We start from the raw sequence: 115,343 nt of genomic DNA, 5'->3' as shown, positions 1-115,343 counted from the left end.
GGAATACTACACCACAAAAAATGCATGTTCGTACATTTTTTATGGATGAGGCTGAGGTAACCAATGCTGAGTATGGATTATTCATGCAGTATACAAAAGATATTTACCCTCCAGAAGATCCTCAATTTAAAAACATTTATGCTTCTGTATTACCTGATACTTTAGTTTGGAGAAAAGGTTTAGGAAATACAAACTTATTATCTGAAAGTTATTTAAGACATCCTTCTTATGCTGAGTACCCAGTTGTTGGTGTTAGTTGGATTCAAGCAAATAAATATTGTAAATGGCGTACAAATGCTGTTAACTTAAAGATTTTAATGGATAAAGGTGTTATTAAAAACATCTTTAAAGATGATTCATTAAGTTTTAAAGGTCAAAACAATTTTGATACAGATACGTATTTAACAGATCCATATGCAATCTTTGATGGAGATTCAACTATCTATAAAAAAGGTATTCCAGTTCCTAAAGTAAAAGGTCAACCAAAACCAGCCAAAGGTTCGTTTACAGGAAGACAAGTTACTTCTTCTGATGGTATTTTAGCACAAAAATTTAGATTACCAACTGAGGTAGAATGGGAATATGCTGCTAAAGCAATTTTTGAAAACCGTGAGTATAACAATATTAGAGGTAGAAAAAAGTATGCTTGGAGCGGAAAATACACAAGAGATAGAGATAAGCGAAGAAGAGGAGATCAGTTAGCTAACTTTAAACAAGGAAAGGGAGATTATAGTGGTATTGCTGGATGGAGTAGTGATGGTTCTGATATTCCTAATGCCGTAAGAAGTTACCCTCCAAACGCATTTGGTTTATACGATATGTCTGGAAACGTAGCTGAATGGGTAGAAGATGTCTACAGACCAATCATTGATTCTGAAGCAAATGACTTTAATTATTTTAGAGGAAACATCTTTACAAAGAAATTAATCAACGAAGACGGTAAAGTAGTTATCGTAGGTGATGGCGAAGTAGAGTATGATACTTTAGAAAATGGTAGAATTATTCCAAAAGATTTACCAGGTAGTGTTAAATACATTCCTATTACGAAGGAAGATACTTACATGAGAAGAAACTATAACTTAGCTAATAACTCTAGTTTAGGTGATGGAGATCAAGCTTCTTCTAAATTCTACGGATTAGATAAAGACCAGTTAGATCGTTCTTCAAGAATGTATAACTCACCACAAAAACCAGAAGCAGAAGTTGATTCTTTAGGAAATGTTATTGAGAACTATAAATATGATGGTAAGAAAAGAACAACTTTAATTAGTGATAAATCAAGAGTATTTAAAGGAGGTTCTTGGGCAGATAGAGAGTATTGGTTAGATCCTGCTCAGAGAAGATATTTCCCAGAGTATATGGCAACTAATTATATCGGATTTAGGTGTGCTACTGATAAAGTAGGGCCAATGGTGTTAAACAAGCGTAAAACAGCAACACCAGATAAGATGAAATAATTATTTTTTATAAGTAATTATATTAGAAAAACCTCATTAAATCTCAATGAGGTTTTTTTATTTTTACAATATGAAGATAGAAGATTTACACAAACTGTACCTTGCTCATGGTTTAGTAGATACAGATACTAGAAAAATTAGAAATAACACTATTTTCTTTGCTTTAAAAGGAGAAAATTTTAATGGAAATAGCTTTGCAGGTGAAGCAATAGCCAAAGGAGCAAGCTATGCTGTAATAGATGAAGAAAAGTATGCAACTTCGGATAAAATTATTCTGGTTGAAAATGTTTTAGAAACATTGCAACAACTTGCTAATTACCATCGAAATTATTTGAAGTTACCAGTTATAGCTTTAACGGGAAGTAACGGAAAAACTACTACCAAAGAGTTGATTAATGCAGTGCTTTCTACAAAATATAAAACTACAGCTACTATTGGAAATTTAAACAATCATATCGGGGTTCCATTAACTCTTTTGTCGATGAAGAGGAATACTGAAATAGGAATTGTTGAAATGGGAGCAAATCATCAAAAAGAAATTGCTTTTTTATCAGAAATTGCGAGTCCTGATTATGGTTATATCACAAATTTTGGAAGTGCACATTTAGAAGGTTTTGGTTCATTAGAAGGTGTTGTAAAGGGTAAATCTGAGTTGTATGATTTTTTAAAGAAGCACAGCAAAAAAGTGTTTGTTAATCCTAATGATGAAAAACAAGTTGAGATTACAAACTGTATGGATGTAATTTATTTTTCTAAAGAGGTTAAGTTTATAAATGCAAATCCATTAATAGAACTATCTTATAACAATCAAGAGATAAAAAGTAATTTGATTGGTAAATATAACTTTACAAACATTGCTGCAGCAATCACTATAGGCGAATATTTTAATGTTTCTGTTGAAGAAATTAAAAATGCAATAGAAAGTTATATTCCGTCAAATAACAGGTCTCAAATAATTAAAACAAAGAGTAATAAGATAATTTTAGATGCTTATAATGCGAATCCAACAAGTATGAAAGCAGCTATTGAAAGTTTTGAAGCGTTAAATGGTGAGTATAAAACAATTATTTTAGGAGATATGTTTGAACTTGGAGAATATAGTTCAGAAGAACATCAAAAGATTGTTGATTTAGTTGAAAGTAAAAATTTTGATGATGTAATACTAGTTGGTGAAAATTTTTATAAAACAAAAACCTCTTCTAAAAAAATTAAAAGCTTTCAAGATTTGTCAGATTATTTAAAAAGTAATCAAATAGAAGATAGTACGATATTAGTAAAAGGTTCAAGAGGTATGGCTCTTGAAAGAGTTGTAGAGTTTTGTTAAAAAGTGTTTTTACGGTGAAATTCAACTAAACTATCTATTGGTCGTTGGATAACATCAGTAATTATAAGGTTGTTTTTTAAGGCTACGTTATCTAAAATATCGTTAAAATAAAAAGCAATAGAACCAATAAAGTAAATAGGAGTTTTTGAATCTTTTTCAAAAGGAAGAATTCGGTATTTAAAGAATTCTTGAAATCCTTTTTTAATCATTTTTCTGATGTATTTTTCCTCTTTATAATCAAGCATGAAGCGTGCAAAAGATGCTAAGTACATATTAGCATTCGATTTTCTGTATAGATTCATTTTAACAGCATCTGTATCTAAGTCAAAAGAATCTTGAAAAGTAGAAGCTATGTTTTTTGGCATTTTTTTGTAATAGTAATCACGCAATAACTGTTTTCCGAAATAATTACCACTTGCTTCATCCATCAAAGTGTATCCTAAAGATGGAGCAGTTACAGTCATGTCTTTTCCATCAAAAAAACAGCTGTTAGAGCCGGTTCCTAAAATGCAAACTATTCCAGGGTTTTTACCTGTGCTAGCATATACAGCTCCTAAAGTATCTTCAGAAACGTAAATTGTAGCATTGTTAAAAGTGGATTTTAGAACAGCTTCCAAACTCTTAGCTGCTTTAATACTGCCACATCCAGCACCATAGAAATGAACCTGAGAAATGTTGTTTTGTATATTAATAAGATTAGGAGTATTGTTTAAAACAGTAAACATTTCTTCTTTAGTAAGAACAGAAGGATTTAATCCTAAAGTTGTAATCCTAAAGTTTTCTTTTTTATCTGAGTCAAGCACAACCCAATCGGCTTTTGTAGAGCCACCATCGGCAATTAAAATCATTTATTCAATTCTTTTACTCAAATATATGAGTATTTATTACTTGAGAAATAAAAAGGAATAAAATTTGTTATAGGTAAGGTAAGTTTAATAGTTTAAATTTGTATTTGAAATAATATTCCACCTTATTATGTTTTTTTTCAAGAAAAAAGAAATTCCTTTATCTGAGGTTTTCCCAGAAGGTTTTGTAGATATTCATTCACATTTATTACCGGGAATTGATGATGGAGCAAAAGATTTAGAGCATTCGATTTCATTAATTTCTAAAATGTATTCTTACGGAATAAAAAATTTTATCACAACTCCTCATGTTCTTGGAGATGTATACCCTAATTCTTCTGAAACGATTCTAAATAAATTAGAAGAAGTTAGAAGAGAATTATTAAATAAAGGGTTTGATGATGTTTGTATAAATGCTGCTGCAGAGTATATGATGGATGAAAAATTTGTTGAAAGACTGAAAAATGATGATATACTCACATTAAAGGATAATTACATTTTAGTTGAAATGTCGTATTTCAACGCTCCTTATAATTTGTATGATATTCTATTTGAGATCCAGTTAAAAGGCTACAAGCCTGTTTTAGCACATCCAGAGCGATATAATTTTTATCATAATGATTTTCAAAATTTTTATAAATTGAAAAAGGCTGGTTGTCTTTTTCAATTAAATCTTCTATCACTAACGGAACAATACGGTAAAGGTGTGGAGAAAACTGCTCAAAAACTATTAAGTGAAAATATGTATGATTTTGTAGGTACAGATACACATCATATTAATCACTTAAAACTGTTGCAAAAGATAGGAACTCTAAAAATTAAAAAACAGATAGAGTATTTGTTAGAAAATAATAGAAAATTTACACAAAAAAAGGAAGCTATTTAGCTTCCTTTTTTGAATGTTATTTAACTGAATATTTTCTTGTACCAAGGTTTGTTGTTTTCTTCATCAGCACCATAACCATAACCGTAGCCATAACCGTAACCATAACCATAACCACGTTTGATGTCTGTGTCGTTAAGTATCATAGCTAAGTTTGGTAGTTTTTTATCTGTATATAATGTTTGCGGGATAACCAACATACGTTTGTCTAAATAATTAGCCCTTGCAACATATAAAACTAAATCAGCATATTTAGAAATTAACAAGGTGTCTGTTACTAAGCTAACAGGGGCAGTATCTATTATCACGTAATCATAATCTGATTTTAGTTCTTCAAACAATGAAGATATTTTATCTGTCATTAACAATTCTGCAGGGTTAGGTGGTATAGCTCCTGAAGAAATAATATCTAGATTAGGAATATCATCAATCGAAAATTTAATAGAATTGACAGTTATACTATCATCTGTTATATAGTTTGTGATTCCTTTCCTCTCAGGAATTTCAAGATATTCTATGATTTTTGGAGCTCTTAAGTCAAGTCCTGCTAGCACTACTTTTTTACCAGACAACGATAACGACGCTGCTAAATTGATAGAAGCAAAAGATTTTCCTTCTCCACTTGTTGTAGAAGTTACAAAAATAGTTTTCGCTTTTTTGTCTTCAGTAGAAGGAAGCATAAAGTCAAGATTTGTTCTAATTAACCTGAAAGCTTCAGCTGTGCTAGAACGTGCACCTGAATTGATTACTATTTTTTCTTTTGTTTCAGAGTGTGGAATGTCACCTAAAAAAGGAATAGAGGTTAAATCTGTAATATCTTTTCGTGTATGAACTTTCGTGTCTAACAAATCTCTTAGATAGATTATTATAAAAGGTATTATTACACCTAAAAATAATGCGCCTAAGTAAATTATTTTTCTTTTAGGACTTATTGGGTAACTTGTACTATATGCTCTATCTATAACCTTGGCATTAGGAACTGCTGTTGCTGTAAGAGAAATAGCTGTTTCTTCTTTCTTTTTTAATAAATAAGAATATAAAGTAGCTATAATTTCTCTTTGACGAGCAATGTCTAAAAATTCTCTTTCTTTAGAAGGTATTGACGATATTTTAGAACTAAACCTATTTGCTTCTCGTTGTAAAGAATTTACTTTTATTTGTAAAGAGTTTACCGTGTTATCAAGACTTCTTTTTAATGCAGCTCTAAGGTTTTCAATGTTTTCTCTAGTTTCAATTAGTATAGTGTTTTTTGAACCCGCGCTTTTCTCCAAACGTTTTAATTGAGCTATTTGTTTGTTGTATTCGTCAATAGAACTACTTATGTTTTGATCAGAAAGTCCAAGGTTGGTAGGTAAGTAATCATTACTGTCTAATTCTTTGTGTAAAGATTTTGCTAAACTTAATTCAGTAGAAACTTCAATTAGGTTTTTTCTATTCTCAGTATTATTTTGAAGAATTAATTCGGCTTCGGACTCTATATCTGTGATGTTATTTTTGTCTTTAAAAGTTTTAACATCATCATCATGCTTACCTAGTTCTAAAGCTACATTTCTTAAACGATCATTTATAAAATCACTGGTTCTTTTAGAAATTTCTCTTTTATCATTTATTGCATCTAAATTATAGTGTGTAATTAACTCGTTTAAAAAATCTTCGGCTTTTTCTTTTACAGGAGAGTTGAAAGAAAGCCTTAAAACGCTTGATTTTTTATTGATTTGAGAAATAGCTACGCCGTTTTTGTAACCATCAATAATGCCAGATACTGGAGATAAAACAACTTTAACTGTTGTTCCAATTTTATAGGAATCAAAATTTTTAGTTTTTATTATTTTAAAATCTCCATCTAATAAACCACTAATTGTTTCGCTAAAGTTTTTTTCAGCTAAAGTGTTGTTATTAACGTCTTTTAAAATAATTTTTTCATCACTAATAATTTCAATGTTAAAAATAGTACTGCTACTCTCCCAAGAGCTTTGGAGTGAATCTAATTTTACAAATTGAATTGGAGAGTTTTTGTATATCTCAACTTCTTTAACTCTACCTTCTGTTAAGTACTTTATATTTAAGTTGAGTTTTTCTATTACGCTACTTACAAGTTTTCTTGATTTTAGAATTTCGACTTCATTGTCAATGTTTTTACTAGAAGCTCCAACTATTCCCAAATCTTCAAAAGCAGCTAACTCTTCAGCAACACCGCCTTTTTTGTCATTTTTAATTAAAATTGAAGTAGAAGCGCTGTAAATAGGTGTACTATATCTTAAGTATATATAAGCTCCAATTAATGATATTAAAGCTCCTAAAAGAAACCATTTCCAATGCACTAAGTATTTTTCTACTTCTGCTCTTATGTTTATAGTTTCGTTATTTTCTAACTTAGGAGAATATTGAGTGTTGTCCATAGCAATATTATCTATCGTGTAAGAATTGTAATTAATGAAATTAAAATAGAACCTATTGAAATGAATAGACCTGTATTTCTATTGTAAACAGCATCTTGTGAGGTAGCTCTGTTAGGTTCAATATATATAACATCGTTTTGTTGTAAGTAATAAGCTGGTGAGTTAAAAATATTATTAGAACGTAAATCTAAGCTGTAATTTTTTATCACGTTGTTTTCTTCTCTTTTAATTGTAATGTTTCTAATTCCAGTAATATTTAAATCTCCGGCTAAACCAATTGCTTCAAGTATTGTAATTCGCTCATTAGGAATTGTAAAAAGACCTGGGTTTTTTACATCTCCTAAAACAGTAATAGAAAAATTTGTGATTTTTATATTTACAACAGGATTTTTAATGTAGTCAGGAGATAATTTTGAATGAAGTAAATTAATGGCTTCTATCTTAGATAAACCACCTAATTTTAATTTTCCAAAAACAGGGTAATTTATGAAGCCATCACTGTCAATCAAATACAAATGAGGTGTAGATATTTCACCTGAGTTATTGGTTAAGTTAAAAGGTTTTGTAGCTTCCGTATCTAATGCAGAAACAGTTATTTGTAGTAAATCATCAGATTTAAGGATAGTTTTATAAACTGAATTCGTTTGAGTTTGGTTGTTATCATCTTGAAAATAAACAATATTCTTTCTCGAAGCACATGATGTTATGCATAATGCAATTATGATGATAAGATATTTTGAAACTTTTTGCATTGAATTAATTTTTGCGAAAGTACTAATTTAAATTTTGGTAGTATCTAGTTTTTCGTACACTGAATTGTTTGATATGTATTCAGGAACTATTTCCTTGATAGATTGTACTGTTTTATGGTTATTATGCTCTTTATTAATTAGACATAATTTTTCTATTTTGTTGATTATAACATCACAATCAATTTCTTGATTTTTAGCGATCATAATTTTTTCATGATAAGTTGGAGAAGTATTTTCTCCATCAGCTAATAATTCTTCATATAATTTTTCACCAGGACGTAAACCAGTTATTTTTATATCTATATCTTCAGGATAATTTAAGCCTGATAAATAAATCATTCTCTTGGCAATATCATATATTTTTACTGACTTACCCATATCAAAAATATAAATTTCTCCACCATTCCCCATAGTTCCAGCTTCTAGTACTAGTTGACAAGCTTCAGGAATAGTCATGAAATAGCGAGTAATATCTTTATGGGTAACTGTTAATGGTCCACCATTTTCAATTTGACGTTTGAATAATGGAATAACAGAACCGTTAGACCCTAAAACATTACCGAAACGAGTTGTAGTAAATTTAGTATTGTGTTTTTTTGAATTACTTAAACAGCTTACATACATCTCCGCAACACGTTTTGTAGCTCCCATAACATTAGTAGGATTGACCGCTTTATCAGTTGACACCATAACGAAACGTTCAATATTGTGTTTTATTGATAAGTCTGCAATATTTTTTGTGCCCGCAATATTAATTTTCACTGCCTCATAAGGACTTAGTTCCATTAAAGGAACATGCTTGTATGCAGCTGCATGATAAACTTTTTGAGGTTTAAACTCTTCAAAAACTTCATTCATTCTTACTTCGTCTCTTACATCAGCAACAATAGAAGTAAAGTTTACAGTTTCATTTTGAATAAGCTCTTGTTGAAGATCATATAAAGGAGACTCAGCATGATCTACTAAAATAAGATGTTTGTAATTATAGGTGCTTAATTGTCGAGATATTTCTGAACCGATTGATCCAGCTGCTCCAGTAACCAAAATAACCTTATTGTTAACGTCTCTTTTTACAATTGGGTTGTCAATAGAAATAGGTTTTCTGTCTAGCAAATCCTCAATTTTTACTTGTTTAATTTGATTAGCTTCTAGGTCACCCCCAATCCATTTTGATAATGGAGGAACGATTTTAACCTGTACACCAAGAGCAAGTAGTTTATCAGTTAAGTATAAAAGTTTTTCAGATTTAATATTTTGGATAGAAATAATTATTTCGTCAATGTTCTTGTTTTGAATGAATTTTTTATTGATGCTTTTTCCGTCATATATTTTTATACGATCAAGTTTTTTTCCTATTTTTTTATGGTCATCATCAATAAAACCAAGAACTTCAATTTTATTTTTAGTATCTCTATTTAAGGCTCCGTAGGTAATTAATCCAGAGTCACCAGCTCCGTAGATTAAAACATTGGTTATAGACTTTAATTGAGTAGATACAATCTCGTAAAAAGCTTTAAAAATATATCTACTAATAACTAAAACAATTACAGAAATTAAATAATGAATAATAAGTATTGTTTTAGGAATAGTATACTTTGGTAAAATTTTAAAAAGATTATTTACTAATACAATACTCGTAGTGATTAAAAAAAGCAAAGTTACTCCAATTATAACATTGAAGGCGTCTCTAGTTCCAGTATGACGAATGATTCCTTTATATGATCCAACAATAAGAAAACTAACAAGTGAAATAGAAGCAATAAAAGGAAGTTGATAATAAAAGCTCTCTATGTCAAAGTTTAAACTAGCGTTAAAACGAACAGCATATGCTAATATAAAAGATATGCACACCAGTACAATATCTATAATTAAAACAACCCATCTAGAGGCATACTTGTCAAAAGCTTTTAATAATAGACTTTTAATCATTAATGATTTTTGTTAGGCGTTAAAGTTACAAAATATAAAAACAACAAATAATATGAAAGATTAAATCTTCTTCATTTGTTGTTTCATCATTTGCATTTGCTCTTTTAACATTCCGTGCTTGTCTAATTTTTTGGCCTCAGCCATTAAATTAGTAGCTTCTCTTTTTCTGCGTTTAGTCATAGCAATTCCTGCTAATTGTAATTTTGCCATAGCTAAATCATGATCCATAGCTAATCCAAGTTTCACAGCTTTCTTTAAAAATTTTTCAGCTTGAGTTATGTTGGTTTGAGAAAGCATGATCCCTTGTAAATAATTATAGTAACCTTCTTGTTTTTGAGTTAAAGCTGTTGAAGGATTTTTAATATACGCTAACCATTTTTGAGCGCCCTCAAAATTTTGTTTACGTAGCTGTAAAAAAGCTAAAAGAATGAACTCGTTTTTGAAGTAAAATAAAACAAATAGTCCAGCAAGTAAAAGTATTGATATACCATTCATTATATGCCCTTGTGTAAATTCATACACAGACCATATAGTTATTAAAGCGGCTAGAACTAATTTTATATTTTTATTGAACATAATGTTTTTTCTTTTTTAACGGTTTGCAAAAATACATTTTTTAAGAGATAAGTTCCTAACTTATTTCTTGTAATACTTTCTATTTTGAACCCATGCAGCTATTCCTAAAATAGTTACAAAAGCTATAGAGTAATATACTGAAGTAGGAGTGACCACTTTATCTCCACTAGCGTATGAGTGTAATCCGGATAAATAGAAATTCACTCCCATATAGGTCATCATAATTGATGCAATAGCGATGATTGAGACTAAATTAAATGTGTATCGTCCTCGTAACCCAGGAATTAATCGCATGTGTAATACAAATGAATAAATCATGATAGATACTAATGCCCAAGTTTCTTTAGGGTCCCATCCCCAGTAGCGCCCCCAACTTTCATTAGCCCACATTCCTCCTAAAAAGTTACCCACAGTAAACATAACTAACCCGACAGTTAAAGCCATTTCGTTTATGATGGTTAATTCTTTAATATGTAAATCCATTTTCTTTTTGTTCTTTTTGTTGGTAAACACGATTAAGAACAAAGCAAAAACACCAAGAATCATTCCTAAAAAGAAAGGGCCGTAAGCAGCTACTATTATAGAAACGTGTACGTATAACCACCAAGAATTTAATACAGGTTGTAAGTTGGCAATTTCAGGATCTAACCAATTTTGGTGTGCAAACATTAAAATTACTGATACTAAAAAAGTGGTTGCAGCAATGGTTAATGAAGATTTTTTTCCTAAAATTAATCCAAATAACATGGTTGCTAACCCAACAAAGATTATCGACTCATAAGCGTTACTCCAAGGTGCATTTCCACTAATATACCAGCGAGCAGTTAGTCCTAAAACATGAAAAATAAATAAGAAAATTACAACTCCTATAAGCCCTTTTACAACATAATTAACCCATTGTTTATTGTTGAAAATCTGTAAGAAAACAAATACAATTAAAAGTAAACTTACATATCCGTAGTATTTAGAAAGTTTTACAAAAATGTTTAGTTTGTTGTATGCGATTTCTAAATCAATTTTGTCTTTTGAAGGAATAACTTCTGATCCGAATTTTTGTTGAAATTTCTTAATTCCGTCTAAAACTTTGTTGGTTTCTGTGTAGTCGCCAGATTTTTTCGAAGCTTGTAATAATTGTAAATAAACAGGTAATGATTGACGTACAAATACAGAATCTGTTCCTTTAAAATTAGCTTGTAATGTTTCTGGTTGCGATACCCATTTGTTGTTTTCGTCGTTAGGAACTGGGAAAATACGTAACACACCACCTCCTAAAGCTTGCGATAATAACCAAACTCTTCTTTCAATTTTAATAGCGTCTTGTTCAAATTTATTTTGAATCCTTTTCTTTTCAGCTTCAACAACTAAATGACTAATTTTTGAAGAACCGTCTTGATTATAAAAATCAATAAAACGAGCATACTTTGTTTCTTGAGGAACACCTAAAACTTCTCTGATTTGTGTGTTTCCTTTTTCTAAATATACAAACGGAACATTTAACCAAAGCATTGGGTTTTCAGTAATAGAAAGCAATATTTGACTAGGATCCATTCCTTTAAATTTGTCGGTATGGGCAACTTTTCTTACCAATTCTGAAGCAAAAGTGTGAGCAGGTTTCATACGTCCGCCAGCATCTTGAATTACTAAAGAACTAAACAAGTCAGCGTGATTATTATCAACTTTATTCGCGATTAGGATTGAATCAATTTGCGCTTCGGTAATTTCTTTAGGTTCGTGTTCTTTATGTTGACTAAAACTAACTAGTGAAAAGAAAAGCGCGATTACTGATAGTGTTGTTTTCTTGTTTCGGATTTTTACTAACGATTGTTTTAGATCATCGAAGCGAGTATTTTTCACAAATAACGAGGCGATTAATCCGAAGAATAATAAAAAGTAACCGATATAAGTAATCCAAGTTCCCCAGAAATCGTGATTTACAGATAGGTGAGTTTGTTCATGCTCTCCTTCAATTTTATAACTCGATTGAAATAGTTTGTATCCTTTATGATCTAAGATATGATTCATAAAAATTCTATAATCAAAAGTTTCATCAGAGTCAGTAACTGTAATTTCACTTGCATAAGCAGCAGCACTTTCAGAACCTGGATATTTCTCTAGTTGGAAATCGTTTAATTTAACACTAAAAGGAGTTTTTAATAATTTTGAACCATACCAAGCTCTGAAGTTTAAGTCTCCGACACTAAATTGTTGCTGGTTTGCTACATTAAATTTACCGCCATGTAATTCAACACGCTCAGTTTCTCCGTTAGTTGTAACATCAAAAATGACAGCATCATATTTTTTATCGTCTTTTTTACCTCTAACTGTTTTTACTTCTCCTTTTTCTGGAGATTTAGGCACAACAAATTGTAACCCGTTTACGTTGTGAAGTGTCAAGAATTGGAAATGTTGAACACTATCTTTTACAATTTCACCACGCTTTTGGTCTGCCATTCTTAACCAATCACCATCATTTTTTGAAAGCATTTTTAAACTTCCATCTTCATAAAAGAAATTAATTGAAGCTGCTTCTTTGTTAGAGGCTTCAAAACCAACTAAAATATTATGAATGTTTTCAATTTCACCTTTTTTAATATAATGTTCATGTCTACTTCCGCTAGAACTTTCCACTAAAAATAAGTGTTCAGTTCCGTTTTTGTCTTCAACCAATTTAGTTTCAGCCCACGGAATATAATTAACTAGGTTAAATTTTATTTCATGGTTTGTGCTGTCTTTTTTTGGTTGAAAATACTCGGTAAAGTTTGCTGAGTTAGTTCCCCAAGCAGAAAGTAATAATTTGTTGTTGTATTCTCGTTGAAACTGATTATTATCAACCACTACATTTAAGTAAGTGTGTTCAGAATAAAACTGATTTGTAGTTTCACCTTCATCAATCACCATTAAACCTTCGTAGCTTATATAGCGGGTGATGCCAGCTCCAATTAAAATTAGCAAAAAAGCTAAGTGGAATAATAAAACTGACCATTTTTCTTTTCTGTATAATCGATATCTAAAAATATTTCCGAAGAAGTTAATAACAAAAAACACCATAATTAATTCAAACCACCAAGTGTTGTAAACTAAAGCTTTTGAGGTTTGTGTTCCGTAATCGTTTTCTATAAAAGTGGCAACTCCCATGGCAATGGCAAAAACAAGAAATAATACAGCCATTAAACGGGTAGAGTAGAGGGTGTTTAAGATTTTTTTCATCAGTAAATCTGCTATGTGTAAAACGACGCAAATTTACGGATTAAACCTTGAATGACATTATGATTTCAGTCATTATTTAAAAAGAAGAATGTTAAAAATGAATTGGTTATTTACCAATCTTTTCTCCCATTTTAACAAAGGTTTCCATTTTGTTTTTAGTGTTCTCTAAAATATCATTGTCAATCGTAGTTTTAGAACTATCTACTAATAAAACAATGGTAGAGCCACCAAAAGCAAAATATCCCATTTCGTCTCCTTTTTTTACTTCGGAATTTGGGGTGTAGGTTTCAATAATACTACCCACCATAGTTGCGCCTACTGGCGCTATAATAATATCTCCTTTGTCTTTTGTAGATAAAGTGCAAAACTCACGTTTGTTCTCACAAAAGACTCTAGTAAAATTACCTGCTAAAGCATAAGGTGAAACTGAAAAGTAATCCCCTTTAATTTTTGTTACTTCGGAAGGGATTCCGTCATACGGAAAATGATATCGGTGATAGTCATTCGGAGCTAAACGCAAAATAATGAGCGACGAATCCTTATGTTTTTTTGCTAATTCTTTGTTCCCTAAAAATTCTTCTAGTGTAAACTTTCTTCCTTTTACAAAGAAATTATGAATGTCAGAAATGTTTTTAAAAGCTAGTAATTTACCGTCGCCAGGAGAAACAAAATCGCTTTCAATTGGGCGTGCGCCAGATTTTAGTTTTCTGTAGAAAAAATCATTGAAAGAAATATAATCTTCAGCTGATCTTTCAGCCTCTGTCATATCAATCTGAAGCTCTCGAACAAAATTATTAATCTTATTGATAGAACTTGGTTTGTTCATTAGTTTACCATACCAAGACGATAAAAATTTACGCTTCACCATGGGTAACAAAGCCATTTTACCAAACGGATTGTTATATAACAATTTTAAAAACCCTTCTCCAGGAGGAGTTTCGGTGATGATTTTGCCCGATTTTCTATCAATAAATTTTATTTGCATAATTTTTTATTCCTCAATACTATCAATCAAAATAGTTAACATGTCTATAGCGGCTTGTGCAATTTTTGTTCCTGGGCCAAAAACTCCTACAGCACCTGCATCAAATAAGAATTGATAATCTTGTGCAGGAATTACACCTCCAACAATTACCATAATATCTTCACGTCCGTATTTTTTAAGTTCGGCAATAACTTGTGGGACCAATGTTTTATGTCCAGCAGCTAACGACGAAATTCCTAAAATATGCACGTCGTTTTCAATGGCTTGTTTGGTTGCTTCTTGTGGTGTTTGGAAAAGCGGGCCAATATCTACATCAAAGCCTAAATCGGCATAACCAGTTGCAACCACCTTAGCACCACGATCGTGACCGTCTTGTCCTAATTTAGCAATCATAATACGAGGGCGACGACCTTCTAATTCTGAGAATTTATCAGCTAGCTCGGTTGCTTTTTTAAATAACTCGTCGTCTTTTATTTCTTTACTATACACACCTGAAATAGTTTTATGTACTGCTTTATGACGTCCGAAAATAGTTTCAAGGGCATCGGAAATTTCACCTAGAGTAGCTCTGTTTCTAGCAGCTTTTACAGCCAAATCTAATAAATTTCCGTTACCTGATTTAGCAGCTTCAGTTAAATTATGTAAAGATTTCTCAACCTCAGTTTGATTTCTTTTCGATTTTAAGTCATTCAGTCGGTTAATTTGTGATTGACGAACAGCTTCGTTATCTACTTCTAAAATGTGTAAAGGATCCTCTTGTTCTAATTGATATTTATTAACACCAACAATTACATCCTGACCGCTATCAATTTTTGCTTGCTTTTTTGCGGCAGCTTCTTCGATTCGCATTTTCGGAATTCCTTTTTCAATAGCTTTAGTCATTCCTCCTAATTCTTCAACTTCCTGGATTAGTTCCCAAGCTTTGTTGGCAATTTCTTCGGTTAATTTTTCAACGTGATAACTACCAGCCCAAGGATCAACAGTTTTAGTAATATGCGTTTCTTCTTGTAGATATATTTGAGTGTTACGAGCAATACGAGCTGAAAAATCAGTAGGTAAAGCAATTGCTTCGTCCAAGGCGTTGGTGTGTAAACTTTGGGTTCCGCCAAAAGCAGCAGCCATGGCTTCTATAGTTGTACGAGCAACATTGTTAAATGGGTCTTGCTCTGTTAAACTCCATCCACTTGTTTGGCAGTGGGTTCTTAAAGCTAATGATTTTGGATTCTTCGGATTGAATTGTTTTACAATTTTTGCCCACAACATTCTTCCTGCTCGCATTTTTGCAATTTCCATAAAATGGTTCATTCCAATTGCCCAGAAAAAAGACAAACGAGGGGCAAAAGTATCGATATCCATACCAGCTTCCAATCCTTTTTTTATGTATTCTAATCCGTCTGCTAGGGTGTAAGCTAACTCGATTTCGGCAGTAGCACCAGCTTCTTGCATGTGGTATCCTGAAATAGAAATCGAATTAAATTTTGGCATATTTTCAGAAGTGTATTTGAAAATATCGGCAATTATTTTCATCGAAGGAGTTGGTGGGTAAATATACGTGTTACGCACCATAAATTCCTTTAAAATATCATTTTGGATAGTTCCTGATAATAGTTCAGGAGCAACTCCTTGTTCTTCTGCTGCTACAATATAAAACGCCAAAATAGGTAAAACGGCTCCGTTCATGGTCATTGAAACCGACATTTTATCTAACGGAATTTGATCAAATAAGACTTTCATGTCTTCAACCGAATCAATCGCTACACCAGCTTTTCCAACATCTCCTTGTACACGCTCGTGATCGGAATCGTATCCTCGGTGAGTAGCTAAATCGAAAGCAACAGATAGTCCTTTTTGACCCGCAGCTAAATTTCTGCGATAAAAAGCGTTGCTTTCTTCTGCAGTAGAAAAACCTGCATATTGACGAATTGTCCAAGGTCTGCGAACATACATAGTAGAGTAGGGACCGCGCAGGTTTGGAGTAATACCAGCTACAAAATCTTCGTGTTTGAAAGAATTACTGGCTTTGTTTTGAGTATCGGGTAACTGTATGTTTGATATGTCTTTTCTACTCATTTTCTAAACGGTCTTGTTCTAATTTTTCAGCTAATCGTTTTTGAATAATTGGCTGAATTAATGTTTTTTCATTACGAACTTTTAAGAATGGAGAAACTTCTAAGTCGTTTTTCATTTTATCATTCTCGTTCTGAATTTTATTAGTTCCTAGCAATACTAACTTTCCAGAATCGAATAATTGTTGTTCTTTATCTGCAGATTCTTTTATTTTTCGTTGAATAATACCTTCTTTTAATTGCTTTAAGAATCCGCCTCCTTGCTCTATTTGTTTAAAAACCTCTAATGCTTTTTGAGCAAGCTGTTGTGTAATGGTTTCAATATAATATGTCCCGTCTGCAATATTTTGTGCTTCGGCTAGTTCGCTTTCTTGCTGTAAAATCAATAACTGATTTCTTGAAATACGCTCTCCAAATTTGTTTGGTTGATGAAAAATTGCATCATACGAACTATTTGCTATCGTGTTTGTTCCGCCTAAAATAGCACTCATACATTCTGAAGTTGTGCGGAGCATATTTACATTGTAATCGTACAAAGTTTTGTTTCGTAAACTTGGTTGCGTAAAAATATGAACTGTAGCTTCGGTGTTGTATTCTTTTAATAAAGAATCCCATAAAATTCTAAAAGCTCTAAGTTTGGCAATTTCAAAAAAGTAATTACTACCCACAGAGAAATTAAAGTGAATATTATTAGCTGTCGAACTACCAAAATGATTCAAATATTCGTTTGCGTGTGCTAATGCGTAAGCTAACTGTTGCGTAATTGTCGCCCCAGCATTTTGATAAATAGAAGTATTAACACAAATAGAGTTCTGAGTGTTTTTTACTATCTCTTCAAGTTGAGTATGGTCGTTTTTTAGGTTTGAAAACCAGTTTCCCGAACTTGCTAAGTTTCCAATTATATCAGTATTAAAATAGCGGTTATTAGAGTTTAAAAAAGTTGAAATTTCTTTAGTGAATTCTGAAGATAAGAAGCTAAAAGAAAAATAAAGTGTTGTGTTTTTTGAGTCAATGCCTTTTAAAACGGTTTTGAAATCAAAATTTTCTTTAGCGATAAATTCAATAGCAGTAGCTCCTCTTTTAATAGCGTCAATCGCAAAAGAATTTGCTTTTTCTTCGTTTGTAATGATGATTTTTTGACAAACTTTAAAGCCTTCTTTAGGAGTGCTTATTGCTACATTAGTTCTGTCTTCTTTGGTGTAAAAAGGTCTTACGGTAATACCTTCTTCAGTTTTCCATAAAAGGGTTTCGTTATAGTCAGCTCCTTTAAGATCTACCTGAATTTTTTGTTTCCATTCAGCTGGACTTACTCCTTGAAATTCGTCAAATAAATAATTATTCATTACTTTTTTATGGTATCAAATTCAATAATATAAATGTCTTCATCTTCTTTCTTCATTAAATATTTTTCTCTTGCGTAGCGTTCTAATTGCAGTGAATCTTGTAATTGTTGTATTGTCTCTTTATCTTTTTTTATTTTCTTTTCGTGATAATCAATCCAACTTTTTAATTCGTCAATTTCTTTGTTAAATTCTCTATGTGTAAGGTATGAGTTTTCATCAAAAAAAAGCATCCAAACTACAAATACTGTAAGTATAATCACGTAAATATTAGTAGCGATTTTAAAGGTTGGCTTATTTTTTATTGATTTTAAATTCATGTTACAAACGATCGTTAATTACAGTTCTAACGATATCAATTGCCACGGTATTATATCGATCGTTAGGAATGATGATATCAGCATAGTTTTTTGTTGGTTCAATAAATTGCTGATGCATCGGTTTTAATGTGGTTTGATAACGATTTAATACTTCTTCAACATCTCTACCACGTTCTTTAATATCTCTTCTAACTCTACGAATTAAACGTTCATCGGCATCGGCATGCACAAAAACTTTAATATCGCATAAGTCACGAAGTTCTTTGCTATTGAATATTAAAATTCCTTCAATAATTATAACTTTTCGCGGATGCGTTTTTACGGTATCTTTTGTTCTGTTGTGTGTTACGAAAGAATATATAGGTTGCTCTATAATGTGTCCTTTTTTCAACTCTTTTAAGTGCTGAACCAGTAACCCAAAATCAATAGCTCTTGGATGATCAAAGTTTATTTTAGTACGTTCTTCGTAGGTTAAATTATCGGTTTTGTTGTAGTATGAATCTTGTGATATTACACAAACTTCATCAGCAGGAAGTTCGTTAATTATTTGATTTACTACGGTAGTTTTTCCGCTTCCAGTTCCTCCTGCAATACCGATAATAAAAATATTTTTCATTGTTAAATGTTAAAGCTAGTTTAAAAGACAAATTTAGTAAAATCAAAACATAAAAAAAGCGCTAACTTTAAGTTAGCGCTTTTTGTTTTGAGCCGATGAAGGGACTCGAACCCCCGACCTGCTGATTACAAATCAGCTGCTCTAGCCAGCTGAGCTACATCGGCGTTTGCTTTAAAAGCGTGGCAAATATATAATGTTTTTTAATACTGCAAAAACTTTTTTTGCTTTTTGAATAACTTTTTTTTGGTGCTTTTTTTAACTTATTGAAAGTTAGTTTGTTTTTGAAAAAAAAATAATTGAAAAAAAATAAAAAAGTCGGGGCGAGTGGATTCGAACCACCGATCTCTGGTCCCCCAGACCAGCACTTTAACCGGACTAAGCTACGCCCCGATGCTGCAAATATATTTAAAAAGAAAAGTTCTAAGTAAATTTACTTAGAACTTTATCAAGAATAAATATTATAATGAGAGCGGTAGTTGATGAAACTACAATTCTTAATATATATTATTAACGCACTTAAATGAAGCTTATTGTTTAGGCTGTTAAAGGTTTTCCTTTTAATCGCTTTTCAATACGTTGTTTTACAGCTGTTAAACGTTTCATCATGTCCATTAAAGTAACGTCTTTTGTTTGTTTGTATACTTCGTTAATCTCTAAAATTAGAGCTTTTGCTTCTCTAGAGGCTAATATTCTGTCACTAGTAGTTACAAATTTGAATTTTCTATTTTCAAACTCTTCTGCCTTATTGATTAATTCTGATTTCATAAAATTTACCAATTTAAATTTAAAATTTTCCTTTAGGGATCATCTGGTAATTGATTTGGCTAAAAAATAGCCCCTAAAAATAACTGGGGCGACAAAAGTAGAGGAAACTTTATGTTTTGTATAGAGAAAATTATAAATTTAGTTTATGGTATTATAATTTTTTCTTATAAAGACTGAATCCTCTTAAAAATCAATTATAGAGATAATCTATGAACATAAATGTAGTGATTTTTTATTATTATATAAAATTATTAGCAGAATATTAACAAATATTGAGTCTTGATTTAATGATTTGTTAAGTGATAATGCTGTTTTGGTGAGAATACAGTATTTTTGTTAACGTTTTAAAAAATATCGAAGAAATGAAAAAAATAATGTTGATTGCTTTTATTATTACATGCTTGTCGTGTAACAGTCAAGGAAAAAGAGCTGTATTGGGTGAGTCCGAGTTTCAAAAAGAATTGAATAGAGATTTTAAAGATGCTTCCAAATCTCCACTAACAAAAAAAGGATTAAAAGAGTTTAAAGGACTTGATTTTTTCCCTATTGAAGCTAAATATAAAGTAGTAGCAAAGTTTGAAGAAACACCAAATGCGCCTATTTTTAATTTTCCTACAACAACAGATAGAGTTGCGGTATATAAAAAGTATGGAATTATTACTTTTTCGATTGATGGAAAAGATTTTGAATTATCAGTTTATAAGAATGTGAATCCAAAACCAGAGTACGCGAATAATTTGTTTTTACCATTTTTAGATAATACAAACGGAAAAGCATCATACAAAGGAGGACGTTTTATAGATTTGTATACAACAGATATTAAGGCGAACGGTACTATTGAGATTGATTTCAACAAAGCTTATAATCCGTATTGTGCTTACAGCGATCGATATTCTTGTCCAATTACTCCGCCAGATAATTACCTTGATATTGAAATTAAAGCTGGAGTAAGGGCTTACAAAAAAACAGAGTAAATAATTTTTAAAAAAGTTAAACGTCATTACGAGGAAGATTGCTTCTTCCGAAAAAATCGGAATCGCAATGACGTTTTAAATCAGTTTATTTTGAAGGAGGAGTTAAACCTTCATCAATATCTTGTTGTATAGCTTTTTCAAGCGCATCTAAGTAAGGTTTTCTTACTTCTAGTTTCGTTTCTGAATGAGCTTTCTTATTTAGTTTGGTGAACATTTCAGCGATTTTTATAGCTGTAGGTAATAAGTATTCTTGTGGTACAACTTTATCTAAAAATCCAGCAGTTAAAGCATCTTTAGGATTGTATATTTCTGAACAATTTACACTTCTTTCAAAATAAATAGGAGCTAAACGGGCTTTGGCAATTTCAATTCCAGCATTGTGCATGGTCATGCCAATCATTACTTCGTTTAATCCAATTTTGAAGTCTCCTTCTGTACCTAATCTATAATCAACAGAAAGTAATAAAAAAGCTCCTTTTGCAACTGCATGTCCTGAACAAGCTGCAATTATAGGAAAAGGGAAAGATAACATTCTGTGTGATAATTTAGATCCTTTGGTAACTAGTTCTAAAGCAGCTTCAGGAGAAGCTGTCATACTTTTTAAATCGTAACCAGCAGAAAATATTCCAGGTTGCCCAGTTAAAATTACTGGTTTTTCCTCTTTTTCTGCTGTGTTAAAAGCATCATTTAATGCATCAATTACTTCGTGAGAAATCGCGTTGGCTTTTCCGTTAGTAATGGTAATTATTACGTGGTTATCAGCTGATGTATATTGTATAAGTTCGTTCATGTGTTATATGTTTTGAGGAGTAGCTCCAAAATAATTTACTAAATAAATTCCTGCAAAAACAGCAAGAAATCCTAGAATAAAACTTGTAATCGTATAGATAGCGAAAGAAGTAAAATCTCCAGATTTTAGAAAGATGTGATTCTCATAAGCAAATGTTGAAAAGGTGGTAAAACCTCCACAAAAACCAGTAGCTAATAATAAGGTGTGGCTTTGTGTTAACGTTTGATTTTTTGCTGCGAATCCTAAAATGATTCCTATGAGTAAACTTCCTAAAATATTGGCAGTAAAAGTTCCGTAAGGAATTTCCGGTTGTGAGCTGTTTAACGTTTTTCCGATAATATATCGTAGCACACTTCCTATACCACCGCCAATAAAGACTAATAAAAATTGTTTCACTAAAATATGCTGGTTTTATTTATGAAGAAGTTTTCTTTAAAAAAAACATCTTTTGCTAAAATAAGAAAACCTCACAAATTTGTGAGGTTTTCGAAGTGTATATATTAGTCTAAATTATAATTCTACATCGTCAGCATCTGTCCAGTTCCATTTTCCTGCAATAACTCCGTTTTTCACAGTCATAATACCTGGGTTGGCTCTAATAGCTGTTTTTAAAGCTGTCTCGTCACAGAACCCAAATTCATAAGGAAGCCCGTATTTTTGCTGAGTGGCTTCTAAGTCTTCAATGTAAGAAGCGGTTAAAACATATATTTCGTAACCTTGTTCTTTCGCTTTTTTTGCAGCTTCTGCAACTTTTGCAATACCTTCTTTTTCGGTCTTATCAAAGTTGTACATTAAGATAAGCATCGCTTTTTCTTTGGCTAACATTTCTTCCAGTTTATCACCATCTTCAGTTTCAATCATAAAATCATGGATAGGAGGTATTTCATCACTACCGTCTTGGTATTTCATTCCTTCAGCAATATCTTTTCCAACAGCATAAGCTCTAAAATCGATAATTGGTAAGTGGTTTAATACGTAATAACTGATTCCTAATGAAATAAAAAGAGAAACAAAAGTAGTTAATGAAGCTATTTTGTTTGAAATTAATGGTTTTATATATTCAACTCCTTTGATTAGAATAACGATAAAAACCATTAAAATAACGTTTTTATAAAAAGTTTCTTTTGGTGTTAATTTTATAGCATCTCCAAAACATCCACAATCGGTTACTTTATTGTAGGTGTATGAGTACCATGTTAAAAACATGAAAATGGTGTTTAAACCAAATAAACTCCATACAGTAAGTTTTGACTTGTATCCTACTAAAAGCATTACGCCTAAAACTAATTCGGCAACGATTAAAAGAATTGAAAAAGGTAGGGCAAAAGGAATTAAAAACTCCATATTAAGCACACTTGCACTAAAATATTCTTCAAACTTGTATTGAGAACCAATCGGGTCTACCAGTTTTACAAATCCTGAATAGATAAAAAGTAGTCCAACAAGAACTCTAGAAATGTGAGTTAATAATTTTAAAATCATATAGGGGCGTTTTAAAGTTAATTATCTGATTCAGAAATATGAATCATGGCAAAAATAGCATAATTTATCATATCTTGATAATTTGCATCAATACCTTCTGAAACTAATGTTTTTCCTTGGTTGTCTTCAATTTGTTTTACACGTAATAATTTTTGTAAAATTAAATCGGTTAATGAAGAAATTCGCATGTCTCTCCAAGCTTCACCGTAATCATGGTTTTTGTTTTCCATTAATTCTTTGGTGATTTTTATATGTTTATTATATAATTCGGTGGCTTTTTCAGTTGATAAATCAGGTTGTTCAACAACACCAAGTTCTAATTGAACTAATGCCATAATCGAATAATTAATAATTCCAATAAATTCTGAGCGCTCACCTTCGTCAACTTTACGTTCGGTGTTTTCTTGTAACTGACGTATGCGTTGTGCTTTGATAAATATTTGATCGGTTAATGACGGAAGTCTTAAAATTCTCCAAGCACTACCATAATCGCTCATTTTTTTCACAAACAAATTTCTACATTCTTCAACTACAGCATCGTATTGTTTAGAGGTGTTTTGCATCTTTTTTATTTAAAAGTAATCGACCAAAAATAGTAAATATTACAAGCTTTTCATTTATTTTTACTTGGAAATTTAGAATGATGACGATTAATTGTAAAGGAACCTTACTAGATCTTAGTACTCCCAAGGTAATGGGAATTTTAAATATAACTCCAGATTCTTTTTATGATGGAGGAAAGTATAAAAATGAACAAGATATTTTGGCTCAGACAGAAAAAATGTTGAGTGAAGGCGCTACGTTTATAGATGTTGGTGCTTATTCATCACGACCTGGAGCAAAACATATTTCTGAAGAAGAAGAGTTACAAAGAATGCTTCCTGTTATTGAGTTACTGATGAAAAATTTTTCTGAAATTTTAATTTCTGTAGATTCTTTTAGAAGTAAAGTAGCAGAAGAATCTATCAATGCGGGTGCTGCAATAATTAATGATATTTCTGGCGGTAAGATGGATGATAACATGTTTACAACGGTAGCAAAACTTCAAGTTCCGTATATAATGATGCATATGCAAGGAACCCCTCAAAATATGCAGGTAAATCCACACTATGAGAATGTAGTTACTGAAGTAATTTCGTTTTTTGCTGAACAACTTTTTAAACTACGCCAATTAAAAATTAATGATATAATTATTGATGTAGGCTTTGGTTTTGGTAAAAAACTCAATCAAAACTACGAGTTACTTAAAAATCTCTCATTATTTAAAAACCTTGATGTTCCTGTTTTAACAGGAGTTTCAAGAAAGTCAATGTTGTATAAGTTGTTAGAAATTTCTCCGGAAGAAGCTTTGAATGCAACAACAGTTGCTAATACTGTTGCATTATTAAACGGAACCAATATTTTAAGAGTGCATGATGTAAAAGAAGCGGTTGAAGCGGTTACAATTGTAAGTCAGTTACAATAAAATGCTTACATTTACTCAATAAGTTTTTATAAACTTCAAAAAATTAATGAATTTAGATTTTATCGATTTTTCGTTTCTAGATGTTCTAGATATTTTCTTAGTAGCAGTACTGCTTTTCTATATTTATAAGCTTTTAAAAGGTACAGTAGCTATAAATATCGTTATAGGAATTGCATTTATATTTTTAATTTGGAAAGTAACTCAAGCACTTCATATGGAAATGCTGAGTGGTATTTTAGGATATTTACTTTCGGGTGGAGTTATAGCGCTGATTATCGTTTTTCAACAAGAAATTAGAAAGTTTCTGTTAATGATTGGAACTACAAACTTTTCAACTAAAAGAGGTTTTTTAAATCAGCTTAAATTTTTAAAGACTGAAATTCATTCAGAAATTGATATTCAAACTATTTTAAAAGCTTGTGTTAACTTGTCAAAAACAAAAACAGGAGCTTTATTGGTGATTGAAAAAACAAATAACCTTGATTTTTTAATTAACACGGGAGATAAAATGAATGCTCTTGTAAATGAAGCGATACTTGAAAGTATTTTTTATAAAAATAGCCCGTTGCACGATGGAGCGACAGTAGTTAGAGATAATTATATTGTGGCAACACGTGTTGTGTTACCAATTTCTGATAGTACTAAAATTCCTTCTCGTTTTGGGTTGCGACATAGAGCAGCAATAGGTGTTTCAGAAAAAACGGATGCTATTTGCTTGTTGGTTTCTGAAGAAACTGGAGAAATATCGTATATAAAAGACGGTGAGTTTGTTTTTTATAAGTCGTTAGAAGAATTACAAAAAAAGTTAGAAAAAGATGTAATGGCATAAAAAAAGCTCGCAAATGCGAGCCTTATTTTATGTTCTAGTTCAATATGAATTATTGAGCAGGAGCCATTTTAGCTTGAATTGCAGCCATAGTGTTGTTAAACTTAGTAGCAGCTTCTTCACTTAAATTAGTAGCTATTTCTTTAGCTTGAGCAGCTAATTCAACACTTTTCTTAGCTAATTCAGTGTTTTTAACTACATCACCTTTAGCTTCAATATAGTCTTTAGCGTGTTGTGAGTAAGTTTGTAAAAACTCTCCTACTTTAGGATCTTCGAATTCAGGAATTGTGATACCTTCAATTGCAGACTCTACAGATTCTACTGCTTCTTCCATAGCTTCTACAGTTTTTGTAGCTGCATCTTCAGTAGCTTCAGCTGCATCGTTTGCAACTTCTTCTACAGCATCTTTTGCGTCTTTTGCTTCTTCTTTTGCATTTTTACAAGATGTTGCTAATAAAGCACCAACAACAAATACTGATAAGATTACTTTTTTCATCGTTTGATTGATTTTAGTTTTTAAGATTGAATAACAAATTTACTATTTTGATTGACGTGAGCAAATTTATTTACATCACGGTTTCACTATTAAACTGCTTTTCGTATAAATTCTTATAATAACCCTCATGTTTTTTTAATAATTCAGTATGGTTGCCTTTTTCAACAATACGTCCTTTGTCCATAACTATAATCATATCAGCCTTTTTAATTGTCGCTAAGCGATGGGCTATTACTATTGAAGTTCTGTTTTTAGTGATCTCGTCTGTAGCATATTGAATCATTTGTTCAGAATGTGCATCGACTGAAGAGGTAGCTTCATCTAGAATTAAAATACTAGGTTTACTCACATAAGCACGAAGAAAAGCAATTAGCTGACGTTGACCAGAAGATAGCATTCCGCCACGTTCTTTTACATTGTAGTGATAGTTGTTAGGAAGGCTCATAATAAAATCATGAATTCCTATTTGTTTCGCAGCTTTTTGAACTTCTTCGAGAGAAATATTTTCGTTATTTAAAGTAATGTTGTTTAAAATAGAATCAGAAAATAAAAAGACATCTTGTAAAACAACTGCTACTTTTTTTCGTAATGAAGAAATTTCATATTCTTGAACAGGAGTTGCATCAATAGCAATTAAACCGCTATCAATTTCATAAAAGCGACTAATAAGATTAATGATGGTTGATTTTCCTGCACCGGTAGCGCCAACTATAGCTACAGTTTGCCCTTTTTCAACAGTAAAACTAATTCCCTTTAAAATTTCTTCTCCTTTTATGTAGCTAAAATGTACATCTTTAAACTCGATGTTTCCTTGAATGTTTTTAGCGATGATTGTGCCGTTTTTATCAATAGAACTTTCAGTGTCAATAACGTTAAAAACACGTTCACCAGCTACAATTCCCATTTGTAATTGGTTGAATTTATCAGCTATTTGACGTAAAGGTCTAAAAAGCATTTGTGCCATTTTTATAAAACCTATGATCGCACCTACTGTTACAGCTTTGTCTGCAATTACTTGTAATCCTCCATACCAAACAATTAGTCCGATTGCAATTGATGAAAAAATTTCTGCAATAGGAAAGAAGATAGAGTAGTACCAAACGGTTTTTATATGAGCTTTTTTGTGTTTATCGTTAATTTGAATGAAATTTTTATACTCTATTCGTTCTCTATTAAAAAGCTGAACAATTTTCATTCCGGTTACTCTTTCTTGTACAAAACTGTTGAGGTTTGCTACCTGATTTCGTACATCTTGAAAGGTAGATTTTATAGCTATTTGGAATAGTTTCGTGGCGTAAATTAATACAGGTAAAGTAGCAAGAGCGATTAATGTAAGCTGCCAGTTTTTATAAAACATTATAATAATTACCGAAAGCATTAATAAAATATCACTTACAATCATGAAAACACCTTGGGTAAAAAAACTTGATATTGTTTCAATATCAGACACAACTCTGGTAACTAATTTACCAACAGATGAGTTGTCAAAATAACTCATTTTAAAAGATAAAATCTTTCTGAAAGTTTTGGTTCTAATGTCTCTAATAATATGTTGTCCTACCCAATTAGCATAGTAAATAAAACTAAATTGAAGTAAAACTTGCGCAACCAAAGCTCCAACCATTGCTATGGTGAAGTAAAGTAATCTATTGATGTCTTTATTAGTAGTGAAATCGTCAATTGCTGTCATTAAAATAACAGGAGTAAGAATTGCAACACCAGCTAATAAAATTGTTGAAGTTGCTGCTAAAATAAATCGCACACGGTACTTTTTTGCAAAACTCATTAATCGTGCAAAAATTTTAATATCAAAAGCGTTTCCTGTTGTTTTACTCACTATAAATAATCGTATGTTACTTCTGTTAAAAATAATCCTTTTGCAGGAACTGATACACCTGCATTACTTCTGTTTTTACTTTCAATGATTTTTTTAAAATCATCTATGCTAATTTTACCCAAACCAATATCAATTAAAGTACCTACGATGGCTCTAACCATATTTCTTAAAAAACGATTTGCACTTATATGAAAGGTTAAATCATTTCCGTTTAGAATCCATTTTGCATTAGTAACCTTACAGTTGAATGTGTTTACGTCTGTTTTTACCTTAGAAAAGCATTCAAAATCTTCATACTCATATAAAACAGCAGCAGCTTCATTCATCAAATCAATATTTAATTGTTGATAATACAGTTGCCAAGAAGTTTCTAATAAAAACGGATTTCTGCCCAACCAAATTTTGTATTCATAACTTCTGCTAACTGCATCAAAACGAGCATGTGCTTCGCTATGAACTTGTTTGGTGTTAAAAATTACCACGTCATCAGGTAGTATGGCATTTAGTTTATAGGTGAAATTATCGTTTAAAGCGGTTTCAAAATCAAAATGTGCAAACATTTGTGAAGCATGCACTCCTGCATCTGTTCTTCCTGCTCCAACAATAGTTATTTCTTGTCTAAGAATTGTGCTTATAGCTTTGTTTATTATTTCTTGAACAGAAATTGCGTCAGGTTGAGTTTGCCAACCATGGTAGTTTTTTCCGTTGTAAGCTAATTCGATAAAATACCTCAAAAAATGTGATTTTTTTAAAGAGCTAAATTATGAAATTCTCCCTTGAAATCTGATAAATAGATGGTTAAAAAAGAAAAAGGTATTTTTATTAACATATGTTAAGACATGGTGTTTTGATTTGCTATACATTTGCAGTCCGAAAAAGGCTAGTGATTTGAATTTCATTAGTTTATCAGAAAAGAAAAGTGAATTCCCCATTCATTAAAGTTCCCCTTAGTTTAAAGAAATCCATAATGTAACCATTATGGGTTTTTTTTATGCATAATTTTTTAGCTTTGTTTTGATGAAAAAAATCCTTCTTCTTTCCGATACTCATAGTTTTATTGATGCTCAAATTTTAAAATTTGTAAAACAAGCAGATGAAGTTTGGCATGCTGGTGATATAGGTGATTTATCAGTTACTGATACTATAAAAAAAATAAAACCACTTAGGGCAGTTTACGGAAATATTGATGATAACAAAGCAAGAGCTGAATTTCCGTTAGATGATAAGTTTCAAGTAGATGAGGTTTCGGTTTGGATAACTCATATAGGAGGCTACCCAAATAAATACAATCAAAGAGTGAGAGAGGAGTTAAAAAACAATCCGCCACAACTTTTTATTTGCGGACACTCACATATCTTAAAAGTTCAGTATGATAAAAAACTGAATTTATTACACTTAAATCCTGGGGCAGCTGGCAAACATGGATTTCACAAAGTAAGAACCATGCTTCGATTTGAAATTGATGGTAAAGAAATTAAGAATATGGAAATTATAGAACTAGCTAACAGAAGTTAGTTTAAAGTTTTTCTCTTGTTTTATAATAGGAACAGAAATATGCACCGAAGTTCCAGAGTTTTCTTTAGAATTGATAGTTAATTTACCATTCATAACATGAATTCTAGCTTCAATTTGGTTTAGCCCAATTCCATCTGAAATAGAAGAAGATGAGGTAGAAAAACCTACCCCATCATCTTTAACGAGAATGGTTAGTTGAGTTCCTTCCTCTTTCAAATTAATTTGTGCATTTTGAGCTTTACTATGTTTTAAAATATTGTTAATAAGCTCTTGCATGACATTAAAAATTTTAATTTCAAATTCTTGATTGTATCTATTGATGTTTTGCGCTGATATATCAAACTTTATTTGACTGTTTGAATATTTTTTTGCAACATCTTTTATAGCGTATTCTAAACCAAACTTTAATAAAATAGAAGAAACAAGGTTGTGAGATAAATCTCTAACTTTTTGAGAAGCTTCTGAAATAATGGCTTGGGTTTTCTCAATTTCTTGAGGAGTATTCCCATTAAACTGCTTTCTGGTAGCTGTTAAATGCATATTAGCAGAAGATAATAAAGCGCTTACATTGTCGTGTAATATCTCTGCAATAAGTTTACGTTCGGTTTCTTTACCGTCAATCGTAGCATTTAATATTTTTACTTGTGCTTCAGATTTTAATTTTTCAATATTTTGCTGTTGAATTAAGTTGCTTTCTGATAGTTTAAGCTTTAAGTTTTTTTGGCGTAACTTATAATTGTAAATAACAATTCCTGAAATAATTAATACTAGAATACTCAATGCGCCGAAAAGTAAAGAAGCTTTTGCTTCTTGAGCTTCCTTTAGTTTACGTTGTTCTTCAACTAAAGCGGTTTTTTCTTTTTCTAGATTTAGTTCGTGTTTTGTGTAGATTTCGTCAACAATTCTTCTTATCTCAACATCTCTTAAATCATCTTTAATATTGTATGATTTTTCTTGATAGTCATAGGCTCTATAGTCTTTTTGCAAGTATAATGTATATGCTAAATTGAAATACAAAAACTCTTTATATCTTGTGGCTCTACTACTTGAATCAAGTTTTATTAAGTCTAAACCTTCTAAATATATTTTTTTAGCTTCTTTATAGTTTTTTTGTTCTAAGTATATGCTAGCTAGATTTCCTAAAGCAGCAGATTCTAATACTTTTTTATTAGCTTTTCTATATATTTTTACTGATTCATATGAATACTCCTTAGCTAAATCATAAATTGAATCTTCTCTATAAATATTAGATAGATTACTATAAGCGCTTGCTTTAGTAGTTAAGTCCAGTTGATTTAGAGTTCCGCTACTTAGTATTCTTTTGTAATAACTAATTGCACTATCCTTTTCTTTTATAATATGAAATTCACTTCCTACACGTAATAAAAGCTTGTTTAAATTAACATCATTAATTGATGGTGAGGGAGTTGTTTTTTCATTATAAGTTAAGTTATTTTCGTTGTTAAAACTTTTTAAGGCCTTTTTATAATATACTATTGCTTTTTTGTGGTCATTTGTTTCTCTAAAAATATCACCAATTAAAAATGAGGTTTTAAAATATAATTCTGAATAATTTGTAGTATCTAATCTAGAAAACAACTTTAAACTTTTTTCAAGAGAGATGCTGTATTTTTTTTGAGTAAAAAATTCTTCTGATTTTTTAAAATCATTAATAAATTCCACTTCATCCTTTTTTTGACTAAAGGATAAAATGGAATAAAAAAATATTATTAAAGTGACTATTTTTTTTTCAATCATGGGCTAAATTACCTAAAAAATCTACTATGTTGATTCAATAATTTTAAATCACAGCATCTCCAATTATTATCGATTTAGGTTTTCTTTCAACAGCTACTTCTTCTTCGGTTTTGCCTGAATATTTGTGATTTACAAAATCTAATTTTAACATTTTTGACACAGAATTCATTTCTAATTGTCTAGAAAACGTTTTTTGAGTAGATGTACCATTCGATAAATGTACTTCATAAGTTTCAAGCTCTTCATTGTATGTAAAATCGGTAGCTACATTATCATTGACCGTAAAATTTAACTGATAAGTGCCGTCTTCGTTTGCAGTTATGCTATAAGTGCTTAGAAACTCACTAACTCCTTTCGCAAAGGTAATATTTTCATCCTCAACATAAATTTTTGTTTTTTTTCCGTTGTTAGACTCTAAAAAACCAATTTTTAACTGGTCGTTTTCAATAGAAAAATCATTAGAGTGTCTCGTTGCAGTTTTTTGTGCTGTTTCTGCTAAAATAATTTCTTTAGAGTTATCAACATTTGTTACAGTAGTTACATCTGTATTGTTTGATGTATTGAAATCAATAGAGTAAGCACCGTTAGCATCTCTTTTTAAAGTATACGATTGTAATAATTTTTCTGGGTTGTTATCTAATACTTCTGTCTCATTTGATGAACAAGAAGCAAAAAAGATACTTAAACTTAGAGCAAGAAAATAAGGAGTGATTTTTTTCATGATTAATTATTTTAAGATTTTTAATTAGAATTTCTTTAGTTTTAATGAAATAGCGATGCACTTATAGGATAGATATTAGAGACGGGGGACTATCTCTTAGGGGATATTATAAAGAAAACAAAATGAAGGGGTTCTCTACACTATGTTTAAAACGCGTACATCGCTATTATTATTTTTAATTATTTAGTAGTTGTAAGCGATGCATGATAGTGTAAAGATAGATTCGGGGGGCTTCTTTAATGGGGGACTAAAGAAAAATTTGAAGGGTTGATTTTCAACTCTACACTATATTGTTTTTCACAGCATACATCGCTAAACCTACTACGTTTTTTACTTTTAATTTTTTATATAAATTACTTCTATATGTTTCTACTGTTTTAATACTAACATTTAGTTTATCGGCAATTTCACTAGAGCTTTTTTCTTTAGCAATTAACTTTAATACAGCAATTTCCCTCTCTGTTAAATCTGCATGTAAAAAACTAGGCTTCTCTTCTTCTTGTTGGTCAGAAGTGTAATGATCTAATAATTTTACTTTTATATCTTCACTAATGTATTGAATGCCGTTATGTACAACTTTAATAGCGTCTATTATTTGCTCATTCGCTTTGCTTTTGTCAACAAAACCTTTGGCTCCTAAAGCTATCATTTCTTGCACAAGCTTCGGATCACTTAAACTAGAAAGTATTACAGTTTTAATTTGTGTATTACGTTTTCTAAACGTTTTTAAAACTTCTATACCATCCATTTCAGGCATGTTAATGTCTAACACTAATACATCAGCTGTATTTTTAGAAGACCAATTAACAACTTCTCTACCTGTTAAAGAAAATCCTTCAACTTCAATGTCGTCTTCAGTATTTAATAAAGCGATGACTCCGTCTATTAATATCTTATGGTCATCTGCTATGTGAACTTTTATCTTGTAATTCATGGTCGTTTACAGTTACAAATCTATAGTATAAAACAAGTGTGTACAATACACAATATCCCTAATTGTTTAATTAGTGACTCAGGGATAACCCTGAGTTTTTTTTAACATTTCTTTAACATTTGGATTTTGGTGCCCCGTAAATGTAGGGTTTTCAAAAATAAAAAACCGAGATTGATATATCTCGGTTTTTTCGCACTAAATATACTAAGATGTTAGGCTTATCGTAATCTATCAACAGATTTTACAAGATTTTCATCCTTCTTAATGGCTCTGTTTGCTAAAAACAATAGCAAAATAACAATGACAGGAAAGAACATCCCAATACCTTTCTCAGAAACCGAAGCTTCTCCAGATAACGTTTGTGATAAATAAATCAATATTCCTAATAAAAAAAGGTTTATCAATATGTTTAAACGATTAATTACAAATTGTAACTGACGATTGTTAAATAAAAAAATAGCTACAATTGATATTAATGCGGAAGTAAAAAATAATACAGGAATCGATTTTTCAAGTAAAGAATTACTCGAAAATAAATCTACAATAAATACAGAAGAGTTTGCGTTAGAAGATACCCAAAGGTTAACCAAGAAAGTTAAACCTCCAGAAATAATTCCGGCAACTAATAAGTATATAGATTGTATTCTTTGTATCATAATTTTTTATCGGGTAGCAAATGTAATACTTCTTTTTTTAAAAAGAAATATTAGAAGTTAAAATATTTGTATATATTTGCCTTGTATGTAACTGCACAGAATTATTATATAGCCCCTATATAATTAGCACTCAAAACAAAACTTAATACAAACAACAATTCTTTCTCAAAGAGAATTTTAGTAACTTAATCATTTAACGAATGTTCGATATTTCGGAATTAAAAACTAAGAAATTAGCTGATTTACAAGTTATTGCCAAAACTATAGGATTGGCTAAATTTAGTCAGTTAAAAAAATTAGATTTAGTATACAAAATTTTAGATGCGCAAGCAGAAGCGAGTGCTAATGAGGCTAAACCAAAAGCTGAAAAACCTAAAAGAAAAAGAATAGCTAAATCTGAAACCCCAGCAGAAACTTCTCAAGAACAAGATAACAAGCCTGTTAAGAAAGCTGAAGTGAAAGAAGTAGCTGAAAAAACTGAAGCTGTTAAAAAAGGTGAGGATAAAAAACAACATTCTCAAAACCAAACTAACGACGAAAAGAAGCAGCAACAGCCACACAATAAGCAGCATAATAAGCATCAGAATAAAGGTAACAAGAATAATAACAACAATAAGCATCAGAATCAAAACTCTTCTAAACAACATCATAGAAGTGGAAATAAATATCGCGATCCTGATTTTGAGTTTGATGGTATTATTGAAAGCGAAGGAGTGTTAGAAATGATGCCAGATGGTTATGGTTTTTTACGTTCTTCAGATTATAATTATTTATCATCTCCTGATGATATTTACGTATCACAATCTCAAATTAAATTATTCGGATTAAAAACTGGTGATACGGTTCTTGGTAATGTACGTCCGCCAAAAGAAGGAGAAAAGTATTTTCCTCTAATTCGCGTGTCGAAAATTAATGGACTAAACCCAAATATTGTTCGCGATCGTGTTTCTTTTGAGCATTTAACTCCGTTATTTGCTGAGGAGAAATTTAATTTAGCAGAAAAAGGAAGCTCTCTCTCTACTAGAATTATCGATTTGTTTTCACCTATAGGAAAAGGACAACGTGGTATGATTGTAGCACAACCCAAAACAGGTAAAACGATGTTGCTAAAGGATGTAGCGAATGCAATCGCTGCAAATCATCCAGAGGTATATCAAATTGTTTTATTAATTGATGAACGTCCTGAAGAGGTTACAGATATGCAACGTAGCGTTAGAGGAGAAGTAGTAGCTTCTACTTTTGATGAACCTGCAGATAAGCACGTGCGTGTTGCTAATATCGTATTAGAAAAAGCAAAGCGTTTGGTTGAATGCGGACATGATGTGGTGATTTTATTAGACTCTATCACACGTTTAGCAAGAGCGTATAACACCGTAGCACCAGCATCTGGTAAGATTTTATCAGGGGGTATCGATGCTAACGCATTACACAAACCAAAACGTTTCTTTGGTGCTGCTCGTAATATTGAAAATGGTGGTTCATTAACGATTATTGCTACTGCACTTACCGAAACCGGATCAAAAATGGATGAGGTAATCTTTGAAGAATTCAAAGGTACAGGTAACATGGAATTACAATTAGAGCGTAATATTGCTAACCGTAGAATTTATCCTGCGATTGATTTAATTAAATCAAGTACGCGTCGTGATGATTTATTGTTAGATGATAAAACAGTACAACGTATGTGGGTATTGCGTAAATACCTAGCTGATATGAATCCAATTGAAGCGATGGAATTTATTCAAGATAGAATTAAGAGATCTATAAACAATGAAGAGTTTTTAATTTCTATGAACGGATAAGTTTATAAAAATATAAGAATAAAAAAATCTCGCTTAATGCGAGATTTTTTATTTTGGATATATCACAATATTTAAAGGAACATCAAATTTGTGAGTGTCTTCTATTCTTTTGATAGGAGGGAAGAAGTTAAGTCCGATAGTTTGTGTGTCTTTTCTACATTCTGATAAAAACCTGTCGTAAAATCCTTTTCCGTAGCCTACTCTGTAGTTTTTTTCGTCAGAAATTAACAAGGGTACAAATACCAAATCAATATCTTTTACATTTGCTTCTTTAGCATTAACGGGTTCAGGAACTCCAAATTTGTTGAGTTCTAGTTGTGTGTCTTTTTCAAAATAAAAATGAGAAAGAGTATCATCTTCAAAATTACAGCGACTTACAATAATTTTTTTTCCTTTTTCTCTAAAGAAATTGATAATAGGCAACGTATTAATTTCATTAAATTTTCGCATTGATAAAAACAAATGGACGTTCTTTATTTCATCTGTATTTAACTCAAAAATTTGTTGATAAATGCTTTCTTGCAGTTGTTGTTTTTCTACTTCAGTTAAAGCATTTCGCTTTTGCTTGTATACTTTTCTAAGTTCTGATTTTAGCATGCTTTTTACATCGATTTTAACTCTTCTTGAAGCTTTTTAGTTAAACTCTTAACTATTAAATCGTACGAATGATCTATTAATTCAAAAGCAAAATCATCATAAACATCGTTGTTTAAAGTTACTGTATTCCAATGCTGTTTGTTCATGTGAAAACCAGGGTTTACACTCTCGTATTCCTCACGTAATTCAATTGCCCACTCAGGATTACATTTTAAATTAACCTTAGGTTCTTGTTGTTCCCAACTATCTAAACCCGATAAAGCGAACATTTTATTCATTACTTTAAAAACTAACACATTGTTATCAAAAGGAAAATGTTCGGTTACTCCTTTTTTTTGAAGACAATAAGTTCTGTATTGTTCAATATGCATTGTCGTCTTTTTTTAATTTTATGTAAAGTAAAAATATTACAGAAGTTATACAAAGCAATAAAGAAAAGTACTTTAAAATGTTTGTAAAAATGAAAAGTACAAAGTCTGTATGACCATGAAAGCCATATTTCCCATACCTTATTTGAAGTGATTTTATGGTTTCAGGATTGTTTTCAATATAATAATATAATAAAAAGGAAAAAGAAAAGATCAGTAATAGCCTTATTGTTTTATTCATTCTCCTATTAATTTCTTATTTGTTTCTGGTATTTCTAAAGCAGTATAATCTAATTTCCAACCGATTGTTTCAACTAAATTCTGCATTAAAGAAATAGCTTCTAAAGCTTCTTTATTAGCAGTTTGCATTAAGTTACTTTCAGGTATTTTTTGCAAAATATGTTCTTTAGCTTCTTTGTTAACTTCGGTTAAATCTTCAGAGCTGAACTTATTTAAGAGTCCGTTTTGAATATCGTAAAAGCGTAAGTTTGGTTCAATAGAAAAAACTTCAGGTTGCGGAAATTCAGATAAGATCAATGCTTTGTTTTTGGTGTCTGCATGCATTTTAATTTTTCTAAAATCGAATCCGATATGCACTTTAGCATTAATCAAGATAATCGCTTTTTTCTTACTGGTTATTAATCCTAAAAGCTTTTCTTTGGTATTTTCGTGGTGATAAATTTCCGCAAATTCTCCTTCAACAGTAATTAGTTTTGATACTTTTTTAATCTTGTCAAGTAAAACTACCGATTGTTTTTCAGTCAAACTTTTTTTACTAACTGACGTAAATTTTTTAAATAAAAAATAAGAAATAATAGCACCTGCGGCTAAACCTAAAAAGAGTAATTCCATAAAAACGAATTTACGTAAAATCTTGTTTAGATTATAGAAATAAAAAAGACTCTAAGAAATTAGAGCCTTTTGCTAGGTTTGTTTTAACTTAAAATAAGCTGTTCAAATAGTTTAGTTATTGGGTTTTCTATATCTAAGTATAAAAATGTTAATCCAATAGTGTCGTGAAAACCATGCATAAATATGAGCAGCCATAAATTGTCTTTGTTTTTTAGATATATGAGTGAGTAAATAAAAGCAAACGGTATAATGCCCAATATTCCTGAAATTCCTTGATAATAATGTGAAGCACCAAAATAAATTGCTGATACTATCGCAGAAATCATCCATGACTTTTTAGAATCGCCAAACAATTCAGCTATCCATTTTAGATAGTAACCTCTAAATAGAATTTCTTCGCCAAAAGCAACCAACGTCCAAACAACAATTAGTATGACGATAAAACCAGTTGTATTATGTTTTATATCTTCTAACGAAGAAATATCTGCTCCTCCAAAGTACTTATCTATCATAATGCTTATAGGTGTATAAGCTATTAATATTAATAAAGCGAATAAAAATGCTTTAACGATTGTTTTTTTTGTTAGTTTTTTAGTTAAGCTAAATAAAGACCAGTTGTAATTGCTCGACCATGCTATTAATCCGACAATAGTTAGTCCAAAAAAGAAGCTAAAATTTCTGTCAAGAAAGTTTAATAAAGGCGCCAATAGCATTACCAAGACCACAATATATGGCTTTGTTAAAGTGTTGTATATTTTAGTTTTCATGTTCAATTATTATAATTCTATTTGTTCACCGTTATATAATACTTGATAGTATTTGTTGTTCTGAATTAATAATCCTTCAGATTTTCTACTGGGCCACATACTAATATAATCCTTAGGGTGCACTACATCTATCGCATACACTTTTCCGTCGTATAATTTTTTAACCATAGATTGTAAAGTATGACCAACAACTACACTTTTTCCTCCAAATTTTTCAATTCCTTTTTCAACATCTTCTTGTGATAAATCATCTTTAAAATAACCTCTGTACCAACAAACTCCTTTTTTAGTTGAAGTAACTAATTGTTCGATTGTTTTTTGAGGTTTTGGGAAATAATACTGATAATAATTCGCTCTATTAATCTGATTAATTTCATCAAGTGTAATTTTTGTGTCAGCAAGTTCAGGATGAATTCCTCCGTGAGTAAACAACGTCCCGTTGATAAGTTCAATAGTGTTTTTACTTGATAACCATTTTCCTAAAACGGAATTTTTACTATATAAATCGTATTGTTGTTTACCTAAAATTGAAGCTACAGCAAAGTACTTTTGTTCAGCAGATTTGTATTGACCTTGCATGTTGTACAATTCATGGTTACCAATGATGTAATGAACGTATCCTCCGTGTTTTTTAGCTTCTTGCTCTAGCTTATAAATAAACCAAAGTACTTGTGTTGTTGAGAAGCCTCTGTCAACAAAATCACCAACAAGAACAAGGTGTCCGTTGCCAAAAGTCCAATTCAAGTTTTTGTCAATTACATTATTGCTAATTAAAAAATCACGAAAAGTTCGGTAACCACTTTCAATATCTGAAATAGCTAAAATTTTATTACCGTCGTTATATATTGATTTTGGTGATTCAAACGCAGTTTCTAATTGAAATGTAAATGAAGTAGAATCTATAGGGAATTGGCAGCTCAACCTAGCTTTTTCATCAGGATTATATTTTTTTGAATCTACATAAAATCCTTCTTCTTTAGTTCCTCTTACATAATTCACGCTAACAATACTATCGTTTTCATAAAAGGCATAAGGTCCTTCTTTATCCATGTTGTAGCGAAGTGGATTTTGTCCGTATTTTAATGTTCCGTTTAAATAAAATAAAACCGAAAGACCTATGACTAATAAGGTTATTACTGTAAAAATGATGTGTTTTAAGTATTGTACTATTCTTTTTTTCATGTGTTAATATTTTGTTTGATCAAAAATGAAGTAGATTTCTATTGTTTAAAAGTAATTGTGATATAAGAAGGTTTAAGAAGGATGTATTAAGGTTGATTTATGATAAAACAACTTTATAGCGATATTTTGTTGTTTCGTAACACTTTCTAGGTTGATTATCACAAGAACTTTAGTATAGATAAAACAAAGTGTTATTTTGCAGTATGATTGATTTGGTATATAAATACAAAAAAGAAGTTTTTTTAATTGGGATGGTTTCTCTAATCATCCCTTTGTTCTACATAACTTATGTAGTTATAACATCTGAAGGAGATTCAGTTGCGTTTACTATAGGCGTAGATTCAGTAATGGGGTATATCTTATTTGTCTATTACATTATTTTAATCAGTTTGTTTGTTGGTTATATTGTTTATTGGCTTATAAAGCATATTAGGTATTTGTTAACACTAAAAAATGAAAAGAAGAAAACTGAATTAATGCATTTACAATCGCAGGTGAATCCGCATTTTTTCTTCAATATGCTTAATAATTTATACGGATTGATAGATAAAGACAGTGATAAAGCAAAAAAACTTGTTTTAAAACTTTCTGATATGATGCGATACAGCATTTATGAAGGACAAAACAATATGGTACATTTAAAAGAGGAAGTTGATTTCATATCGAATTATATCGAATTGCATAAAATGCGTTACCACAAAAATATTGATGTTACTTTTACGAAAGAGATTGAAAATGAGAATCTAAAAGTACTTCCACTGCTGTTTATTATTTTGGTTGAAAACGCTTTTAAACACGGATTAGAGGTTTTACGTGAAAACGCTTACGTTCATATTGTTTTAAAAACAAAAGGAAAGAAACTCTATTTTGAAGTTGTAAATAACTTTGATAAAGAAAATAATACAGAAATAGGAATAGGATTAGCAAATTTAAAAAAACGGTTAGAATTGGTGTATCCTAAAAAACATCATTTATCAAACACGGTTTATAACGATGTTTTTGAATCAATTTTAGAAATACAATTATGATTAATTATTTAATTATTGATGACGAATATATTGCTCACGATATCATAAAAGATTATTGCGACATGCTTTCTAATTTTAAATTAGTTAAAAACTGTTATGACGCAGTTGAAGCTATAGAATATCTACAAAAAAATCATGTTGACTTGATGTTTTTAGATCTAAATATGCCAAAATTGAAAGGTTTTGATTTCTTACGATCATTACAAAATCCACCAAAAGTTATTGTTACAACTGCTTATAAAGAATATGCTTTAGATGGTTTTGAATTGAATGTAGTTGATTATTTATTAAAACCATTTAGCTTCGAGCGTTTTGTTAAAGCTATTAATAAAATAGAAACTCCAACGAGTGTAAAACAAAATGAAACCACATCAACAACATCAGTTTCAAATGAAAGTGTTTTTGTGAGGTCAAGCAAAAAAATAATCCAGATTAAACTAGATGGCATATTGTTTGTTGAATCTGTGGGAAATTATTGCAAAATAATTACTGAAGAAGAAGAAGTACAAGTGCGTGAAAAAATCTCTGATTTTTTATCTAAACTCCCACAAGATAACTTCTTTCAAGTTCATAAATCATTTATTGTATCTAAGGATAAAATCAAATTAGTAGAAGGAAACAGAATTGTTATAAAAGATTTTATAGTTCCAATAGGTAAGGTTTATAAGAATAATCTTAATAAGCTGTTGTCGTAAAAAGAAAATTAAATATTAACACTAAATAAAATTGATTATGAGAAAAATTATTACGCTATTACTAGTAGCTACACTTTGGTCTTGTGTAGATAATGATGAGGTGGAAACTCCTAAATACCCAACTGTAGATAAGATAACTGAAGAACCTATAGCAGCAGGATCTACTTTAACCATTACAGGTAGAGATGTTGATGATGACCCAGTTTTTATTTTTAATGGAGAAAAGATAACTCCATTTTCAATAAAAAGTTCTTCAGTAACTTTAAGAATACCTGAAGAAGCCATGAGTGGAAAATTGGAAATTAAATTCAAACAAGAAGAATATAATACTCAATTCTTTTTAAAGATTTTAGATAAAGGTTGGAGTAGCTCTAGAGCACCAAGTTATAGTCAAATTAAATTCATATCGCCTCTTGTTGGTTTTGGAAGAAAAGTAGACGGAACTTTTAATTATATAAATAAAACTGTTGATGGAGGCCTTACTTGGGTTAATGTATCAAAAGAAACTACTTCAAACTCTTTATTAGGAGTGGTTTCTGAAAATGTTATGTATGTAAAAATAGCTTCTAACAAAATTAAAAAGACAGTTGATGGAGGTGTGTCTTGGGAAGAAAAAGAGGCGTTAAGCATAGGTACAATAATAAAAGAAATGTTTTTTAAAAATGAAGAAGAGGGGTTTTTATTAGCTGGAAGATTAGATAAGTCATACATTTATAAAACAGAAGATGGAGGGAATACTTGGATTTTGAAAAAGGAAATTGACACTGCTTTTTATTATATGAAACTAATTCATTTTGAAGCGAATAATATTAAATTGTTGAATGAAGAGAGTAATACAATAGTTAGTACTATAGATGGTGCTAATACATGGGAAGAAGAAGAGTTAGGAATAACACCTACTTATACGCCAATTTTTGACTTTGTTAATGAAGATAATGTTTGGATGAGTATGATTGATAGAGTTGATTGGACAGGTGGCCTATTTAATAAAGTTTCAAATGGAAGTTGGAAAAAAATAGAGCTTCCAAAAGTTCCTTCTTATGAGGGGATATTAAATGTTACTTTTTTTGATGAGAATAAAGGATGTGTTTTAACAAAAAGAGGCGGTATTTTTTACACGAATGATAGGGGAGATACATGGAGATTATTTTATTTGAATACTGAAATTATATGTTCTGTAACACAACTAGGTAATAAACTGTATGTGTCAGGTTTTTACGGTGATTTTCACACTAAAATAATAAACTAATCTTAAAATAGAAAGACAGCTCTTTGTACAGATGAATAAAATTTTAGAAACTGAAAGGTTAATCATTCGAGAATTTGAATTATCAGATGCTGAGTTTATTTTAAGATTGTTAAACTCACCAAACTGGTTAAAATTTATTGGAGATAAGGATGTAAAGAAGATTATTGATGCCAAAAGTTACATTCAAAAGAATCTAATAAACAGTTACAAGTCTAATAATTATGGACTTTGGTTGGTTATGAAGAAAGAGGCTAACATTCCAATTGGAATGTGTGGTATCGTTAACAGAGAAAAATTAAATCATCCAGATATAGGTTTCGCATTTTTACCTGAATATGAAAATTTAGGCTACGGATTAGAGAGTGCTACAGCTGTAATTAATTATGCTAAGTATAATTTAAATAGCAAAACCATTTTAGCAATAACAGATGTAAATAATACAACTTCAATTAAATTACTTAATAAAATTGGGCTACGTTTTAAAGAATCCAAAGAGCTGTCGGTAAAAGATCGTGTTTTAGTTTTTACCTCAGAAGAAAACAAAACAGATAAAGAGAAATTAGATAATTTAACTCAGGAATTCTTTAATGTATTTACCAATTTAAATAATAAAGTCCCTGATTTAGAAAGCTTAAAAGAGTTGTTAGTTTCAGAAGCCAAAATAATTAATAACACAAAAGAAGTTCCTGAAATATATTCAATTGAAGAGTTTATTCTTCCAAGAAAAAAAATGCTAATTAATGGAGAGTTAAAAGATTTTATAGAATATGAAGTATTAAGTCAAACTGAGATCTATGAAAATATAGCAAGTCGATTTAGTTTGTACAATAAAAAGGGAAAATTTAATGGAAAAGCTTTTGATACAACTGGGCAAAAAAGCTTTCAGTTTATCAAAATAAACAATGTGTGGAAGATTGCTTCAGTAGTCTGGTGTGATGAATTTATAGAAAAAGAGAAAGGGTTGTAAATTGATTGTTGCGAATAAAATTTAGACAATATATTAATTTATAAAAATCAAAAAACCTTGTAAATATATTTACAAGGTTTTTGTTGTTTTAGTCGGGGTGGCAGGATTCGAACCTGCGACCTCCTGCTCCCAAAGCAGGCGCGATGACCGGGCTACGCTACACCCCGAATAATTGGGATTGCAAATGTAGAAAAAAAATAGAAATACAAAAGAAAATAATTAAAAAAATAAACCATCAGTAAGATAATTTCTGTTTATCGTCTAATAATCAAATTATATTTCAAAATAAGGAGATAGAAATAAAAAAAAATTACATTTGTAACTTCAAAAATTTTAAAACGATGGCAGAAAAAATTAAATGTTTGATTATTGGGTCTGGTCCTGCAGGTTATACAGCAGCTATTTATGCAGCGAGAGCAGATATGAAACCAGTTATGTACACAGGAATGCAAATGGGAGGGCAGTTAACAACAACTACCGAAGTTGATAACTTTCCAGGATATCCAAACGGAACCGATGGTACAGCAATGATGGAAGATTTAAAAAATCAAGCAGAGCGTTTTGGAACCGATGTTCGTTTTGGAATGGTTACTAAAGTTGAATTCTCAAAAGAAGAAGGAGGGGTTCATAAAGTAGTTGTAGATGAGTCTACTGAAATTGAAGCACAAACTGTTATTATATCTACTGGTGCTACAGCGAAGTATTTAGGTATTGAAAGCGAGCAACGTTTAATTGGTGGTGGAGTTTCAGCGTGTGCTACTTGTGACGGTTTCTTTTACAAAGGACAAGACGTAGTGGTTGTTGGGGCAGGAGATACTGCTGCAGAAGAAGCAACCTATTTAGCTAATATTTGTAATAAAGTTACCATGTTAGTTCGTAAAGATTTTATGCGTGCTTCTAAAGCAATGCAACACCGTGTAAATAAAACTGAAAATATTACTGTTTTATACAATACTGAAATTGATGAGGTATTAGGTGATAATGTTGTTGAAGGTGTACGTGCTGTAAATAACCAAACGGGAGATAAAACTGAAATCCCTGTTACAGGAGTGTTTATTGCTATCGGACACAAACCAAATACGGAGTTATTTAAAGGTGTGTTAGATATGGATGAAGTTGGATATTTAATTACCAAAGGAAAATCTACCAAAACAAATTTACCAGGTGTTTTTGCAGCGGGTGATGTACAAGATAAAGAATACCGTCAAGCAGTTACTGCAGCAGGTACAGGATGTATGGCAGCTTTAGATGCAGAACGTTATTTAGGCGCGTTAGAATAGGCAGTAATACAACAAATTATAATAAAAAAGCTCCTAATTTGGGAGCTTTTTTATTATAATTTGTTAAATAGTTTTCTCAAGAAAATAGTTAATTCATTAAAGTAAATTTTTTATTAACAGTTTTTACTTCGTTACCATAAAAAGTAACATTTATTTTTATGTCCCAATATTTGTCGGAAATTTTGGTGCCACTTATAGTTCCCGTAGGGGCTACATCTTTATCGGTTTGTTCGTTTGAAAAAACACAAAAACAGTATTTAGTAAAAACACTTTTTATATCGAGTAATTGACTATCAGAGTATGTAAAAGAGCTTATGTTAGGATCAATTTCAAACATGATTACTTCAGAGTTAAATTCGTCATCTGCTACTTCTTTGTTATCGTAAGCACTAAATAGATATTTAAAGACTAACTTATCGCCGCTGTCTATTTTTCCTTCTTTCATATACGAGTCTTCAACTTCATTAATAGTTAGTTTACTATTTTTATAAAAAGAATAAGTATAAGTATCTTTCTCTATATTATCTTCATTAGAAGAACAAGCATTTATAATGATTGATAAGACGAAAAGGATGATGATTTTTTTCATAGTTTATTTTTTTTGGTGAATTTACTAGTTAAAAAAATATAAGACAAGAAAAACATTACTAAATTAATTTTGATCCATGTTGTTTTTTGATTTTATATTAGATAAACCAGTTTGGGTTATAGCTTTTTTTTAAGTAAGATTACAAATTAATTTTATTTAGTATAATGTTTTATTGAGTTTCCTGTGGGGCGAGAGTTTAAGCGGAGCGCAAAACATAGCAACATAGGTCAGCTTTAGCTGAATTCAATACAACGGTCTCGTATAACCGTCAGTTACGGGATTAAAGTTAATGTTTTTCGGTTAAGCACAAACGTTAGCAATTCCGAGTGGATTCGGACGTAGTCGAATCCGCCGTAATTGCAGTTATACAATGTTGTAAGTAGTTTATTTATTCTTCTCCAGTAAGTATCATTTTTAAATATTCTTTATAAAGGTCTTGATTAGAATTAAAATTCTTCAAATTTTTCATTTTATTAGAAAAATAGCTAATTAAAGAATCTTTTACAATCGAATTATTCGATAAACAATCCTTTTTATCTGAATCAAGAATTATAATAGATGAATACATAATCTTTTTATTTTCAACTCCATATGCTAATATGGTATATAATTCATCTTGGTAATCAAAAAGTTTTCGTCTCTCCCAAATTAAAATTGGATGATTTTCTTCAATAGGCTTGATTACTTTATCCCATTTTCCAAAATTATTCCACATTATCTCTTTTGTGTAAAATGATGATCTGACTTCAATAAATCTCAGTTCATTAATATACGTTGAGTTTAGATTTTCAACAGCTAAAAAAGGTGTTATTTCATAATTTTCAAACCATTTTATATTTTTATTCGAAGTGTTCAGTGTTGAACAACTTAATAATAAAAACAAAGAAAATATTGTTAAAGATATTCTTTTCATAATTACTTACAACGACCTGCTAAACGCAGTTACGTTCTGGGTTTAATTTTTTTTGGTGAATTTATTCATAAAAAAGATTAAAGACAAGTAGAACGTTGCCAAATTGATTTTAGCTTATGTTGTTTTGAGTTTTCCCACGATGGGCAGCTAAAGTTGTGGGGAGTATTTAAAAAGTAAGTTTAAAAAGCAATTTGGTTTAGCAGGTCGTTGTATTGAATTTCCTGTGGGGCGGGAGTTGAAGCGCAGCGCACAACGTAGCAACATAGGTCAGCTTTAGCTGAATTCAATACAACTTGTTTACATATGCATGTTTTACGTCTTTATACTCCTAGAAAAGAGGGTGTAAAGAAGTAAGATAGTGTTATTTTTTTAAAATTCTATCATAGCAATAATGTAAGAATCTGTTTTAAAGGTATTTATTTTTTTATAATAAACAAAAAAAAAGACCGCCAAAACTTAATTTGACGATCTTTTAAACAAACAACTAAATTCTAAAACCTATAAAAGTTGAAGAAGTTTTTATGCTCTTACGAGCAAATTTTATCTAAAAACAGTACTTGTTTTCTGCTTTTAATTTTTCTGCAATAGTATTACGTAACTCAACTACGTTAGGGTAGTTTGCGTATTTAGTAAAACGCTTTAATCCCATTAACATCATACGTTGCTCATCACCTTCAGCAAAAGAGATAATTCCTTCTCTTGCGCTTTTAGTAATTGTTTCTACAGCATTGTATAAGTATAATTTAGCCATAGCAATCTGTTCTTTTTGAGAATCTTCACCAAAACGTTTAACGTTCTTTTCAGTTCTTAAAATTCCAGATTCTGCCATGTATATTTCAATCAGAATATTAGAGGCAGCAGTTAGTAATTGTTGGTGTTGTTCTAAATCTGGTCCGAACTTTTGTAAAGCAGCACCAGCAACCATTAAGAATACTTTCTTTAATTTACCGATAATCTCTTTTTCTTCTGAGAATAATTCAGAATAATCAGGAGTATCGAAAGAAGGAATTCCCATTAATTCATTTTGAACAGCCATTGCAGGATTTAATAAATCTACATGACCTTTCATGGCTTTCTTAACTAACATTCCTACCGATAATAAACGGTTAATTTCGTTAGTTCCTTCGTAAATACGAGCAATACGAGCATCTCTCCAAGCAGATTCCATAGGAGTTTCTTCAGAGAATCCCATACCTCCAAAAATTTGGATTCCTTCGTCAGCACAGTTTTGTACGTCTTCTGAAACCGCAACTTTTAAGATAGAACATTCAATAGCATATTCTTCTACACCTTTTAATTCTGCTTCTTGATGAGAGTTTCCTTCTTCTTCACGAATAGCGATTCTATCTTCAATGTTTTTAGCAGCTCTGTATGAAGCAGACTCACCAACATATGCATTGGTAGCCATTTCAGCTAATTTCATTTTAATAGCTCCAAATTCTGAAATTGAAGTTTTAAATTGCTTACGCTCGTTAGCGTAGTTTACAGCTTCGTTAATAATTCTTCTTTGAGAATCTAAACAAGCAGCAGCTAATTTAATACGACCAACGTTTAAAGCGTTCATAGCGATTTTAAATCCACCACCACGAACAGATAACATATTTTCAACTGGTACTAATGTATCGTTAAAGAATACCTGACGTGTAGAAGATGCACGAATACCTAATTTGTGCTCTTCTTCTCCTAAAGTTACTCCGTTAGGATTGTTTTTATCGTATTCTAAAATGAAACCTGTAATGTTTTTATCGTCTTCGATACGAGCAAATACGATGAAGATTTCAGCAAAACCTGCATTCGAAATCCACATTTTTTGTCCGTTGATTTTATAGTGCTTACCATCTGCAGTTAACTCAGCAGTAGTTTTACCAGAGTTAGCATCCGATCCTGCTCCTGGTTCTGTTAAACAGTAAGCTCCAAAACGCTCTCCCATTGCTAAAGCAGGAACGTATTTTTGCTTTTGTTCTTCTGTACCGTATAAAGTAATTGGCATCGTACCAATACCTGTGTGTGCACCAAAAGCAGTACTAAAAGAGCCTGTTCCACTTGAAATGTAATCACAAGTTAGCATGGTAGAAACGAATCCCATTCCTAATCCACCATACGCTTCAGGAACAGCAACTCCTAAAAATCCTAATTCACCAGCTTTACGCATAGTTTCTTCGGTTAACGCATAATCTTTAGCCTCGAAACGAGTTTTATGAGGGATGATTTCACGATCGTTAAATTCTTTAACAGCATCACGCATCATTGTTTGCTCTTCTGAAAAATCTTCAGGAGTAAATACATCTTCACATTTTGTTTCTTTTACTAGGAACTGCCCTCCACGTAAAATATCTTTATTTAATTCTGACATCTTTATTAGTTTTAAGAAAAGAGAAAATAGAGAATAGAAAAAAGACTAGGTAAGAGTATTTTGAAAACTCATAGTCATTCTTTGAAATTCTTCTATTTTTTCTTCAAGTATTGTTAATGTTTCTTGGTTAATATATTTTCTGTGAAAAGCAACTAATAACTGTGTGCCTAGTTCAAAAGAAGAACCTAAAGCAATGTTTAAATAGTTGCTAAACGACTTATTAGTATTTGCCGAACCTTCCGCAATATTACTAGGCATAGAAACAGAGCATCTGCTCATTTGAGAAGACAAATCATAACGCTCATGCTTTGGAAACTCAACTAGTATATCAGAAATGTCATTTGCAATTTCTAATCCTAGCTGCCAAATTTTTAGATTTTTATAATTATGTCTTTTACTAGTACTCACTAAAAGTCTATTCTCTTTTCTCTATGCTCTTTACTCTTAACTAGTTAAGGAACTCGAAAATACCAGCAGCACCTTGTCCAGTACCTACACACATGGTTACCATACCGTATTTTCCTTTCATTTCACGCTTACGCATTTCATCGAATAATTGAACCGATAATTTACCTCCGGTACATCCTAATGGGTGACCTAAAGCAATTGCTCCACCATTCACGTTAATGATATCCGGATTTAAATCTAACTCACGAATAACCGCTAACGATTGTGAAGCAAATGCTTCGTTTAATTCAATTAATTCAATATCACTCTGTTGTAAACCAGCTTGTTTTAAAGCTTTTGGAATGGCAGCTACAGGACCAATACCCATAATACGAGGAGGTACACCTGCCGCAGCATAGCTCACTAAGCGAGCTTCTGGCTCGATACCTAACTCTTTTACCATATCTTCACTCATTACCATTACGAAAGCAGCACCATCACTTGTTTGTGATGAGTTACCTGCAGTAACCGAACCATTAGCGGCAAATACTGGACGTAATTTAGCTAAGGCTTCTACGGTTGTTCCACGACGTGGGCCTTCGTCTTTAGTAACTGTATAATTTCTTGTTGCACGTTTTCCGTTTTCTCCAATAAAAGTTTCTTCAACATTAATTGGAGCTATTTGATCTTGAAAACGATCAGCATCTAAAGCTTTTAAAGCTTTCATGTGCGATTCAAACGCAAATTTATCTTGGTCTTCACGAGATATATTGTATTGTTGCGCAACTGCTTCTGCAGTATTACCCATTCCCCAATAGTAATCTTCATGACCCGCATTTACGATATCATAGTTTAATTCTGGTTTAAAACCAGTCATTGGTACAGAACTCATACTTTCTGCTCCACCTGCAATGATACATTCTGCCATTCCAGATTGAATTTTAGCTACTGCCATAGCAATAGTTTCTACTCCTGATGAACAAAAACGGTTAACAGTAACTCCAGGAACATCTACAGAATCTAATCCGATTAACGAAATAATTCTCGCCATGTTTAATCCTTGAGAACCTTCAGGCATTGCGTTACCAACAATAACATCGTCGATACGCTTTACATCGAACTCAGGTAACTGTTTCATCATGTACTGAATGGTTTCAGCAGCTAATTCGTCAGCTCTTTTAAATCTGAACACACCTTTTTTAGATTTCCCTACGGCGGTTCTATATCCTTTTACTATATATGCTGTTTTCATTGTTTAGTTTCTTAATGGTTTACCAGTTTTTAACATGTGCTGAATACGCTCTAAGGTTTTTCTTTCTGTAGTTAAACTTAAGAAAGCTTCACGTTCAAGGTCTAATAAATACTGTTCAGTAACTTTTGTTGGTTCTGATAAATCTCCACCAGCCATTACATAAGCTAGTTTGTTTGCAATTTTCTGATCGTGCTCAGAAATATATTTAGAAGCATTCATAGAATCTGTTCCTACTAAGAACATACCTAATGCTTGCTTACCTAACACTAAAACATCTTTACGTTTAACAGGTTGTGTATAACCAGCTTCAGCTAGTAATAATGCATGTTTCTTAGCTTCAGCGATTTGACGGTCTTTGTTTACAACTACTACGTCTTTTCCTTTTTGAAGTAAGTTTAAGTCGAATGCTTCATGTGCTGAAGTAGCTACTTTAGCCATACCAATAGTTAAGAAGTGTTCTTGTAATACGTTTAATTGTACATCACCTGAGTGGAATAAATCTTGGGCACGAACTGCCATTTCTTTAGATCCACCACCACCAGGAATTACTCCAACTCCAAATTCTACTAAACCAATATAAGTTTCAGCAGCTGCAACCACTTTGTCGGCGTGTAATGATAACTCACATCCACCTCCTAAAGTCATTCCGTGAGGAGCTGCAACTGTTGGAATTGCTGAGTAACGCATACGCATCATTGTATCTTGGAAATACTTGATAGCCATGTTTAATTCGTCATACTCTTGCTCAACCGCCATCATAAAAATCATTCCGATATTAGCACCTACCGAGAAGTTTGCTCCTTGGTTACCGATAACTAAACCTTGGAAATCTTTTTCGGCTAAATCAACTGCTTTGTTTAATCCCGCTAAAACATCACCACCAATCGTGTTCATTTTAGATTGGAATTCACAGTTTAAGATTCCGTCTCCTAAATCTTCAATAACAACTCCAGAGTTTTTGAATACCTCAGTAGTTTTACGAATATTATCTAAGATGATAAATGAATCTTGACCTGGTTTTTTAACTTGTGCTTTTGCAGGTACATCGTAGTAGTAAGTTGCACCGTCTTTAACTGTGTAGAAATATTTTTCTCCTTTTGCTACCATTTCAGTAACCCAAGCAGCTGGCTCTTTCCCTTCAGCTTTCATTAATTCGATACCTTTTTCAACACCTACAGCATCCCAAATTTCGAAAGGTCCATTTTCCCATCCGAAACCAGCTTTCATGGCATCGTCTATTCTGTATAATTCGTCAGAAATTTCTGGAATTCTATTTTGAACATACGCAAACATAGCTGCAAAGTTCTTACGGTAGAATTCACCCGCTTTATCTTTTCCGCCAACTAATACTTTAAATCTGTCAATTGGCTTATCAATTGTTTTTGTTAATTCAAGGGTAGCGAATTTTGCTTTTTTAGAAGGACGGTATTCCATCGTATCTAAATCTAAAGCTAAAATTTCTTTTTTACCTTCTGCGTTAACAGTTTTTTTGTAAAAACCTTGTTTAGTTTTGTTACCTAACCATTTGTTTTCCATCATAGTTGTGATGAAATCTGGTAACTTAAATAAGTCGTGAGCTTCATCGTTAGGACAGTTTTCATAAATACCGTTAGCAACGTGTACTAACGTATCTAATCCAACTACATCAACTGTACGGAAAGTTGCCGATTTAGGACGCCCAATAACTGGACCTGTTAATTTATCAACTTCTTCAATAGTTAATCCTAATTCTTTTACTTGGTGGAATAACGATTGAATTCCGAAGATACCAATTCTGTTACCAATAAACGCTGGAGTATCTTTTGCTAAAACTGAAGTTTTCCCTAAGAATTTAGAACCGTAATCCATTAAGAAGTCAGTAACTTCTTGTTTACAATCTGGACCTGGAACAACTTCAAATAATTTTAAGTAACGAGGAGGATTAAAGAAGTGAGTTACCGCAAAGTGCTTACGGAAATCTTCACTACGCCCTTCGTTCATAAATTTAATTGGAATACCAGAAGTATTAGTAGAAACGATAGTACCTGGAGTACGGTATTTTTCAACCTTTTCAAAAACGCTTTGTTTAATGTCTAAGCGTTCAACAACTACTTCCATAACCCAATCTACATCTTTAATTTTGTGTAAATCATCATCTAGGTTACCTGTAGTAATTCTATCTGCAAATTTTTGATTGTAGATAGGTGACGGTTTCGATTTTAAAGAAGCTGCTAAGGCATCGTTTACGATACGATTTCTTACAGCTTTATTCTCTAAAGTTAATCCTTTTGCTTTCTCTTTGTCGTTAAGTTCTCTTGGAACAATGTCCAATAACAAAACTTCAACGCCAATGTTTGCAAAATGACATGCTATACCCGATCCCATAATTCCAGAACCGATAATCGCTACTTTTTTAATTCTTCTTGTCATTTGTTTATTGGTTTGTTTTATACAGCTTGTTTGTTGATGTCTTCATTTTCTTCATAAATCAATTTATCATTGATTAATTGATTGATGGTTTGTGTTACTTTAAAGAAAGTGTCTAACTCTCCTTCAGTAAGAAATTCTCTTATCTTATTATTAAATTGATATACGTGCCCTTTAGATACTTCACGCATTTCTTTACCGTAATCGGTAAGTTTAATAATAACACTTCTTCCGTCATTAGGATTTTTCTCTCTACAGATAGCACCTTTATCTTCCATAGTTTTTAACAAACGAGAAAGGCTAGTTGGCTCCATTCCCATTAAAGGCCCTAAAGCGGTTGAAGGGGTGCCATTCTCGTAATCTATATTTAACAAGGCAAACGCTGTAGCCATAGTGCTATCATGCTTTGCAGCTTGCTCATTATACATTTTTGCAACTGCTTGCCAAGTGGCTCTTAATTGGTGATCTATCGATTTATTCTTATCCATTGATGCCAAAGATATAAAAATTTATTATGCATGCATAGTATTTTATAAAAAAATTATGCATGCATAGTAAAATTAACATAAAATTAAACTTGTAACGTTTGTGTAGAAGTGCTTACTAATGAATATAAAATATGTAAGTTTGTCATTGCTGTTTTTTCATAAATAGCACAATTAATCAACTATTGAGTCTATGAATAATTTATTAGAAATTAATAATGTAGTTAAGAGCTACGGCGATTATACTGCATTAAACAATGTGTCGATGCATATTCCAAAAGGAAGTGTATTTGGGCTTTTAGGACCTAACGGAGCTGGAAAAACATCGCTAATTAGAATCATCAATCAAATTACAATGCCAGATAGTGGTGAGGTAATTTTAGACGGAGAAAAGTTAGCACCACATCATATTGAACATATAGGATATTTACCTGAAGAACGCGGTTTGTATAAAAGTATGAAGGTAGGTGAGCAAGCATTGTACTTAGCGCAACTAAAAGGGTTGAGTAAAGCTGAAGCTAAAAAGCGTTTAAAATATTGGTTTGATAAATTTGATATTGGCGCATGGTGGGGTAAGAAAATAGAAGAGCTTTCTAAAGGAATGGCGCAAAAAGTACAGTTTATTGTAACGGTATTGCATCAACCTAAATTATTAATTTTTGATGAGCCTTTTTCTGGGTTCGATCCTATCAACGCACAATTAATTGCTAAAGAAATATTGCAGTTACGTGATGAAGGGGCAACCATTATATTTTCAACACACAGAATGGAGTCTGTTGAAGAAATGTGCGATTATATTGCTTTGATAAACAAATCAAACAAGATTTTAGATGGTAAATTAGAGGATATTAAAAAAGAGTTTAGAAGCAATACTTTTCAAGTTGGTTTAACTACATCAAATTCTTTAGAAGTAGAAGAAAAGCTAAAACAAAATTTTGAAGTATTACCAGCAGATTTTAAATTGTTAAACGACGGATTAAAATTAAACGTTAAGCTTTCCAACGGAAGTTCTCCAAACGATTTATTATCGTATTTAACTACTCAAGGAGAAGTACAACATTTTGTAGAATTAGTACCAAGTGCCAACGATATTTTTATTCAGGCAGTAAATAAAAACAGTTAAGCTATGAAAAGATTACGATTAATTATAGAACGTGAGTTCATTGCAAAGGTTAGAAACAAGTCGTTTATCGTGATGACTTTTTTAAGTCCTGTATTAATGATTGGTATGGGAGCATTGGTTTTTTTCTTGATGAAAAAGAACGATGAAAAAGTTAAAAACATCGTTTTTGTGGATGAATCAGGAATGTTTTCAAAAGATGTTTTTGTCGATTCAAAAACGGTTAAATATGAAGATTTTACTGCTTTAGGAATTGAAGATTCTAAAAAGAAAGTAGAAGAAGGTAATTATTACGGAGCGCTATACATACCAAAGCAAGATAGTTTAGAGGTGTTGGCAAAGTCTATTGAGTTTTTCTCAAAAGATTCCCCGAGTTTATCAATCATGGAAAGCTTGGAAGATAAAGTTGATAAAGTGTTGCGTCATGAAAAATTAACTAGTTTCGGAATTGATATAGCTCATATAGAACAGTCGAAAATAACCTCAGATATTAAAATGTTGAACTTCTCTGGCGAGAAATCTTCAAAACTAATCAACGGATTAAAAATAGGAGTTGGAGCTATTGCAGGTTATTTATTAATGATGTTTGTGATGATTTACGGTACTTCGGTTATGAGAAGTGTTATTGAAGAAAAAACAAGTAGAATTATTGAGGTAATTGTATCGTCGGTAAAACCTTTCCAACTAATGTTAGGAAAAATTATTGGTAATGCTTCCGCAGGTTTATTACAATTCTTTATTTGGGGGATTTTATTCTTTGTATTCAGTTTTATTGCATCTTCTTTCTTTGGAGTAGATATGATGGAAATGCAATCAGCTAAAGTGTCTCCAGAGCAAATGGAAGCTATTCAGCAAACTGCAAGCAGTAAAGGAAAAATGATTGTACAAGAAATTTTTAAATTACCGTTAGTAAAAATGTTCTTCTTGTTTATTTTCTATTTCTTAGGAGGTTATATGTTATACAGCTCTTTATTTGCTGCAGTTGGTGCAGCGGTTGATAACGAAACCGACACACAGCAGTTTATGATGCCAATTATGCTACCATTAATCTTAGCTGTATATGTTGGTTTTGCTACGGTAATTAACGATCCTCACGGACCAGTATCAGTAATTTTCTCATACATACCTTTTACATCACCTATCGTTATGTTAATGCGAATTCCATTTGGAGTAGCTTGGTGGGAAATAGCAATTTCTATGTTGTTATTAATTCTTACTTTTATAGTAATTGTATGGGTAGCTGCAAAAATTTATCGCGTGGGTATTTTAATGTATGGTAAAAAACCTTCGTACAAAGATTTATGGAAGTGGATTCGTTACAACGGGTAATCATTTTTTTTAAATTAACAGTAAATTACATCTGACCAACAAAAGACTGATAACTAGCAGATGAAAGAAATTATTAAAGAAGTAATTGATTTTTTAAACTATAAAATCCCAATAGGAGGGAAAGGAATAGACATAACTATCAAAACAATATTATTTCTATTGATAGGAATAATATTGGTGAATCTTGTATTAAAATACTTAAAGGTTCTTGCAAAAAGAAAGTTAGAACAAGAAGATAAAAATAAGTTTGATACTATCTTTTCTTTTAGTAGTTGGTTGGCTTATATCATTGTCTTTTCAATTGTTTTAAGCTCAGCAGGAGTTGATTTAAGCGCAATTTTAGTAGCATCTTCGGCTTTATTAATAGGTGTAGGTTTAGCACTTCAAACGTTTTTTCAAGATATTATTTCTGGTGTTTTTATCATTTTAGATAAAAGTGTACATGTAGGTGATATTATTGAAATTGATGATAAAGTTGGTAGAGTAGAAGAAATTAAACTCAGAACAACAAGAGCGGTAACTATCAACAATAAAGTATTAGTTATTCCGAACCATAAATATTTAACAAACAGTTTATATAATTGGACTCAAAACGGAACCACAACTCGTGAAAGCGTTAAAGTGGGAGTAGCTTATGGTAGTGATGTTGCTTTAGTTAAAAAGCTATTGTTACAAGCGGCAAAAGAGCACCCAAAAGTGTATAGTCATCCGGCACCAACGGTAGTTTTTGAAAATTTTGGAGACAGTGCGCTAGAGTTCAAACTTATTTTTACTTTAGGAGACAGCTTTCAAGCATTGATACCTCAAAGTGATATTAGGTTTAGAATTAATGAGCTTTTTAAAGAGCATAACATTAGTATTCCATTTCCGCAAAGAGATGTGCATATTATTCAAAAAAGTGAATAATGGCTTAATTGTTGCTTTTTGATAGACAATCAAACAGAATAAAAGAAAAATATGGCGAAAATATTAATAATTGAAGACGAAGCTGCGATACGCAGAGTACTAAAAAAAATAATTTCTGAAGAAAATGATTCGTATGAAGTTGAAGAAGCTGAAGATGGATTAGCAGGAATTGAAATGATTAAAAATGCTGATTACGATTTAGTGCTTTGTGATATTAAAATGCCAAAAATGGACGGTGTTGAAGTGTTAGAAAAAGCTAAAAAACTAAAACCAGAAGTGCCAATGGTAATGATTTCTGGTCACGGTGATTTAGATACAGCAGTAAACACAATGCGTTTAGGAGCCTTCGATTATATTTCAAAACCGCCAGATTTAAACCGTTTGTTAAACACTGTTCGCAACGCTTTAGATAGAAAAGAGTTGGTTGTAGAAAACAAGCGACTTAAAAAGAAAGTGAGTAAAAATTATGAAATGATTGGTGAAAGTGATGCCATTACTCACATTAAAGATATTATTGAAAAAGTGGCGGCTACCGATGCTCGTGTGCTAATTACTGGGCCTAACGGAACGGGTAAAGAATTAGTTGCTCACTGGTTACACGAAAAGTCAGAAAGAGTTAAAGCTCCGATGATTGAAGTAAACTGTGCTGCGATTCCTTCTGAATTGATAGAGAGCGAATTATTTGGGCATGTAAAAGGAAGTTTTACAGGAGCAAATAAAGATAGAGCAGGTAAGTTTGAAGCTGCTAATGGTGGAACTATTTTCTTAGATGAAATAGGAGATATGAGTTTGTCGGCTCAAGCAAAAGTATTACGAGCTTTGCAAGAAAACCGTATCCAACGTGTTGGTTCAGATAAAGATATTAAGGTAAATGTCCGTGTAGTTGCTGCAACCAATAAAGATTTAAAAACCGAAATTGAAGAAGGTCGTTTTCGTGAAGATTTATACCATCGTTTAGCAGTAATTTTAATTAAAGTTCCAGCGTTGAATGATCGAAGAGATGATATTCCTTTGTTGGTTGATTTCTTTGCTAACAAAATAGCAGAAGAACAAGGTATGCCAGCTAAAAGCTTTTCTTCTGAAGCGATTAAATTATTACAAGAATATGATTGGACTGGTAATATCCGTGAGTTGCGTAATGTTGTAGAAAGATTAATTATTCTTGGAGAAAAAGAAGTATCGGGTAACGATGTACAATTATTTGCAAGTAAATAGTTGTTACTTATACTTATAAAAAAGAAGGGTGAACTTATAAATTCACTCTTCTTTTTTGTTTTAATGTTAATTTAAGTCGTACCTGTCGGCATTCATTACTTTTACCCATGCAGCTACAAAATCGTTAACAAATTTTTCTTTATTATCGTCTTGTGCATATACTTCAGCATACGAACGAAGTATAGAGTTTGATCCGAAAATTAAATCAACACGAGTAGCTGTATATTTTTTAGCTCCCGTTTTACGATCTAAAATATTATATAAGTTTTCACCTGCAGGTATCCAAGAGTATTTCATATCTGTAAGATTTACAAAGAAATCGTTACTTAATACACCTTCATTTTCTGTAAATACTCCATGTTTTGAGTTACCATAATTGGTATCTAAAACTCGCATTCCTCCAATTAAAACAGTCATTTCTGGTGCTGTTAATCCCATAAGCTGTGTTCTGTCTAACAATAATTCTTCAGGTTTAACAACATAATTCTTTTTTTGCCAGTTTCTATAACCATCGTGAATAGGTTCTAAAACATCAAAAGATTCAGCGTCTGTCATTTCATCGGTTGCGTCACCTCTTCCAGGTGTAAAAGGAACTGTGATATCAAAACCACCTTCTTTAGCAGCTTTTTCAATAGCAGCACTTCCTCCTAAAATAATTAAATCGGCAATACTTACTTTTTTACTCAATTCGGATTGAATTTCAGTTAGCTTATCCAATACTTTTTTGAGTCTTTCAGGTTCGTTTCCTTCCCAGTTTTTTTGCGGAGCTAAACGAATGCGTGCACCATTAGCACCTCCTCTAAAATCTGAACCTCTGAATGTTCTAGCGCTATCCCAGGCAGTAATGATTAATTCGGTACGAGTTAGTCCACTATTTAATAGTTTGTTTTTTAACTCGTTAATTTCAGTGTTGCTTAAAGTATAATCTACTGATGGAACGGGGTCTTGCCAAATTAATGTTTCCGATGGAGCATCAGTACCTAAGTAACGAGTATTTGGACCTAAATCACGGTGTGTAAGCTTAAACCAAGCACGTGCAAAAGTATCAGCGAAATATTCAGGGTTTTTATAGAATTTTTCTGAAATTTTTCTGTATTCAGGATCCATTTTCATTGCCATATCGGCATCAGTCATAATAGGATTTCTCTTGATGTTTTGGTTGTGTGCATCTGTTGGTTTATCAGTATCATCCATATTAATTGGTTCCCATTGCCACGCACCTGCAGGACTTTTCTTTAATTCCCATTCATGATTTAATAATAAGTGAAAATAAGTATGATTCCATCTGTCAGGAGTAGTTGTCCACGCACCTTCTAAACCACTGGTTACGGTATCAGCAGCGTTACCATTTCCTTTAGGATTCGTCCACCCAAAACCTTGTTCGTGAATTTCTGCACCTTCAGGACTTTGACCTAAAGCTCCCGCATCTCCATTACCGTGAGCTTTACCAACGGTGTGTCCACCAGCAGTAAGTGCAACGGTTTCTTCATCGTTCATCGCCATTCGCTTAAAGGTCTCGCGAACATCATGAGCAGTTTGTAGCGGATCAGGTTTTCCATCAACTCCCTCAGGATTTACATATATCAATCCCATTTGAACAGCTGCCAACGGGTTTTCTAACGATTCACGATTATCATCACTACCATACCTATTACTTGTTGGGGCTAACCATTCTTTTTCTGCGCCCCAATAAATATCTTTTTCTGGATGCCAAATATCTTCGCGTCCACCGGCAAAACCAAAAGTTTTGAATCCCATTGATTCATAAGCCATGTTACCAGCTAAAATCATAAGGTCTGCCCAAGAAATTTTATTACCATATTTCTTTTTTATTGGCCATAACAATCTTCTTGCTTTGTCAAGATTACCGTTATCGGGCCAACTGTTTAAAGGAGCAAAACGCTGGTTGCCTGTGTTACTTCCACCTCTTCCGTCTGAAAGTCTGTAAGTACCTGCTGCATGCCACGCCATACGAATCATTAATCCACCATAATGTCCCCAATCTGCAGGCCACCAGTCTTGACTATCGGTCATTAACGATTTTAAATCATCCTTTAAAGCTTCAAGATCAAGCTTTTTAAACTCTTCGGCATAATTAAAATCATCTCCTAACGGATTTGTTTTTGTGTCGTGTTGATGGAGTATGTCTAGGTTTAACGATTTAGGCCACCACTCCATAACATTGTCGTGTATTTCGGTATTAGCTCCTTGTGAAAAAGGACATTTTCCACTTTTATTTGATGAATGTGCATCTTTCATGTTATCAATTTTATAGGTTAGAATACGATCAAATTTACGACAAAACACTGAATAATTTTTATCTATATTTTTTATTTTGATATAATATTTATTTATTTTTATGTTTTTTATGTTTTTAATCTGTTGATTGTTAGTGTTGTATTTGTAAAATTAATTCTTAGGTGTTTGAAGTATTGATAATATTTATAGTAGAATAGGAAAATATTTTTAGAATAATTACTTTAATGCTGAGAAACAAAATACCTTTGCAGCCGTTAAAAATTATTAATCTTAAAAAATATAAAATGGCTACAGCAGTAGGAAAAAAATTCCCAAATTTAAGCGTAGATGCAATGAACGAAATGGGTGACACGTTTAAATTAAATGTATTAGAAGAAGCAGCAAAAAACAACAAAAAAGTATTGTTATTCTGGTATCCAAAAGATTTTACTTTTGTTTGTCCTACAGAATTACACGCTTTTCAAGATGCTTTAAATGAATTTGAAAAGAGAAATACAATGGTAATTGGAGCTTCATGTGATACTCCTGAGGTACACTTTGCTTGGTTAAACCAATCAAAAGATAACGGAGGAATTGAAGGTGTTACCTATCCTTTATTAGCTGATAGTAACCGTAACTTATCATCTATCTTAGGAATTTTAGATATTACTAATGAAACTTACGATGAAGCTACAGGTACTGTGCAAGTAGAAGGAGATAACGTAACTTACAGAGCTACGTATTTAATTGATGAAGAAGGAACTGTTTTTCATGAAGGAATTAATCATATGCCAGTAGGACGTAATGTAAACGAATATTTACGTTTAATCGATGCTTATGCTCACGTACAAACTCACGGAGAAGTTTGTCCTGCAAACTGGGAAGAAGGTAAACAAGCAATGCAAGCTAACGCTAAAGCTACTGCAGAGTACTTAGCAGCACTTTAATATAATTAAGAAGGGATCAAAGTTCGTGTGAGATAAGTGAAGGGGTCGAGCACGAGCTCCTTTCGAAATAAAGTAAAACTATGGTACAAGAATTAAGTCAAGATAATTTATCAGAAATAGTTGCAGAAAATAAAAAAGTAGTTGTACAATATTCGGCTACTTGGTGTGGTAACTGTCGTATTATGAAACCTAAGTTTAAGAAGTTAGCTTCTGAAAATGAAGATACGGTTTTCATAATTGCTGATGCTGAAAAGTTTCCAGAAAGCCGTCAGTTAGCAACCGTAGATAACTTACCAACATTTTCAACGTTTGTAGACGGAAAGTTTGTAAACCAAACGCAAACCAACAAGTTTGAAGTGTTAAAAGAGTTAGTTGCTGAGGTAATATAACTATAACCGTCATTACGAGGAGTTTTAACGACGAAGTAATCTGTTTATTTAAAGAATAGATTGCCGCAACAAAATACATTCTGCTTCGCAATGACTAAACAAAAAATTATGAAACTACCAGTAATTAAACATTTAACTACTTTTATTGAAGAGAACGATCAAGATTATGTGTTAGAAACCATTGAAACGTTGGAAGCTTTAACCGAAGTTCCGTCATTAAAAGATGAGGAATTGGATGTTATAGGTGAGTTGATTTCTAATATGTATGGAGCTATTGAAGTTTCTAAAATGATGAAAGAAGGTACGCCTAAAAAAGAAGCGTTGAACAACTTTATGCAACGCGTTTTAGGATCGATAGATAATTAGTTTTATTAACTATACAGTTGTAAAAAAATCCCGAACAAATTTGTTCGGGATTTTTTATGTATCGCTATCGGTTTGTGTATGGTTAGTTGTGTGGTTTTATGCCCTAACTTTTCGGTTTAGCATCGACCTATGCTTTATGTTTATGCTTTGGTTTTATCACTTTCACCCCAATTGTTTATAGCCATTGTTAGGCTTTCGTTATTTTACACATTACGTTCTTCATCTCCTTACCCAATTTACTTTTGGTAACGAAAATTTTAAAACCTTTTTTGATTTTTATCTTGCCTTTATATAATTCAGTTATAGTCCTAATTTTATCTTCTTCTGTTTTCTGATAATCGTGTCCGAACGAATTTAAAAATTGAATACATATTAAATGACAACATCTTAAAATATTCAGATTTTTATCATCGTCGGCGTGTTGAATTTTAGTAAAATATTCAATAGTTTCTCGCATTCCATCATAATTCATTTCGATTATCGTCTCGAATTCGTCAAAATCAATTACTCTTTCTCCTTCTAAAATCCATTTTGTCATTCCTATTAAGTCATTTTTAAAGAAATGATTTGTGTTATGTCTTTTGTCATAGTTAAGTTCTTCTAACAAATCTGCATCAGTAAAAATGTCTTTGAAAGTTTTAATATACTTTAAAAAGAGTATTTCATTTTTATCAGCAATCGTAGTGTCAATAGAAATTGTATCGTTTTCGGTTTTTAATGTCCAATGTAAAAATTTCAAAAACCTATAAACAAAACTCTTGATATAGTATTGTTGTGTTTTACCCCAATTCTCTTCTGTAATTTGATGCCAATTTTCATTGTGCTGACTAAAATTCCAAAGACGATGATTAAATTCTTCGACAGTATTTAATAGATGAGTTTTGTTTTTAGCTATCTCCTCTTTAAGTTTTTTCTTTTGCTCAAATTGGTATTCCTTTCTCAATTTATAATTTAGAGACGTCCTTTCGTAAATAGCTCTAATAATCCATCCCAATCCAAAAATCAACAGAGATGTAACACTCGATATAATTACAGCTTGTATCTTAAAATCTAATTCAGTAAACCATTTCATAATTTAAGTCACAATGTTTGTTTAAAATGAAGCCTAACGGTTAAGATATCTGTCGTTTTAATGAATTGATATCGTCCGATAGCGAAGTTAGTTGTTTCAAAAGAAAGAATCAAGATACTTTTTCTTGTTTATTTGTTTTCTTCTTGGTTTTGTTCGTTGGCTTTTTTAATAATTGCTTTCAATCGTTCTTTGGTACGTTGTTTTTCTTCGCGGAGCTTGTTTTCTTTTTGCTTCATTAATCGTTTATGCTTCGCTTTGTTAACTGTATTTTTTGCTTTTCCTTTTTTAGGCATTTTTGTTTGTTTTAATAGTTAATAGCCCCAAAAAGGTAATTGCTCCATTTAAAATAAGTACAAAGAATTCAAAATCGAAACTCCAAAGCGTGTTGGTTACGTAGTTTATACCAAATGCTAAAAAAGGAGAAATAATACAGATAATAGGAACCAGCTTATCTTTTACATTCAGTTTGGTAAACAATCCGAAAGCGTATAAACCAAGTAAAGGTCCGTAAGTGTATCCAGCGGCTTTAAAGATATTGGATATCACACTGTCGTCTGCAATTACATATTTAAAAAATAAAATGGTAGCAATTAAAATGAAGGAAAACAGCACGTGAATTTTTTTACGAATCGCTATTTTTTCTTGTTCGTCTTCTTTTTTATCAATTTCTAAAATATCAATACTAAACGAAGTGGTTAACGAAGTTAAAGCACTATCTGCACTTGAATAAGCTGCAGCGATTAATCCTAATAAAAAGAAGAGAGAAGTAGCAATGCCTAATTCACCGCTCATAGCAATCGTTGGGAATAAACTGTCTTTGTGAGCGTCAATTCCGTTTGCAGTTGCATAATCGGTAAGCAATACTCCTAAAGCTAAAAAGAAAAAGTTTACGATTACTAATACAATAGTAAACCAAAACATGTTTTTTTGCGCATCTTTTAAGTTACGACACGTCAAGTTTTTTTGCATCATGTCTTGGTCTAAACCCGTCATAACAATAGCAATAAAAGCCCCAGCAAAAAAGCGTTTCCAAAAGTAGCTACCTGCTTTTACATCGTCAAAAAAGAAGGTTTTTGATAATTTGTTATCGGCTATATAAGAGAATAAATTATCTATTTGCATAGCATCTTTAATCATCATAATACAAACACCTACAGCTATTAGCATGAATAAGGTTTGCAAAGTATCGGTCCAAACAATGGTTTTTATTCCGCCTTTAAAAGTATATAACCAGATTAATAAAATAGTGATGGTTACAGTTACCCAAAACGGAATTCCGTAAGCATCAAACAAAATTAATTGTAATACATTGGCAACTAAAAACAATCGGAAAGCTGCTCCGATAGTTCTTGATAATAAGAAGAACGAAGCCCCAGTTTTATAGGAGTTTCTGCCAAAACGATCTTCTAAATAGGCGTAAATAGAAGTTAGATTAAGTTTGTAATATAGAGGTAATAAAACTAACCCGATTACTGCATACCCTAAAACATATCCAAACACCATTTGCATATACCCCATTTGTTGACTTTCAACCCAACCAGGTACTGAGATAAAAGTAACTCCAGAAAGTGATGCGCCTATCATTCCAAAGGCAACTAAATACCAAGGAGAGGAGTTGTCTGCTTTAAAAAATGTGTTGTTATTTGCTGATTTTCCTGTGATGTAAGAGATAAGAATTAGTACACCAAAATAAGCGAGGATAAGTAGTATTATATCTTGAGGTTGCATACAATTAAATTATGAATTACGAATGTACTAAATTTCTCATTCGTAATTCATAATATAGCAATACTAAGAAATTTCTATAATAACTTCTTCAGTGTTTTTACGAACCTTTTTTAGGTCTTTCATATAATCGTCTTCGGCTCTAAAACCAACAGGTAATACTAAAACAGCGTTTAAACCTTGTTTATTCAACTCTAAAATTTCATTGTACTTAACAGGATTAAAACCTTCCATAGGGCAACTGTCTATTTTCTCATTTGCACAAACAGTTAGCAAGTTTCCTAAAGCGATATATGCTTGGTTTTTCATCCAAGAGTTTAAAACTTCTTTCGGTTTATTAGCAATGTCGTTTACTAGAAACTCTTTAAACGGATTTAAAATCTTGTCAGGAGTGTTTCTGATGTCTTTTACAAGTTTAAAATAACTTTCTACATCTTTTGAAGTTATTTCGTTAGGAATACACAAAACTAATACATGCGAAGCTTGCACTATTTGCTGCTGATTCCAAGAATGAGCTACCAATTGTTGTTGCAGCTCTTTGTTTTTAAGTACCACCATTTTTACAGGTTGTAATCCGTAAGAAGTAGCGGTTAAATTAAAGGCTTCTTTTAAAGTAGTAACTTGTTCTTCTGAAAGAAATTTATGTTCATCAAATTTTTTAACAGCGTAACGCCATTGTAAATTTTCTATACTATTCATGTGTTATAATTTTAGGCAAAAATACTACGGATAGCTAGAAAGTAAATGTTAATGTGATTGTAAAAATTGATACAACTATTGATTACTCTTTATAGTTGTCAATTATTTTTAAAAACGTTTCAGGTTCTGGTCGTACACGGTAATTATCGGTTAAGTCGGCAAAGATAATGTTGTTGTTTTTATCGGTAATAATTACGGTGGGTAACACTACGTCTGATTCGTATCCCAATGCTTGAAATCCTGCAGGTAACCCGTTTTCGTGAGCAATTTTTAGTTGTTTAGCAACCTTGTTGTTTGTGTCTCTTAAAAAGTGAAAAGGTACTTGATATTTTTCTGCTAAACTTTTAGTGAATTTATGGGGTTGCGGACTTATCAGTAACATATCAATATTTCTTTTTTCCAATTCTTTATATTGATTCACTACTTCTTTAATTTGTGCCATACATAACGGACACCAATTACCTCGATAAAACAATAAAATTTTAAAATCTCCATTATAAGAAGTGATGTTTACTATTTCTTGCTGAGGATTTTCAAAAGAAAAATCTGGAAGTTTTTTTCCGACAGTTAAAACAGAGGTGTCTCTTTTTAAAAACGTTGAATACCAAGTTAAATAGGCAAGCCATCCTAAAGCGATTGAAAGTGAAATTAATAATGAATTCCTATTAAAATCTATCAAGTTTACAACCAAACCAATAACAATTAAAGTAGAATAAAATATAAGTGTTTTAGAAGTTCTCGCTACTGGTTTTATAAATAGCATTAAAAAGAAAATTACTACAGAAATAGAAGAAATTAAAAGACCTATTTTATGTAAAGTGAATTGTTTTTCAGTTAAGGTTATTATAAAAACAAGCAAAGAAATTACGGGGAATGCACTAATGAATAGTGACTTGCTAATATTTTTCATCTATTTAAAAGTTTTGTAAGTGGCTAATAATCAAATTTATTATATTGTTGAGGATTGTTTTTATGTCAAATACCAATTATGGGTTTTAATAAATTGAAAGTCGGTAAAAACAGGGTGAATTTACAATAAAAAAGAATTGTTATGAAAGAAGATTTTTTACACTACCTATGGCAACACAAACTTTTTGATTTTGGTAAATTAACTACAGTTAATAAAGAAAAAATTGAAGTTATTAAAACAGGATTGAAAAACACCAATTCAGGTCCTGATTTTTTTAATGCCCAATTAAAAGTTGACGAGCAATTATGGATAGGGAACATTGAGATTCATGTAAAATCTTCTGATTGGTATCTGCATCATCATGAAAAAGATGAGAATTATGATGCGGTAATTTTACATGTAGTTTGGGAATACGATGCTGAGGTTTTTATGAAAAATAATAAACCTTTACCAACATTAGAACTCAGTAAGTTTGTTAATAAAGAAGTGTTTGTAAATTACCAAAAACTATTTTCAAAAGAACAACGATGGATTCCTTGTGAACAACAAATAGCTGAGGTAGATTCATTTTTGTTGCACAATTGGTTAGAGCGATTGTATTTTGAACGTTTAGGGCAAAAATCTATCCTAATTAATGAGCTGTTAGAACAATCAAACAATGATTACGAAGCGGTTTTGTTTCAGTTACTCGCTAAGAATTTTGGGTTGAAAGTAAACGGAGACGCTTTTTTACGTTTAGCCCAATCCTTAGATTTTTCTGTTGTACGAAAAGTTAGGTTTGATAAGCAACAACTAGCAGCTTTACTATTTGGACAAGCAGGTTTTTTTGAAGAAACAATTGAAGATGTTTACTTTTTAAGTTTAAAAAAAGAGTATGAATATTTAAAATACAAGTTTCAATTAAAACCAATTTCTAAAAGTACATTTCAGTTTTTTAGAATGCGACCAAATAATTTTCCAACAATACGATTAGCTCAGTTAATTGCTTTGTATTATCATCATCAAAATTTATTTTCACAAGTACTTGAAGTTTCAAGTTTGAAAGATTTTTACATGTTGTTTTCGGTAGAAGTAAACGGTTTTTGGAAATCACATTATACATTTGAAACTGCCTCCAAAAAATCACCGAAAAGACTTACTCAATCATTTATTGATTTGCTAGTTATCAATACTATTATTCCATTGAAATTTGCTTATGAAAAGAGTAGAGGAGGTGTTGATGAAGAAAAACTATTGCATTTAATAAAGCAAGTAAAACCAGAGAAAAACACTATGATTTCAAAATTTTCTGATATAAATATCAAATCAAAAAACGCTTTTGAAACTCAGGCATTGTTAGAGCTTAAAAATAACTATTGCGCAAAGAAACGTTGTTTACAATGCGCAATAGGAAATAGTTTAATCAAATCTTAAATTGCTGTATTTTATATCGGATCTAGGGTGATTCCTTCTCCTTTAATTATAACTTGTTGTTCTCCAATGTTTGTTTCAAAAACAAGGGTATTTTCAAACTGCCCATGTTCTGAAGGTTCAAACCCTAGAGAAATAATGTATTCTTCATTAGGTTTTATAATAATATCATTTCTCATAATAGAATTAGAATAAAAGTAACTTTTTTCTTTAAAGTCAAAACTAGAAATAATAAGGTCGCTATTTCCGGTATTTTTAATAGTAAGTTCTTTATTAGAAGAAGTGTTAATATGTGTACTTCCAAAATCTAATGGGTTTTCACTTGCTTCAAAAATTGGTTTTTCAATAATTTCATTGTTGTCTTTGCTACACGAAATTGTTAACAATGAAACTAATACTAAGAATATTATTTTTTTCATTTTTAAAATTATTTTCTGGCAAAAATAAAATGACATTCTCATTATAAACTCACCCTTTTTGGGTGATATATCAATAAAAAAAGCGCATTGATAATTCAATGCGCTTTTTTATAATTTTATTTGTGTTCTTTAGTATAAACTTTTAAATTTTGTAGGATTAGCTTCATGCATAATCTCATATACTTTTTCAAAAATATCTTCTGCTGAAGGTTTAGAGAAGTAATCTCCATCAGTACCATAAGCAGGTCTGTGAGCTTTAGCAGTTAATGTTTGCGGTTTGCTATCTAAATATTTGTATCCATTTTGGTTTTCAACAATTTCTTGTAATAAATAGGCTGAAGCTCCACCTGGAACATCCTCATCAACTACTAACAAACGGTTTGTTTTCGCAACCGATTTTACCGTATCATGATTACTATCAAAAGGTAATAAACTTTGCGCATCTACAATTTCTACATCAATACCAACTTGCGCTAAATCTTTCGCAGCTTCTTCAACAATACGTAAGGTAGAACCATAAGAAACAATAGTGATATCTGTTCCTTCTTTAATCGTTTCAACAACACCGATTGGAGTTTTAAAATCTCCTAAGTTTGTTGGTAACTCTTCTTTTAAACGATACCCGTTTAAACATTCAACGACTAAAGCAGGATCATCACCTTCTAACAAAGTGTTATAGAAACCAGCAGCTTTGGTCATGTTACGAGGAACTAATACGTGAATACCTCTAATATTATTTATAATCCCTCCCATTGGAGAACCTGAGTGCCAAATCCCTTCTAAACGGTGACCACGAGTACGAATAATTAATGGTGCTTTTTGCTTGCCAAAAGTACGATAGCGTAATGTAGCTAAATCGTCACTCATTATTTGTAATGCGTATAATAAGTAATCTAAATACTGAATTTCAGCAATTGGGCGTAAACCACGCATTGCCATACCAATACCTTGACCTAAAATTGTAGCTTCTCGAATACCAGTATCAGAAACACGTAACTCTCCAAATTTTTCTTGTAAACCTTCCAATCCTTGGTTTACATCACCAATATATCCGGCATCTTCACCAAAAATTAATACCTCTGGGTGTTTAGCTAAAATGGCTTCGAAATTATCACGCATGATAATACGAGCATCTACCATATTTTTTTCTGAAGTGTATGTTGGAGCTTCAGCAATAACATTTTCAGTAGCTAATTCAGTTTCACTTAATAAGTGAGCAGAATATTTTACAGCAGCATTATCAATAGAAGATTTGATAAAGTTTTGTAACGTTATCTTTTCTGCAAAGTTTTCGTCTTTTAAATAACGTAAACTTTTACGAGCGGCAACTAAAATGTCTTTTCTAATTGGTTCTGCAATTGCAGCTAAATCATTTTTATATTTAGTAATAAAAGAACCGTTATTGCTTTTTTGAGCAATTGTTTCTAACAACTCAACAGCTTCTGCAACTTCTGCTTTAATTTCATTAGTGTAAGCACTCCAAGCATCCCGTTTTGCTTTGCTGACTTCTTTTTTAGCTTCTTTTTCAATATTTATTAATTCTTCTTCAGAATCAACAAATTTTAACGTTTCTCCGTTTTCATTTTCAAGTTCAAACTCTAAAATCCATTTACGCATTTGTGCGATACAGTCAAACTCTTGTTCCCATTGTAAACGCTCAGGTGATTTGTAACGTTCGTGTGAACCAGAAGTTGAGTGTCCTTGTGGTTGTGTTAATTCTTTAACGTGAATTAACACAGGAATATGTTGCTCTCTAGCAATTTTAGAAGCTTTATTATAAGTGTCTATTAACTGAACATAATCCCAACCATTCACAACGAAAATTTCGTATCCGTTACTTTCGTTTTCACGTTGAAAACCTTTTAAGATTTCAGAAATACTTTCTTTAGTAGTTTGATGACGTGCGTGTACCGAAATTCCGTATTCATCATCCCAAACATTCATTACCATTGGAACTTGCAAAACACCAGCTGCGTTGATGGTTTCAAAAAACAATCCTTCACTTGTACTAGCATTACCAATTGTACCCCAAGCAACTTCGTTACCGTTTATTGAAAAATTAGTGTGTTTTTCTAACCCTTCAACATTTCTATAAATTTTAGATGCTTGTGCTAATCCTAACAAACGAGGCATTTGACCTGCTGTTGGAGAAATATCAGACGATGAATTTTTTTGAGCGGTTAAGTTTTTCCAGTTTCCATTTTCGTCTAACGAATGCGTTGCAAAGTGACCGCCCATTTGACGACCTGCCGACATAGGCTCGATATCAATATCGGTATGTGCGTATAAGCCAGCAAAAAACTGTTGCGGAGTTAACTCGTTAATAGCCATCATAAAGGTTTGATCACGGTAATACCCTGAACGAAAATCTCCATTTTGAAAGGCTTTAGCCATGGCTAACTGAGGTACTTCTTTACCATCACCGAAAATCCCAAACTTTGCTTTTCCTGTTAAAACTTCTCTACGACCTAACAAACTACATTCTCTACTTATACGAGCAATTCTGTAATCGTTTAAAACTTCGTTTTTAAAATCTTCAAAAGAAAGCTGTTGAGTATTAGCTATTTCGGTATTTTGCGTCATAATCATCTAATTTTGGTACGGTTACAAAGATAGTTTTTTTAGTTGAAATTTAAAAATTTCTATTTTTATTGAATATTTTTCAATAAAACTTAAAAAAAACAGGCTTTGTTGAGATATTTATAATATTCCTCTTCTAATAAAGTTGTAAATTCTATCAATATCAGTAGTAATGATAAATCTAACTTTTGAAGGATATGCTTTTTTATCGACTTCAAAACCTTCGTTTGTGTAAATAGGAAGATAAAATTCAAAAATTTCAGGAAGAAAATTGAGTCGGATACCATTCTCATAGAAAAACTTTGGAGAAGTATGTTTGTTCTTTAACATGGCAACGTCGTTGTATATTTCTGCCCATTTCCAAACACTAACACTAGTGTTTAAGGAAGTTATTAGTTGATTAGCAAAATAAGGTTGGTTGAATTTAGATTTGAATCCTCCTTGACCTACAACAAATTGTTGGCTAAAAATACCATCGTTTTCTGATCGTCCAAACAAACTTTGTTCAAACAAATAATCGTTTCCTCGGTTTAATCCGAAGCTAAAATAATTTCCTTCAGTTTTGTTGGATATAAAGTAGCCTCCAAAAAGGCGAATTTCATAACTTTTACTCTCTGTGAAGAATTTTCGGTAACGAATATCGGTAGATACTTTACTAAAGTTTGAGTTTATCTCAAGATTTGCGGCGTATCTAACGTCTTGGATAGCATTGAATTTATTGTTGATGTATCTTAAATTGAAGATATTATACTTGTCTTTATCTCCTTGAATTTGACTTGTAGGAACTTCTTTGTCCACACTAACCAATCGAGCCATTAAAAATTCAGAACCAATATCTCGAAGCGTATTTCGTCTAAATTGAAAAAGAACAAAAGGATTAATAACATTATACCCTAGTTCTGGTGCGTAATGAAAATTGCTTCCTGAAACTCCGTAACGAATTCTATATAATTTAGAGTCTTTTAAAAAATGATTGTATGCAACAGAAAATAAACCCGTGAAATTTTGACTTTTTGTACTATAATTTGGAGTAACACTAAACTCAAAATTATGATTTACGATTGATCTGTTATTAATGTTAACTCCAAGAATTAGTCCGTCATATAAATTGTATTTTATATCTGGATAATAAAATAACTGGTTATAATATGGGTTTTCATAATCTTTAAAGAAACGAAACTGCAAAGGTTTGTTTATAAGACTGTTGTTAACGTTTCTGAAGTTATCTAAAGAATTAAACTCAGGATAATTATTCTCATAATTCAAAGCTAATTTTTTAAAAGTACCTCTTTTAATTTTTATTGTTTTTGTAGAATCTACTCCAGTAACCCACGTTTTAAACTTAATGTTCTTCTTATCTATTCCATACAAAGCTACGGGAGCTGAAAAACTTCTTTTGTTTTTAAGAGTAACCAAAAGAGAGTCTTTGTTTTTAGTGTAGATTATTTTTTTAATTTTATAATCAATCTTTTTATTTGTGGTGATGTAATCTCCAAAAAACCATTTCAAATCTTTTGAGGTATTTTTTTGAAGAATATCAGCAAAAGAGTTGCTATTTGATAGTTTTAATTGATGTTTAGCATAAAACTCTTTTACAGATTTTTTTAAAATGCTATCACCAACAAAATCTTGTAAATATTTAAACCCTAATCCTGCTTTATACTTACTTACTACTTTTTTATTAAAGTTAGAAAGAGAGTCACTTCGCATAGTGAGAGGTTGATCATAAAATTTTCGAGCACTAAACTCATAAACAAAAGCGTATTTATCGTTTTGTTTAAGTTTGGCAATATTGTAGGTTTTTATAGGCCAATAGTTAGAATATTTACCTAAAACAGTAATGTTTGGGTAATATTTCTTTACATATTCCATCATTAAGAAGGTTTGTAATCCGTCTGTTAGCCAATAATCTTTTCTTGGGTTTTGAATAATTACATCATCGAAATACTTTTGAACAAGTGCTTTAAAAAAGCCAGTTTCCCATCTGAAATTTTGTGGAAAAGGTTTTAGCCAACTTGGTAACCCATAAATTTCATGTAGTGAATTTTTATTAACAGTTCGAGCATCAACAAGAATTTCAGGGTGGGGGTGTTTCCCTGTAAAATCTTCAATAAACTGTATTTGCCTGTTGATTATTTTGGTAGTTTCTTGATTAGAAATATTTTTTAAGTAAGCATCTGTTTTAATCTCTTTGTCTTTAGTTTTAAAAGATTTAAATGTTTTTAAGGTGCTGATATGTAAAATGATATCTTTTTTTTCTTTCCCTACCAAATAGTAATTTGTAATACTATCTTTTTCTGTTTTGTATTGGTATAAATTACTTTCAACATGATAGTTATTAGGAACATCTAACGATATAGAATAATCTGACAACTTTTCGTATAAATCGTCTAAATTGATGTTGCTCATCAAATGCCATTCAGTATCAAAAACAGCTGGAGTTATATACCAAAAACGCAAGTGGTATCCTGTTTTTGTTTTTCCGTAGCCAGTATATTTTGCATTGGGTATTTTAATGAAGTAAGAAGTGTTTATAACTAAACTATCACTAGGTTTTAGTACTTTGTTAAGTGTTACTTCAACAATGTCAGGGCTGTTTTGTTGTTCTTTAAATAGAACTCTTTCAGAATTAATTGTAAGATTTTTTATGTAGCTGAAACCTCTATCATTATCTTTTGAAAAGTGAAAACTTTTTTTGTAATCTTCAATAAATCGTTTTGCTAAAGGTGTTTTATTATCAATAAAACTATTAGCCCAATTGTGTAAGTATATCTTCGATAAGTTTGATGAAGAGCGATTAAAATATACTGTTTGTTGTTGAATATGTAGTAAGTCTTTTTGAGCATTAAGTGTAGCTTTTATATCGACAGAGTTTTCTTGAGCTATTGTATTAAAGTAGCACAGAGTAACTATAAATAGTAAGAGGAGTGTTCTGTTTTTCAATATAAAATAAAAAAGCTCGTTGTGAATTCAACGAGCTTTAAAGATATAAATTTTTAGAAATTAGGTTTCAATTGATATTTAGCATAGAATTTATTGAAATGTTCTACAGCTTCATCAGCAGAATCAACAACTCTAAATAGGTTTAAGTCTTTTTCACTGATGTTACCTTCTTCTAAAAGTGTGTTTTTAATCCAGTCTAGTAAACCACCCCAGAACTTTTTACCTACTAACACGATTGGGAATCTTCCAATTTTATTGGTTTGGATTAGAGTAATTGCTTCAAAAAGCTCATCTAAAGTTCCGAATCCCCCAGGCATTACAACAAAACCTTGTGAGTATTTTACGAACATTACTTTACGAACGAAGAAATAATCAAACTCTAAATTTTTATCATGATCAATCCATGGGTTGTCATGTTGTTCAAAAGGAAGTTCAATATTTAAACCTACAGAAGTTCCTTTTCCTCTGTGAGCTCCTTTGTTACCTGCTTCCATAATACCAGGACCACCACCAGTAATAACCCCAAATCCGTTTTGAGTTAATTTGTAAGCTACTTCTTCAGCAAGTTTATAATATTCATGGTCGGTTTTTGTTCGTGCAGAACCAAAAATAGATACACATGGTCCTATTTTACTTAACTTTTCATATCCGTCAACAAACTCAGACATAATTTTAAAAATTGCCCAAGAATCGTTTGTTTTTATTTCGTTCCACGTTTTTTGTTGTAGTTTTTCTCTAATTTTTCTGTCATCATTCGGACTCATACCCATATATCTTTATTAAGTTAACAATTTAAACGTTGCTAAATTTTTAGATTTTTAGCAAGCCTGCTAATTTAGAGTTTTTTGTTTAATAAATTTACAAATAAAGAAAAATAAAAAAGCGAACCGAAGTTCGCTTAATTATAAAGAACTGTAATTAAAGACCAAAGCACAGATGATGAACTCTTGCACAGTTTTGATGATATGAAGGTAAAGCATGAAAAGCTTCACAATTATTTTCATCATAGTAATTTGGCCCAGTGTATGTATCACATTGGTTTAAACCTCCATTAATTAATTTTTGCTCAGCTTTATTTAAAGTATTACCTAAATTTAAGATTGATTTTTTCATAAGTTTAATTTTTTAATAATGATTAAAAACAGCTGTTTATAACCCTGTTTTTACAATATTGAGATAATTGATTGTACTCTTCACAAGTACCGCAAGAAACAAAAGGATTAGGCTCGCCATAGCATAAGTAAGGTATGAAGCAGTCTTCATTTCCACCATTAATTTCTTTTTGCTCAGCTTTATTTAAAGCTTTTCCTAAGTTTAAAATTTGATTTTTCATAAAAAAGTTTAAGTTAATTGTTGACCATCAAAACAATCACTATGAATTCTAACACAACCGATAGCTCCTGGGTAATTGACTAATTGCTCACAAGATAAGCACCCTGGTACAGGTCCAAAACAGAGAGAACGAGGAAATTGATCACAACCAACCCCTCCATTAATTTTTTTTTGTTGCGTTTTATCTAACGCTTTACCTAAATTTAAGATTGATTTTTTCATAATTTTAAGATTTAATTAATTTGATTAAATCCTTGAATAGTTTAAAGACACTCAAGGTTTGTGTCTATTCTTCGCGAGAGAATTTTAGTTTACATTCCAAAGCATTCAATACCAACTCTTACTCTCATTTGACAGTAAGAAGATAGTGAAAAGTATTCCTGACATGAACGACACCCCATGTCAGGAATACCGTAGCATTCATTTGGGCATCCATCTATACCACGACTACCATTAATTTCTTGTTGTTCTATTTTATTTAAAATTTTCCCTAAGTTTAAAATTGATTTTTTCATGATTTATATGTTTAAAAGTTAATAATAGCATATGCATGCTGGCTTTAATACTAGAGTATTCCACATAGCACATATTGAAGCTGAGCATAAAGGATCTCCTCCACTTATATCTTTTAGTTCCACTTTGTTTAAAGCTTTTCCTAAATTTAAAATTGACTTTTTCATATGTATTATCCCATGTAGTGACAAGTACCAGCAATAATTATACAAGCAAGCTCATTGTAGGGAGGACAAGCAGGGTATTGATAACAGTTAACTACCTTACCTCCATTGATTTGTTTTTGTTCAACCTTGTTTAAAGTTTTCCCTAAGTTTAAAATTGATTTTTTCATAATTTTAAGATTTAATTAATTTGATTAAACCCTTGAACAGTTTAAAGACACTCAAGGTTTGTGTCTATTCTTCGCGAGAGAATTTTTTATTTAATAATATTTTTAAGTTGATAGAAAAAACGTTCTATCAAGCGTAGGTCTTCTGTTACTATATCTGCTGTTCCTTGCATTTCTTGTTTAAATACAATTTCTTTTTCATAGGTGGTTATCAAATCTTGTGGTAAAGACACATCTATTAAGTAATTACCTTCTTCATCTGGTAATAATGAAATCGATTCTACTTTTCCGTTCAGTTCACCAAATTCATCAGAAGGGTAATTCAGTAATTTAATTTGAACTTTTTGCCCTTTCTTAATTTTTCCAGAATTTGCAGCAGGTGCTTTTATTTTTCCTATATAAGCTGTGCTTTTTTCTGGAATGATGGTAAATATTAAATCGCCTTGTTTTACAGTTTGATTTTCGTTCCAATACGATAAAAATGAGACTTTACCATTAATAGAAGAAACCAAAGCATATTGTTTTTCCCAATCTTTAATTGCTTTTTTTAAGTATAAAAATGATTGGATAGCCTTTTTTTGTAAGCGAATATCGTTTTGTGTTTTCTTTATAGATGTTCCTTCTAAATTTTTGTTTGAATTACTAATTAATTCACGAATTTGAGAAATTGAACTTTCTACACTTTTGTAGGATCTTTGAGCTTGCAAATATTCTACTTCTTTTTGTTCTTTTTCTTTGGCTGATATGACTCCTTTATCAAACATTTTACGACTTCTTTCTAAATCGTTTTGTTTGAATTCTAACTCTTTTTTATTTAAATCGCGTTGTGATAATAGGATTTGTAAACGTCCTTTGGCTTCAATAACCGACATTTGATTTGCAAAATTCTCTGATTTATAAGGTGTTAGTTTTTTGTTTAAAGTATACTCAGAGTAATCATTTTCAAACTGAGAAAAACTAGTGGTAATGTCTCCCAATATCATAGGAGGTATTTTATCAATAGGGAATTTAAAATCTTCATTATGAATTTGTACGGTATCGGTAATGCTTTTTAGTAATAAAACATCTTTGTATGAAGCACTGTTTTCAATAACTGCAAGAACTTCACCTAAATTTACACTGCTATCTTCTGTTGTTAAAAAAACTTCAAATCTACCTCTGGTATTCGCATATAACTTTTCTGGAGGAAAAGAAGTAGTTATCATTGCTTGGGTTGAGATAATATCAGGGTATTTTACAAACCATGAAATGAATAATAACATTAAAATAAGTAAAAGAAATAAGGTGTTTCCCCAGCGTATCATCCAATTTGGTACGTGAGTTAATATTTCTTGTACTTCTTCACTACGAATTTCTATGTCTTGAGTATTGTTAGGCATATTTGAAGTTTAAAATAGAGGGGGAAAACTCCCCTCTATGGCTTGTTTAGTTTAAGTTTTAAAAAGCAAAACACATTGGCGGATAAGGAGAGTTATATCCATAATCGGGTTGAGCTGGACACATACTTACTCCATCACAAGGTGCATGACCTACAAGTAATGGTTCGTTATTATTGTCTGGATCAGGAACTAAACAGTCTCCCATGTTTGCACGACCCAAACCTCCATTAATAGTTTTTTGCTCTAATTTATTAAGAGATTTCCCTAAGTTTAAGATTGTTTTTTTCATAATTTTTAGTTTATTAATTGCTACATATTGGTTGTGTTCCATCTAGACATAAAGAATTACAATGAATTTTATAATATTTAAATGTGCCACTAATTATACAAACACCATATTCATTTGTTGAACTGGATCCTGAACCGCCTGAACCTGGATCACCAAGAATCGGATCGTCACCTCCGTTTATTTGTTTTTGTTCAGCTTTGTTTAAGGCTTTACCTAAGTTTAAAATTGATTTTTTCATGATTTTATTTTATAAGGAGCAACATTTTTTATACCCGCTTTGTAACCAACAAGACTCAAAGTCCCATTGGCATTGGTAACATGTATTATCATTCCAACCTAAATCTTCACAGGTGGCGTGCATATATCCTCCGTTAATAATTTTTTGCTCAGCTTTGTTTAAAGCTTTACCTAAGTTTAAAATTGATTTTTTCATTTTTTTTGATTAAAAAATTGTTTAAATCCTTGAACATTTTAAAGACACTCAAGGTTTGTGTCTATTCTTCGCGAAAAATATTTTGATCATTAAGCATTTATGTGCTTATATGACTTTGTATGTTTATTTACCTAGGTCTAATTGGTTTTTAACTAGATGGTAATAACTTCCGTTTAATTTGATTAACTCTTCGTGAGTTCCTTGTTCAATAATCTTTCCTTTATCTAATACTACAATTTGATGTGCATTTTTAACCGTACTTAATCTATGAGCAATTACTACTGCTGTTTTATTGGCAAAAAAGGTGTTGAGTTTTCCCATAATTACTTTTTCATTATTGGCATCTAGAGCACTAGTTGCTTCATCAAAAAATAAAAACTTCGGGTTTTTATATACAGATCTTGCAATTAACAATCGTTGTTTTTGCCCTGTACTAAGTCCGTTACCTTCACTTCCTATTTTTGTGTTGTAACCTAAAGGTAAACTTTCTATATAGTCTGAAATATTAGCCACATCAATAGCATGTGCTAGTTTTTCTTTATCTACATAATCTTCTCCTACAGCAATGTTTTTAGCTATGGTATCATTAAAAATATATCCTTCTTGCATTACTACACCACAGTTTCTTCTCCATTCTTTTTGTGAGATGTTTTTTAGATTAAAATTATTAATCATAATATCTCCTTGGTCTACCTGATAAAACCCTAGTAAGAGTTTCATTAAAGTAGTTTTTCCACTACCACTTACTCCTACAATAGCGGTAGTTTTATTAGCTGGTATTTCTAGAGACAACTCTTTTAATACAGGTTCTAACCCCCCAGTATATCTAAAAGAGATATTATTAAGTTTAATAGCTGCGTTTTCTGGAATCTGAGTTACTTTTTCATCTTCTGGTTTTTCTTCATCTTCCATGTTATGGATTTCCCCTAATCGATCTACTGATATTTGTGCATCTTGTACATCTCTCATAAAACTAATCAGTTGGGTAATAGGACCATTTAATTGTCCTACGATATAACTAATAGCCATCATCATCCCTAAAGTGATGTTTCCATCAATAACTAGTTTTGCTGAAAGTATGGTAATAAACATGTTTTTTAACTCATTGATAAAGTTAGATCCAACACTTTGTGTTTGTTCTAAAGCTAAACTCTTAGTGGCAACTTTGAACAATCTAGCTTGTACATATTCCCAATTCCATCGCATGCGTCTTTCTGCATTGTGCAGCTTAATTTCTTGCATCCCGTTGATAAGTTCAATAACCTTACTCTGTTCTTGACTTACCTGAGAGAAACGTTTGTAATCAAGTTCTTTTCTTTTTTTAAAGAAGAATAATACCCATCCGAAATACAACACACTTCCTAATACAAACACACCAAAGATTTGTACGCTATAATAGGCTAATACAATACTGAATATGATGAGGTTGAAAAAGGAAAAAAGTACGGTTAGTGAGGATGTGGTTAAAATTCGTTCAATACGTTTATGATCATTAATTCTTTGTAACAAATCTCCTGTCATTCTTACATCAAAATAAGAAATGGGTAATTTCATTAACTTGATGAAAAAATCGGATATCAAAGAAATATTGATTCGTGTACTAAGATGTAATAGAATCCAGCTTCTAATAATTTCTAAAGATGCTTTTCCTATAAATAAAAACAGTTGTGCAAATAAGATTAGGTATACAAAGTTTAAATCTTGATTTTTAATACCAACATCTACCACACTTTGTGTTAAAAAGGGTAAAATTAGTTGTAATAAGCTCCCTGCTAATAACCCTATGATTAACTGAACTACAAATTTTTTATATTTATATAAGTATTTGAAAATAAATCCAAAACCAAACTTCTCATCTTCTTCAAACTCTTCACTATAAAATTTAGGTGTAGGTTCTACAAGTAATGCAATACCTTCTTCGGTATTTTCATCGGCATTATTACCAATCCAATGTTGGATAAACTCTTCTTTAGTAAAAGTAATTAAACCGTGGGCAGGATCTGATATATAAGCAACATCCTTTTTAATTTTGTATAGTACTACATAATGGTTTTTATTCCAGTGAATGATGCATGGAAAAGGAGCTTCTTTTAATTTTTCAAAAGCGAGCTTTATTCCTAAAGATTTAAAACCTATTGACTCAACTGCTTCACTTAACCCTAATAAACTACTTCCTTCGCGAGTGGTTTCACTTAAACTACGAAGTTGTTGTGTGTTAATGGTTTTACCATAGTGCTTCGCTATAATTTTTATACAAGTAGGGCCACAATCTTTGGCCTCAGTTTGACGATAATTTGGAAATTTTTTCAAAGATAGTTTGATATAGATAAAATAAAGGAGAGGGTTGCTCTCCTTTATTTAAATTAAGTTTAATCACAAAACATAGTACATCTACCAAAAATATTCATGCACTGATTCCATGGGCACTCTCCATTATTTCCTTCGTGTAAATAAGGTCCTGGATAAGTACCTCCTTTGATGTTTTTTTGATCTTTTTTACCTAAAACTTTACCTAATTTTAAAATTGATTTTTTCATTTTTTAAATATTTTATTAATTATTAATAACAAGCCCAACACTGTCCATTACAATAGTCTGTACCATAAGTTCCTATTGAGCAATGGGAAGGATTCACAATTATACCACCTGTTCCACCACAGCAAAGATTAAGTGATGGACGAACTCCTCCATTGATTTGCTTCTGACTAGCTTTGTTTAAAGCTTTGCCTAATTTTAAGATTGATTTTTTCATAATGCTTCTTTTAACCTATACAACAAGTATCATTATCATCAACACAAAATCTATCGGGAACACACCCTCCTCCAGAACCAGTTCCGCCTCCTCCACCTCCAGAAGATGGATTCTTATGGCAAAAATAATCTTGACAATAATACCCTGAAGGACAACCTCCATTAGCGTCACAAAAACCTAATGCGGCACTACCTCCATTAATATTTTTTTGATCTTCTTTACCTAAAACTTTACCAATGTTTAAAATTTGTTTTTTCATAATTAAAATGGCATTAATTGACAGTAGATTTCTGCGCATTTCCATCCGAAGTCTTCACATATGCGATCCCCATTTACATCGCATTGCATTCTTCCTCCGTTAATTTGATTTTGTTCCGCTTTGTTTAAAGCTTTGCCTAATTTTAAGATTGATTTTTTCATAATTAAATTATTAAGGTTACTTTTGCGGCGAACATTTAAAGACACTCACCATTGTGTCTATTCTTCGCGAGAGAATATTGTTCAAAAACGCAAAGCCCTTTTTAGGGCTTTGTCATTTTTATATTGTTACTAATTGTTGACAGGTTTCTTCTAGTTCTTCGATAAAGAAAATTAAATCTGTGCGGTTGTATTCTTTTGGGAATGATTTTCCGTTTACTAAGATTTCTGGAGTAAAATTGATAGCATTGTTAGTACACCAAGTTTTTTCACTTTCTAGTTCTGAGATGTATAGTTCCTTTTGAGTACATTCTCCATAGCTTTGAAGCCATTTCTCTGGTTTTTCTCCACCATAAATGGTATCCATTGCTCTCAAGCAAGCTTCACTACCTTTTTCATGATACAGTTCTAATAATCTACCTGTAATTTTTACCGCATCACCTTCTGTATTTTCAGTATTGATGTTGAATCTAATTTTAATTTTTACATTGTTTGAATAACGGTGTAAAATCTCATCAATATGTTGATGTACAGGTTTGCAATGCCCACAAAAAGGATTGGTTATAATCGTTAACTCTAAAGTTGAATTTGGATTTCCAAAAACAATCTCTTTACTGTTTTCTATTTGAGTATCTAGTTGTGGAGACTTTTGTAATAGACTATTGAATAAAGTAAAGTTTCTTTTAAACTTTGTGCTTTCAATTTTTTCTTTTCTTAGTTCGGTAACTTCAGAAACCAAGGGTTTAATAAAGTGCCAAAATAACCATACCGTGGAAGATACAATACTTAAAGTAACTAAATAGGTAAGGTTAAACTCAGTTAAATAAGTTTTGGTTACTATTGGAATTATAGCTTGCAACCATAAAACACCAACAATACTTAAACATAATAAACACCATTTTTTTATTACTATATATTGATAATAGATTGAGTAGATTGTAATTGGAATGGCTAATAAACTAATTGAGTATGCAACGATTGGATTTGTTATTTGTGTAAAAGTTAAAAGAGCAAGTCCCGAAAAATATAATACACTAAAATCACTTAATTTATAACCTTTTATTATTTCTGCTCCTTTTGAAGTAAGTACAGCATCACAATCTTTTTTATCATCTGCTCCAGAACAGAAAGCATTACCTATAGAAGTTTTTAATCCTAATTCTTGTTTTACAATTGCTACACTGGTTATAATTCCTAAAACGGATAGAATTAGATGAGTTATACTGTAAATATTTGCTGTGTATTGATATAGTGTGTATCCAATAGCTAAAGATAAAATTGCAAAGGCTAATGGTTTACTGTAACTTGAGCTTGTTTTAGGTTGAATTCTTTCCTCTGTTTTTTCTACAGCAACAATAATTCCTGTAAACTTTTGTAAAAAATCATTTTCAGATAATGTTTCTTTTTTGTTTTCAGAATTATAAACGAAATAGTCAAGTTTTTTTCTTTCAACGACTACTAGATCTTTTCCTTGTGTTGTATTTATTTGGGCTAAAAAACAATCGGGAAGTTGAATTAATGTTTCGGAATTTACAGGAACGTCAGCTGCAACATTTTCTATGTTAAAGTGATCTAAAACACCTGTTATGGCGTGCAAACTGGGATAAGATGGGTGGCTTTGTATTTGAAAAGCCAATTCTTCTTTATCAAATGAGATTTCGTTCTTTTTTAATAATCTTTGAACTAAAGCAATTAATGTATCTTTCAAAATGAAGGGATTTTAAGTATAGCTATTTTTATATTCCTCCAAATCTACTTTTTGAAAAGTATAAAACTTTAAAAAAAGCCATAAAAAAAGTAAGGTTTTTCCTTACTTTTAAATTTTACTTAGATAAATCCTTTTTCTTTAGCAATTAATATTAGTTCTCTATCTCCTTTATCTTTTACATTGAAAATCTTTTTTAAGTGTCGTTTTCTTTTTTCAATACTTGCAACAGATAAAGGTATGTAATTAGGCATATCTTTCATTTTAGAGCCAATAGATATTTCATATAGAATTTGACGATCAATAGAGTCTAATGAAAAGTCATTAGAAATTTCCTTTCTTAAAAGTTTTAATACAGTTTTACTATAATACGGAATGTTATTTATTACATTATTAATAGCATTTTTTAATTCTTCTGCAGTTAAGTCACGTTTAATTAAAAAACCTTCGGGATTTAAACTTTTAAATATATTATGTATTCTATAATTATCATTGCACTCGGTTGAAATGATAATTTTGGTATTTGGAAGTAGTTTTCTTACAAAAACACCTAAATCTTCTCCAGATAAAATTTTTCTATTTTCTGAAGGTAGAAGCTTAAGGTCAAGAATAACAAAGTTTAAAGAAGTTTCTTTTTCAATAGTTCTTTTTATAATATCAAAAGCACCATCGCAATTGTATGTTATATCAACATTAAAACAATGGTTAGAATCTATTTTTGATATTATGTCTTTATATGTTTCACATATAAGAGGGCAATTGTCTGCTAATAAAGCAGACTTTTTTTCTTTTTTCATATTTAAATAATTTCGGGGGATACATCATTTTTTCATAAACAATATGCCCTAAAATTAGATAAAGAAAATTAAAATAAAAAAAAAGTTGTTAAATTTTTAAAGAAAGAGTTAACTAAATAGTAACTCTTGCTTTAAAAACTTAGCAGTATAACTGGTTTTATGTTTGGCAACTTCTTCAGGAGTTCCGTAGGTTAAAACTTTACCACCTTTTTTTCCACCTTCCATACCGATATCAATAATATAATCGGCAAGTTTAATTACATCTAGATTATGTTCAATAATTAAAACGGTGTTTCCTTTGTTGGCTAATTTATTTAGTACTTCCATTAACACTCGAATGTCTTCAAAATGCAAACCAGTAGTAGGTTCGTCTAGTATGTAAAAAGTATTACCAGTGTCTCTTTTAGATAATTCGGAAGCTAACTTTATACGTTGCGCTTCCCCTCCTGAAAGTGTGGTTGATTGTTGCCCGAGCGTGATGTAACCTAAACCAACATTTTTAATGGTTTTTAGTTTTCGATGTATTTTAGGTATGTGTTCAAAAAAGTCAGTTGCTTCGTTAATTGTCATTTCTAACACATCAGAAATAGATTTTCCTTTGTAGCGAATTTCTAAAGTTTCTCTATTAAAACGTTTTCCTTGGCAAGTTTCACATTCTACATGAACATCTGGTAAAAAGTTCATTTCAATTACGCGAACTCCACCACCTTGACAGGTTTCACAACGTCCGCCTTTTACATTAAAACTAAATCTTCCTGGTTTGTAACCACGAATAGAAGCCTCAGGAGTTTTAGCAAATAAACTACGAATTTCACTAAACACACCTGTATAGGTAGCAGGATTAGAACGAGGTGTTCTTCCAATAGGAGATTGATCGATATCAATTACTTTATCAATATGTTCTAAACCTTCTATTTTCTTATAAGGCATCGGTTTTTTTACAGCTCTGTAAATATGTGAATTTAAAATAGGATAGAGGGTTTCGTTAATTAAGGTAGATTTTCCGCTACCTGAAACACCCGTTACACAAATCATTTTTCCTAGAGGAAATTCAACCGATACATTTTTTAAATTATTTCCAGAAGCTCCAGATAGCTTAATGTTATTTCCGTTTCCTTCACGACGTTTTTTAGGAACCTCAATTTCTTTTCTTTTTGATAAATAATCAGCAGTTAAGGTATCATGACTTTTTAAATCGTCAAAAGTTCCTTCGCTAACAATTTCGCCTCCATGACGTCCTGCACCTGGACCAATGTCTAATACAAAATCGGCGTTTTTTATCATATCTTCGTCATGTTCAACTACTAAAACAGAGTTACCAACATCGCGAAGTTTGAGTAAAGAATCAATCAATTTTTGATTGTCTCGTTGATGTAAACCGATACTTGGTTCATCTAAAATATAGAGTACTCCAACTAATTGCGATCCTATTTGGGTTGCTAAACGAATACGTTGAGCTTCTCCACCAGAAAGTGATTTTGAGGTTCTGTCTAATGTTAAATAATCTAAACCAACATCTAATAAAAACTGAATTCGAGTGCGAATTTCTTTTAAGATTTCAGCTGCAATAGTTAATTGTTTTTCTGATAGTTTTTTATCAACTTTTTGAAACCAGTTAGCCAATTCTAATACATCCATATGAGCTAAATCACTAATATTTTTATCAGTGATTTTAAAATGAAGCGCTTCTTTTTTTAAGCGCTTTCCATCACAAACGGAACAGGTAACTTCATCCATAAAATCTTTTGCCCAGCGTTTAATAGAAGTGCTTTCTGAGTTTTTGTATTGATTTTCAATAAAAGCAATAATTCCTTCAAAATCAATTTCATAATTTCTGGTTACCCCAGCGGCTTTCGATTGAATTTCAAATTTTTCCTTTCCACCATGTAAAATAACTTCCATAGCTTCCTTCGGAATATTTTTTATAGGATCGGTTAATTTAAAACTGTAGCGTTCAGCAATAGTTTGTAGTTGTTTAAAAATCCAACTGTTTTTTTGTTCTCCTAACGGAATGATTCCCCCGTTTTTGATAGAAATAGTATCGTCAGGAATTACTTTTTGATTGTTGATTTCGTTGGTAATTCCTAATCCGTTACAATGTGTACAAGCTCCTTTAGGTGAGTTGAATGAAAAAGTGTTTGGTTCTGGATTTGGGTAGGCAATTCCAGTGGTAGGACACATCAATTCACGACTAAAATAGCGAGGTTTTTCGTCGTCAACATCAATCACCATTAAAATATTATCTCCCGTATATAAAGCAGTTTTTATAGTCTCGTCTAAACGTTTTTCGGCATTGTCATTTACAATTAAACGATCAATAACTACTTCAATATCGTGTGTTTTGTAACGATCGAGTTTCATGCCTTTTTCAATCTCTCGAATTTCTCCATCAACACGAACACGAACAAAACCTTGTTTAGAAATTTGCTCGAATAACTCACGATAATGTCCTTTTCTCGATTTAATTAAAGGCGCAAGAATTGCAATACGTTTTCCGTCAAAATCTTTTAAAATAAGCTCTTTGATTTGCTCGTCAGAATAACTCACCATCTTTTCGCCTGTGTTGTAGGAATAAGCATTCGCAGCACGAGAAAACAACAAACGAAGGAAATCGTAAATTTCGGTAATGGTTCCTACGGTAGAACGTGGACTTTTATTAGTTGTTTTTTGCTCAATAGAAATTACTGGGGAAAGTCCGTCGATTTTATCAACATCAGGACGCTCTAGTCCACCTAAAAACTGACGTGCATAGGCGGAAAAAGTTTCAATATAGCGACGTTGTCCTTCCGCGTAAATAGTATCGAAAGCAAGAGAAGATTTTCCGCTTCCACTTAAACCAGTAATCACAACTAGTTTTTCACGAGGAATTTTAACATCAATATTTTTTAAATTATGAGCTCTTGCTCCGTAAACTTCTATGTATTCTTGTTCTTTCAAAGTGAGGGTTTTACCAAAAACAGCAAAGTTACCAAAACCAAATTTATTTTAAAGAGGTGATGTATAACAAATGATTTGAAATTGGTATCTTGCGATTAAAAGGAAGTAAAATGATTAGCTATTTAAGACATTTTTTTGAACGACACGGTTTTAATGTGTCTTCTCGATTTGCAGATCGTTTGGGTATGCGTGCTACCAACGTGCGTTTGTTTTTTATTTATATTTCTTTTGTAACTGTTGGTTTGTCATTTGGTTTGTATTTAACCTTGGCGTTTTTACTACGCTTAAAAGATATGATTTATACTAAAAGAACTTCTGTTTTCGATTTATAATGAATAGCGTTTTTCAATCAAGATTATATAAAGCTATATTCTTTTCTCTATTAATACTAACTATAGGGGTTGTTGGGTATATTTTTTTATTTGGTTATTCTTTTGTAGATGCACTATACATGACGATAATAACCATAAGTACTATTGGTTTTGGTGAGGTGCATCCTTTTGGTACAGGAGAAAAGATATTCACAATAGGATTGATACTTTCTAGTTTGTTTATTTTTGGATATGCAGTATCTTCCTTTTCAGAATATTTAATCAGCGGTCAGTTTTTTCATCAACTTAAAGTAAAAAAAGTTCAAAAAATGATAGAGAAATTAGAAGGACACACCATTGTTTGTGGTTATGGTAGAAACGGTAAACAAGCTATGGCAAAATTAGAAAGCTACAAGAAAAACTTTGTGGTTGTTGAAAAAGACAAAGAACTAGTTAAAAAACTAGATAGTTTAGGGGTTTTAAATATAGAAGGTGATGCTACTACCGATGAAACTTTGTTAAGAGCAGGGATTTTAAAGGCAGATAATTTAATTACAGCGCTACCCTCAGATGCAGACAATTTATTTGTGGTTTTAACAGCAAAGCAGTTAAATAAAAAATGCAAAATTATTAGTAGAGCTTCTAAAGAAACATCGTATAGTAAATTAAAAATAGCTGGAGCTGATAACGTGATAATGCCCGATAAATTAGGAGGTGCACACATGGCTACTTTAGTTGTAACACCTGATGTAATCGAGTTTGTTGATAGGTTAACCATTGAAGGTGATACAACAGCAAATTTAGAGGAAATAGCGATTAATAATTTACCAGAAGAATATTTAGACAGGACGATTTTAGATTTAGATTTACGAAAGAAAACAGGTTGTACAGTAATTGGTTATCGTACTCCAGAGAAAGAATATATTATAAATCCTGATGCAAATGTAAAACTTGAAGCAGGAGCAAACCTTATCGTTTTGGGAAGACCAGAACAAATTAATACGCTTAGAAAGATTTTTTAATGGTAAAAGTAGTTGTAACTGGTAGTAATGGTTTGCTGGGGCAATCTCTGTTAAGTTTATTGCTAAATGAAAAAGAAAACTATCAAGTAATTGGTTTTTCAAGAGGAGAAAATCGTAGCGGTCGAAATGATTTTGAATATGCTTCAATAGATATAACAGAAGAAAAACTGTTATTAGAAAAATTAAATGAATTCAAACCAGATGTTATCATTAACACCGCAGCAATGACCAATGTTGATGCTTGTGAAGATGATAAAGAAAACTGCCATAAATTAAATATTGATGTTGTTCAGTATTTAACTGATTACTCAAAAGAAAACAACACACACTTAATTCATATTTCTACCGATTTTATTTTTGATGGAGAAAATGGACCTTATAAAGAAACCGATGAGCCTAATCCGTTAAGCTATTATGGATGGTCTAAGTTGAAATCAGAGGAAATAGTAACTACTTCCCAAATAGATTTTACCATTTTAAGAACAATACTTGTTTACGGAAAAGTGTTTGATATGTCGAGAAACAATATTGTATTATGGGTAAAACAATCACTGGAAGAAGGTAAAGAGATAACCATCGTAAACGATCAATTTCGCATGCCAACTTATGTAGAAGATTTAGCTATGACTTGCAAGTTAGCAATAGATAAAAAGGCTCACGGAATTTTTAATATTTCATCCAATAAACTGCTAAGTATCTACGAAATAGCACAAGAAATAGCTGAGGTTTTTGAGTTGGATAAAAACTTGATTATACCAATTTCTACAACAACATTAAATCAAAAAGCAAAGCGACCACCAATAACTGGTTTTTATTTGTCGAAGACAAATAAAAAGTTAGGGTTTTATCCAAAAAGCTTTAGAGAAGATTTACAACGATTTAAAGAAAAATTAAAGTAAATTTTATATTTAACAACTAAAACTTGTTGATACTTCATTTTTTTAAGATATTGCGGGCTACTAATTCAAAAACAAACACGTAAATATCATGAAGAAAAAACTTCTTACGTTGCTATTGTTCATAGCACCGATGTTAACCTTCGCACAAGAAAAAGGTTTAGATCAACAAATTGATGAAGCGTTTAAGCCAATTTCAGATTTTTTTAGCAGTGTAATTTTCTTTTCTGTTTTCGGAACTCCATTTGTATTAATATTATTAGTAGCAAGTGCAGCTTTCTTTACAGTATATTTTGGATTCCCAAACATCCGTCACTTTTTTACGGCTATCAATGTAGTAAGAGGTAAATATGAAGATATTGAAAAACACGGAGCTCAATTATTGTACGGAGAAGATGGTATTGCTCAAGGAGTTGATATGAACAAAGTTGATGATATTGAAGAGCATATTGAAAATATTGAAAGCTTACATAGCGATTTAGAAATAGACGGAGATATTAAAGATACTATTAGAGATGAAAGTGAAGAAGGAGAAGTATCGCATTTCCAAGCGTTAGCAACAGCAGTTTCTGGTACAGTTGGTAATGGTAACATTGCTGGGGTTGCATTAGCAATTGCTTTAGGAGGTCCAGGGGCAACATTCTGGATGATTATTTGTGGGTTATTAGGTATGTCAACTAAATTCGTTGAATGTACGTTAGGTGTTCATTATCGTGATGTAGGAGAGGATGGAACTGTATATGGTGGACCAATGTATTATCTTTCAAAAGGATTAAAAGAAAAAGGTTTTGCTACTTTAGGTAAAATTGCAGCAGGGGCTTTCGCAGTTTTCTGTATTGGAGGTTCTTTTGGTGGTGGTAACGCAGCGCAATCTAACCAAGCTACAATTGTAATTAAAGAATTATTAGGTTTAGAAAGTACTGCAGCTGGTGCTATTATTGGTGTTGCGTTAGCGGCATTAGTAGGAATTATCATTATTGGAGGAATTAAAAGAATTGCTTCGGTAACTGAAAAAGTAGTTCCGTTTATGGCATTGTTATATTTATTAGCATGTTTTTATATTTTAGGAATTAACTTTTCTTTAATAGATGATGCAATTTCTTTAATTATTACCGAAGCCTTTAATCCAACTGCAATTGGAGTAGGTGGTGTAATAGGAGTGTTGTTAGTTGGATTTAAAAGAGCAGCGTTTTCTAATGAAGCAGGAGCAGGTTCAGCATCTATTGCACACTCAGCTGTAAAAACTAAATATTCAGCTTCTGAAGGATTAGTAGCGTTGTTAGAACCTTTTATTGATACAGTTGTTATTTGTACAATGACAGCATTAGTAATTATTATCTTTAACTTCGGAGGAGCATTTGAATATGGAGGTGATGGTTCAGGATCTGTATTTATTGATGGAGTTGCTTATGAAGGAGCAGGAATTACATCAAAAGCATTTGCAGCATACATCCCGTTTTCAAATGTATTCTTAACAATAGCAGTAGTGTTATTTGCAGTTTCTACTATGATTTCTTGGTCTTACTACGGATTACAGTCATGGAAGTTCTTGTTTGGTAGAGGTAAAAAAGCGGATTTAACATATAAAATTTTATTCTTAACTTTCGTGGTAATTGGTGCTGCGGCAAGTATGAAATCTATTTGGGATTTCTCTGATGCAATGATTTTTGCAATGGTATTCCCTAATATGGTTGGTTTATATTTGTTAATGCCAGTGGTTAAAAAGCAATTAAAAAGATATCTAGATGCTATTAACCTTAAAAGAGAAGCTGTTGAAGAATAAATAAAAACAAAATGAAAATATTAAAACCCCATTTCTGGTATAACAAACGCCAACGAAATGGGGTTTTCTTTTTGGTGTTGATAATTGTTTTGTTACAAGTCTTATATGCTTTTGTTGATTTTTCTTCAGAAAAAATTATTGATATAAATACTGAAGAGATAAAATCTTTTCAAAAGCAAATAGATAGTTTAAAGTTGGTAGAGTTAGAAAGCAAGAAACCCAAAATATACCCTTTCAATCCAAATTATATAAATGATTTTAAAGGATATCAATTAGGAATGTCTGTCGAAGAAATAGATAGGTTGCTTGCTTTTAGAAAGCAAAATAAATGGATTAACTCTGTTGAAGATTTTAAGAGCGTAACTAAAGTTTCAGATAGCTTGCTAGCTGTAATATCTCCATACTTTAAATTCCCAGATTGGGTAGTTAAAAAAGGGAATGCTAAGAAAATAGGGGTTGAAGAAACTAACCCTTCAAAAAATCATATATATAATAAGGTATATAAAATTTCTACAAACGATTTAAATAAAGCTACACAACAAGATTTTGAAAGTATTAGCGGAGTAGGAGAAGTATTAGCTGAAAGAATTATAAAATACCGAAATAAGTTGCAGGGATATTCGCTCTCAGTTCAATTATATGAAGTGTGGGGTTTAAATAAAGAAACTGCCAACGCTGTTTTGCAAACATTCAAAATTGTAGAAAAACCAAATATTACAAAAGTAAATGTAAATACAGCTATATTTAAAGAGGTGTTGAAAAATCCGTATATAGATTATGAGTTGTGTAAAAAGATTTTTGAGTATCGTGACGAGGTTGCTGAGCTTCAATATATTTCAGAATTAAGAAATATTAAAGATTTTCCATTAGATAAATACGATAGAATAGTTATATATTTGGAAGCAAAATAACAAACAACAAACAATTACAGAGCTAATGAACAGTATGTATTTTACTGAGGAACACGAATCTTTTCGTCAAAGTTTTAAAGATTTTTTACAAAAAGAAGTGGTTCCGCATATAGATAAATGGGAGAAAGAAGGAACAGTTGAACGTTTTATCTGGAAGAAATTCGGTGAAATGGGATACTTTGGTTTAAACCAACCAGAAGAATATGGTGGATTAGGTTTAGACTTATTTTACACCGTAATCTTTTTAGAAGAATTACAAAAAGTAAATTCAGGAGGTTTTGCTGCAAATATGTGGGCGCACGCATATTTGGCAATGACACACGTAAATAAAGAAGGAGACGATCGTATTAAAAACGAATATTTAACTCCAAGTATAGAAGGAGATAAAATAGGATGTTTATGTATCACAGAACCTTTTGGAGGAAGTGATGTTGCAGGAATGAGAACTACTGCAGTTAAAAAAGGAGATACTTATGTAATTAATGGTTCAAAAACTTTTATTACAAACGGAGTGTATTCTGATTATTTAGTAGTTGCAGCAAAAACAAATCCAGAAGACAAACATAAAGGAATGAGTATTTTTATTATTGATAGAGATACTCCAGGAATTTCATCAACTAAATTAGATAAATTAGGTTGGAGAGCTTCTGATACCGCTGAAATTGCTTTTGATAATGTGGTAATTCCTGCTGAAAATTTAATGGGTGAAGAAGGAAAAGGGTTTCCATATATAATGCAACACTTTGCTTTAGAGCGTTTGGTTATGGGAATAAATGCTCATGCGCGCGCAGAGTACGCTGTTGATTATGTAATACAATACATGAGTGAGCGTCAAGCTTTTGGTAAAACATTAGATAAATTTCAAGCCTTACGTCATAAAGTTGCTGAAATGGCAAGTAGAGTAGATATGTGTAAAGAGTACAACTATTCTATTGCAAAACGATTAAACGATGGTGTATATGTGGTAAAAGAAGCAAGTATGAGTAAGTTACTATCTACTAAAATGGCAGATGAGGTAATTTACGAAGCGTTGCAATTATTAGGAGGGTACGGTTATATGGAGGAATATCCTATGGCGCGTTTACTTCGCGATAGTCGTTTAGGGCCAATTGGAGGTGGTACATCAGAGATTCTCAAGGAGATTATCGCAAAAATGGTAATTGATAAAAAAGAATATAAGCCAGCTACATAGCTGATACAAAATACTGAAATGAAGTCCTGTTATAATATCAGGGCTTTTTTTATGTGCAATTTTTTAACAAAAAGGAACTTTAAAATTAGTTTCGTATAAATAAAACTTTGTATCTTTGCCGTCCAAACAAATGAAATATAATTTAATTAATTGATAAACTGAGAGTTATCGGTTAATATTTAAAATACAAAGACTACAATGAAAGGAGGTGCAAACATATGTTAATCATTCCAGTTAAAGAAGGAGAGAATATCGATAGAGCGTTAAAACGTTATAAGCGTAAATTTGATCGTACAAAAACGATGAAGCAATTACGTAACAGAAAGCAATTTACAAAGCCATCTGTAGCTAAACGTGCTCAAATGATTAAAGCATCTTACGTTCAGAGATTAAGAACTCAAGAAGAAGTAGGATAGTAATCATCCTTATAATGTATAAAACCTGTATTGATTTCAATACAGGTTTTTTTTTGTACCTTCATTTTACGAAATTAAAAGTATATGTATATACAAGCTTTTTTAGATTACTTAGAGTTTGAGAAAAATTATTCTCAAAACACCATTCAAGCATATAAGACAGATTTAATAGCGTTTAAAGATTTTTGCGAGGTAGAGTTTAATCAAGAAGATTTAGAAAATGTTCATTACAATCAAATTCGTACGTGGATTGTTAGTTTGGTAAATAACGGTGTTTCAAACAGAAGTGTAAATAGAAAAGTAAGTTCGTTAAAAACCTTTTATAAGTTTCTTCAAAAAATAGGAGAGATAACTACAAATCCGTTATCAAGTCACAAAGCATTAAAAGTTCAAAAGAAAATTCAAACTCCGTTCGATCAAAATGAAGTAGAAGAGGTGTTGAGGTTAATGAGTGATGATTCAACCGATTTTGAATCAATAAGAGATCGATTAATTGTTGAGTTGTTGTATTCAACAGGAATGAGAAGAATAGAGTTGATTAATATAAAAGAAAGCGATGTAGATCATTCAAAAAAAGCGATTAAAGTTTTAGGAAAAAGAAATAAAGAAAGATATGTAACAATTTTGCCTTCAGTGTATAAAACATTGCAAGTATATTTAAATCAAAAAAGAAATTACGAAGCAGAAAACGAAGAGGCTCTTTTGGTAACAAAAAAAGGGGTTAAAATTTATGAAACTCTTGTTTACCGAATAATAAATTTGTACTTTAGTAGGGTGTCAACAAAAGCAAAAAAAAGTCCACATATATTAAGGCATGCTTTTGCAACACATTTGCTTAATAACGGTGCGTCGTTAAATTCGGTTAAAGAATTACTAGGGCATTCAAGTTTAGCCTCTACCCAAGTATATACGCACAATAGCTTGGAGCAAATAAAAAAAGTGTATAATCAGGCTCATCCTAGAGAGTCAACCTAAAGATCGAAGAATTATGAAGGTATTCACACAGTCAGTAAATTTCTCAGCAGACAAAAAATTATTAGACTTCATTGAGAAAAAAGTAGGGGGATTAGAAAGGTTTCATGATAAAATCGTTGATGCAGAAGTGTTTTTAAAAGTGCAAAAAACGAGCGAAAAAGAAAATAAAATAACCGAGGTAAAAATTAATATACCAGGTAATGAATTGATGGTGAAAAAGCAGTACAAAACTTTTGAAGAAGGAGTTAGTGTAGCGGTAGAGTCATTAAAAAGACAGTTACAAAAATCGAAAGAAAAAACAAAGGATGCTTTAGTGTCTTAAAAACAATAAAAAATAATTTAAAAAAGTTTTAAAAATTAAAAATTACTTTTTACATTTGCAGTCCGTTAGAAATAGCGGATTGTTTTTTTATAGCAAAAGCCGATGTAGCTCAGCTGGCTAGAGCAGCTGATTTGTAATCAGCAGGTCGGGGGTTCGAGTCCCTTCATCGGCTCTAAAAGAACAAAAGTTCATTAAAATTTTGATTTAAGATTCTTGGGGAGATTCCAGAGCGGCCAAATGGGACGGACTGTAACTCCGTTGTCTTACGACTTCGCAGGTTCGAATCCTGCTCTCCCCACTAAAATCTTAACAAGCAAAATTGCGGGAGTAGCTCAGTTGGTAGAGCGTCAGCCTTCCAAGCTGAATGTCGCCGGTTCGAACCCGGTCTCCCGCTCTAAATCTATTGCCGACATAGCTCAGTTGGTAGAGCGCATCCTTGGTAGGGATGAGGTCACGGGTTCAAATCCCGTTGTTGGCTCTATTTTAGAGTTTATTTGACAAGAGTTTTAAAAATAACACTAAATATATTTAACTAAGAATTAAAATTAATAATCATGGCAAAAGGAACTTATGATCGTTCGAAACCGCACTTAAACGTAGGTACTATTGGTCACGTAGATCACGGTAAAACTACTTTAACTGCTGCAATTACAAAAGTTTTAGCAGATGCAGGATATTCTGAGCAAAGAGCTTTTGATCAAATCGATAACGCTCCAGAAGAAAAAGAAAGAGGTATTACAATTAACTCTTCTCACGTAGAGTATGCAACAGCAAACCGTCACTACGCACACGTTGACTGTCCGGGTCACGCCGATTACGTAAAGAACATGGTAACTGGTGCTGCGCAAATGGATGGTGCTATCTTAGTAGTAGCTGCTACAGATGGTCCAATGCCTCAAACTCGTGAGCACATCTTATTAGGTCGTCAGGTAGGTATTCCACGTATCGTTGTTTTCTTAAACAAAGTTGATATGGTTGATGACGAAGAGTTATTAGAGTTAGTAGAAATGGAAGTAAGAGACTTATTATCTTTCTATGAGTATGATGGGGATAATGGTCCTGTTATTGCTGGTTCGGCTTTAGGAGCATTAAACGGAGAGCAAAAGTGGGTAGATACAGTATTATCTTTAATGGAAGCTGTTGATACTTGGATTGAAGAGCCACCAAGAGATACTGAAAAAGATTTCTTAATGCCGATTGAAGATGTATTCTCTATTACTGGTCGTGGTACTGTAGCAACAGGACGTATCGAAACTGGTATCATCAACTCTGGTGATGCTGTAGAGATTATCGGTATGGGTGCTGAAAAATTAACTTCTACTGTAACTGGTATCGAAATGTTCCGTCAAATCTTAGATAGAGGTGAGGCTGGAGATAATGCAGGTATCTTATTAAGAGGTATTGCAAAAGAAGATATCAAGAGAGGTATGGTAATCGTTAAGCCAGGTTCAGTAACTCCACACGCTAAGTTCAAAGCTGAGGTGTATATCTTAAAGAAAGAAGAAGGTGGACGTCACACTCCATTCCACAACAACTACCGTCCACAGTTCTACGTACGTACAACTGACGTAACTGGTAACATTAACTTACCTGATGGAGTTGAAATGGTAATGCCAGGTGATAACTTAACAATTACAGTTGACTTAATCCAACCTATCGCATTAAACTTAGGTTTACAGTTCGCAATCCGTGAAGGAGGTAGAACAGTAGGTGCTGGTCAGGTAACTGAAATCTTAGACTAATTATAGTTTAATATAAAAGCTAAAGGAGTCTCTTTAAAACGAGAGACTCCTTTAAAATACGGGTTTAGCTCAGTTGGTAGAGCACTGGTCTCCAAAACCAGGTGTCGGGAGTTCGAGTCTCTCAACCCGTGCAAAACTAAAACGAGTTGTGGTTAAAACTGCAGCTCGTTAAAAGGATAAAATATGAGTAACTTTGTACAATACATTAAAGATTCTTTTGAAGAATTAAATACCAATATGACTTGGGTTTCTCGTGAGGAGGCACAAAAGTCTACAGTTGTTGTAGCTGCATTTACAATTGTTTTTGCATTAGCTGTGGCTGCTATAGATAGGGTTTTTCAAATGGGGTTAGATAATTTCTTTAAAATGTTTTAATGATGGCTGATTCGGTGATGAAGTGGTATGTTGTGAGAGCTATTGGAGGTCAAGAGAATAAGGTTAAAACTTATATCGAGACTGAAATTGCGCGTCATGGGTTGTCTGATTATGTAAACCAAGTAATCGTTCCAACTGAAAAAGTTATTCAAGTAAGAAACGGAAAGAAAATAAACAGAGAACGTGTTTATTTTCCTGGTTATGTAATGGTAGAAGCTAATTTAGCAGGTGAGGTTCCTCACGTAATTAAATCAGTAACAGGAGTTATTGGTTTTTTAGGTGAAACAAAAGGAGGAGATCCAGTACCAATGCGTAAATCAGAAGTTAACAGAATGTTAGGTAAGGTTGATGAACTTTCTGTTAAAGATGAAAATGTTGCAATTCCTTATTCAGTTGGTGAAACTGTTAAAGTAATTGACGGGCCTTTCAATGGATTCGATGGAACTGTAGAAAAGGTTAATGAAGAAAAACGTAAGTTAGAAGTAATGGTAAAGATTTTCGGAAGAAAAACACCATTAGAGCTAAATTACATGCAAGTAGAGAAAATATAATTGTTACACCTATATTTTGGTGTGTTTAAGCTTCCAATTTAAGCACATCGTTAAATCTTAAACAATGGCAAAAGAAGTAAGTAAATTAGTAAAACTACAAGTTAGGGGAGGTGCAGCGAATCCGTCGCCACCAGTTGGACCCGCTTTAGGTGCTGCCGGTGTTAACATCATGGAGTTCTGTAAGCAGTTTAATGCTCGTACACAGGATAAACAAGGTAAAGTATTACCTGTTGTTATTACAGTTTATACAGACAAATCTTTCGAATTTGTTGTAAAAACTCCACCAGCTGCGGTACAATTATTAGAAGCGGCCAAAATTAAGAAAGGTTCAGGTGAGCCTAATAGAAAGAAAGTAGCAAGCGTATCTTGGGATCAAATTCGTGGAATTGCAGAAGACAAAATGGCTGATATGAATGCCTTTGAAGTTGAATCTGCAATGAGAATGATTGCTGGAACTGCTCGTTCTATGGGATTAACAGTAACAGGTGATGCTCCTGCATAAACTTAAAAGCAATTTAGAAAATGGCAAGATTGACTAAAAAACAAAAAGAAGCTCGTGCTAAAGTAGATAGCTCTAAAGTTTATAATTTAAGTGAAGCATCAGCTTTAGTTAAAGAAATTACAAACGTAAAATTTGATGCATCTGTAGATTTAGCAGTACGTTTAGGAGTAGATCCTCGTAAAGCTAACCAAATGGTACGTGGTGTTGTAACATTACCTCACGGTACTGGTAAAGATGTTAAAGTTTTAGCATTAGTTACTCCAGATAAAGAAGCAGAAGCTAAAGAAGCTGGTGCTGATTATGTTGGATTAGATGAATACCTTCAAAAAATTAAAGGAGGATGGACTGATGTTGACGTTATTATTACTATGCCTTCAGTTATGGGTAAATTAGGTCCTTTAGGACGTGTATTAGGTCCTCGTGGTTTAATGCCAAACCCAAAAACAGGTACAGTAACTATGGATGTTGCAAAAGCAGTACAAGAAGTAAAAGCTGGTAAAATCGACTTTAAAGTAGATAAAACAGGTATTGTACATGCAGCAATCGGAAAAGCGTCTTTTGATGCTAATAAGATTGAAGAAAATGCAAACGAGTTAATTCAAACATTAATTAAATTAAAGCCAACAGCGGCTAAAGGAGCTTATATTAAGAGTATTTTTATCTCTTCTACAATGAGTCCTAGTGTTGCTGTAGATGTTAAAACAGTATCGTAAGGCAGTTAAAACTTTTTAATTATGACTAGAGAGGAAAAATCACAAGTAATACAAGATTTAACAGCACAATTAGCAGATACTAGCACAATCTATTTAGCAGATATTTCTGGTTTAGATGCAGCTACAACATCTAACTTACGTAGAGCTTGTTTTAAAGCTAACGTACAATTGGCAGTTGTTAAAAATACATTGCTTGAAAAAGCAATGGAAGCTTCTGATAAAGATTTTGGAGAGTTACCAGGTGTATTAAAAGGTAATACTTCAATGTTAATTGCTGAGGCAGCGAACGCACCAGCAAAAGTTATCAAAGAGTTCAGAAAAAAATCAGACAAACCTTTATTAAAAGGAGCGTATGTAGAAGAAGCAGTTTATGTTGGAGATGACCAATTAGATGCTCTTGTTAACATCAAGTCTAGAGAAGAACTTATTGGAGATATCATTACATTATTACAATCTCCTGCTAAGAATGTTGTTTCAGCATTACAGTCAGGTGGTGGTAAGTTATCAGGTATCTTAAAGACATTATCAGAAAAATAATTTCGCGCACTAATAAACTAAAATAATAAAATTTTTAAAAACAATTAAAATGGCAGATTTAAAAGATTTCGCAGAACAATTAGTTAACTTAACAGTAAAAGAAGTTAATGAATTAGCTGATATTTTAAAAGAAGAGTATGGTATTGAGCCAGCAGCAGCAGCTGTAGCAGTAGCAGGTCCAGCAGCAGGTGGTGGAGATGCAGCTGAAGAAAAAACTGAGTTTGATGTAATCTTAAAAGCGGCAGGTGGTTCTAAATTAGCAGTTGTAAAGTTAGTTAAAGAATTAACTGGATTAGGATTAAAAGAAGCTAAAGAAATCGTTGATAGCGCACCAGCACCAGTAAAAGAAGGAATCTCTAAAGATGAGGCAGAAGGTCTTAAAAAATCTTTAGAAGAAGCAGGAGCTGAGGTAGAGCTTAAGTAAGCTATACTCCCGATTTAAAAACGGGAAAAAACAATTAAGGTTTAGGTACTAGAAACTTCGGTTTTTAGGCCTAAACCATTTTGTGTATATATTCGTTCTTTATTTATCACACTATTTTAAGTTGTGGTTTTTACGATTATAAAGTGCTGGTTTTTAATCAGTAAAAGCAATTAAAATTGCAGTATTGAAACAAAAAAGTTTCAAAAAATATATTTTTAATTAAAAATAGCATCTCTTTTGGCAACGATAAACACTACTGAAAGAATTAACTTCGCGTCTTCGCAGTTAGGAGCTGATTATCCAGATTTTTTAGATATTCAGGTAAAATCTTTCCAAGATTTTTTCCAATTGCAAACTAAAGCTGAAGAGCGAGGAGAAGAAGGTTTGTATAAAACTTTCATGGATAACTTCCCGATTACCGATACACGTAATCAATTTGTATTAGAATTTTTAGACTACTTTGTAGATCCACCAAGATACAGCATTCAAGAATGTATTGAGCGTGGTTTAACTTACAGTGTACCTTTAAAAGCACGATTAAAATTATATTGTACCGATCCTGAACACGAAGATTTCGAAACAATCGTTCAAGATGTATACTTAGGTACAATTCCTTATATGACAAACTCTGGAACGTTTATTATTAACGGAGCAGAGAGAGTTGTTGTATCACAATTACACCGTTCACCAGGTGTATTCTTTGGGCAATCTTTCCACGCAAACGGAACCAAATTATACTCTGCAAGAGTAATTCCATTTAAAGGTTCTTGGATAGAATTTGCTACCGATATCAATCAAGTAATGTATGCTTATATTGATAGAAAGAAAAAATTACCAGTAACAACGTTATTCAGAGCCATCGGTTTTGAAAGAGATAAAGATATATTAGAAATTTTTGATTTAGCTGAAGAAGTAAAAGTTTCTAAAGCTGGATTAAAGAAAGTATTAGGGCGTAAATTAGCTGCAAGAGTTTTAAAAACTTGGCATGAAGATTTCGTAGACGAAGATACAGGAGAAGTGGTATCTATTGAACGTAACGAAATTATTTTCGACCGTGATACAATTATTGAAAAAGAAGATGTAGATGAAATAATCGAATCTGGAGCTAAAACTATCTTATTACACAAAGAAGATAATCAGCTAGGAGATTATGCTATCATCCATAATACATTACAAAAAGATCCTACAAACTCAGAAAAAGAGGCTGTAGAACATATATATAGACAATTACGTAATGCTGAACCGCCAGACGAGGAAACTGCAAGAGGAATTATTGATAAATTATTCTTCTCAGAACAACGTTATTCATTAGGTGAGGTAGGACGTTTTAGAATGAATACTAAACTTGGTTTAGATGAAGATTTAGATCAAAAAGTATTAACAAAGACCGATATTATTACCATTATTAAGTATTTAATTGAGTTAATCAATTCAAAAGCTGAAGTAGATGATATCGATCACTTATCTAACCGTCGTGTTAGAACTGTTGGTGAGCAATTAGCAGGTCAGTTTGGTGTAGGTTTAGCTCGTATGGCGCGTACTATTCGTGAAAGAATGAATGTTCGTGATAACGAAGTATTTACTCCAATCGACTTAATTAACGCTAAGACGTTATCATCAGTAATTAACTCTTTCTTTGGTACCAACCAGTTATCTCAGTTCATGGATCAAACAAACCCATTAGCAGAGATTACTCATAAGCGTCGTTTATCAGCTTTAGGACCTGGAGGTTTATCACGAGAAAGAGCAGGTTTCGAGGTTCGTGACGTTCACTATACGCACTATGGTCGTTTATGTCCGATTGAAACACCTGAAGGACCAAACATTGGACTTATTTCGTCATTATCAGTATTCGCTAAAGTAAATAACTTAGGATTTATTGAAACTCCGTATAAGAAAGTTGAAAACGGAGTGGTATCTAATGAAGAGCCAATTTACTTATCAGCAGAGGAAGAAGAAGGTAAGAAGATTGCACAATCTAACCTACCTGTAGCAAATGATGGTAAAATTGAAAGCGATAGAGTAATTGCTCGTGAAGAAGGAGATTTCCCAGTGGAAAGTCCTGAAGCAGTTAACTATATGGACGTTGCTCCTAACCAAATCGCTTCGATTTCTGCATCGTTAATTCCTTTCTTAGAGCATGATGATGCGAACCGTGCGTTAATGGGATCGAACATGATGCGTCAAGCAGTTCCATTATTACGTCCAGAGTCTCCAATCGTTGGTACTGGTTTAGAGCGTAGAGTAGCTAAAGACTCTCGTATCTTAATCAATGCTGAAGGAGCAGGAGTTGTTGAGTATGTAGATGCTAACAAAATTACAATTAAGTACGATAGAACTGAAGAAGAGCGTATGGTAAGCTTTGATTCAGATGAAACATCTTACGACTTAATTAAATTTAGAAAAACCAACCAAGGTACTAACATTAACTTAAAGCCAATTGTAAAAGTTGGTGATAGAGTTGAAGAAGGACAAGTACTTTGTGAAGGATATGCAACACAAAAAGGAGAATTAGCTTTAGGTAGAAACATGAAAGTAGCCTTCATGCCTTGGAAAGGGTATAACTTCGAGGATGCGATTGTGATTTCTGAAAAAGTAGTTCGTGAAGATATCTTTACTTCTATTCATATCGATGAGTATTCATTAGATGTTCGTGATACGAAGTTAGGAGCAGAAGAGTTAACAAACGATATTCCTAACGTTTCTGAAGAGGCCACTAAAGACTTAGATGAAAACGGTATGATTCGAATTGGAGCAGAAGTAAATCCTGGTGATATCTTAATTGGTAAGATTACACCAAAAGGAGAGTCTGATCCAACTCCTGAAGAAAAGTTATTACGTGCTATCTTTGGTGATAAAGCAGGTGATGTAAAAGATGCTTCATTAAAAGCTTCTCCATCATTAAGAGGTGTTGTAATCAATAAAAAACTATTCAAACGTGCCGTAAAAGATAAGAACAAGCGTGCTCGCGATAAAGAAGCAATTGCTACTTTAGAAGCATCTTTCGTATCTAAATTCGAAGCGTTAAAAGATACTTTAGTTGAAAAATTATTTAACTTAGTATCTGGTAAAACTTCACAAGGAGTTTTTAACGACTTAGGAGAAGAAGTATTACCAAAAGGTAAAAAGTTCACTCAAAAAATGTTAAATTCTGTTGAAGATTTTACGCATTTAAACGGAACTTGGACTACCGATAAAGAATTAAACGATATGGTTGTTGAATTAGTTCACAACTATAAAATTAAGTTAAACGACTTACAAGGAGTTTTACGTCGTGAGAAGTTTACAATTTCTGTAGGAGACGAATTACCAGCTGGAATCTTAAAACTTGCTAAAATTTATGTTGCTAAGAAGCGTAAATTAAAAGTAGGAGATAAGATGGCAGGACGTCACGGAAACAAAGGTATTGTTGCACGTATCGTACGTCAAGAAGACATGCCTTTCTTAGAAGACGGAACACCAGTAGATATCGTATTAAACCCATTAGGGGTACCATCGCGTATGAACATTGGTCAGATTTATGAAACTGTTCTTGGTTGGGCAGGTCAAAAATTAGGTCAAAAATATGCAACTCCAATTTTTGATGGGGCTTCTTTAGATGAGATTAATAAATTAACAGACGAAGCAGGAATTCCAAGATTCGGTCATACATATTTATATGACGGAGGTACAGGTAAACGTTTCGATCAGCCTGCAACGGTAGGAGTAATTTATATGATTAAGTTAGGTCACATGATTGAAGATAAGATGCACGCACGTTCTATCGGACCTTACTCATTAATTACTCAGCAACCATTAGGAGGTAAAGCTCAGTTTGGAGGTCAGCGTTTTGGTGAGATGGAGGTATGGGCACTTGAAGCATATGGTGCATCAAGTATCTTACGAGAAATCTTAACTGTTAAGTCTGATGATGTATTAGGTAGAGCAAAAACTTACGAGTCTATCGTTAAAGGAGAAGCAATGCCAGAACCAGGTTTACCAGAATCATTTAACGTATTAATGCACGAACTTAAAGGTTTAGGATTAGACGTTAAATTAGAAGAATAATCACAGTGAAATGCCTCAGAATGTAAACTCTGAGGCAAATCATTTTTTCAATATCAGTCTTATTATAAGACATTTATTTTTAATTCGAATCCATTATCATGGCAAGAAAAAACGAAAAATACACTGTTAAGAAGTTTAACAAAATTTCAATAGGTTTAGCATCACCTGAGTCTATTTTAGAGGCTTCTAAAGGAGAGGTGTTAAAACCAGAAACTATAAACTACCGTACACACAAACCAGAAAGAGATGGATTGTTTTGTGAGCGTATCTTTGGTCCTGTAAAAGACTATGAGTGTGCGTGTGGTAAATATAAAAGAATTCGATATAAAGGTATCGTTTGTGACCGATGTGGTGTTGAAGTTACTGAGAAAAAAGTACGTAGAGATAGAGTAGGTCATATTAACTTAGTAGTACCAGTTGCACATATTTGGTACTTTAGATCATTACCTAACAAAATGGGATACCTTTTAGGGTTACCATCTAAGAAGTTAGATATGATTATTTACTACGAACGTTACGTAGTAATTCAACCAGGTATTGCTAAAAATGCTGAAGGAGAACCATTACAAAAAATGGATTTCTTAACAGAAGAAGAGTATTTAGATATTGTAGATACACTTCCACAAGAAAACATGTACTTAGAAGATACTGATCCTAACAAGTTTATCGCTAAAATGGGAGCAGAGTGTTTAATCGATTTATTAGAAAGAATCGATTTAGACCAATTATCTTACGAGTTACGTCATAAAGCAAATACTGAAACGTCTAAACAACGTAAAAACGAAGCATTAAAACGTTTAAATGTTGTTGAAGCTTTTAGAGATTCTCAAAAGAACAGAGAAAACAATCCAGAATGGATGATTATGAAAGTAGTTCCGGTTATTCCACCAGAATTACGTCCATTAGTTCCATTAGATGGAGGTCGTTTTGCTACTTCTGATTTAAATGATTTATACCGTCGTGTAATTATCCGTAACAATCGTTTAAAGCGATTAATGGAAATCAAAGCTCCAGAAGTAATTTTACGTAACGAAAAGCGTATGTTACAAGAATCTGTAGATTCATTATTTGATAACACACGTAAATCATCAGCAGTAAAAACTGAATCTAACAGACCATTAAAATCATTATCTGATAGTTTAAAAGGTAAACAAGGTCGTTTCCGTCAAAACTTATTAGGTAAGCGTGTTGATTATTCTGCACGTTCGGTAATTGTTGTTGGACCTGAGTTAAGATTATTTGAATGTGGATTGCCAAAAGATATGGCAGCTGAATTGTACAAACCTTTTGTTATTCGTAAGTTAATCGAAAGAGGAATTGTTAAGACAGTAAAATCTGCAAAGAAAATTATTGATCGTAAAGAACCAGTAGTTTGGGATATTTTAGAAAATGTAATTAAAGGACATCCGGTATTATTAAACCGTGCTCCTACCTTACACCGTTTAGGTATTCAAGCATTTCAACCAAAATTAATAGAAGGTAAAGCTATTCGTCTACACCCATTAGCATGTTCGGCATTTAACGCCGATTTCGATGGGGATCAAATGGCGGTTCATTTACCATTAGGACCTGAAGCTATTTTAGAAGCTCAGCTATTAATGTTAGGTTCTCACAACATCTTAAACCCAGCAAACGGAGCTCCTATTACAGTACCATCACAAGATATGGTATTAGGGCTTTATTATATGACTAAAGAAAGAAAGTCAACTCCTGAAGTGCCAATTAAAGGTGAAGGATTAACTTTCTATTCACCAGAAGAGGTTATCATTGCCTTAAATGAAGGACAAGTAAACTTAAATGCTGGTATTAAAGTACGTACCAAAGATGTAGAGAATGGTGAACAAGTTACTAAGATTATAGAAACTACTGTAGGTAGAGTTTTATTTAACGAGGTAGTACCAGAAGCAGCAGGATACGTAAACGAGGTTTTAACTAAGAAATCTTTAAGAGGAATTATTGGTAACATTTTAAAAGTTACAGATATTCCTTCAGTAGGTCAATTCTTAGATGAAATCAAGAACATGGGATATAAATACGCTTTCGAAGGTGGTTTATCATTCTCATTAGGAGATATCATTATCCCAGAAGAAAAACAAGCAATGATTGCTGAAGCTAACCAAGAAGTGGATGGAATCATTATGAACTATAACATGGGTATGTTAACCCAAAAAGAACGTTATAACCAGGTAATTGATGTTTGGGGATCTACCAACAACCGATTAACTGAATTATCGATGAAGCGTTTACGTGAAGATCAACAAGGATTCAACTCAGTATACATGATGTTAGATTCTGGAGCACGTGGATCGAAAGAGCAGATTCGTCAGTTAACAGGTATGCGTGGTCTGATGGCGAAACCTAAAAAATCGACTTCAAGTGGTGGAGAAATTATTGAAAACCCGATTTTATCGAACTTTAAAGAAGGTTTATCAATTTTAGAATACTTTATCTCTACGCACGGTGCTCGTAAAGGTCTTGCCGATACCGCATTAAAAACAGCCGATGCTGGTTACTTAACTCGTCGTTTAGTAGATGTATCTCAAGATGTTATTATTAACGAAGTAGATTGTGGTACATTAAGAGGATTAGAGGTTTCTCCATTAAAGAAAAATGATGAAATCGTAGAATCTTTAAGCGATAGAATTTCAGGTCGTACAGCATTATATGATGTATATCCACCAAATTCTGATGAATTATTAATCGCTGGAGGTGAATTAATTACACCTGTATTAGCTGATAAAATTGAAGCTGCTGGTGTAGATTCTGTTGAAGTTCGTTCAGCATTAACTTGTGAATCTGAAAGAGGAATTTGTGAGAAGTGTTACGGACAAAGTATGTCAACTGGTAAGAAAGTTCAAAGAGGTGAAGCAGTAGGTGTTATTGCAGCACAATCGATTGGAGAACCAGGTACACAGTTAACATTACGTACGTTCCACGTTGGAGGGGTAGCAGGAAACATTTCAGAAGACAATAAGTTAATCGCTAAGTTTGATGGTAATGTGTCAATTGACGATTTACGTACTGTAAATGGTAAAGATAGTAACGGAGAAGAAGTTGAAATCGTTATTTCTCGTACTGCTGAAATTAAAATTACCGATAAGAAAACAGGTATTGTATTAAGTACAAACATTATTCCTTACGGTTCTATCATCTTTGATAAAGATAGAGAAACGATTAAAAAAGGAGATGTAGTATGTCAGTGGGATCCATTTAACGGAGTTATCGTTTCAGAATTCGCTGGTAAAGTGAAGTTTGATAACTTAGAGCAAGGGATTAACTACTCTGTAGAAATCGATGAACAAACTGGTTTCCAAGAAAAAGTAATTACTGATTCTAAGAACAAGAAAATTATACCTTCATTAATTATTGAAGATGCTGATGGTAATGCGTTACGTTCGTACAGTTTACCAGTAGGAGCTCACTTAATTGTTGATGATGGAGATAAAGTTGAATCTGGTAAAACGTTAGTTAAGATTCCTCGTAAGTCTGGTAAAGCAGGGGATATTACAGGAGGTTTACCACGTGTAACAGAGTTATTCGAAGCACGTAACCCATCTAACCCAGCAGTTGTTGCTGAGATTGACGGAGTTGTTTCATTTGGTAAGATTAAGCGTGGTAACCGTGAAATCATTATCGAATCTAAGACAGGTGAGATTAAGAAATACTTAATTAAGTTATCTAATCAAATCTTAGTGCAAGAGAATGACTTTATCAAAGCAGGTATGCCGTTATCAGACGGAGCAATCACTCCAATTGATATCTTAAATATCAAAGGACCTTCAGCTGTACAAGAGTACTTAGTAAACGAAATTCAAGAAGTATATCGTTTACAAGGGGTAAAAATTAACGACAAGCACTTCGAAGTAGTTGTTCGTCAAATGATGCGTAAAGTTAGAATTATTGATTCTGGGGATACATTATTCTTAGAAAATCAATTAGTTCACAAAACAGACTTTATCCAAGAAAACGACGCTATTTACGGAATGAAAGTTGTTGAAGATGCTGGAGATTCTGAGAACTTAAAACCAGGACAAATCGTTTCTGCTCGTCAATTAAGAGATGAAAACTCTTTATTACGTAGAGAAGATAAAAACTTAGTAATAGCACGTGATGCTCAACCAGCAACAGCTGAGCAAGTATTACAAGGTATTACAAGAGCTTCGTTACAAACGAAGTCATTTATCTCAGCTGCGTCGTTCCAGGAAACTACTAAAGTATTAAACGAAGCCGCAGTTAATGGTAAAGTTGATACATTAGAAGGATTAAAAGAAAATGTAATTGTTGGTAAGCGTATACCAGCAGGTACAGGAATGAGATCGTACGAAGATCAAATTGTTGGTCCTAAGGATGAGATTGAACAAAGTTTATAATAAACTTATGTTTTATAAATAATATCAAGGGTTTAGAGTTCATAGAATTCTAAACCCTTGTTTTTTTAAAAACTACATAGTATTAATATATATATGGAAGATAACAAGAAAGAACCTCAATTAAATATAGAGTTAGATCAAGAAATAGCTGAAGGAACGTATAGTAATTTGGCAATCATCAATCACTCAATTTCAGAATTTATTGTTGATTTTATCAATATAATGCCAGGGGTACCTAAAGCAAAAGTAAAATCTAGAATTATATTAACTCCGCAACACGCTAAGCGTTTATCAAAAGCGTTAGCTGATAATGTTCGTAAATTTGAACAAGCAAACGGAGAAATTAAAGATTATGAGCAACCACCAATTCCGATGAATTTTGGAGGAACAACAGGAGAAGCTTAAGCATAAAAAAATCGTCTAACTAGACGATTTTTTTATTTTATAAGATTAAAATCCTTCGGATAAGTCTTTTAAAGATTTGGTATCGAGTATAAAAATTTCTTTACCCTTTAAATCAATCATTTTTTTCTTTTTAAATTCAGAAAGTAATCGAATGGCACTTTCGGTGGCGGTTCCAATGATATTAGCAATATCTTCTCTTGATAAATTTACATCTAACGAACCGTTTTCATTCTTCTTGAACTTAGAATCTAAAAGTAACAGCGTAGCTGCTAAACGTTGTTTTACCGTTTTTTGAGCCATATCAACAATTACATCATCAGCACTTTTTAAAGAAGAAGCCATTTTCTTTAGCATGTCCATAGAAAAGTTTGAGTTGTTTTCTAAATCTCTAAGAATCTCTTCTTTAGGGATAAAACATACTTCCATATCATTAACAGCTATAGCTTTTAAGTTTGAAGCTTCATTATTTATTAAACTACGCTCACCTAAAATATCACCTTTTTTAATTAGGTGAATGATTTGATCACGACCGTTGTCACTCATCTTAGAAACTTTACAAACACCGTCTTTTATGCAGTAAACACCATTAATGTGTTCACCTTCGTCAAAAAGAACTTCCCCTTTTTTTATTGTTTTTGAAGTTTTACAACCGGTAATTCTAATAAGTTCTTCTTTTGTTAAAGCTTTTAAAGAATTGAATTCGCGAATGATACATTGTTCGCATTTGCTCATGATATGCCTTTTTTTAACTATCTCAAATATAAGAAAAAGCTGATAATTATCATGTTTTGAAAGGGAAACTTATCAGACATTTGTACCAGGCAAAAGAGTAAATATGGAAAGCACAATTTGTTTTCATTGTGGTAACGAGTGCGACACAAAAAAGATTACTGTAGAAGATAAGTTTTTCTGCTGTAACGGTTGTAAAACCGTGTATGAGATTTTCTCAGAAAACGATTTAACTTGTTACTATGATTTTCAAAATAATCCAGGAGCAATTCCTGAAGAAATACAAGGAAAATACGACTTCCTTGATAATCTACCAATTGTAGAAAAGTTACTAGAGTTTAACGATGGTAATATGCAAGTAGTGAACTTGTATATACCTCATATTCATTGTAGTTCTTGTATTTGGATTTTAGAAAATTTACACAAGTTACAAGAAAATGTAAGTTCTTCTCAAGTTAACTTTCCGAAGAAAACGGTACGAATTACCTATAATTCAGAAAAAACTTCATTAAAAGAAATAGTTTTATTATTAAGTTCTGTTGGTTACGAACCTTATATAAGTTTAGAAGATTATGAGGTAGGAAAAAAGAAAGTAGATCGCAGTTTAATTTATAAATTAGGAATAGCAGGTTTTGCTTTTGGAAATGTAATGTTTTTATCGTTTCCAGAGTATTTTGAAGTATCAGAATACTGGTTAGAACAGTATAAAGGAATTTTCCGATGGTTAATGTTTTTCTTTTCGCTACCTGTAGTTTTTTATGCAGGAGTTGATTATTTTATATCAGCATATAAAGGACTTCGTTCAAAGATTTTAAATATAGATATTCCTATAGCTTTAGGAATATTAGTATTGTTTGTTCGTAGTACTGCTGAAATTGTTTTCGATTTAGGAACAGGTTTTTTTGATAGCTTAACAGGATTGGTTTTCTTTTTATTGTTAGGAAAGTTTTTTCAACAAAAAACCTATAATTTTTTATCGTTTGAACGTGATTATAAATCCTATTTTCCAATTGCTGTAACGAAAATTACTACCGATAAAAAAGAAGAAAACACTCAAATTTATGATGTTAAAAAAGGAGATAGACTTTTAATAAGAAATCAAGAATTAATTCCAGTTGATGGAATTTTAATCAGCGGTAATGCACAAGTAGATTATAGTTTTGTTACTGGGGAAGCAGTTCCTGTAAATAAAAAATCAGGAGATAAGTTATTTGCAGGAGGTAAGCAATTATCAGGAAGTATAGAGATGGAAGTGTTAGCATCGGTATCACAAAGTTATTTAACACAATTGTGGAGTAATGATGTTTTTCAAAAAGATAAAAGTTCTTCTTTTAAAACATTAACAGATAAGATTAGTAAAAATTTTACCATTGTTGTTTTATCTATTGCATTTTTATCAACAGCATTTTGGTTGTATTACGATTCGAGTGTAGCGTTAAATGTGTTTACTTCGGTGTTAATCATTGCATGTCCGTGCGCAATAGCATTGGCAGCTCCGTTTACTCTAGGAAACATCTTACGAATTTTTGGAAGAAAGAAATTCTACCTAAAAAATGCCACAGTAGTTGAGCAATTAGCAGCTGTTGATTCAGTAATTTTTGATAAAACAGGAACCTTAACAACAAACAAAGAAAATACAATTACTTACGAGGGAGAAAATTTAGATACTACTCAAAAATTAATTTTAAAAGGTTCGTTACGTGCTTCAAACCATCCTTTAAGTAGAATGTTGTATACTTCGTTAGCTAATGAAAAAATGTTGTTAGTTGAAGATTATAAAGAATATGTTGGTAAAGGAATTGAAGCCAATTATGAACAAACTAAGATAAAAATTGGATCTGCATCTTTTGTTAAAAGCGTTAAAGAACAAACGAATTTAGATACTTCTGTACATGTAAGTGTAAATGATGAGTATAAAGGAAAGTTTGTGTTTAAGAATGCGTATCGTAATGGTGTAAATGAGTTGTTTACTGAGTTAAGTAAAAATTGCGATTTATCGGTTGTTTCTGGCGATAATGAAGGTGAACAACAATTTTTGCAAGGATTCTTACCGAAACAAACCACATTTTTATTCAATCAAAAACCAGAAGATAAACTGCATTATGTTGAGAGTTTACAACAAAAAAATAAAAGTGTGTTAATGATTGGTGACGGATTGAACGATGCAGGAGCCTTGGCTCAGAGTAATGTTGGGGTGGCAATTTCGGAAAATATAAATGTGTTTTCGCCAGCATGTGATGCTATTTTAGATGCAACCAAATTCAATCAAATAGCGAGTTATATTAAAGCATCAAAAAAAGCAGTTCAAATTATTAAGTATTGTTTTTTACTATCTTTAATGTATAATATTATAGGACTTTATTTTGCAGTTACTGGGCAATTAATGCCTGTAATAGCTGCTATTTTAATGCCCTTAAGTTCAATTAGTGTTGTAGTGTTTACAACTATTGCAACTAATATGTTAGGAAGAAAAATAAAATAGCTCATAATAGGCAATTAATAAAAAAACGTATGAATATAGGTTCATTTTTAAAAGATATAAAGTTTAACGAGATCAAACCAGCAGTGTCTTTAGTATTAGATACTGATTTTTCAAAGGAAATTAGAGTTGCCTTTAAAAAAGGACAAACAATGGAAGATCATCAAGCTCCTTTTGCTATTATTGTTCAAGTGCTAAAAGGGAGCATAGATTTTGGGGTTGGAGAAGAGGTAAAAGAGATGACTACTGGTGATATAATATCATTAAAACCACAAGTAGTTCATAATTTAACTGCAACAGAAGAAAGCGTAGTTCGGTTATCACTATCAAAATTAGATACTTTAAAAAGAGTGAAAAGCGTATAAAATCATGAAGATTAATAGATATATAGATCATACTTTATTAAAAGCTACAGCAACCAAATCTGAAATAGAAAAGTTATGTAATGAGGCAATAGAACATGAGTTTTATGCTGTTTGTGTAAATGGAAGTTTTGTAGAATTGGCAGTTATAGAATTGCAAAATACCAACGTGAAAGTCGCTGCTGTAATTGGTTTTCCTTTAGGAGCAATGACAACCGAAGCCAAAGTTTTTGAAGCCAAAGATTGTATTGACAAAGGAGCATCAGAAATTGATATGGTAATTAATATAGGTAAGTTGTTAGAAGGAGATGAAAAGTATGTAGAAAAAGAAATTCGATTAATTAAAGAAGCAATCGGAGAAAACGTTTTAAAAGTAATTTTTGAAAATTGTTACTTAACTAAAGAACAGATAAAAACAGCTAGCCAATTAGCAGTAAATGCTGGGGCGGATTTTGTGAAAACTTCAACAGGTTTTGGAACTGGTGGAGCAACTTTTGAAGACGTTACCATTATGGATAACGTTGTAGATGGTAAAGCTCAAATAAAAGCTGCAGGTGGAATTAGAGATGTAGAAACTGCTTTAAAATATATAGAAATGGGCGTTACTCGTTTAGGGACATCCTCAGGAGTTTCTTTAGTAACTACAGGAATTTCAGATAAAAATCAGTATTAATTATGAGTGTACATATAGAAGCAAAAAAGGAAGAAATAGCAGAAACGGTTTTATTACCAGGAGACCCGATGCGTGCAAAATGGATTGCCGAAACTTTTTTAGAAAATCCTGTTTGTTATAACGATGTACGTGGTATGCTAGGTTTTACAGGAACTTACAAAGGAAAAAGAGTTTCTGTTCAAGGAACAGGAATGGGGATTCCTTCTGCTTTAATTTATGCTCACGAATTAATTACCGAATACGGAGTTAAAAACTTAATTCGTGTAGGATCAGCAGGGTCGTATCAAAAAGAAGTTGAAATTAGAGATATTGTTATTGCCATGGCGGCATCTACAAACTCAGGTTTAAATACCATCCGTTTTAATGGAGCAGATTATTCACCCACAGCTAGTTTTGAGTTGTTTCAAAAGGCTATTGAAGCAGCTAAAGAAAAAGGAATTCCGTTAAAAGCAGGAAACATTTTAAGCTCAGATGAATTTTATGCTGATGAATTTGAAAGCTATAAAAAATGGGCAGATTATGGAGTGCTTTGTGTTGAGATGGAAACAAATGGGCTGTATACTGTTGCTGCAAAACACAAAGTAAACGCACTATCAATTTTAACCATTTCAGATAGTTTAGTTACTGGAGAAAGAACGACTGCAGATGAAAGGGAACAAACCTTTAAAGAAATGATTGAAATCGCTTTAGAATTGGCTTAATGTCAGTTCGAGTGATTTTGTAGAAGAATAAACAAAATAGTATCGAGAACATGAACTCATTAATACAAAAATATAATATTCCAGGACCAAGATATACAAGTTATCCAACCGTTCCGTATTGGGACAATGAAACTTTTTCAAAGGAAAAATGGATTAAAACGTTTAAACAATCGTTTATAGAAAGTAACTCGTCAGAAGGAATTAGTTTATACATTCATTTACCTTTTTGCGAGAGTTTGTGTACATTTTGCGCATGTCATAAACACATTACCAAACGTCATGAAGTTGAAAATCCGTATATAGAAACCGTTATAAAAGAATGGAATTTGTATGTTGATTTACTTGATGAAGTTCCTGTGATTAAAGAGATTCATTTAGGAGGAGGAACACCAACATTTTTCTCAACCGAACAATTAGAAAAATTGATTAACGGAATTTTTAAGAAAGCTACAAAACATCCAAATCACGAGTTTAGTTTTGAGGGGCATCCGAACAACACTACAAAAGAACACTTACAAAGTTTATACAATTTAGGATTTACTCGCGTTAGTTTTGGTGTGCAAGATTATAACCCAAAGGTGCAAGAAGCAATTCATAGAATTCAACCTTTCGAGAATGTTCAAAAAGTACATCAATGGGCAAAAGAAATAGGGTATATGTCTATTAGCCACGATTTAGTTTTCGGTCTTCCGTTTCAAACCAAAGAAAATGTAATTTATACCATCAATAAAACTAAAGAGCTACAACCTGATAGAATTTCGTTTTACAGTTATGCACATGTTCCATGGGTAAAAGGAGTCGGTCAACGTGGGTTTAATGAAGACGATTTGCCTAAGAATGAAGAAAAACGTGAATTGTACGAAATAGGGAAGGAGTTGTTTGCAGAAATGGGATATATCGAAATAGGAATGGATCATTTTGCGTTACCAACCGATACTTTATACAAAGCAACCGAAGAAAAAACGTTGCATAGAAACTTTATGGGATATACCGCTAATAAAACACAATTAATGATTGGTTTGGGTATGTCTGCCATTTCAGATTCTTGGTACGGATTTGCACAAAATGTAAAAACCGTAAAAGAATATGAAAGTATCGTTAATGAAGGAGAGATTCCTGTATTTAGAGGACATATTTTATCTGAAGAAGATTTAATTATCAGAAAACATATTTTAAATATCATGTGTCATTTTTCTACTTCGTGGGAAGAAGAGCAACTGCAAATAAAAAATGTAGAAACTCACATAGAAAAGTTAGCAGAGATGATGGATGATGAATTGGTTTTTATTGATGGGAATCAATTAACAGTTCCTGAAAGAGCAAGACCATACGTGCGAAATATTTGTATGGCTTTTGATAAAAAACTTCACGAAAAACAACCCGAAGCCAAATTGTTTTCAATGACTATTTAAGAATTTAAACTCGAAGATTTTTCTTCGAGTTTTTTTATATAAAATTTTCAAACATGATAAATATCATGTTTTAAGAAAACCTTCACAGGTATCTTTGACCTATAATTATCAGGCAAGATATGAGCGTTATTTATTTACTACTTACACTAAGTATTTTAGTGGCTATTATTTTCTTTATAGCATTTATTGTTTCAGTAAAAAAAGGGCAATACGACGATTCGTACACGCCTTCGGTTCGCATGTTGTTTGATGATGAACTAGTAAAAGAAGACAATATTAACAACTAACAATAGATATTAAATTCAAATAGATTATGGAAATGCAACAATTTTATTACGATAATAAAATCGTAAAAAAATTCATCTACGCAACCTTACTATGGGGAATAGTAGGTTTCTCAGTAGGATTGTTATTGGCTTTTATGTTTTTATTCCCAAATTTAACTGATGGTATTTCATGGTTAAGTTTTGGACGTTTAAGACCATTACACACAAACGCAGTAATTTTTGCATTCGTTGGTAATGCCATTTTTGCAGGAGTATATTACTCGCTACAACGCTTGCTAAAAGCTCGTATGGCGAGTGACTTGTTAAGTAATTTCAACTTTTGGGGATGGCAGTTAATAATTGTTGCAGCAGCTATTACTCTTCCGTTAGGTTATACAAGTTCTAAAGAATATGCTGAATTGGAATGGCCAATTGATATTGCTATAGCATTAGTTTGGGTAGCTTTTGGGGCTAACATGATTTGGACAATCTTACAAAGAAGACAACGTCATTTATATGTTGCTATTTGGTTTTATTTAGGAACGTTTGTTACCGTAGCGGTATTGCATATTTTTAACAGTTTAGCATTACCAGTAGGATTCTTAAAGTCTTATTCTGTTTACGCAGGTGTTCAAGATGCGTTAGTACAATGGTGGTATGGGCATAATGCGGTAGCATTTTTCTTAACAACTCCATTCTTAGGATTAATGTATTATTTTGTTCCTAAAGCAGCGAATCGTCCAGTATATTCATATAGATTGTCTATTGTACACTTCTGGTCGTTAATTTTTATCTACATCTGGGCAGGACCTCACCACTTATTATATACATCTTTACCTGATTGGGCTCAAAATTTAGGAGTTGCATTTTCTGTAATGTTAATTGCTCCATCTTGGGGGGGTATGATCAACGGATTATTAACACTTCGTGGAGCATGGGATAAAGTAAGAGTAGACCCAGTATTAAAATTCATGGTAGTAGCAATTACTGGTTATGGTATGGCTACTTTTGAAGGGCCAATGTTATCGTTAAAAAACGTAAATGCAATTGCTCACTTTAGTGATTGGATTATCGCTCACGTACACGTAGGTGCTTTAGCTTGGAACGGATTCTTAACCTTTGGTATGTTATATTGGTTAGTGCCAAGAATGTTCAAAACAAAATTATACTCTACAGCATTAGCAAACTTCCACTTTTGGATTGGAACCTTAGGTATTATTATGTACGCGTTACCAATGTATGTAGCAGGATTTGTTCAAGCTTCTATGTGGAAACAATTTAATCCAGACGGAACATTAACGTATGGTAACTTCTTAGAAACTGTTAACGAAATTATCCCAATGTATTGGATGCGTGCAATAGGAGGAAGTTTATTTATCCTTGGAGCATTCGTAATGTTATACAACGTTATTAAAACAGTAAAATCTGGAGTTGGGGTAACTGATGAGCTGGCAGAAGCACCAGCATTAACAAAAGTATCTAAACATAGAACTTCTAAAGAAGGTTGGCACACTTGGTTAGAAAGAAGACCAATCAAGTTAACAATCTATGCTACCGTAGCGATTTTAATTGGAGGTATTGTTCAAATTATACCAACGTTATTAGTAAAATCTAACATTCCAACAATAACAAGTGTTAAACCATATTCTCCATTAGAATTAGAAGGTAGAGATATCTATATCCGTGAAGGTTGTGTAGGATGTCACTCACAAATGGTACGTCCATTTAGATCAGAAGTAGAGCGTTACGGAGAATTTGCAAAGGCAGGAGAGTTTGTATACGATCATCCGTTCTTATGGGGTTCTAAACGTACAGGACCAGATTTATTAAGGGTAGGAGGTAAGTATAACGATAGTTGGCACTTAAATCACATGTATGATCCGCAAAGTACATCACCAGGGTCTATCATGCCAGCATACCAATGGTTAGTAAGAAATCAGTTAGATAAAAGTGATACTGAAAGCAAAATGAAAGCGATGGTTAGT

The 115,343-nt window shown here is 32.0% G+C and carries 110 protein-coding genes and 8 tRNA genes (2 of these 118 only partly in view); 52 read left to right on the top strand and 66 right to left on the bottom strand.

Going from position 1 to position 115,343, the window contains the following annotated elements; genetic code table 11:
* Positions 1 to 1,457, top strand: partial view of a gliding motility lipoprotein GldJ gene (gene gldJ / locus ACKTST_RS10000; protein ID WP_408047607.1) — the 3' portion only. It extends 247 nt beyond the left edge of the window; 1,457 of the gene's 1,704 nt are visible here — the last part of the coding sequence; its start codon lies beyond the left edge, outside the window; its stop codon occupies positions 1,455 to 1,457.
* A gap of 70 nt (positions 1,458 to 1,527) precedes the next feature.
* Complete coding sequence (locus ACKTST_RS09995) at positions 1,528 to 2,781, top strand: UDP-N-acetylmuramoyl-tripeptide--D-alanyl-D-alanine ligase (RefSeq protein ID WP_408047606.1); 1,254 nt, start codon at positions 1,528 to 1,530, stop codon at positions 2,779 to 2,781.
* Here the strand turns inward: ACKTST_RS09995 and ACKTST_RS09990 are convergent.
* Complete coding sequence (locus ACKTST_RS09990) at positions 2,778 to 3,629, bottom strand: N-acetylglucosamine kinase (RefSeq protein WP_408047605.1); 852 nt, start codon at positions 3,627 to 3,629, stop codon at positions 2,778 to 2,780. The genes ACKTST_RS09995 and ACKTST_RS09990 overlap by 4 nt on opposite strands.
* A gap of 127 nt (positions 3,630 to 3,756) precedes the next feature.
* On the opposite strand from ACKTST_RS09990, the gene ACKTST_RS09985 reads away from it, so the two are divergent.
* Positions 3,757 to 4,512, top strand: a complete 756-nt coding sequence (locus ACKTST_RS09985) for a tyrosine-protein phosphatase (RefSeq protein ID WP_408047604.1) — start codon at positions 3,757 to 3,759, stop codon at positions 4,510 to 4,512.
* A 20-nt stretch (positions 4,513 to 4,532) separates the two neighbouring features.
* Here the strand turns inward: ACKTST_RS09985 and ACKTST_RS09980 are convergent, their stop codons facing one another.
* The 13 genes from ACKTST_RS09980 to ACKTST_RS09920 all read right to left on the bottom strand — a co-directional run bounded on the left by ACKTST_RS09980 (position 4,533) and on the right by ACKTST_RS09920 (position 19,464).
* Positions 4,533 to 6,908 carry a GumC family protein gene (locus tag ACKTST_RS09980; protein WP_408047603.1) on the bottom strand — a complete coding sequence of 792 codons (2,376 nt, stop codon included), beginning with the start codon at positions 6,906 to 6,908 and terminating at the stop codon, positions 4,533 to 4,535.
* Between the two features lie 11 nt (positions 6,909 to 6,919).
* Positions 6,920 to 7,660, bottom strand: a complete 741-nt coding sequence (locus tag ACKTST_RS09975) for a polysaccharide biosynthesis/export family protein (RefSeq protein WP_408047602.1) — start codon at positions 7,658 to 7,660, stop codon at positions 6,920 to 6,922.
* A gap of 27 nt (positions 7,661 to 7,687) precedes the next feature.
* Positions 7,688 to 9,589 (bottom strand): polysaccharide biosynthesis protein, encoded by a 1,902-nt coding sequence (locus ACKTST_RS09970; protein ID WP_408047601.1) that lies wholly within the window; start codon positions 9,587 to 9,589, stop codon positions 7,688 to 7,690.
* Between the two features lie 60 nt (positions 9,590 to 9,649).
* Entirely contained in the window at positions 9,650 to 10,165 is a 516-nt protein-coding gene (locus ACKTST_RS09965) for a DUF2892 domain-containing protein (RefSeq protein ID WP_408047600.1), read from the bottom strand.
* A 60-nt stretch (positions 10,166 to 10,225) separates the two neighbouring features.
* Positions 10,226 to 13,372 (bottom strand): cytochrome c biogenesis protein CcsA, encoded by a 3,147-nt coding sequence (ccsA, locus tag ACKTST_RS09960; protein ID WP_408047599.1) that lies wholly within the window; start codon positions 13,370 to 13,372, stop codon positions 10,226 to 10,228.
* A gap of 106 nt (positions 13,373 to 13,478) precedes the next feature.
* Positions 13,479 to 14,357 carry an archaetidylserine decarboxylase gene (gene asd, locus ACKTST_RS09955; RefSeq protein ID WP_408047598.1) on the bottom strand — a complete coding sequence of 293 codons (879 nt, stop codon included), beginning with the start codon at positions 14,355 to 14,357 and terminating at the stop codon, positions 13,479 to 13,481.
* A 6-nt stretch (positions 14,358 to 14,363) separates the two neighbouring features.
* Complete coding sequence (scpA, locus tag ACKTST_RS09950) at positions 14,364 to 16,427, bottom strand: methylmalonyl-CoA mutase (RefSeq protein ID WP_408047597.1); 2,064 nt, start codon at positions 16,425 to 16,427, stop codon at positions 14,364 to 14,366.
* Entirely contained in the window at positions 16,420 to 17,766 is a 1,347-nt protein-coding gene (locus tag ACKTST_RS09945; RefSeq protein WP_408047596.1) for a methylmalonyl-CoA mutase subunit beta, read from the bottom strand. The genes scpA and ACKTST_RS09945 overlap by 8 nt, the downstream gene beginning before the upstream one ends.
* Positions 17,766 to 18,083, bottom strand: coding sequence for an FtsB family cell division protein (locus ACKTST_RS09940; protein ID WP_408047595.1), 318 nt, complete (start codon positions 18,081 to 18,083; stop codon positions 17,766 to 17,768). Before ACKTST_RS09940 ends, ACKTST_RS09945 begins: the two co-directional genes overlap by 1 nt.
* Before the next feature lies 1 nt (position 18,084).
* Entirely contained in the window at positions 18,085 to 18,690 is a 606-nt protein-coding gene (udk, locus tag ACKTST_RS09935) for a uridine kinase (RefSeq protein ID WP_408047653.1), read from the bottom strand.
* Between the two features lie 99 nt (positions 18,691 to 18,789).
* Positions 18,790 to 18,863: transfer RNA gene (locus ACKTST_RS09930), tRNA-Thr, on the bottom strand.
* A gap of 151 nt (positions 18,864 to 19,014) precedes the next feature.
* A tRNA-Pro gene (locus tag ACKTST_RS09925) sits at positions 19,015 to 19,089 on the bottom strand.
* A 144-nt stretch (positions 19,090 to 19,233) separates the two neighbouring features.
* Positions 19,234 to 19,464, bottom strand: coding sequence for a hypothetical protein (locus tag ACKTST_RS09920; protein ID WP_408047594.1), 231 nt, complete (start codon positions 19,462 to 19,464; stop codon positions 19,234 to 19,236).
* 362 nt (positions 19,465 to 19,826) lie between these two features.
* Here ACKTST_RS09920 and ACKTST_RS09915 point away from each other — a divergent pair, with 362 nt between their 5' ends.
* Positions 19,827 to 20,438, top strand: a complete 612-nt coding sequence (locus tag ACKTST_RS09915; RefSeq protein WP_408047593.1) for a DUF1684 domain-containing protein — start codon at positions 19,827 to 19,829, stop codon at positions 20,436 to 20,438.
* An 85-nt stretch (positions 20,439 to 20,523) separates the two neighbouring features.
* Here the strand turns inward: ACKTST_RS09915 and ACKTST_RS09910 are convergent, their stop codons facing one another.
* The 4 genes from ACKTST_RS09910 to ACKTST_RS09895 all read right to left on the bottom strand — a co-directional run bounded on the left by ACKTST_RS09910 (position 20,524) and on the right by ACKTST_RS09895 (position 23,273).
* Entirely contained in the window at positions 20,524 to 21,228 is a 705-nt protein-coding gene (locus ACKTST_RS09910) for a crotonase/enoyl-CoA hydratase family protein (RefSeq protein ID WP_408047592.1), read from the bottom strand.
* Between the two features lie 3 nt (positions 21,229 to 21,231).
* Positions 21,232 to 21,624 carry a fluoride efflux transporter CrcB gene (crcB, locus tag ACKTST_RS09905; RefSeq protein ID WP_408047591.1) on the bottom strand — a complete coding sequence of 131 codons (393 nt, stop codon included), beginning with the start codon at positions 21,622 to 21,624 and terminating at the stop codon, positions 21,232 to 21,234.
* A 114-nt stretch (positions 21,625 to 21,738) separates the two neighbouring features.
* Entirely contained in the window at positions 21,739 to 22,710 is a 972-nt protein-coding gene (locus tag ACKTST_RS09900; protein ID WP_408047590.1) for a BT_3928 family protein, read from the bottom strand.
* A 17-nt stretch (positions 22,711 to 22,727) separates the two neighbouring features.
* Entirely contained in the window at positions 22,728 to 23,273 is a 546-nt protein-coding gene (locus ACKTST_RS09895; RefSeq protein WP_408047589.1) for a DUF1599 domain-containing protein, read from the bottom strand.
* Positions 23,274 to 23,353: 80 nt separating this feature from the next.
* Between ACKTST_RS09895 and folP the strand changes: the two genes are divergently transcribed.
* Positions 23,354 to 24,175: a dihydropteroate synthase gene (gene folP / locus ACKTST_RS09890; protein ID WP_408047652.1), complete on the top strand. Its 822-nt coding sequence runs from the start codon at positions 23,354 to 23,356 to the stop codon at positions 24,173 to 24,175.
* Between the two features lie 46 nt (positions 24,176 to 24,221).
* A complete protein-coding gene (gene cdaA, locus ACKTST_RS09885; RefSeq protein ID WP_408047588.1) occupies positions 24,222 to 25,004 on the top strand; it encodes a diadenylate cyclase CdaA in 783 nt (260 codons plus the stop codon).
* A 49-nt stretch (positions 25,005 to 25,053) separates the two neighbouring features.
* Here the strand turns inward: cdaA and ACKTST_RS09880 are convergent, their stop codons facing one another.
* From ACKTST_RS09880 to truA, 3 genes are all read right to left on the bottom strand, one after another.
* Positions 25,054 to 25,497: a hypothetical protein gene (locus ACKTST_RS09880; RefSeq protein ID WP_408047587.1), complete on the bottom strand. Its 444-nt coding sequence runs from the start codon at positions 25,495 to 25,497 to the stop codon at positions 25,054 to 25,056.
* Between the two features lie 70 nt (positions 25,498 to 25,567).
* Complete coding sequence (locus ACKTST_RS09875) at positions 25,568 to 27,334, bottom strand: ABC transporter ATP-binding protein (protein WP_408047586.1); 1,767 nt, start codon at positions 27,332 to 27,334, stop codon at positions 25,568 to 25,570.
* Complete coding sequence (gene truA, locus ACKTST_RS09870) at positions 27,334 to 28,068, bottom strand: tRNA pseudouridine(38-40) synthase TruA (RefSeq protein ID WP_408047585.1); 735 nt, start codon at positions 28,066 to 28,068, stop codon at positions 27,334 to 27,336. Before truA ends, ACKTST_RS09875 begins: the two co-directional genes overlap by 1 nt.
* A gap of 283 nt (positions 28,069 to 28,351) precedes the next feature.
* Between truA and ACKTST_RS09865 the strand changes: the two genes are divergently transcribed.
* Complete coding sequence (locus ACKTST_RS09865; protein ID WP_408047584.1) at positions 28,352 to 28,849, top strand: metallophosphoesterase family protein; 498 nt, start codon at positions 28,352 to 28,354, stop codon at positions 28,847 to 28,849.
* On the opposite strand, the gene ACKTST_RS09860 is transcribed toward ACKTST_RS09865, so the two are convergent.
* From ACKTST_RS09860 to ACKTST_RS09845, 4 genes are all read right to left on the bottom strand, one after another.
* Entirely contained in the window at positions 28,832 to 30,532 is a 1,701-nt protein-coding gene (locus ACKTST_RS09860; RefSeq protein ID WP_408047583.1) for a tetratricopeptide repeat-containing sensor histidine kinase, read from the bottom strand. The genes ACKTST_RS09865 and ACKTST_RS09860 overlap by 18 nt on opposite strands.
* Positions 30,533 to 30,650: 118 nt before the next feature.
* On the bottom strand, positions 30,651 to 31,328 hold the full coding sequence (locus ACKTST_RS09855; RefSeq protein ID WP_408047582.1) for a hypothetical protein: 678 nt from the start codon (positions 31,326 to 31,328) through the stop codon (positions 30,651 to 30,653).
* 280 nt (positions 31,329 to 31,608) lie between these two features.
* Positions 31,609 to 32,262: a response regulator gene (locus tag ACKTST_RS09850; protein WP_408047581.1), complete on the bottom strand. Its 654-nt coding sequence runs from the start codon at positions 32,260 to 32,262 to the stop codon at positions 31,609 to 31,611.
* Between the two features lie 218 nt (positions 32,263 to 32,480).
* On the bottom strand, positions 32,481 to 32,918 hold the full coding sequence (locus tag ACKTST_RS09845; protein WP_408047580.1) for a DUF4293 domain-containing protein: 438 nt from the start codon (positions 32,916 to 32,918) through the stop codon (positions 32,481 to 32,483).
* 200 nt (positions 32,919 to 33,118) lie between these two features.
* Between ACKTST_RS09845 and rho the strand changes: the two genes are divergently transcribed.
* Positions 33,119 to 34,720, top strand: a complete 1,602-nt coding sequence (gene rho, locus ACKTST_RS09840; RefSeq protein ID WP_408047579.1) for a transcription termination factor Rho — start codon at positions 33,119 to 33,121, stop codon at positions 34,718 to 34,720.
* A 48-nt stretch (positions 34,721 to 34,768) separates the two neighbouring features.
* On the opposite strand, the gene ACKTST_RS09835 is transcribed toward rho, so the two are convergent.
* The 5 genes from ACKTST_RS09835 to ACKTST_RS09815 all read right to left on the bottom strand — a co-directional run bounded on the left by ACKTST_RS09835 (position 34,769) and on the right by ACKTST_RS09815 (position 38,486).
* The gene (locus ACKTST_RS09835) at positions 34,769 to 35,317 is read right to left on the bottom strand and encodes a 5-formyltetrahydrofolate cyclo-ligase (RefSeq protein WP_408047578.1); all 549 of its coding nucleotides are present in this window, start codon (positions 35,315 to 35,317) and stop codon (positions 34,769 to 34,771) included.
* A gap of 5 nt (positions 35,318 to 35,322) precedes the next feature.
* Complete coding sequence (locus ACKTST_RS09830; RefSeq protein ID WP_408047577.1) at positions 35,323 to 35,688, bottom strand: MmcQ/YjbR family DNA-binding protein; 366 nt, start codon at positions 35,686 to 35,688, stop codon at positions 35,323 to 35,325.
* Between the two features lie 234 nt (positions 35,689 to 35,922).
* Complete coding sequence (locus ACKTST_RS09825) at positions 35,923 to 36,537, bottom strand: DUF4230 domain-containing protein (RefSeq protein WP_408047576.1); 615 nt, start codon at positions 36,535 to 36,537, stop codon at positions 35,923 to 35,925.
* A gap of 83 nt (positions 36,538 to 36,620) precedes the next feature.
* Positions 36,621 to 37,304, bottom strand: coding sequence for a CPBP family intramembrane glutamic endopeptidase (locus ACKTST_RS09820; protein WP_408047575.1), 684 nt, complete (start codon positions 37,302 to 37,304; stop codon positions 36,621 to 36,623).
* A gap of 9 nt (positions 37,305 to 37,313) precedes the next feature.
* On the bottom strand, positions 37,314 to 38,486 hold the full coding sequence (locus ACKTST_RS09815) for a metallophosphoesterase (RefSeq protein ID WP_408047574.1): 1,173 nt from the start codon (positions 38,484 to 38,486) through the stop codon (positions 37,314 to 37,316).
* A gap of 203 nt (positions 38,487 to 38,689) precedes the next feature.
* Here ACKTST_RS09815 and ACKTST_RS09810 point away from each other — a divergent pair, with 203 nt between their 5' ends.
* From ACKTST_RS09810 to ACKTST_RS09795, 4 genes are read left to right on the top strand one after another with little or no spacing between them, the layout of a single operon-like run.
* Positions 38,690 to 39,514, top strand: a complete 825-nt coding sequence (locus ACKTST_RS09810; RefSeq protein ID WP_408047573.1) for a sensor histidine kinase — start codon at positions 38,690 to 38,692, stop codon at positions 39,512 to 39,514.
* Positions 39,511 to 40,209 carry a LytR/AlgR family response regulator transcription factor gene (locus tag ACKTST_RS09805; RefSeq protein ID WP_408047572.1) on the top strand — a complete coding sequence of 233 codons (699 nt, stop codon included), beginning with the start codon at positions 39,511 to 39,513 and terminating at the stop codon, positions 40,207 to 40,209. Before ACKTST_RS09810 ends, ACKTST_RS09805 begins: the two co-directional genes overlap by 4 nt.
* 37 nt (positions 40,210 to 40,246) lie before the next feature.
* Positions 40,247 to 41,458 (top strand): IPT/TIG domain-containing protein, encoded by a 1,212-nt coding sequence (locus ACKTST_RS09800; protein WP_408047571.1) that lies wholly within the window; start codon positions 40,247 to 40,249, stop codon positions 41,456 to 41,458.
* A gap of 31 nt (positions 41,459 to 41,489) precedes the next feature.
* A complete protein-coding gene (locus ACKTST_RS09795; protein ID WP_408047570.1) occupies positions 41,490 to 42,425 on the top strand; it encodes a GNAT family N-acetyltransferase in 936 nt (311 codons plus the stop codon).
* A gap of 92 nt (positions 42,426 to 42,517) precedes the next feature.
* Here the strand turns inward: ACKTST_RS09795 and ACKTST_RS09790 are convergent.
* Positions 42,518 to 42,592 (bottom strand) — tRNA-Pro (locus ACKTST_RS09790).
* Between the two features lie 174 nt (positions 42,593 to 42,766).
* Between ACKTST_RS09790 and trxB the strand changes: the two genes are divergently transcribed.
* Complete coding sequence (gene trxB, locus ACKTST_RS09785) at positions 42,767 to 43,705, top strand: thioredoxin-disulfide reductase (protein ID WP_408047569.1); 939 nt, start codon at positions 42,767 to 42,769, stop codon at positions 43,703 to 43,705.
* Positions 43,706 to 43,793: 88 nt separating this feature from the next.
* Here trxB and ACKTST_RS09780 read toward each other — a convergent pair whose 3' ends face one another.
* The 7 genes from ACKTST_RS09780 to ACKTST_RS09750 all read right to left on the bottom strand — a co-directional run bounded on the left by ACKTST_RS09780 (position 43,794) and on the right by ACKTST_RS09750 (position 52,093).
* Positions 43,794 to 44,294, bottom strand: coding sequence for a hypothetical protein (locus ACKTST_RS09780; RefSeq protein WP_408047568.1), 501 nt, complete (start codon positions 44,292 to 44,294; stop codon positions 43,794 to 43,796).
* A 388-nt stretch (positions 44,295 to 44,682) separates the two neighbouring features.
* Positions 44,683 to 45,207, bottom strand: coding sequence for a hypothetical protein (locus tag ACKTST_RS09775; protein ID WP_408047567.1), 525 nt, complete (start codon positions 45,205 to 45,207; stop codon positions 44,683 to 44,685).
* Between the two features lie 544 nt (positions 45,208 to 45,751).
* The gene (locus ACKTST_RS09770; RefSeq protein WP_408047566.1) at positions 45,752 to 47,560 is read right to left on the bottom strand and encodes an acyl-CoA dehydrogenase family protein; all 1,809 of its coding nucleotides are present in this window, start codon (positions 47,558 to 47,560) and stop codon (positions 45,752 to 45,754) included.
* 45 nt (positions 47,561 to 47,605) lie between these two features.
* Entirely contained in the window at positions 47,606 to 47,968 is a 363-nt protein-coding gene (locus tag ACKTST_RS09765) for a four helix bundle protein (protein WP_408047565.1), read from the bottom strand.
* Between the two features lie 40 nt (positions 47,969 to 48,008).
* On the bottom strand, positions 48,009 to 49,199 hold the full coding sequence (locus tag ACKTST_RS09760; RefSeq protein WP_408047564.1) for an acetyl-CoA C-acyltransferase: 1,191 nt from the start codon (positions 49,197 to 49,199) through the stop codon (positions 48,009 to 48,011).
* A gap of 3 nt (positions 49,200 to 49,202) precedes the next feature.
* Positions 49,203 to 51,608, bottom strand: a complete 2,406-nt coding sequence (locus ACKTST_RS09755) for a 3-hydroxyacyl-CoA dehydrogenase/enoyl-CoA hydratase family protein (protein ID WP_408047563.1) — start codon at positions 51,606 to 51,608, stop codon at positions 49,203 to 49,205.
* Positions 51,609 to 51,625: 17 nt separating this feature from the next.
* The gene (locus tag ACKTST_RS09750) at positions 51,626 to 52,093 is read right to left on the bottom strand and encodes a MarR family winged helix-turn-helix transcriptional regulator (RefSeq protein WP_408047562.1); all 468 of its coding nucleotides are present in this window, start codon (positions 52,091 to 52,093) and stop codon (positions 51,626 to 51,628) included.
* 190 nt (positions 52,094 to 52,283) lie between these two features.
* Here ACKTST_RS09750 and ACKTST_RS09745 point away from each other — a divergent pair, with 190 nt between their 5' ends.
* Genes ACKTST_RS09745 through ACKTST_RS09730 form a run of 4 tightly spaced genes read left to right on the top strand, consistent with a single transcriptional unit; the run spans position 52,284 to position 56,660 of the window.
* A complete protein-coding gene (locus tag ACKTST_RS09745) occupies positions 52,284 to 53,213 on the top strand; it encodes an ABC transporter ATP-binding protein (protein ID WP_408047561.1) in 930 nt (309 codons plus the stop codon).
* Between the two features lie 3 nt (positions 53,214 to 53,216).
* Positions 53,217 to 54,539 carry an ABC transporter permease gene (locus tag ACKTST_RS09740; protein WP_408047560.1) on the top strand — a complete coding sequence of 441 codons (1,323 nt, stop codon included), beginning with the start codon at positions 53,217 to 53,219 and terminating at the stop codon, positions 54,537 to 54,539.
* Positions 54,540 to 54,599: 60 nt separating this feature from the next.
* Complete coding sequence (locus ACKTST_RS09735) at positions 54,600 to 55,445, top strand: mechanosensitive ion channel family protein (RefSeq protein ID WP_408047559.1); 846 nt, start codon at positions 54,600 to 54,602, stop codon at positions 55,443 to 55,445.
* A gap of 51 nt (positions 55,446 to 55,496) precedes the next feature.
* Entirely contained in the window at positions 55,497 to 56,660 is a 1,164-nt protein-coding gene (locus tag ACKTST_RS09730; RefSeq protein ID WP_408047558.1) for a sigma-54-dependent transcriptional regulator, read from the top strand.
* 66 nt (positions 56,661 to 56,726) lie between these two features.
* On the opposite strand, the gene katG is transcribed toward ACKTST_RS09730, so the two are convergent.
* A complete protein-coding gene (katG, locus tag ACKTST_RS09725) occupies positions 56,727 to 58,919 on the bottom strand; it encodes a catalase/peroxidase HPI (RefSeq protein ID WP_408047557.1) in 2,193 nt (730 codons plus the stop codon).
* Between the two features lie 284 nt (positions 58,920 to 59,203).
* Here katG and ACKTST_RS09720 point away from each other — a divergent pair, with 284 nt between their 5' ends.
* The 3 genes from ACKTST_RS09720 (at position 59,204) to ACKTST_RS09710 (ending at position 60,600) form a co-directional block, all read left to right on the top strand.
* Positions 59,204 to 59,845: a peroxiredoxin gene (locus tag ACKTST_RS09720; protein ID WP_408047556.1), complete on the top strand. Its 642-nt coding sequence runs from the start codon at positions 59,204 to 59,206 to the stop codon at positions 59,843 to 59,845.
* An 80-nt stretch (positions 59,846 to 59,925) separates the two neighbouring features.
* Positions 59,926 to 60,234, top strand: a complete 309-nt coding sequence (locus tag ACKTST_RS09715) for a thioredoxin family protein (RefSeq protein ID WP_408047555.1) — start codon at positions 59,926 to 59,928, stop codon at positions 60,232 to 60,234.
* A gap of 108 nt (positions 60,235 to 60,342) precedes the next feature.
* Positions 60,343 to 60,600: a DUF6952 family protein gene (locus ACKTST_RS09710; protein WP_408047554.1), complete on the top strand. Its 258-nt coding sequence runs from the start codon at positions 60,343 to 60,345 to the stop codon at positions 60,598 to 60,600.
* Positions 60,601 to 60,787: 187 nt separating this feature from the next.
* On the opposite strand, the gene ACKTST_RS09705 is transcribed toward ACKTST_RS09710, so the two are convergent.
* From ACKTST_RS09705 to ACKTST_RS09685, 5 genes are all read right to left on the bottom strand, one after another.
* A complete protein-coding gene (locus ACKTST_RS09705; protein WP_408047553.1) occupies positions 60,788 to 61,672 on the bottom strand; it encodes a hypothetical protein in 885 nt (294 codons plus the stop codon).
* Positions 61,673 to 61,800: 128 nt separating this feature from the next.
* Positions 61,801 to 61,965, bottom strand: a complete 165-nt coding sequence (locus ACKTST_RS09700; RefSeq protein WP_408047552.1) for a hypothetical protein — start codon at positions 61,963 to 61,965, stop codon at positions 61,801 to 61,803.
* The gene (locus ACKTST_RS09695; protein WP_408047551.1) at positions 61,958 to 63,400 is read right to left on the bottom strand and encodes a sodium:solute symporter; all 1,443 of its coding nucleotides are present in this window, start codon (positions 63,398 to 63,400) and stop codon (positions 61,958 to 61,960) included. The genes ACKTST_RS09700 and ACKTST_RS09695 overlap by 8 nt, the downstream gene beginning before the upstream one ends.
* A gap of 63 nt (positions 63,401 to 63,463) precedes the next feature.
* Complete coding sequence (locus ACKTST_RS09690; protein ID WP_408047550.1) at positions 63,464 to 64,096, bottom strand: NAD(P)H-dependent oxidoreductase; 633 nt, start codon at positions 64,094 to 64,096, stop codon at positions 63,464 to 63,466.
* Positions 64,097 to 64,178: 82 nt separating this feature from the next.
* Positions 64,179 to 65,006 carry a peroxiredoxin family protein gene (locus ACKTST_RS09685; protein WP_408047549.1) on the bottom strand — a complete coding sequence of 276 codons (828 nt, stop codon included), beginning with the start codon at positions 65,004 to 65,006 and terminating at the stop codon, positions 64,179 to 64,181.
* A 141-nt stretch (positions 65,007 to 65,147) separates the two neighbouring features.
* Between ACKTST_RS09685 and ACKTST_RS09680 the strand changes: the two genes are divergently transcribed.
* Positions 65,148 to 66,419, top strand: coding sequence for a DUF2851 family protein (locus tag ACKTST_RS09680; RefSeq protein ID WP_408047548.1), 1,272 nt, complete (start codon positions 65,148 to 65,150; stop codon positions 66,417 to 66,419).
* Positions 66,420 to 66,430: 11 nt separating this feature from the next.
* Here ACKTST_RS09680 and ACKTST_RS09675 read toward each other — a convergent pair whose 3' ends face one another.
* From ACKTST_RS09675 to uvrA, 21 genes are all read right to left on the bottom strand, one after another.
* Positions 66,431 to 66,835, bottom strand: coding sequence for an Ig-like domain-containing protein (locus tag ACKTST_RS09675; RefSeq protein WP_408047547.1), 405 nt, complete (start codon positions 66,833 to 66,835; stop codon positions 66,431 to 66,433).
* 129 nt (positions 66,836 to 66,964) lie between these two features.
* Entirely contained in the window at positions 66,965 to 69,418 is a 2,454-nt protein-coding gene (locus tag ACKTST_RS09670; RefSeq protein ID WP_408047546.1) for an alpha-ketoacid dehydrogenase subunit alpha/beta, read from the bottom strand.
* A gap of 117 nt (positions 69,419 to 69,535) precedes the next feature.
* A complete protein-coding gene (locus ACKTST_RS09665) occupies positions 69,536 to 72,358 on the bottom strand; it encodes a gluzincin family metallopeptidase (protein WP_408047545.1) in 2,823 nt (940 codons plus the stop codon).
* A gap of 53 nt (positions 72,359 to 72,411) precedes the next feature.
* The gene (locus tag ACKTST_RS09660) at positions 72,412 to 73,122 is read right to left on the bottom strand and encodes an LOG family protein (RefSeq protein ID WP_408047544.1); all 711 of its coding nucleotides are present in this window, start codon (positions 73,120 to 73,122) and stop codon (positions 72,412 to 72,414) included.
* 154 nt (positions 73,123 to 73,276) lie between these two features.
* Entirely contained in the window at positions 73,277 to 73,471 is a 195-nt protein-coding gene (locus ACKTST_RS09655) for a hypothetical protein (RefSeq protein ID WP_408047543.1), read from the bottom strand.
* Between the two features lie 22 nt (positions 73,472 to 73,493).
* A complete protein-coding gene (locus ACKTST_RS09650) occupies positions 73,494 to 73,691 on the bottom strand; it encodes a hypothetical protein (RefSeq protein ID WP_408047542.1) in 198 nt (65 codons plus the stop codon).
* A gap of 8 nt (positions 73,692 to 73,699) precedes the next feature.
* Positions 73,700 to 73,912 carry a hypothetical protein gene (locus ACKTST_RS09645; protein WP_408047541.1) on the bottom strand — a complete coding sequence of 71 codons (213 nt, stop codon included), beginning with the start codon at positions 73,910 to 73,912 and terminating at the stop codon, positions 73,700 to 73,702.
* Between the two features lie 89 nt (positions 73,913 to 74,001).
* Entirely contained in the window at positions 74,002 to 74,205 is a 204-nt protein-coding gene (locus ACKTST_RS09640) for a hypothetical protein (RefSeq protein ID WP_408047540.1), read from the bottom strand.
* A 170-nt stretch (positions 74,206 to 74,375) separates the two neighbouring features.
* The gene (locus ACKTST_RS09635) at positions 74,376 to 74,537 is read right to left on the bottom strand and encodes a hypothetical protein (protein ID WP_408047539.1); all 162 of its coding nucleotides are present in this window, start codon (positions 74,535 to 74,537) and stop codon (positions 74,376 to 74,378) included.
* 86 nt (positions 74,538 to 74,623) lie between these two features.
* A complete protein-coding gene (locus tag ACKTST_RS09630; RefSeq protein WP_408047538.1) occupies positions 74,624 to 75,913 on the bottom strand; it encodes an HlyD family secretion protein in 1,290 nt (429 codons plus the stop codon).
* 58 nt (positions 75,914 to 75,971) lie between these two features.
* Complete coding sequence (locus ACKTST_RS09625) at positions 75,972 to 76,202, bottom strand: hypothetical protein (RefSeq protein WP_408047537.1); 231 nt, start codon at positions 76,200 to 76,202, stop codon at positions 75,972 to 75,974.
* Between the two features lie 13 nt (positions 76,203 to 76,215).
* Entirely contained in the window at positions 76,216 to 76,440 is a 225-nt protein-coding gene (locus ACKTST_RS09620) for a hypothetical protein (protein WP_408047536.1), read from the bottom strand.
* Between the two features lie 9 nt (positions 76,441 to 76,449).
* The gene (locus ACKTST_RS09615) at positions 76,450 to 76,635 is read right to left on the bottom strand and encodes a hypothetical protein (protein WP_408047535.1); all 186 of its coding nucleotides are present in this window, start codon (positions 76,633 to 76,635) and stop codon (positions 76,450 to 76,452) included.
* A 123-nt stretch (positions 76,636 to 76,758) separates the two neighbouring features.
* Positions 76,759 to 78,945 carry a peptidase domain-containing ABC transporter gene (locus ACKTST_RS09610; RefSeq protein WP_408047534.1) on the bottom strand — a complete coding sequence of 729 codons (2,187 nt, stop codon included), beginning with the start codon at positions 78,943 to 78,945 and terminating at the stop codon, positions 76,759 to 76,761.
* A 59-nt stretch (positions 78,946 to 79,004) separates the two neighbouring features.
* On the bottom strand, positions 79,005 to 79,172 hold the full coding sequence (locus ACKTST_RS09605) for a hypothetical protein (RefSeq protein ID WP_408047533.1): 168 nt from the start codon (positions 79,170 to 79,172) through the stop codon (positions 79,005 to 79,007).
* Positions 79,173 to 79,194: 22 nt separating this feature from the next.
* Entirely contained in the window at positions 79,195 to 79,386 is a 192-nt protein-coding gene (locus tag ACKTST_RS09600) for a hypothetical protein (protein ID WP_408047532.1), read from the bottom strand.
* Between the two features lie 10 nt (positions 79,387 to 79,396).
* Complete coding sequence (locus ACKTST_RS09595; protein ID WP_408047531.1) at positions 79,397 to 79,645, bottom strand: hypothetical protein; 249 nt, start codon at positions 79,643 to 79,645, stop codon at positions 79,397 to 79,399.
* Positions 79,646 to 79,647: 2 nt separating this feature from the next.
* Positions 79,648 to 79,806, bottom strand: coding sequence for a hypothetical protein (locus tag ACKTST_RS09590; protein ID WP_408047530.1), 159 nt, complete (start codon positions 79,804 to 79,806; stop codon positions 79,648 to 79,650).
* A 118-nt stretch (positions 79,807 to 79,924) separates the two neighbouring features.
* Complete coding sequence (locus ACKTST_RS09585; RefSeq protein WP_408047529.1) at positions 79,925 to 81,511, bottom strand: vitamin K epoxide reductase family protein; 1,587 nt, start codon at positions 81,509 to 81,511, stop codon at positions 79,925 to 79,927.
* Between the two features lie 119 nt (positions 81,512 to 81,630).
* Complete coding sequence (locus ACKTST_RS09580; RefSeq protein ID WP_408047528.1) at positions 81,631 to 82,305, bottom strand: DNA-binding response regulator; 675 nt, start codon at positions 82,303 to 82,305, stop codon at positions 81,631 to 81,633.
* A gap of 108 nt (positions 82,306 to 82,413) precedes the next feature.
* A complete protein-coding gene (gene uvrA / locus ACKTST_RS09575; RefSeq protein ID WP_408047527.1) occupies positions 82,414 to 85,242 on the bottom strand; it encodes an excinuclease ABC subunit UvrA in 2,829 nt (942 codons plus the stop codon).
* 110 nt (positions 85,243 to 85,352) lie between these two features.
* Between uvrA and ACKTST_RS09570 the strand changes: the two genes are divergently transcribed.
* From ACKTST_RS09570 to ACKTST_RS09455, 24 genes are all read left to right on the top strand, one after another.
* A complete protein-coding gene (locus ACKTST_RS09570) occupies positions 85,353 to 85,574 on the top strand; it encodes a PspC domain-containing protein (protein WP_408047526.1) in 222 nt (73 codons plus the stop codon).
* Entirely contained in the window at positions 85,574 to 86,575 is a 1,002-nt protein-coding gene (locus tag ACKTST_RS09565) for a potassium channel family protein (protein ID WP_408047525.1), read from the top strand. The genes ACKTST_RS09570 and ACKTST_RS09565 overlap by 1 nt, the downstream gene beginning before the upstream one ends.
* Positions 86,575 to 87,474 carry an SDR family oxidoreductase gene (locus tag ACKTST_RS09560; RefSeq protein ID WP_408047524.1) on the top strand — a complete coding sequence of 300 codons (900 nt, stop codon included), beginning with the start codon at positions 86,575 to 86,577 and terminating at the stop codon, positions 87,472 to 87,474. The genes ACKTST_RS09565 and ACKTST_RS09560 overlap by 1 nt, the downstream gene beginning before the upstream one ends.
* 88 nt (positions 87,475 to 87,562) lie before the next feature.
* Entirely contained in the window at positions 87,563 to 89,254 is a 1,692-nt protein-coding gene (locus tag ACKTST_RS09555; protein ID WP_408047523.1) for an alanine/glycine:cation symporter family protein, read from the top strand.
* Between the two features lie 11 nt (positions 89,255 to 89,265).
* Entirely contained in the window at positions 89,266 to 90,165 is a 900-nt protein-coding gene (locus ACKTST_RS09550; RefSeq protein WP_408047522.1) for a helix-hairpin-helix domain-containing protein, read from the top strand.
* Positions 90,166 to 90,190: 25 nt separating this feature from the next.
* The gene (locus ACKTST_RS09545) at positions 90,191 to 91,357 is read left to right on the top strand and encodes an acyl-CoA dehydrogenase family protein (RefSeq protein ID WP_408047521.1); all 1,167 of its coding nucleotides are present in this window, start codon (positions 90,191 to 90,193) and stop codon (positions 91,355 to 91,357) included.
* Between the two features lie 218 nt (positions 91,358 to 91,575).
* A complete protein-coding gene (rpsU, locus tag ACKTST_RS09540) occupies positions 91,576 to 91,773 on the top strand; it encodes a 30S ribosomal protein S21 (RefSeq protein WP_028892869.1) in 198 nt (65 codons plus the stop codon).
* Positions 91,774 to 91,857: 84 nt separating this feature from the next.
* Positions 91,858 to 92,748: a tyrosine-type recombinase/integrase gene (locus ACKTST_RS09535; protein WP_408047520.1), complete on the top strand. Its 891-nt coding sequence runs from the start codon at positions 91,858 to 91,860 to the stop codon at positions 92,746 to 92,748.
* A 13-nt stretch (positions 92,749 to 92,761) separates the two neighbouring features.
* Positions 92,762 to 93,070, top strand: coding sequence for a ribosome hibernation-promoting factor, HPF/YfiA family (gene hpf, locus ACKTST_RS09530; protein WP_408047519.1), 309 nt, complete (start codon positions 92,762 to 92,764; stop codon positions 93,068 to 93,070).
* A 98-nt stretch (positions 93,071 to 93,168) separates the two neighbouring features.
* Positions 93,169 to 93,242 (top strand) — tRNA-Thr (locus ACKTST_RS09525).
* 43 nt (positions 93,243 to 93,285) lie between these two features.
* Positions 93,286 to 93,368, top strand: a tRNA-Tyr gene (locus ACKTST_RS09520).
* Between the two features lie 23 nt (positions 93,369 to 93,391).
* Positions 93,392 to 93,464 (top strand) — tRNA-Gly (locus ACKTST_RS09515).
* An 11-nt stretch (positions 93,465 to 93,475) separates the two neighbouring features.
* A tRNA-Thr gene (locus ACKTST_RS09510) sits at positions 93,476 to 93,548 on the top strand.
* A gap of 76 nt (positions 93,549 to 93,624) precedes the next feature.
* Entirely contained in the window at positions 93,625 to 94,812 is a 1,188-nt protein-coding gene (gene tuf / locus ACKTST_RS09505) for an elongation factor Tu (protein WP_408047518.1), read from the top strand.
* Positions 94,813 to 94,870: 58 nt separating this feature from the next.
* Positions 94,871 to 94,943: transfer RNA gene (locus ACKTST_RS09500), tRNA-Trp, on the top strand.
* A gap of 52 nt (positions 94,944 to 94,995) precedes the next feature.
* On the top strand, positions 94,996 to 95,187 hold the full coding sequence (gene secE / locus ACKTST_RS09495; protein ID WP_408047517.1) for a preprotein translocase subunit SecE: 192 nt from the start codon (positions 94,996 to 94,998) through the stop codon (positions 95,185 to 95,187).
* A 2-nt stretch (positions 95,188 to 95,189) separates the two neighbouring features.
* Positions 95,190 to 95,738 carry a transcription termination/antitermination protein NusG gene (gene nusG / locus ACKTST_RS09490; protein ID WP_408047651.1) on the top strand — a complete coding sequence of 183 codons (549 nt, stop codon included), beginning with the start codon at positions 95,190 to 95,192 and terminating at the stop codon, positions 95,736 to 95,738.
* A gap of 64 nt (positions 95,739 to 95,802) precedes the next feature.
* The gene (gene rplK / locus ACKTST_RS09485; protein ID WP_028892875.1) at positions 95,803 to 96,240 is read left to right on the top strand and encodes a 50S ribosomal protein L11; all 438 of its coding nucleotides are present in this window, start codon (positions 95,803 to 95,805) and stop codon (positions 96,238 to 96,240) included.
* A gap of 20 nt (positions 96,241 to 96,260) precedes the next feature.
* Positions 96,261 to 96,953 carry a 50S ribosomal protein L1 gene (rplA, locus tag ACKTST_RS09480; RefSeq protein ID WP_408047516.1) on the top strand — a complete coding sequence of 231 codons (693 nt, stop codon included), beginning with the start codon at positions 96,261 to 96,263 and terminating at the stop codon, positions 96,951 to 96,953.
* Between the two features lie 21 nt (positions 96,954 to 96,974).
* Positions 96,975 to 97,490 carry a 50S ribosomal protein L10 gene (rplJ, locus tag ACKTST_RS09475; RefSeq protein ID WP_408047515.1) on the top strand — a complete coding sequence of 172 codons (516 nt, stop codon included), beginning with the start codon at positions 96,975 to 96,977 and terminating at the stop codon, positions 97,488 to 97,490.
* Between the two features lie 49 nt (positions 97,491 to 97,539).
* Positions 97,540 to 97,914, top strand: a complete 375-nt coding sequence (rplL, locus tag ACKTST_RS09470; protein WP_408034979.1) for a 50S ribosomal protein L7/L12 — start codon at positions 97,540 to 97,542, stop codon at positions 97,912 to 97,914.
* 237 nt (positions 97,915 to 98,151) lie between these two features.
* Entirely contained in the window at positions 98,152 to 101,961 is a 3,810-nt protein-coding gene (rpoB, locus tag ACKTST_RS09465; RefSeq protein WP_408047514.1) for a DNA-directed RNA polymerase subunit beta, read from the top strand.
* 98 nt (positions 101,962 to 102,059) lie between these two features.
* Positions 102,060 to 106,331, top strand: coding sequence for a DNA-directed RNA polymerase subunit beta' (gene rpoC, locus ACKTST_RS09460; RefSeq protein ID WP_408047513.1), 4,272 nt, complete (start codon positions 102,060 to 102,062; stop codon positions 106,329 to 106,331).
* Between the two features lie 93 nt (positions 106,332 to 106,424).
* Complete coding sequence (locus tag ACKTST_RS09455; RefSeq protein WP_408047512.1) at positions 106,425 to 106,736, top strand: DUF3467 domain-containing protein; 312 nt, start codon at positions 106,425 to 106,427, stop codon at positions 106,734 to 106,736.
* 45 nt (positions 106,737 to 106,781) lie between these two features.
* On the opposite strand, the gene ACKTST_RS09450 is transcribed toward ACKTST_RS09455, so the two are convergent.
* On the bottom strand, positions 106,782 to 107,468 hold the full coding sequence (locus ACKTST_RS09450; RefSeq protein ID WP_408047511.1) for a Crp/Fnr family transcriptional regulator: 687 nt from the start codon (positions 107,466 to 107,468) through the stop codon (positions 106,782 to 106,784).
* A 103-nt stretch (positions 107,469 to 107,571) separates the two neighbouring features.
* Here ACKTST_RS09450 and ACKTST_RS09445 point away from each other — a divergent pair, with 103 nt between their 5' ends.
* From ACKTST_RS09445 to ccoN, 7 genes are all read left to right on the top strand, one after another.
* The gene (locus ACKTST_RS09445) at positions 107,572 to 109,947 is read left to right on the top strand and encodes a heavy metal translocating P-type ATPase (protein WP_408047510.1); all 2,376 of its coding nucleotides are present in this window, start codon (positions 107,572 to 107,574) and stop codon (positions 109,945 to 109,947) included.
* 29 nt (positions 109,948 to 109,976) lie between these two features.
* Complete coding sequence (locus tag ACKTST_RS09440) at positions 109,977 to 110,309, top strand: cupin domain-containing protein (RefSeq protein WP_408047509.1); 333 nt, start codon at positions 109,977 to 109,979, stop codon at positions 110,307 to 110,309.
* Positions 110,310 to 110,313: 4 nt separating this feature from the next.
* Positions 110,314 to 110,979 carry a deoxyribose-phosphate aldolase gene (gene deoC / locus ACKTST_RS09435; protein WP_408047508.1) on the top strand — a complete coding sequence of 222 codons (666 nt, stop codon included), beginning with the start codon at positions 110,314 to 110,316 and terminating at the stop codon, positions 110,977 to 110,979.
* 2 nt (positions 110,980 to 110,981) lie between these two features.
* Positions 110,982 to 111,680, top strand: coding sequence for a purine-nucleoside phosphorylase (gene deoD / locus ACKTST_RS09430; protein WP_408047507.1), 699 nt, complete (start codon positions 110,982 to 110,984; stop codon positions 111,678 to 111,680).
* Between the two features lie 50 nt (positions 111,681 to 111,730).
* On the top strand, positions 111,731 to 113,092 hold the full coding sequence (gene hemN / locus ACKTST_RS09425) for an oxygen-independent coproporphyrinogen III oxidase (protein ID WP_408047506.1): 1,362 nt from the start codon (positions 111,731 to 111,733) through the stop codon (positions 113,090 to 113,092).
* A 119-nt stretch (positions 113,093 to 113,211) separates the two neighbouring features.
* Positions 113,212 to 113,379 carry a cbb3-type cytochrome oxidase assembly protein CcoS gene (ccoS, locus tag ACKTST_RS09420; RefSeq protein ID WP_408047505.1) on the top strand — a complete coding sequence of 56 codons (168 nt, stop codon included), beginning with the start codon at positions 113,212 to 113,214 and terminating at the stop codon, positions 113,377 to 113,379.
* A gap of 26 nt (positions 113,380 to 113,405) precedes the next feature.
* A protein-coding gene (gene ccoN, locus ACKTST_RS09415; RefSeq protein ID WP_408047504.1) for a cytochrome-c oxidase, cbb3-type subunit I crosses the window boundary here: on the top strand, positions 113,406 to 115,343 show its 5' portion. 264 nt of this gene lie beyond the right edge of the window; only the first 1,938 of its 2,202 coding nucleotides appear in the window; it begins with the start codon at positions 113,406 to 113,408; the stop codon falls past the right edge of the window.

The organism is Tenacibaculum crassostreae, from assembly GCF_964512405.1.
Classification (GTDB): domain Bacteria; phylum Bacteroidota; class Bacteroidia; order Flavobacteriales; family Flavobacteriaceae; genus Polaribacter; species Polaribacter crassostreae.
Note: the sequence above shows the minus strand (reverse complement) of the source record. Positions and strands in the feature narration are given on the sequence as shown.

Excerpts from the sequence above, each read along its gene's own strand:
- ACKTST_RS09995 (WP_408047606.1), top strand. The coding sequence starts at position 1,528 with ATGAAGATAGAAGATTTACACAAACTGTACCTTGCTCATGGTTTAGTA.
- ACKTST_RS09990 (WP_408047605.1), bottom strand. The coding sequence starts at position 3,629 with ATGATTTTAATTGCCGATGGTGGCTCTACAAAAGCCGATTGGGTTGTG.
- ACKTST_RS09985 (WP_408047604.1), top strand. The coding sequence starts at position 3,757 with ATGTTTTTTTTCAAGAAAAAAGAAATTCCTTTATCTGAGGTTTTCCCA.
- ACKTST_RS09980 (WP_408047603.1), bottom strand. The coding sequence starts at position 6,908 with ATGGACAACACTCAATATTCTCCTAAGTTAGAAAATAACGAAACTATA.
- ACKTST_RS09975 (WP_408047602.1), bottom strand. The coding sequence starts at position 7,660 with ATGCAAAAAGTTTCAAAATATCTTATCATCATAATTGCATTATGCATA.
- ACKTST_RS09970 (WP_408047601.1), bottom strand. The coding sequence starts at position 9,589 with ATGATTAAAAGTCTATTATTAAAAGCTTTTGACAAGTATGCCTCTAGA.
- ACKTST_RS09965 (WP_408047600.1), bottom strand. The coding sequence starts at position 10,165 with ATGTTCAATAAAAATATAAAATTAGTTCTAGCCGCTTTAATAACTATA.
- ccsA (WP_408047599.1), bottom strand. The coding sequence starts at position 13,372 with ATGAAAAAAATCTTAAACACCCTCTACTCTACCCGTTTAATGGCTGTA.
- asd (WP_408047598.1), bottom strand. The coding sequence starts at position 14,357 with ATGCAAATAAAATTTATTGATAGAAAATCGGGCAAAATCATCACCGAA.
- scpA (WP_408047597.1), bottom strand. The coding sequence starts at position 16,427 with ATGAGTAGAAAAGACATATCAAACATACAGTTACCCGATACTCAAAAC.
- ACKTST_RS09945 (WP_408047596.1), bottom strand. The coding sequence starts at position 17,766 with ATGAATAATTATTTATTTGACGAATTTCAAGGAGTAAGTCCAGCTGAA.
- ACKTST_RS09940 (WP_408047595.1), bottom strand. The coding sequence starts at position 18,083 with ATGAATTTAAAATCAATAAAAAATAAGCCAACCTTTAAAATCGCTACT.
- ACKTST_RS09920 (WP_408047594.1), bottom strand. The coding sequence starts at position 19,464 with ATGAAATCAGAATTAATCAATAAGGCAGAAGAGTTTGAAAATAGAAAA.
- ACKTST_RS09915 (WP_408047593.1), top strand. The coding sequence starts at position 19,827 with ATGAAAAAAATAATGTTGATTGCTTTTATTATTACATGCTTGTCGTGT.
- ACKTST_RS09910 (WP_408047592.1), bottom strand. The coding sequence starts at position 21,228 with ATGAACGAACTTATACAATATACATCAGCTGATAACCACGTAATAATT.
- ACKTST_RS09900 (WP_408047590.1), bottom strand. The coding sequence starts at position 22,710 with ATGATTTTAAAATTATTAACTCACATTTCTAGAGTTCTTGTTGGACTA.
- ACKTST_RS09895 (WP_408047589.1), bottom strand. The coding sequence starts at position 23,273 with ATGCAAAACACCTCTAAACAATACGATGCTGTAGTTGAAGAATGTAGA.
- folP (WP_408047652.1), top strand. The coding sequence starts at position 23,354 with ATGACGATTAATTGTAAAGGAACCTTACTAGATCTTAGTACTCCCAAG.
- cdaA (WP_408047588.1), top strand. The coding sequence starts at position 24,222 with ATGAATTTAGATTTTATCGATTTTTCGTTTCTAGATGTTCTAGATATT.
- ACKTST_RS09880 (WP_408047587.1), bottom strand. The coding sequence starts at position 25,497 with ATGAAAAAAGTAATCTTATCAGTATTTGTTGTTGGTGCTTTATTAGCA.
- ACKTST_RS09865 (WP_408047584.1), top strand. The coding sequence starts at position 28,352 with ATGAAAAAAATCCTTCTTCTTTCCGATACTCATAGTTTTATTGATGCT.
- ACKTST_RS09855 (WP_408047582.1), bottom strand. The coding sequence starts at position 31,328 with ATGAAAAAAATCACTCCTTATTTTCTTGCTCTAAGTTTAAGTATCTTT.
- ACKTST_RS09850 (WP_408047581.1), bottom strand. The coding sequence starts at position 32,262 with ATGAATTACAAGATAAAAGTTCACATAGCAGATGACCATAAGATATTA.
- ACKTST_RS09845 (WP_408047580.1), bottom strand. The coding sequence starts at position 32,918 with ATGATACAAAGAATACAATCTATATACTTATTAGTTGCCGGAATTATT.
- rho (WP_408047579.1), top strand. The coding sequence starts at position 33,119 with ATGTTCGATATTTCGGAATTAAAAACTAAGAAATTAGCTGATTTACAA.
- ACKTST_RS09835 (WP_408047578.1), bottom strand. The coding sequence starts at position 35,317 with ATGCTAAAATCAGAACTTAGAAAAGTATACAAGCAAAAGCGAAATGCT.
- ACKTST_RS09830 (WP_408047577.1), bottom strand. The coding sequence starts at position 35,688 with ATGCATATTGAACAATACAGAACTTATTGTCTTCAAAAAAAAGGAGTA.
- ACKTST_RS09825 (WP_408047576.1), bottom strand. The coding sequence starts at position 36,537 with ATGGAATTACTCTTTTTAGGTTTAGCCGCAGGTGCTATTATTTCTTAT.
- ACKTST_RS09820 (WP_408047575.1), bottom strand. The coding sequence starts at position 37,304 with ATGAAAACTAAAATATACAACACTTTAACAAAGCCATATATTGTGGTC.
- ACKTST_RS09815 (WP_408047574.1), bottom strand. The coding sequence starts at position 38,486 with ATGAAAAAAAGAATAGTACAATACTTAAAACACATCATTTTTACAGTA.
- ACKTST_RS09810 (WP_408047573.1), top strand. The coding sequence starts at position 38,690 with ATGATTGATTTGGTATATAAATACAAAAAAGAAGTTTTTTTAATTGGG.
- ACKTST_RS09805 (WP_408047572.1), top strand. The coding sequence starts at position 39,511 with ATGATTAATTATTTAATTATTGATGACGAATATATTGCTCACGATATC.
- ACKTST_RS09800 (WP_408047571.1), top strand. The coding sequence starts at position 40,247 with ATGAGAAAAATTATTACGCTATTACTAGTAGCTACACTTTGGTCTTGT.
- ACKTST_RS09795 (WP_408047570.1), top strand. The coding sequence starts at position 41,490 with ATGAATAAAATTTTAGAAACTGAAAGGTTAATCATTCGAGAATTTGAA.
- trxB (WP_408047569.1), top strand. The coding sequence starts at position 42,767 with ATGGCAGAAAAAATTAAATGTTTGATTATTGGGTCTGGTCCTGCAGGT.
- ACKTST_RS09780 (WP_408047568.1), bottom strand. The coding sequence starts at position 44,294 with ATGAAAAAAATCATCATCCTTTTCGTCTTATCAATCATTATAAATGCT.
- ACKTST_RS09775 (WP_408047567.1), bottom strand. The coding sequence starts at position 45,207 with ATGAAAAGAATATCTTTAACAATATTTTCTTTGTTTTTATTATTAAGT.
- ACKTST_RS09770 (WP_408047566.1), bottom strand. The coding sequence starts at position 47,560 with ATGTCAGAATTAAATAAAGATATTTTACGTGGAGGGCAGTTCCTAGTA.
- ACKTST_RS09760 (WP_408047564.1), bottom strand. The coding sequence starts at position 49,199 with ATGAAAACAGCATATATAGTAAAAGGATATAGAACCGCCGTAGGGAAA.
- ACKTST_RS09755 (WP_408047563.1), bottom strand. The coding sequence starts at position 51,608 with ATGACAAGAAGAATTAAAAAAGTAGCGATTATCGGTTCTGGAATTATG.
- ACKTST_RS09750 (WP_408047562.1), bottom strand. The coding sequence starts at position 52,093 with ATGGATAAGAATAAATCGATAGATCACCAATTAAGAGCCACTTGGCAA.
- ACKTST_RS09745 (WP_408047561.1), top strand. The coding sequence starts at position 52,284 with ATGAATAATTTATTAGAAATTAATAATGTAGTTAAGAGCTACGGCGAT.
- ACKTST_RS09740 (WP_408047560.1), top strand. The coding sequence starts at position 53,217 with ATGAAAAGATTACGATTAATTATAGAACGTGAGTTCATTGCAAAGGTT.
- ACKTST_RS09735 (WP_408047559.1), top strand. The coding sequence starts at position 54,600 with ATGAAAGAAATTATTAAAGAAGTAATTGATTTTTTAAACTATAAAATC.
- ACKTST_RS09730 (WP_408047558.1), top strand. The coding sequence starts at position 55,497 with ATGGCGAAAATATTAATAATTGAAGACGAAGCTGCGATACGCAGAGTA.
- katG (WP_408047557.1), bottom strand. The coding sequence starts at position 58,919 with ATGAAAGATGCACATTCATCAAATAAAAGTGGAAAATGTCCTTTTTCA.
- ACKTST_RS09720 (WP_408047556.1), top strand. The coding sequence starts at position 59,204 with ATGGCTACAGCAGTAGGAAAAAAATTCCCAAATTTAAGCGTAGATGCA.
- ACKTST_RS09715 (WP_408047555.1), top strand. The coding sequence starts at position 59,926 with ATGGTACAAGAATTAAGTCAAGATAATTTATCAGAAATAGTTGCAGAA.
- ACKTST_RS09710 (WP_408047554.1), top strand. The coding sequence starts at position 60,343 with ATGAAACTACCAGTAATTAAACATTTAACTACTTTTATTGAAGAGAAC.
- ACKTST_RS09705 (WP_408047553.1), bottom strand. The coding sequence starts at position 61,672 with ATGAAATGGTTTACTGAATTAGATTTTAAGATACAAGCTGTAATTATA.
- ACKTST_RS09700 (WP_408047552.1), bottom strand. The coding sequence starts at position 61,965 with ATGCCTAAAAAAGGAAAAGCAAAAAATACAGTTAACAAAGCGAAGCAT.
- ACKTST_RS09695 (WP_408047551.1), bottom strand. The coding sequence starts at position 63,400 with ATGCAACCTCAAGATATAATACTACTTATCCTCGCTTATTTTGGTGTA.
- ACKTST_RS09690 (WP_408047550.1), bottom strand. The coding sequence starts at position 64,096 with ATGAATAGTATAGAAAATTTACAATGGCGTTACGCTGTTAAAAAATTT.
- ACKTST_RS09685 (WP_408047549.1), bottom strand. The coding sequence starts at position 65,006 with ATGAAAAATATTAGCAAGTCACTATTCATTAGTGCATTCCCCGTAATT.
- ACKTST_RS09680 (WP_408047548.1), top strand. The coding sequence starts at position 65,148 with ATGAAAGAAGATTTTTTACACTACCTATGGCAACACAAACTTTTTGAT.
- ACKTST_RS09675 (WP_408047547.1), bottom strand. The coding sequence starts at position 66,835 with ATGAAAAAAATAATATTCTTAGTATTAGTTTCATTGTTAACAATTTCG.
- ACKTST_RS09670 (WP_408047546.1), bottom strand. The coding sequence starts at position 69,418 with ATGACGCAAAATACCGAAATAGCTAATACTCAACAGCTTTCTTTTGAA.
- ACKTST_RS09660 (WP_408047544.1), bottom strand. The coding sequence starts at position 73,122 with ATGAGTCCGAATGATGACAGAAAAATTAGAGAAAAACTACAACAAAAA.
- ACKTST_RS09655 (WP_408047543.1), bottom strand. The coding sequence starts at position 73,471 with ATGAAAAAATCAATCTTAAATTTAGGTAATACTTTAAATAAAGCTGAG.
- ACKTST_RS09650 (WP_408047542.1), bottom strand. The coding sequence starts at position 73,691 with ATGAAAAATCAAATTTTAAACTTAGGAAAAGCTTTAAATAAAGCTGAG.
- ACKTST_RS09645 (WP_408047541.1), bottom strand. The coding sequence starts at position 73,912 with ATGAAAAAATCAATCTTAAATTTAGGTAAAGCGTTAGATAAAACGCAA.
- ACKTST_RS09640 (WP_408047540.1), bottom strand. The coding sequence starts at position 74,205 with ATGAAAAAATCAATTTTAAACTTAGGGAAAATTTTAAATAAAATAGAA.
- ACKTST_RS09635 (WP_408047539.1), bottom strand. The coding sequence starts at position 74,537 with ATGAAAAAATCAATTTTAAACTTAGGGAAAACTTTAAACAAGGTTGAA.
- ACKTST_RS09630 (WP_408047538.1), bottom strand. The coding sequence starts at position 75,913 with ATGCCTAACAATACTCAAGACATAGAAATTCGTAGTGAAGAAGTACAA.
- ACKTST_RS09625 (WP_408047537.1), bottom strand. The coding sequence starts at position 76,202 with ATGAAAAAAACAATCTTAAACTTAGGGAAATCTCTTAATAAATTAGAG.
- ACKTST_RS09620 (WP_408047536.1), bottom strand. The coding sequence starts at position 76,440 with ATGAAAAAATCAATTTTAAACTTAGGTAAAGCCTTAAACAAAGCTGAA.
- ACKTST_RS09615 (WP_408047535.1), bottom strand. The coding sequence starts at position 76,635 with ATGAAAAAATCAATTTTAAACTTAGGTAAAGCTTTAAACAAAGCTGAG.
- ACKTST_RS09605 (WP_408047533.1), bottom strand. The coding sequence starts at position 79,172 with ATGAAAAAATCAATTTTAAAATTAGGTAAAGTTTTAGGTAAAAAAGAT.
- ACKTST_RS09600 (WP_408047532.1), bottom strand. The coding sequence starts at position 79,386 with ATGAAAAAATCAATCTTAAAATTAGGCAAAGCTTTAAACAAAGCTAGT.
- ACKTST_RS09595 (WP_408047531.1), bottom strand. The coding sequence starts at position 79,645 with ATGAAAAAACAAATTTTAAACATTGGTAAAGTTTTAGGTAAAGAAGAT.
- ACKTST_RS09590 (WP_408047530.1), bottom strand. The coding sequence starts at position 79,806 with ATGAAAAAATCAATCTTAAAATTAGGCAAAGCTTTAAACAAAGCGGAA.
- ACKTST_RS09580 (WP_408047528.1), bottom strand. The coding sequence starts at position 82,305 with ATGAAAAAAGAAAAAAAGTCTGCTTTATTAGCAGACAATTGCCCTCTT.
- ACKTST_RS09570 (WP_408047526.1), top strand. The coding sequence starts at position 85,353 with ATGATTAGCTATTTAAGACATTTTTTTGAACGACACGGTTTTAATGTG.
- ACKTST_RS09565 (WP_408047525.1), top strand. The coding sequence starts at position 85,574 with ATGAATAGCGTTTTTCAATCAAGATTATATAAAGCTATATTCTTTTCT.
- ACKTST_RS09560 (WP_408047524.1), top strand. The coding sequence starts at position 86,575 with ATGGTAAAAGTAGTTGTAACTGGTAGTAATGGTTTGCTGGGGCAATCT.
- ACKTST_RS09555 (WP_408047523.1), top strand. The coding sequence starts at position 87,563 with ATGAAGAAAAAACTTCTTACGTTGCTATTGTTCATAGCACCGATGTTA.
- ACKTST_RS09550 (WP_408047522.1), top strand. The coding sequence starts at position 89,266 with ATGAAAATATTAAAACCCCATTTCTGGTATAACAAACGCCAACGAAAT.
- ACKTST_RS09545 (WP_408047521.1), top strand. The coding sequence starts at position 90,191 with ATGAACAGTATGTATTTTACTGAGGAACACGAATCTTTTCGTCAAAGT.
- rpsU (WP_028892869.1), top strand. The coding sequence starts at position 91,576 with ATGTTAATCATTCCAGTTAAAGAAGGAGAGAATATCGATAGAGCGTTA.
- ACKTST_RS09535 (WP_408047520.1), top strand. The coding sequence starts at position 91,858 with ATGTATATACAAGCTTTTTTAGATTACTTAGAGTTTGAGAAAAATTAT.
- hpf (WP_408047519.1), top strand. The coding sequence starts at position 92,762 with ATGAAGGTATTCACACAGTCAGTAAATTTCTCAGCAGACAAAAAATTA.
- tuf (WP_408047518.1), top strand. The coding sequence starts at position 93,625 with ATGGCAAAAGGAACTTATGATCGTTCGAAACCGCACTTAAACGTAGGT.
- secE (WP_408047517.1), top strand. The coding sequence starts at position 94,996 with ATGAGTAACTTTGTACAATACATTAAAGATTCTTTTGAAGAATTAAAT.
- nusG (WP_408047651.1), top strand. The coding sequence starts at position 95,190 with ATGGCTGATTCGGTGATGAAGTGGTATGTTGTGAGAGCTATTGGAGGT.
- rplK (WP_028892875.1), top strand. The coding sequence starts at position 95,803 with ATGGCAAAAGAAGTAAGTAAATTAGTAAAACTACAAGTTAGGGGAGGT.
- rplA (WP_408047516.1), top strand. The coding sequence starts at position 96,261 with ATGGCAAGATTGACTAAAAAACAAAAAGAAGCTCGTGCTAAAGTAGAT.
- rplJ (WP_408047515.1), top strand. The coding sequence starts at position 96,975 with ATGACTAGAGAGGAAAAATCACAAGTAATACAAGATTTAACAGCACAA.
- rplL (WP_408034979.1), top strand. The coding sequence starts at position 97,540 with ATGGCAGATTTAAAAGATTTCGCAGAACAATTAGTTAACTTAACAGTA.
- rpoC (WP_408047513.1), top strand. The coding sequence starts at position 102,060 with ATGGCAAGAAAAAACGAAAAATACACTGTTAAGAAGTTTAACAAAATT.
- ACKTST_RS09455 (WP_408047512.1), top strand. The coding sequence starts at position 106,425 with ATGGAAGATAACAAGAAAGAACCTCAATTAAATATAGAGTTAGATCAA.
- ACKTST_RS09450 (WP_408047511.1), bottom strand. The coding sequence starts at position 107,468 with ATGAGCAAATGCGAACAATGTATCATTCGCGAATTCAATTCTTTAAAA.
- ACKTST_RS09445 (WP_408047510.1), top strand. The coding sequence starts at position 107,572 with ATGGAAAGCACAATTTGTTTTCATTGTGGTAACGAGTGCGACACAAAA.
- ACKTST_RS09440 (WP_408047509.1), top strand. The coding sequence starts at position 109,977 with ATGAATATAGGTTCATTTTTAAAAGATATAAAGTTTAACGAGATCAAA.
- deoC (WP_408047508.1), top strand. The coding sequence starts at position 110,314 with ATGAAGATTAATAGATATATAGATCATACTTTATTAAAAGCTACAGCA.
- deoD (WP_408047507.1), top strand. The coding sequence starts at position 110,982 with ATGAGTGTACATATAGAAGCAAAAAAGGAAGAAATAGCAGAAACGGTT.
- hemN (WP_408047506.1), top strand. The coding sequence starts at position 111,731 with ATGAACTCATTAATACAAAAATATAATATTCCAGGACCAAGATATACA.
- ccoS (WP_408047505.1), top strand. The coding sequence starts at position 113,212 with ATGAGCGTTATTTATTTACTACTTACACTAAGTATTTTAGTGGCTATT.